The sequence below is a fragment of the Shimia sp. FJ5 genome, assembly GCF_032918335.1.
GTDB classification, from domain to species: domain Bacteria; phylum Pseudomonadota; class Alphaproteobacteria; order Rhodobacterales; family Rhodobacteraceae; genus Shimia; species Shimia aestuarii_A.
In genome coordinates, this window is record NZ_JAWJUV010000003.1 from 1 (window position 1) to 110,634 (window position 110,634).

General features: G+C 61.6%; 110 protein-coding genes and 2 tRNA genes (1 of these 112 only partly in view). 53 read left to right on the top strand and 59 right to left on the bottom strand.

Features of this window, described 5'->3' with window-relative positions; all coding sequences use genetic code 11:
* Positions 1-111: 111 nt before the first annotated feature.
* The 3 genes from hpaH to hpaE are packed head-to-tail and all read right to left on the bottom strand — an operon-like array spanning position 112 to position 3,287.
* Positions 112-912 (bottom strand): 2-oxo-hept-4-ene-1,7-dioate hydratase, encoded by an 801-nt coding sequence (gene hpaH, locus R1W01_RS10645; protein WP_297756660.1) that lies wholly within the window; start codon positions 910-912, stop codon positions 112-114.
* Positions 909-1,766, bottom strand: coding sequence for a fumarylacetoacetate hydrolase family protein (locus R1W01_RS10650; protein ID WP_297756663.1), 858 nt, complete (start codon positions 1,764-1,766; stop codon positions 909-911). The genes hpaH and R1W01_RS10650 overlap by 4 nt, the downstream gene beginning before the upstream one ends.
* Positions 1,767-1,778: 12 nt before the next feature.
* Entirely contained in the window at positions 1,779-3,287 is a 1,509-nt protein-coding gene (gene hpaE, locus R1W01_RS10655) for a 5-carboxymethyl-2-hydroxymuconate semialdehyde dehydrogenase (protein WP_297756659.1), read from the bottom strand.
* Between the two features lie 135 nt (positions 3,288-3,422).
* On the opposite strand from hpaE, the gene R1W01_RS10660 reads away from it, so the two are divergent.
* The gene (locus R1W01_RS10660; RefSeq protein WP_297756658.1) at positions 3,423-3,800 is read left to right on the top strand and encodes a 5-carboxymethyl-2-hydroxymuconate isomerase; all 378 of its coding nucleotides are present in this window, start codon (positions 3,423-3,425) and stop codon (positions 3,798-3,800) included.
* Positions 3,801-3,911: 111 nt separating this feature from the next.
* Positions 3,912-4,100 carry a DUF4229 domain-containing protein gene (locus tag R1W01_RS10665; protein WP_243612220.1) on the top strand — a complete coding sequence of 63 codons (189 nt, stop codon included), beginning with the start codon at positions 3,912-3,914 and terminating at the stop codon, positions 4,098-4,100.
* On the opposite strand, the gene R1W01_RS10670 is transcribed toward R1W01_RS10665, so the two are convergent.
* Positions 4,097-4,858 carry an alpha/beta fold hydrolase gene (locus R1W01_RS10670; protein WP_297756657.1) on the bottom strand — a complete coding sequence of 254 codons (762 nt, stop codon included), beginning with the start codon at positions 4,856-4,858 and terminating at the stop codon, positions 4,097-4,099. The two genes, R1W01_RS10665 and R1W01_RS10670, sit on opposite strands and share 4 nt — an antisense overlap.
* 90 nt (positions 4,859-4,948) lie before the next feature.
* On the opposite strand from R1W01_RS10670, the gene R1W01_RS10675 reads away from it, so the two are divergent.
* Positions 4,949-5,323, top strand: coding sequence for a hypothetical protein (locus R1W01_RS10675; protein WP_297756656.1), 375 nt, complete (start codon positions 4,949-4,951; stop codon positions 5,321-5,323).
* Here the strand turns inward: R1W01_RS10675 and R1W01_RS10680 are convergent.
* Positions 5,280-6,119: a DUF817 domain-containing protein gene (locus R1W01_RS10680; RefSeq protein ID WP_297756662.1), complete on the bottom strand. Its 840-nt coding sequence runs from the start codon at positions 6,117-6,119 to the stop codon at positions 5,280-5,282. The genes R1W01_RS10675 and R1W01_RS10680 overlap by 44 nt on opposite strands.
* Positions 6,120-6,310: 191 nt before the next feature.
* Positions 6,311-7,603 carry a serine hydroxymethyltransferase gene (gene glyA, locus R1W01_RS10685; RefSeq protein WP_297756655.1) on the bottom strand — a complete coding sequence of 431 codons (1,293 nt, stop codon included), beginning with the start codon at positions 7,601-7,603 and terminating at the stop codon, positions 6,311-6,313.
* A 178-nt stretch (positions 7,604-7,781) separates the two neighbouring features.
* Here glyA and R1W01_RS10690 point away from each other — a divergent pair, with 178 nt between their 5' ends.
* Positions 7,782-8,543 (top strand): NAD kinase, encoded by a 762-nt coding sequence (locus tag R1W01_RS10690; RefSeq protein WP_243612217.1) that lies wholly within the window; start codon positions 7,782-7,784, stop codon positions 8,541-8,543.
* Between the two features lie 289 nt (positions 8,544-8,832).
* On the opposite strand, the gene prpE is transcribed toward R1W01_RS10690, so the two are convergent.
* Together prpE and R1W01_RS10700 are read right to left on the bottom strand one after the other, a co-directional pair.
* A complete protein-coding gene (gene prpE, locus R1W01_RS10695) occupies positions 8,833-10,725 on the bottom strand; it encodes a propionate-CoA ligase PrpE (RefSeq protein WP_297756654.1) in 1,893 nt (630 codons plus the stop codon).
* 234 nt (positions 10,726-10,959) lie between these two features.
* Positions 10,960-13,239, bottom strand: a complete 2,280-nt coding sequence (locus R1W01_RS10700; protein WP_243612215.1) for an NADP-dependent malic enzyme — start codon at positions 13,237-13,239, stop codon at positions 10,960-10,962.
* 149 nt (positions 13,240-13,388) lie between these two features.
* Here R1W01_RS10700 and R1W01_RS10705 point away from each other — a divergent pair, with 149 nt between their 5' ends.
* The 6 genes from R1W01_RS10705 (at position 13,389) to R1W01_RS10730 (ending at position 19,313) form a co-directional block, all read left to right on the top strand.
* Positions 13,389-13,787, top strand: coding sequence for a cytidine deaminase (locus tag R1W01_RS10705; protein WP_297756653.1), 399 nt, complete (start codon positions 13,389-13,391; stop codon positions 13,785-13,787).
* Positions 13,788-13,794: 7 nt separating this feature from the next.
* Positions 13,795-15,099 carry a thymidine phosphorylase gene (locus R1W01_RS10710; RefSeq protein WP_297756661.1) on the top strand — a complete coding sequence of 435 codons (1,305 nt, stop codon included), beginning with the start codon at positions 13,795-13,797 and terminating at the stop codon, positions 15,097-15,099.
* Complete coding sequence (locus R1W01_RS10715; protein ID WP_297756652.1) at positions 15,099-16,298, top strand: phosphopentomutase; 1,200 nt, start codon at positions 15,099-15,101, stop codon at positions 16,296-16,298. The genes R1W01_RS10710 and R1W01_RS10715 overlap by 1 nt, the downstream gene beginning before the upstream one ends.
* Complete coding sequence (locus R1W01_RS10720; RefSeq protein WP_297756651.1) at positions 16,295-17,275, top strand: adenosine deaminase; 981 nt, start codon at positions 16,295-16,297, stop codon at positions 17,273-17,275. The genes R1W01_RS10715 and R1W01_RS10720 overlap by 4 nt, the downstream gene beginning before the upstream one ends.
* The gene (gene upp, locus R1W01_RS10725) at positions 17,272-17,904 is read left to right on the top strand and encodes a uracil phosphoribosyltransferase (protein WP_243612226.1); all 633 of its coding nucleotides are present in this window, start codon (positions 17,272-17,274) and stop codon (positions 17,902-17,904) included. Before R1W01_RS10720 ends, upp begins: the two co-directional genes overlap by 4 nt.
* Positions 17,905-18,032: 128 nt before the next feature.
* Positions 18,033-19,313: an SPOR domain-containing protein gene (locus R1W01_RS10730; protein ID WP_297756650.1), complete on the top strand. Its 1,281-nt coding sequence runs from the start codon at positions 18,033-18,035 to the stop codon at positions 19,311-19,313.
* Between the two features lie 29 nt (positions 19,314-19,342).
* Here the strand turns inward: R1W01_RS10730 and R1W01_RS10735 are convergent, their stop codons facing one another.
* Entirely contained in the window at positions 19,343-20,359 is a 1,017-nt protein-coding gene (locus R1W01_RS10735; protein WP_243612210.1) for a hypothetical protein, read from the bottom strand.
* Positions 20,360-20,615: 256 nt separating this feature from the next.
* Between R1W01_RS10735 and R1W01_RS10740 the strand changes: the two genes are divergently transcribed.
* A complete protein-coding gene (locus R1W01_RS10740) occupies positions 20,616-21,104 on the top strand; it encodes an AAA family ATPase (RefSeq protein WP_297756649.1) in 489 nt (162 codons plus the stop codon).
* 42 nt (positions 21,105-21,146) lie between these two features.
* Here the strand turns inward: R1W01_RS10740 and R1W01_RS10745 are convergent, their stop codons facing one another.
* Positions 21,147-22,772, bottom strand: coding sequence for an AMP-binding protein (locus R1W01_RS10745; RefSeq protein ID WP_297756648.1), 1,626 nt, complete (start codon positions 22,770-22,772; stop codon positions 21,147-21,149).
* 153 nt (positions 22,773-22,925) lie between these two features.
* Between R1W01_RS10745 and R1W01_RS10750 the strand changes: the two genes are divergently transcribed.
* Both R1W01_RS10750 and R1W01_RS10755 read left to right on the top strand, forming a co-directional pair.
* The gene (locus R1W01_RS10750) at positions 22,926-23,792 is read left to right on the top strand and encodes a DMT family transporter (RefSeq protein WP_297756647.1); all 867 of its coding nucleotides are present in this window, start codon (positions 22,926-22,928) and stop codon (positions 23,790-23,792) included.
* Between the two features lie 168 nt (positions 23,793-23,960).
* Positions 23,961-24,614, top strand: a complete 654-nt coding sequence (locus R1W01_RS10755) for a Hint domain-containing protein (RefSeq protein WP_243612206.1) — start codon at positions 23,961-23,963, stop codon at positions 24,612-24,614.
* A 76-nt stretch (positions 24,615-24,690) separates the two neighbouring features.
* Here R1W01_RS10755 and R1W01_RS10760 read toward each other — a convergent pair whose 3' ends face one another.
* The 6 genes from R1W01_RS10760 to R1W01_RS10785 all read right to left on the bottom strand — a co-directional run bounded on the left by R1W01_RS10760 (position 24,691) and on the right by R1W01_RS10785 (position 31,971).
* On the bottom strand, positions 24,691-26,883 hold the full coding sequence (locus R1W01_RS10760) for a 3-hydroxyacyl-CoA dehydrogenase NAD-binding domain-containing protein (protein WP_297756646.1): 2,193 nt from the start codon (positions 26,881-26,883) through the stop codon (positions 24,691-24,693).
* Positions 26,884-26,894: 11 nt separating this feature from the next.
* Positions 26,895-28,106, bottom strand: a complete 1,212-nt coding sequence (locus R1W01_RS10765) for an acetyl-CoA C-acetyltransferase (RefSeq protein WP_297756645.1) — start codon at positions 28,104-28,106, stop codon at positions 26,895-26,897.
* A 15-nt stretch (positions 28,107-28,121) separates the two neighbouring features.
* The gene (locus R1W01_RS10770; protein WP_297756644.1) at positions 28,122-28,757 is read right to left on the bottom strand and encodes a glutathione S-transferase family protein; all 636 of its coding nucleotides are present in this window, start codon (positions 28,755-28,757) and stop codon (positions 28,122-28,124) included.
* Between the two features lie 387 nt (positions 28,758-29,144).
* Positions 29,145-30,920, bottom strand: coding sequence for an acyl-CoA dehydrogenase C-terminal domain-containing protein (locus R1W01_RS10775; protein WP_297756643.1), 1,776 nt, complete (start codon positions 30,918-30,920; stop codon positions 29,145-29,147).
* A gap of 16 nt (positions 30,921-30,936) precedes the next feature.
* Entirely contained in the window at positions 30,937-31,338 is a 402-nt protein-coding gene (locus tag R1W01_RS10780) for a MerR family transcriptional regulator (protein WP_243612201.1), read from the bottom strand.
* 258 nt (positions 31,339-31,596) lie between these two features.
* A complete protein-coding gene (locus R1W01_RS10785) occupies positions 31,597-31,971 on the bottom strand; it encodes a MerR family transcriptional regulator (RefSeq protein WP_243612200.1) in 375 nt (124 codons plus the stop codon).
* 116 nt (positions 31,972-32,087) lie between these two features.
* On the opposite strand from R1W01_RS10785, the gene R1W01_RS10790 reads away from it, so the two are divergent.
* Genes R1W01_RS10790 through R1W01_RS10800 form a run of 3 tightly spaced genes read left to right on the top strand, consistent with a single transcriptional unit; the run spans position 32,088 to position 34,331 of the window.
* Complete coding sequence (locus R1W01_RS10790; protein WP_243612199.1) at positions 32,088-32,510, top strand: PaaI family thioesterase; 423 nt, start codon at positions 32,088-32,090, stop codon at positions 32,508-32,510.
* Positions 32,510-33,022 carry a PaaI family thioesterase gene (locus tag R1W01_RS10795; RefSeq protein WP_243612198.1) on the top strand — a complete coding sequence of 171 codons (513 nt, stop codon included), beginning with the start codon at positions 32,510-32,512 and terminating at the stop codon, positions 33,020-33,022. Before R1W01_RS10790 ends, R1W01_RS10795 begins: the two co-directional genes overlap by 1 nt.
* Positions 33,015-34,331 (top strand): MATE family efflux transporter, encoded by a 1,317-nt coding sequence (locus R1W01_RS10800; protein ID WP_243612197.1) that lies wholly within the window; start codon positions 33,015-33,017, stop codon positions 34,329-34,331. Before R1W01_RS10795 ends, R1W01_RS10800 begins: the two co-directional genes overlap by 8 nt.
* A gap of 7 nt (positions 34,332-34,338) precedes the next feature.
* On the opposite strand, the gene R1W01_RS10805 is transcribed toward R1W01_RS10800, so the two are convergent.
* The gene (locus tag R1W01_RS10805; protein ID WP_243612196.1) at positions 34,339-34,527 is read right to left on the bottom strand and encodes a DUF6324 family protein; all 189 of its coding nucleotides are present in this window, start codon (positions 34,525-34,527) and stop codon (positions 34,339-34,341) included.
* Between the two features lie 150 nt (positions 34,528-34,677).
* On the opposite strand from R1W01_RS10805, the gene R1W01_RS10810 reads away from it, so the two are divergent.
* Positions 34,678-34,754 (top strand) — tRNA-His (locus R1W01_RS10810).
* A gap of 10 nt (positions 34,755-34,764) precedes the next feature.
* On the opposite strand, the gene R1W01_RS10815 is transcribed toward R1W01_RS10810, so the two are convergent.
* Complete coding sequence (locus R1W01_RS10815) at positions 34,765-35,064, bottom strand: DUF6476 family protein (RefSeq protein WP_243612195.1); 300 nt, start codon at positions 35,062-35,064, stop codon at positions 34,765-34,767.
* Between R1W01_RS10815 and R1W01_RS10820 the strand changes: the two genes are divergently transcribed.
* Positions 35,063-36,088: an RluA family pseudouridine synthase gene (locus tag R1W01_RS10820; protein WP_297756641.1), complete on the top strand. Its 1,026-nt coding sequence runs from the start codon at positions 35,063-35,065 to the stop codon at positions 36,086-36,088. The genes R1W01_RS10815 and R1W01_RS10820 overlap by 2 nt on opposite strands.
* Here R1W01_RS10820 and R1W01_RS10825 read toward each other — a convergent pair.
* Positions 36,085-36,732, bottom strand: a complete 648-nt coding sequence (locus tag R1W01_RS10825) for a DUF4386 domain-containing protein (protein WP_297756640.1) — start codon at positions 36,730-36,732, stop codon at positions 36,085-36,087. The two genes, R1W01_RS10820 and R1W01_RS10825, sit on opposite strands and share 4 nt — an antisense overlap.
* Positions 36,733-37,006: 274 nt before the next feature.
* Between R1W01_RS10825 and rpoH the strand changes: the two genes are divergently transcribed.
* Positions 37,007-37,903 carry an RNA polymerase sigma factor RpoH gene (rpoH, locus tag R1W01_RS10830; protein WP_243612192.1) on the top strand — a complete coding sequence of 299 codons (897 nt, stop codon included), beginning with the start codon at positions 37,007-37,009 and terminating at the stop codon, positions 37,901-37,903.
* Between the two features lie 378 nt (positions 37,904-38,281).
* Here rpoH and R1W01_RS10835 read toward each other — a convergent pair whose 3' ends face one another.
* Both R1W01_RS10835 and R1W01_RS10840 read right to left on the bottom strand, forming a co-directional pair.
* On the bottom strand, positions 38,282-38,620 hold the full coding sequence (locus R1W01_RS10835; RefSeq protein WP_297756639.1) for a hypothetical protein: 339 nt from the start codon (positions 38,618-38,620) through the stop codon (positions 38,282-38,284).
* Between the two features lie 10 nt (positions 38,621-38,630).
* On the bottom strand, positions 38,631-39,803 hold the full coding sequence (locus tag R1W01_RS10840) for a dipeptidase (RefSeq protein ID WP_297756638.1): 1,173 nt from the start codon (positions 39,801-39,803) through the stop codon (positions 38,631-38,633).
* 100 nt (positions 39,804-39,903) lie between these two features.
* Here R1W01_RS10840 and R1W01_RS10845 point away from each other — a divergent pair, with 100 nt between their 5' ends.
* Both R1W01_RS10845 and R1W01_RS10850 read left to right on the top strand, forming a co-directional pair.
* Positions 39,904-40,173, top strand: a complete 270-nt coding sequence (locus R1W01_RS10845) for a DksA/TraR family C4-type zinc finger protein (RefSeq protein WP_297756637.1) — start codon at positions 39,904-39,906, stop codon at positions 40,171-40,173.
* A 244-nt stretch (positions 40,174-40,417) separates the two neighbouring features.
* A complete protein-coding gene (locus R1W01_RS10850) occupies positions 40,418-40,888 on the top strand; it encodes a VOC family protein (protein WP_297756636.1) in 471 nt (156 codons plus the stop codon).
* Here R1W01_RS10850 and R1W01_RS10855 read toward each other — a convergent pair.
* On the bottom strand, positions 40,885-41,361 hold the full coding sequence (locus R1W01_RS10855; RefSeq protein WP_297756635.1) for a GNAT family N-acetyltransferase: 477 nt from the start codon (positions 41,359-41,361) through the stop codon (positions 40,885-40,887). The genes R1W01_RS10850 and R1W01_RS10855 overlap by 4 nt on opposite strands.
* Before the next feature lie 91 nt (positions 41,362-41,452).
* Complete coding sequence (locus tag R1W01_RS10860; protein ID WP_297756634.1) at positions 41,453-43,273, bottom strand: M3 family oligoendopeptidase; 1,821 nt, start codon at positions 43,271-43,273, stop codon at positions 41,453-41,455.
* 129 nt (positions 43,274-43,402) lie between these two features.
* On the opposite strand from R1W01_RS10860, the gene R1W01_RS10865 reads away from it, so the two are divergent.
* Positions 43,403-44,233, top strand: a complete 831-nt coding sequence (locus tag R1W01_RS10865; RefSeq protein WP_297756633.1) for a fumarylacetoacetate hydrolase family protein — start codon at positions 43,403-43,405, stop codon at positions 44,231-44,233.
* 3 nt (positions 44,234-44,236) lie between these two features.
* Here the strand turns inward: R1W01_RS10865 and R1W01_RS10870 are convergent, their stop codons facing one another.
* Positions 44,237-44,662 (bottom strand): MarR family winged helix-turn-helix transcriptional regulator, encoded by a 426-nt coding sequence (locus tag R1W01_RS10870; RefSeq protein ID WP_297756632.1) that lies wholly within the window; start codon positions 44,660-44,662, stop codon positions 44,237-44,239.
* Between the two features lie 72 nt (positions 44,663-44,734).
* Between R1W01_RS10870 and R1W01_RS10875 the strand changes: the two genes are divergently transcribed.
* Both R1W01_RS10875 and R1W01_RS10880 read left to right on the top strand, forming a co-directional pair.
* Positions 44,735-45,175: a hypothetical protein gene (locus tag R1W01_RS10875; protein WP_297756631.1), complete on the top strand. Its 441-nt coding sequence runs from the start codon at positions 44,735-44,737 to the stop codon at positions 45,173-45,175.
* Positions 45,176-45,283: 108 nt separating this feature from the next.
* Positions 45,284-46,126 (top strand): oxaloacetate decarboxylase, encoded by an 843-nt coding sequence (locus R1W01_RS10880; RefSeq protein ID WP_297756630.1) that lies wholly within the window; start codon positions 45,284-45,286, stop codon positions 46,124-46,126.
* Positions 46,127-46,132: 6 nt separating this feature from the next.
* On the opposite strand, the gene R1W01_RS10885 is transcribed toward R1W01_RS10880, so the two are convergent.
* A complete protein-coding gene (locus R1W01_RS10885) occupies positions 46,133-47,098 on the bottom strand; it encodes an alpha/beta fold hydrolase (protein WP_297756629.1) in 966 nt (321 codons plus the stop codon).
* Between the two features lie 8 nt (positions 47,099-47,106).
* On the bottom strand, positions 47,107-47,397 hold the full coding sequence (locus R1W01_RS10890) for an SCP2 sterol-binding domain-containing protein (RefSeq protein WP_243612180.1): 291 nt from the start codon (positions 47,395-47,397) through the stop codon (positions 47,107-47,109).
* 73 nt (positions 47,398-47,470) lie between these two features.
* Between R1W01_RS10890 and R1W01_RS10895 the strand changes: the two genes are divergently transcribed.
* The 5 genes from R1W01_RS10895 to R1W01_RS10915 all read left to right on the top strand — a co-directional run bounded on the left by R1W01_RS10895 (position 47,471) and on the right by R1W01_RS10915 (position 52,480).
* Entirely contained in the window at positions 47,471-48,031 is a 561-nt protein-coding gene (locus R1W01_RS10895) for a tetratricopeptide repeat protein (RefSeq protein ID WP_317275229.1), read from the top strand.
* Positions 48,032-48,051: 20 nt separating this feature from the next.
* Complete coding sequence (locus R1W01_RS10900) at positions 48,052-50,844, top strand: helicase-related protein (RefSeq protein WP_297756628.1); 2,793 nt, start codon at positions 48,052-48,054, stop codon at positions 50,842-50,844.
* A gap of 44 nt (positions 50,845-50,888) precedes the next feature.
* A complete protein-coding gene (locus R1W01_RS10905; RefSeq protein WP_243612177.1) occupies positions 50,889-51,263 on the top strand; it encodes an RNA-binding S4 domain-containing protein in 375 nt (124 codons plus the stop codon).
* Positions 51,264-51,315: 52 nt separating this feature from the next.
* Positions 51,316-51,654 (top strand): ferredoxin FdxA, encoded by a 339-nt coding sequence (fdxA, locus tag R1W01_RS10910; RefSeq protein ID WP_243612176.1) that lies wholly within the window; start codon positions 51,316-51,318, stop codon positions 51,652-51,654.
* A 310-nt stretch (positions 51,655-51,964) separates the two neighbouring features.
* Positions 51,965-52,480 (top strand): CarD family transcriptional regulator, encoded by a 516-nt coding sequence (locus R1W01_RS10915; protein WP_243612175.1) that lies wholly within the window; start codon positions 51,965-51,967, stop codon positions 52,478-52,480.
* A 60-nt stretch (positions 52,481-52,540) separates the two neighbouring features.
* Here R1W01_RS10915 and R1W01_RS10920 read toward each other — a convergent pair whose 3' ends face one another.
* Entirely contained in the window at positions 52,541-53,290 is a 750-nt protein-coding gene (locus tag R1W01_RS10920; RefSeq protein ID WP_297756627.1) for an adenosylcobinamide-GDP ribazoletransferase, read from the bottom strand.
* Between the two features lie 82 nt (positions 53,291-53,372).
* On the opposite strand from R1W01_RS10920, the gene cobT reads away from it, so the two are divergent.
* On the top strand, positions 53,373-54,383 hold the full coding sequence (cobT, locus tag R1W01_RS10925; protein WP_297756626.1) for a nicotinate-nucleotide--dimethylbenzimidazole phosphoribosyltransferase: 1,011 nt from the start codon (positions 53,373-53,375) through the stop codon (positions 54,381-54,383).
* Between the two features lie 55 nt (positions 54,384-54,438).
* On the opposite strand, the gene R1W01_RS10930 is transcribed toward cobT, so the two are convergent.
* From R1W01_RS10930 to R1W01_RS10945, 4 genes are all read right to left on the bottom strand, one after another.
* On the bottom strand, positions 54,439-56,310 hold the full coding sequence (locus tag R1W01_RS10930; protein ID WP_297756625.1) for a monovalent cation:proton antiporter-2 (CPA2) family protein: 1,872 nt from the start codon (positions 56,308-56,310) through the stop codon (positions 54,439-54,441).
* Between the two features lie 17 nt (positions 56,311-56,327).
* A complete protein-coding gene (locus tag R1W01_RS10935; protein WP_243612171.1) occupies positions 56,328-56,783 on the bottom strand; it encodes an Lrp/AsnC family transcriptional regulator in 456 nt (151 codons plus the stop codon).
* A gap of 308 nt (positions 56,784-57,091) precedes the next feature.
* A complete protein-coding gene (locus tag R1W01_RS10940) occupies positions 57,092-57,964 on the bottom strand; it encodes a 1-acyl-sn-glycerol-3-phosphate acyltransferase (RefSeq protein ID WP_243612170.1) in 873 nt (290 codons plus the stop codon).
* 36 nt (positions 57,965-58,000) lie between these two features.
* Positions 58,001-60,346: a hypothetical protein gene (locus R1W01_RS10945; RefSeq protein ID WP_297756624.1), complete on the bottom strand. Its 2,346-nt coding sequence runs from the start codon at positions 60,344-60,346 to the stop codon at positions 58,001-58,003.
* A gap of 166 nt (positions 60,347-60,512) precedes the next feature.
* Here R1W01_RS10945 and R1W01_RS10950 point away from each other — a divergent pair, with 166 nt between their 5' ends.
* On the top strand, positions 60,513-61,208 hold the full coding sequence (locus tag R1W01_RS10950) for an SIMPL domain-containing protein (RefSeq protein ID WP_243612168.1): 696 nt from the start codon (positions 60,513-60,515) through the stop codon (positions 61,206-61,208).
* 115 nt (positions 61,209-61,323) lie between these two features.
* Here R1W01_RS10950 and R1W01_RS10955 read toward each other — a convergent pair whose 3' ends face one another.
* Both R1W01_RS10955 and R1W01_RS10960 read right to left on the bottom strand, forming a co-directional pair.
* On the bottom strand, positions 61,324-62,616 hold the full coding sequence (locus R1W01_RS10955) for an O-acetylhomoserine aminocarboxypropyltransferase/cysteine synthase family protein (protein ID WP_297756623.1): 1,293 nt from the start codon (positions 62,614-62,616) through the stop codon (positions 61,324-61,326).
* Between the two features lie 120 nt (positions 62,617-62,736).
* Entirely contained in the window at positions 62,737-63,741 is a 1,005-nt protein-coding gene (locus R1W01_RS10960) for a hypothetical protein (RefSeq protein WP_297756622.1), read from the bottom strand.
* A 120-nt stretch (positions 63,742-63,861) separates the two neighbouring features.
* On the opposite strand from R1W01_RS10960, the gene R1W01_RS10965 reads away from it, so the two are divergent.
* Positions 63,862-64,314 (top strand): hypothetical protein, encoded by a 453-nt coding sequence (locus R1W01_RS10965; RefSeq protein WP_297756621.1) that lies wholly within the window; start codon positions 63,862-63,864, stop codon positions 64,312-64,314.
* A gap of 5 nt (positions 64,315-64,319) precedes the next feature.
* On the opposite strand, the gene R1W01_RS10970 is transcribed toward R1W01_RS10965, so the two are convergent.
* A complete protein-coding gene (locus R1W01_RS10970; protein WP_297756620.1) occupies positions 64,320-64,994 on the bottom strand; it encodes a TetR/AcrR family transcriptional regulator in 675 nt (224 codons plus the stop codon).
* 75 nt (positions 64,995-65,069) lie between these two features.
* Here R1W01_RS10970 and R1W01_RS10975 point away from each other — a divergent pair, with 75 nt between their 5' ends.
* Genes R1W01_RS10975 through R1W01_RS10990 form a run of 4 tightly spaced genes read left to right on the top strand, consistent with a single transcriptional unit; the run spans position 65,070 to position 68,978 of the window.
* On the top strand, positions 65,070-66,389 hold the full coding sequence (locus R1W01_RS10975) for a flavin-containing monooxygenase (RefSeq protein ID WP_297756619.1): 1,320 nt from the start codon (positions 65,070-65,072) through the stop codon (positions 66,387-66,389).
* Positions 66,386-67,288: a bile acid:sodium symporter family protein gene (locus tag R1W01_RS10980; RefSeq protein WP_243612162.1), complete on the top strand. Its 903-nt coding sequence runs from the start codon at positions 66,386-66,388 to the stop codon at positions 67,286-67,288. Before R1W01_RS10975 ends, R1W01_RS10980 begins: the two co-directional genes overlap by 4 nt.
* On the top strand, positions 67,285-68,223 hold the full coding sequence (locus R1W01_RS10985) for an SDR family oxidoreductase (RefSeq protein WP_297756618.1): 939 nt from the start codon (positions 67,285-67,287) through the stop codon (positions 68,221-68,223). The genes R1W01_RS10980 and R1W01_RS10985 overlap by 4 nt, the downstream gene beginning before the upstream one ends.
* The gene (locus R1W01_RS10990) at positions 68,220-68,978 is read left to right on the top strand and encodes an SDR family NAD(P)-dependent oxidoreductase (RefSeq protein ID WP_297756617.1); all 759 of its coding nucleotides are present in this window, start codon (positions 68,220-68,222) and stop codon (positions 68,976-68,978) included. The genes R1W01_RS10985 and R1W01_RS10990 overlap by 4 nt, the downstream gene beginning before the upstream one ends.
* Here R1W01_RS10990 and R1W01_RS10995 read toward each other — a convergent pair.
* Entirely contained in the window at positions 68,975-70,087 is a 1,113-nt protein-coding gene (locus tag R1W01_RS10995) for a CaiB/BaiF CoA transferase family protein (RefSeq protein ID WP_297756616.1), read from the bottom strand. The genes R1W01_RS10990 and R1W01_RS10995 overlap by 4 nt on opposite strands.
* 9 nt (positions 70,088-70,096) lie before the next feature.
* Positions 70,097-70,669 (bottom strand): cupin domain-containing protein, encoded by a 573-nt coding sequence (locus R1W01_RS11000; RefSeq protein ID WP_243612158.1) that lies wholly within the window; start codon positions 70,667-70,669, stop codon positions 70,097-70,099.
* A 157-nt stretch (positions 70,670-70,826) separates the two neighbouring features.
* Between R1W01_RS11000 and R1W01_RS11005 the strand changes: the two genes are divergently transcribed.
* Positions 70,827-72,041, top strand: coding sequence for an acyl-CoA dehydrogenase (locus R1W01_RS11005; RefSeq protein ID WP_297756615.1), 1,215 nt, complete (start codon positions 70,827-70,829; stop codon positions 72,039-72,041).
* Positions 72,042-72,098: 57 nt separating this feature from the next.
* On the opposite strand, the gene R1W01_RS11010 is transcribed toward R1W01_RS11005, so the two are convergent.
* Together R1W01_RS11010 and R1W01_RS11015 are read right to left on the bottom strand one after the other, a co-directional pair.
* Positions 72,099-74,069, bottom strand: a complete 1,971-nt coding sequence (locus R1W01_RS11010; protein ID WP_297756614.1) for an elongation factor G — start codon at positions 74,067-74,069, stop codon at positions 72,099-72,101.
* A 178-nt stretch (positions 74,070-74,247) separates the two neighbouring features.
* Positions 74,248-74,331: transfer RNA gene (locus R1W01_RS11015), tRNA-Tyr, on the bottom strand.
* Positions 74,332-74,468: 137 nt separating this feature from the next.
* Here R1W01_RS11015 and rlmB point away from each other — a divergent pair.
* The 3 genes from rlmB (at position 74,469) to R1W01_RS11030 (ending at position 76,247) form a co-directional block, all read left to right on the top strand.
* The gene (gene rlmB, locus R1W01_RS11020) at positions 74,469-75,254 is read left to right on the top strand and encodes a 23S rRNA (guanosine(2251)-2'-O)-methyltransferase RlmB (protein WP_297756613.1); all 786 of its coding nucleotides are present in this window, start codon (positions 74,469-74,471) and stop codon (positions 75,252-75,254) included.
* A 47-nt stretch (positions 75,255-75,301) separates the two neighbouring features.
* The gene (locus R1W01_RS11025; protein WP_243612154.1) at positions 75,302-75,595 is read left to right on the top strand and encodes a hypothetical protein; all 294 of its coding nucleotides are present in this window, start codon (positions 75,302-75,304) and stop codon (positions 75,593-75,595) included.
* Positions 75,596-75,779: 184 nt separating this feature from the next.
* Entirely contained in the window at positions 75,780-76,247 is a 468-nt protein-coding gene (locus R1W01_RS11030; RefSeq protein ID WP_243612153.1) for a CoA-binding protein, read from the top strand.
* Positions 76,248-76,253: 6 nt separating this feature from the next.
* Here R1W01_RS11030 and R1W01_RS11035 read toward each other — a convergent pair whose 3' ends face one another.
* Genes R1W01_RS11035 through hisA form a run of 3 tightly spaced genes read right to left on the bottom strand, consistent with a single transcriptional unit; the run spans position 76,254 to position 78,094 of the window.
* Positions 76,254-76,568 (bottom strand): phosphoribosyl-ATP diphosphatase, encoded by a 315-nt coding sequence (locus R1W01_RS11035; protein ID WP_297756612.1) that lies wholly within the window; start codon positions 76,566-76,568, stop codon positions 76,254-76,256.
* Complete coding sequence (hisF, locus tag R1W01_RS11040; RefSeq protein WP_297756611.1) at positions 76,565-77,329, bottom strand: imidazole glycerol phosphate synthase subunit HisF; 765 nt, start codon at positions 77,327-77,329, stop codon at positions 76,565-76,567. The genes R1W01_RS11035 and hisF overlap by 4 nt, the downstream gene beginning before the upstream one ends.
* Positions 77,330-77,371: 42 nt before the next feature.
* Complete coding sequence (gene hisA, locus R1W01_RS11045) at positions 77,372-78,094, bottom strand: 1-(5-phosphoribosyl)-5-[(5-phosphoribosylamino)methylideneamino]imidazole-4-carboxamide isomerase (protein WP_243612150.1); 723 nt, start codon at positions 78,092-78,094, stop codon at positions 77,372-77,374.
* A gap of 133 nt (positions 78,095-78,227) precedes the next feature.
* Between hisA and R1W01_RS11050 the strand changes: the two genes are divergently transcribed.
* Entirely contained in the window at positions 78,228-78,614 is a 387-nt protein-coding gene (locus R1W01_RS11050; RefSeq protein ID WP_243612149.1) for a DUF2147 domain-containing protein, read from the top strand.
* A gap of 33 nt (positions 78,615-78,647) precedes the next feature.
* Here R1W01_RS11050 and hisH read toward each other — a convergent pair whose 3' ends face one another.
* Both hisH and hisB read right to left on the bottom strand, forming a co-directional pair.
* Positions 78,648-79,286: an imidazole glycerol phosphate synthase subunit HisH gene (gene hisH / locus R1W01_RS11055; protein ID WP_297756610.1), complete on the bottom strand. Its 639-nt coding sequence runs from the start codon at positions 79,284-79,286 to the stop codon at positions 78,648-78,650.
* 4 nt (positions 79,287-79,290) lie between these two features.
* A complete protein-coding gene (gene hisB, locus R1W01_RS11060) occupies positions 79,291-79,878 on the bottom strand; it encodes an imidazoleglycerol-phosphate dehydratase HisB (RefSeq protein WP_243612147.1) in 588 nt (195 codons plus the stop codon).
* 134 nt (positions 79,879-80,012) lie between these two features.
* Between hisB and R1W01_RS11065 the strand changes: the two genes are divergently transcribed.
* Entirely contained in the window at positions 80,013-80,252 is a 240-nt protein-coding gene (locus R1W01_RS11065; protein WP_243612146.1) for an Lrp/AsnC ligand binding domain-containing protein, read from the top strand.
* Between the two features lie 116 nt (positions 80,253-80,368).
* On the opposite strand, the gene guaD is transcribed toward R1W01_RS11065, so the two are convergent.
* Positions 80,369-81,661 (bottom strand): guanine deaminase, encoded by a 1,293-nt coding sequence (gene guaD / locus R1W01_RS11070; protein ID WP_297756609.1) that lies wholly within the window; start codon positions 81,659-81,661, stop codon positions 80,369-80,371.
* 257 nt (positions 81,662-81,918) lie between these two features.
* On the opposite strand from guaD, the gene mgtE reads away from it, so the two are divergent.
* The 5 genes from mgtE to R1W01_RS11095 all read left to right on the top strand — a co-directional run bounded on the left by mgtE (position 81,919) and on the right by R1W01_RS11095 (position 87,569).
* Complete coding sequence (mgtE, locus tag R1W01_RS11075; RefSeq protein WP_243612144.1) at positions 81,919-83,313, top strand: magnesium transporter; 1,395 nt, start codon at positions 81,919-81,921, stop codon at positions 83,311-83,313.
* Between the two features lie 17 nt (positions 83,314-83,330).
* Positions 83,331-83,888 carry a 5-formyltetrahydrofolate cyclo-ligase gene (locus R1W01_RS11080; protein WP_243612143.1) on the top strand — a complete coding sequence of 186 codons (558 nt, stop codon included), beginning with the start codon at positions 83,331-83,333 and terminating at the stop codon, positions 83,886-83,888.
* A 153-nt stretch (positions 83,889-84,041) separates the two neighbouring features.
* Positions 84,042-84,860 carry a YmdB family metallophosphoesterase gene (locus R1W01_RS11085; protein ID WP_297756608.1) on the top strand — a complete coding sequence of 273 codons (819 nt, stop codon included), beginning with the start codon at positions 84,042-84,044 and terminating at the stop codon, positions 84,858-84,860.
* Positions 84,861-84,880: 20 nt separating this feature from the next.
* Positions 84,881-85,747: a DMT family transporter gene (locus tag R1W01_RS11090; RefSeq protein ID WP_317275249.1), complete on the top strand. Its 867-nt coding sequence runs from the start codon at positions 84,881-84,883 to the stop codon at positions 85,745-85,747.
* Between the two features lie 43 nt (positions 85,748-85,790).
* A complete protein-coding gene (locus tag R1W01_RS11095) occupies positions 85,791-87,569 on the top strand; it encodes an SLC13 family permease (RefSeq protein WP_243612140.1) in 1,779 nt (592 codons plus the stop codon).
* A 380-nt stretch (positions 87,570-87,949) separates the two neighbouring features.
* Here the strand turns inward: R1W01_RS11095 and R1W01_RS11100 are convergent, their stop codons facing one another.
* The 7 genes from R1W01_RS11100 to R1W01_RS11130 are packed head-to-tail and all read right to left on the bottom strand — an operon-like array spanning position 87,950 to position 93,993.
* Positions 87,950-88,723: an HpcH/HpaI aldolase family protein gene (locus R1W01_RS11100; RefSeq protein ID WP_297756606.1), complete on the bottom strand. Its 774-nt coding sequence runs from the start codon at positions 88,721-88,723 to the stop codon at positions 87,950-87,952.
* A 3-nt stretch (positions 88,724-88,726) separates the two neighbouring features.
* Entirely contained in the window at positions 88,727-89,647 is a 921-nt protein-coding gene (locus R1W01_RS11105; RefSeq protein ID WP_297756605.1) for a DUF6282 family protein, read from the bottom strand.
* Positions 89,648-89,705: 58 nt separating this feature from the next.
* Positions 89,706-90,038, bottom strand: coding sequence for a cupin domain-containing protein (locus tag R1W01_RS11110; protein WP_243612137.1), 333 nt, complete (start codon positions 90,036-90,038; stop codon positions 89,706-89,708).
* A 47-nt stretch (positions 90,039-90,085) separates the two neighbouring features.
* On the bottom strand, positions 90,086-91,138 hold the full coding sequence (locus tag R1W01_RS11115) for a dihydroorotate dehydrogenase (RefSeq protein WP_297756604.1): 1,053 nt from the start codon (positions 91,136-91,138) through the stop codon (positions 90,086-90,088).
* A gap of 3 nt (positions 91,139-91,141) precedes the next feature.
* Positions 91,142-92,419 (bottom strand): TRAP transporter large permease, encoded by a 1,278-nt coding sequence (locus tag R1W01_RS11120; protein ID WP_243612135.1) that lies wholly within the window; start codon positions 92,417-92,419, stop codon positions 91,142-91,144.
* Positions 92,416-92,943, bottom strand: coding sequence for a TRAP transporter small permease (locus tag R1W01_RS11125; RefSeq protein WP_297756603.1), 528 nt, complete (start codon positions 92,941-92,943; stop codon positions 92,416-92,418). Before R1W01_RS11125 ends, R1W01_RS11120 begins: the two co-directional genes overlap by 4 nt.
* A gap of 60 nt (positions 92,944-93,003) precedes the next feature.
* Positions 93,004-93,993, bottom strand: a complete 990-nt coding sequence (locus R1W01_RS11130) for a TRAP transporter substrate-binding protein (RefSeq protein WP_243612133.1) — start codon at positions 93,991-93,993, stop codon at positions 93,004-93,006.
* Between the two features lie 144 nt (positions 93,994-94,137).
* Here R1W01_RS11130 and R1W01_RS11135 point away from each other — a divergent pair, with 144 nt between their 5' ends.
* From R1W01_RS11135 to R1W01_RS11150, 4 genes are all read left to right on the top strand, one after another.
* Entirely contained in the window at positions 94,138-94,878 is a 741-nt protein-coding gene (locus tag R1W01_RS11135) for an IclR family transcriptional regulator (protein WP_243612132.1), read from the top strand.
* Between the two features lie 114 nt (positions 94,879-94,992).
* Positions 94,993-96,015: an AraC family transcriptional regulator gene (locus tag R1W01_RS11140; protein ID WP_297756602.1), complete on the top strand. Its 1,023-nt coding sequence runs from the start codon at positions 94,993-94,995 to the stop codon at positions 96,013-96,015.
* A 96-nt stretch (positions 96,016-96,111) separates the two neighbouring features.
* On the top strand, positions 96,112-97,308 hold the full coding sequence (locus R1W01_RS11145) for a serine hydrolase domain-containing protein (RefSeq protein ID WP_317275230.1): 1,197 nt from the start codon (positions 96,112-96,114) through the stop codon (positions 97,306-97,308).
* 229 nt (positions 97,309-97,537) lie between these two features.
* Positions 97,538-97,867, top strand: a complete 330-nt coding sequence (locus tag R1W01_RS11150) for a hypothetical protein (RefSeq protein ID WP_243612129.1) — start codon at positions 97,538-97,540, stop codon at positions 97,865-97,867.
* A gap of 68 nt (positions 97,868-97,935) precedes the next feature.
* Here the strand turns inward: R1W01_RS11150 and R1W01_RS11155 are convergent, their stop codons facing one another.
* The 6 genes from R1W01_RS11155 to puuE form a co-directional block, all read right to left on the bottom strand.
* On the bottom strand, positions 97,936-99,177 hold the full coding sequence (locus tag R1W01_RS11155) for a methyltransferase domain-containing protein (RefSeq protein ID WP_297756600.1): 1,242 nt from the start codon (positions 99,175-99,177) through the stop codon (positions 97,936-97,938).
* A 101-nt stretch (positions 99,178-99,278) separates the two neighbouring features.
* Entirely contained in the window at positions 99,279-100,991 is a 1,713-nt protein-coding gene (locus tag R1W01_RS11160; RefSeq protein WP_297756599.1) for a glycosyltransferase, read from the bottom strand.
* Positions 100,988-103,546 (bottom strand): glycosyltransferase, encoded by a 2,559-nt coding sequence (locus R1W01_RS11165; RefSeq protein ID WP_317275231.1) that lies wholly within the window; start codon positions 103,544-103,546, stop codon positions 100,988-100,990. The genes R1W01_RS11160 and R1W01_RS11165 overlap by 4 nt, the downstream gene beginning before the upstream one ends.
* 285 nt (positions 103,547-103,831) lie before the next feature.
* Positions 103,832-105,235, bottom strand: coding sequence for a uracil-xanthine permease family protein (locus R1W01_RS11170; RefSeq protein ID WP_297756597.1), 1,404 nt, complete (start codon positions 105,233-105,235; stop codon positions 103,832-103,834).
* A gap of 59 nt (positions 105,236-105,294) precedes the next feature.
* Positions 105,295-105,783 (bottom strand): ureidoglycolate lyase, encoded by a 489-nt coding sequence (locus tag R1W01_RS11175; protein ID WP_297756596.1) that lies wholly within the window; start codon positions 105,781-105,783, stop codon positions 105,295-105,297.
* Positions 105,780-107,195: an allantoinase PuuE gene (gene puuE / locus R1W01_RS11180; RefSeq protein WP_297756595.1), complete on the bottom strand. Its 1,416-nt coding sequence runs from the start codon at positions 107,193-107,195 to the stop codon at positions 105,780-105,782. The genes R1W01_RS11175 and puuE overlap by 4 nt, the downstream gene beginning before the upstream one ends.
* 152 nt (positions 107,196-107,347) lie before the next feature.
* On the opposite strand from puuE, the gene uraH reads away from it, so the two are divergent.
* The gene (gene uraH, locus R1W01_RS11185; protein ID WP_297756594.1) at positions 107,348-107,701 is read left to right on the top strand and encodes a hydroxyisourate hydrolase; all 354 of its coding nucleotides are present in this window, start codon (positions 107,348-107,350) and stop codon (positions 107,699-107,701) included.
* Here uraH and R1W01_RS11190 read toward each other — a convergent pair.
* Positions 107,698-108,627 carry a LysR family transcriptional regulator gene (locus R1W01_RS11190; protein WP_243612121.1) on the bottom strand — a complete coding sequence of 310 codons (930 nt, stop codon included), beginning with the start codon at positions 108,625-108,627 and terminating at the stop codon, positions 107,698-107,700. The genes uraH and R1W01_RS11190 overlap by 4 nt on opposite strands.
* 105 nt (positions 108,628-108,732) lie before the next feature.
* On the opposite strand from R1W01_RS11190, the gene R1W01_RS11195 reads away from it, so the two are divergent.
* Positions 108,733-109,962 (top strand): urate hydroxylase PuuD, encoded by a 1,230-nt coding sequence (locus tag R1W01_RS11195; RefSeq protein WP_297756593.1) that lies wholly within the window; start codon positions 108,733-108,735, stop codon positions 109,960-109,962.
* Between the two features lie 57 nt (positions 109,963-110,019).
* Here the strand turns inward: R1W01_RS11195 and cbbR are convergent, their stop codons facing one another.
* On the bottom strand, positions 110,020-110,634 hold the 3' portion of the coding sequence (gene cbbR, locus R1W01_RS11200; RefSeq protein ID WP_243612119.1) for a LysR family regulator CbbR. Its footprint extends 321 nt past the window's final position; the window shows 615 of its 936 coding nt (coding positions 322-936); its start codon lies beyond the right edge, outside the window; its stop codon occupies positions 110,020-110,022.

The following is a 110,634-nucleotide window of genomic DNA, read 5'->3' on the forward strand; positions in this document are numbered from 1 at the left end:
TAAGAACCAAATAACAAATTTGTACCTCTCTGAATGATGAAATCAGAATCGCTTCAAGCGCTCCTGACACGGGGCGCTTTTTGCGTTTTCAGAGCCTTTCCAGACGCGTTTTCAGGAAAAACTGATCTCGACGGAGCCAAAATCTCCGAAATCAGCTGAGATTTGCGATCCGGGTGGGCATTCAATCGGGCGAATGAAGCTCCCGGCCAAGATGATATGTCCTGCTTCGATCTTCTGCCCGTATGCCGCCATGCGACGTGCAAGCCAGACGACGCTTTCCACAGGATCATTCAGCACACCGGCGCCGAGCCCTGTTTCTTCAACCTCGTTATTGCGGCTGACGATTGCGCCGATCCAGCGAAGATCAAGGGATGTGGGAGCAAAACGCTCTGTCCCGAGAACTACGCCGGCGTTTGCCGCGTTGTCGCTGATCGTGTCGAGCACGTTCCTAGACTGGCCTGTTGCGGGGTCTTTTCGAAGAATGCGCGTGTCGAGGATCTCAAGTGCAGGAGCAACCGCCTCGGTCGCCGCGAGGACGTCCTCACGCCCGATATCGTTTCCGGAGAGCGTGCCTTTCATAAGGAATGCGATCTCGGCTTCGATGCGCGGCTGAATGAAACGGCCAGCGGGCACGTCTTCACCTGATTGAAACAGCATGTGGTCAAAGAGAATGCCGCTGTCGGGAATATCGATCCCAAGAGCGTTCTGCATGGCTTTTGAGGTCAGGCCAATCTTCCAACCAATCACATCGCAACCAGCAGCACGTTTCTGAGCGTAGATTTCACCTTGGATCGCATAGGCATCATCCATGGTCATATTCGGATAACGTAAAGACAAGAGATCTATCTGGTGGCCGCTGGCTTCGGCCTTTAGCAAGTCGGTCGCAGCGCGTTGATGCTCTTCAGGCGTCATATCTCGTCCTCCACGCCATTGCGCAAGCAGCCTATGCCCTCGACCTTGATCTCAACCACATCCCCCGGTGCAAGGTAGCGCGGCGGATCGAAGCGCGCGCCGGCCCCGGTAGGCGTTCCTGTCACGATGATATCGCCAGGCATAAGGGTCATGAACGTCGAGATATAGGCGATCTCTTCCCGGATTGGGAACATCATATTGGCGAGGTGATCGTCTTGGCGAAGCTCTCCGTTGACCCAGGTCTGAAGCCGCGCCTCATCGAGTTGTGCGGGATCCTTGAACGGGACGAGCCATGGCCCCATTGCGCCAGAGTGGTCCCAGTTCTTGCCTTGAGTGACATTGAACTTCGCATGGCGCACCCAGTCTCGGATCGTGCCCTCGTTACAGAGTGTCAGAGCCGCGATGTGGTCATATGCATCCTTGGGGTTGATGCGCCGTCCAGCCTTGCCGATGACGATGGCGACTTCGCCCTCGTAGTCGAGTGTGTGGTTCTCGGGAGGGCGCACAAGATTCTGTTCGTGGCCGGTAAATCCGCTCGCGAAACGAGGGAATAGCGACATATGCTTCGGTTGTGCGCTCCCATCTTTGTACTCGGCATTGCGGTCCGGAAAGTTCACTCCGACGCACAGAATGCGTTTTGCATTGGGAAGGGGCGCGCTGTAGGTGAATGTCCCCGGTGCGTGCGTGCGCTCTGCGTCCTTCGCGGCGTCTTGAAGCGCACTCCATCCATTCGCCTCGATGGCATCGAGCAGGGTTGGCCATTGAGGGAAACTATGGCTCAGGTCTGAAAACCCGTCTTCCCGGATCACGCCATAGTGCTGTTGATCCTTTGCGGTAACTGTTGCGATTTGGATCATCATCTCTCCTTACACGCCGAGACGCGGAATATGGTGGTCACCCATCGCGAATCCGATGTGTTTTTGCTCCATGTAGAATTCGAAGGACCAATCGCCTCCGTCGCGTCCGATCCCGCTTGCTTTGACGCCGCCAAAGGGAGTCGGTAGGTGGCGAACGTTCTCGGAGTTTACCCAGATCATTCCGGCCTCAAGTCTATCCGAGAAGCGCAGTGCGCGGGTCAGGTCATTGGTCCAAAGGTATCCGGTGAGCCCATACGGTGTATCATTGGCGATGCGCAGCGCCTCGTCTTCGTCTTTGAACGCGATTGAAGTCAGGACCGGTCCAAATATCTCTTCGCGCGCGATCCGCATGTCGTTCTTTGCGTCCGTAAAGAGCGTGGGTGGAACGAAGTATCCATCGCTCTTTATTGGTGCGCCGCCCGCTGCGATGGTCGCGCCGTCTTCCTTTGCAATATCGAAATAGGACGTGACCTTTGCGAAATGCTCTTCCCCGATGAGTGGGCCAATGACGGTTTGTGGGTCAAGGGGATGCCCGACTTGGATCGCGTTGACGCGTTCGATCAATCGAGCTTCGAAGTCTTCTCGGATACTCTCCTGAACGAGTAGTCTTGACGAAGAGGTGCAGCGTTCACCGTTGATGGAGTAGATCATGAAGATCACCGCATCGAGGGCGCGGTCTAGGTCGGCGTCTTCAAAGACGATAACGGGGTTCTTTCCGCCCAGTTCAAGGTGCACACGCTTGAGCGTGTCGGCCCCCTGTTTTTGGATCAGGCTACCAGTACGGCTTTCACCGACGAAAGCAATGGCGCGAATATCTGGGTGCTCACAGAGGGCCTTACCAGCATCCTCGCCAAAGCCATTCACCATGTTCCAGACCCCTGGCGGAAGGCCGGCATCTTCTGCGATCTCGACAAGAAGGCGGGCCGAAAGAGGCGAGAGCTCAGCGGGCTTGTGCACAATCGTGCATCCCGCTGCCAAAGCGGGTGCGATCTTCCATGTCGAGAGCATGAAGGGCGTGTTCCAAGGTGTTATGACGCCGACCGGGCCGAGGGGCACACGGGTTGTGATATTCATCAGGGTCGGAGAGCGCAAGTTCTGCCCATCGCGCGCCGAGGTGACCTGATCTGCGAAGAACCGGAAGTTCTCAGCGCCGCGAATGGCGGCTTTGGACATGAAGCGCAGTGCTTGGCCGGTATCCCAGCACTCGCAAAGCGCTATTTCTTCGGCGCGGGCTTCGATGCCGTCCGCGATCTTGAGAAGGATTTTCTTCCGTTCGAGAGCGGGCATGTCGCGCCACGCTGGAAAGGCCTCTTGCGCGGCCTTGGCGGCGGCGTCGATATCTGTCGCGTCTCCTCGTGCGACGTCGCAAATCACGCTCTTGTCGACCGGCGAATGGGTCGTGAAGGTGCCACCCGAACCCGCGCAGTCCTTACCGGCGATCCTGTTTCGGATGCCAGAGACGCGAAAGCGTTCCAGATGCGTTGCCAGATTCTCGAGATTTTCTGCTAGGGTCGACATAAGGGTTTTCGCCTCTCCATGAAATTAGTTAATATGTTAAGTGATATTTCCGATTCCTGTCAACACTTCGGAAAGCACTGCTATCTCGTGGAGGGTTCGAGAGCTGCATGCTGGGATATGAATGAGGAGGCTGCGTTGCCACATTTCACGATAGAGTACTCCGCGAATCTTGACGGTGACCTAGATGTCGCCGCCTTCTGTGAGGTGATCCGGGCTGCGGCTGCAGAGATAGAGACCTTTCCGACAGCGGGTATTCGGGTCCGGGCGTTTCGCGCGGAGCATTTCGCCATCGCGGACGGGGATGGGAAACACGCCTTCATCGACATGTCGATCCGGTTGCGAGAGGGGAGGACGCAGGATGTCATGGAGGATGCGACGGCGCGGATATTCGCGGCGGCTGAGGCGTTCGTGGCTCCAATCATGGCACAACGGTCGCTTGCCTTGTCGCTTGAGATGCGGGAGATCAACGCCTCTCTGTCGCCGAAGACGGGAACCATTCGGGATCATATCTAAGAACCGTCAAAAGGCATATGCGCGACATCCCTTTCTGACGTAGATCAAAGCGCATGTCGGGGAAGGGGATAATGATCGTTCGTGGAAACGCCCTAGCAAGAGGCCCGGACCATGTTTCGCCTATCCCTTATTTTGCACCTTTTCATCGGCTCTACCATTGCCGGCAGCGCGATGATCGCTGCCCTCACGATGGGGTACGATACGTTGACCCCCGTCATGTGGTCGGCGATCGCAGGGTTTATCGTGTCTTTTCCGCTCTCCTATCTGGTCGCGAAAAAGCTTTACGAAACCGGCGCTTAAGCCGCATCTAGCCAAGCCTTCAACGTCTGAATGAATTCGCGGGGTTTTTCGGCGTGAAGCCAGTGCCCCGCGCCAATGATCTTTGCAAAGCGTGCGTTCGGGAAAAGAGTGCGGATGGTCGCGCGGTGCTCCGATTTGACATAGTCGGATTCGGCCCCGCTCAGGAACAGGGTGGGGCCTTCATAGATTCCCGTTGTACCAGGCCAGCCAATGATCTTTGGCATCTCCTTCTCTAGAACATCGAGGTTGAGGAGCCATTTCTTGGTCTCAATATCAAGGGACTGCGTAAAGAAGCTTCGCAGTGCGGCCTCGTTCACATGTGCCTCAAGGGCTTTCATCGCATCAGAGCGCTTTTCGATCTTGGCAAGGTCGACGGCTTTCATTGCGGCAATGTGCTGGCTCTGATCATGGCTATAGGCGACGGGTGCGATATCCGCGACGACGAGGCGATTGACCAACTCAGGACGCGTGAGGGCAAGGACCATCGCCGCCTTACCGCCCATTGAATGGCCAAGCACGTCCATTGGGCCGTCCTGCGCGGCGATCACTTCGGCGAGGTCGGCGGCCATGTCCTCGTAAGAATGCGTATCAAACCAAGGGCTTGCACCGTGATTGCGTTGATCGACCGCGATGACGCGGCGCGTTTGGGCCATGCGCTTGGAGATCGCCCCCCAGTTGCGTCCCGAGCCATAGAGGCCATGGACGATCAAAAGGTCGGGGAGGTCGGTGCGGGTTCCGTATTCGAGCGTGTTCAGCATGTATTGGAGATAGCAATTCGTCATCTCGCGCACCAGTCCTGTTGAGAGGTGCGAGTTGCTCGGCTAGGCTAGCGGATAGGAGGATTTGGTGTGATTGACCCCGCGGAGATTCAACGCAAAAACGCGGCGCTTGCAAAACTCGCGGGCAAGAAGTTCTCTTTTGAACCCAAAGGTTTGGGCCATGCAATGCGCAAGGTGGGGCGGCGTCTTCCTGCAAAGATGCACGCTCATGCGCGTGCTTTGGTTGAGGCAGAACAGAAAGCCGGGCACCCAAAGATCCGCATGCAGCTCAAGGCCGAACCCGTGGAAAAGGCCTATGAAGCTTTGCACGGCGCGCTCGAGGCGCTTGATCCGGCCGATATGCGAAAGGGATTGATCCTGTCGACGCTCGGCATGGTGTCATTTCATGTGATTGCTGTTTTCACGCTTCTGATCGTGGTCCTTGTTTGGCAAGGCTTTCTGTGAGGGGTGGGGTATAGGGCTCTGGCGAGAGAGCATCGCGCAAGACCAGAGTCACCGTCACAAAACTCACGTAGAGCAAGAGATACCACGAGCCCATTTTGGCAAAACTCACCATCTCGCCAGCGCTTTGCCCGGTATAGAGCCATATGCGGGTCATGGTTCCGATGTTCTCTGCAAACCAAAGGAAACCACTCGAAAGAAACGCAGCGAGGGGCAGAGGCATCCAGTATCGGTTCAGGCCGATATGGAACCAGATGCGGGTGCGTGCATAAAGGAGGACGGTGGCTGCAAAAAGCGCGATGCGGATGTCGGGCAGGTAGTGATGTGCGAAGAAATTCACGTAAATCGCGACGGCCAGCGCAACCGTTGCGGCGAAGGGCGGATAGGGCGCGAACCGCATATCAAAAAGCCGGATCACGCGCGCCATGAAGGAGCCGACAGAGGCATACATGAAGCCCGAGAAGAGCGGCACTCCCCAGAGTTTGAAGAGCCCGTCTCCAGGGTAGGCCCAGCTTCCGGCATTGACCTTGAAGATCTCCATGGCGGTGCCGGTGATGTGAAACAAAAGGATGACCCGTGCCTCGGCCCAGGATTCGAGGCGGAAGACCAGAAAGAGCCCCTGTAGCACCAGTGCGTAGATCAGAAGCGCATCATACCGCGCGATGGGCCAACCGTCATTCCAGATACGGTCTGTGGCCAGCATGGCGATCAACAAGAGGCCACCGAACAAGGCGGCCCATCCCTGCTTCAGAACGAACATGAACAGTTCAGCGACGGCGAAGGGTAAACGTGCGCGCATCCAGTCGCCCAGAGTGCGCTCAATCGGTAAAGACTTAATTTCCATCACAGAACAGAAGCCGGACGCGCCAAGAAAGTCCAGCATTTCTCGCGCAACACGGAACCGGGACAAAAAACAACCGCCGTCAATGTCTCAGACGGCGGTTGCAGAAGTGTTAAAGCCGCGCGCGAGGCGCGTGCGCGGACCCGATATCAGAGGTTCGGGTAAAGCGGGAACTTGGCGCAGAGGGCTGCGACTTTGTCCTTCACCGCTTCTTCGACCGCGTTGTTGCCGTCTTCACCGTTAGCGGCGAGACCATCCACGACTTCTACGATCATGTCGGCGATTTGGCGGAACTCATCCTCTCCGAAGCCGCGGGTCGTGCCTGCGGGGGTGCCGAGACGGATGCCCGAGGTGACCATCGGTTTTTCCGGGTCAAAGGGGATGCCGTTCTTGTTGCAGGTGATATGCGCGCGTCCCAAGGCCTTCTCGGTCGCGTTGCCTTTGACGCCCTTGGGGCGCAGGTCGACGAGCATCACGTGTGTGTCGGTGCCGCCGGTGACGATGTCGAGGCCGCCTTTCATGAGCTGATCGGCGAGGGCCACTGCGTTGGCGCGCACCTGCTTCTGGTAGGCCTTGAACTCGGGGCGCAGGGCTTCGCCAAAGGCCACGGCCTTACCGGCGATGACATGCATGAGCGGGCCACCCTGGATGCCGGGGAAGATCGCGGAGTTGACCTTTTTCGCGATCTCTTCGTTGTTGGTCACGATCATGCCGCCGCGCGGGCCGCGCAGGGTCTTGTGGGTCGTGGTGGTGGCAACGTCGGCGTAGGGGAAGGGCGAGGGGTGTTCGCCTGCCGCGACGAGACCAGCAAAGTGAGCCATGTCGACCATCAGGTAGGCGCCGACCGAATCCGCGATCTCACGGAACTTGGCAAAGTCGATCTGGCGCGGGATGGCCGAGCCGCCCGCGATGATGAGCTTCGGCTTGTGCTCGTTTGCAAGCTCTTGCACCTGGTCGTAGTCGAGCAGGCTGTCCTGTTTGCGCACACCGTATTGGATCGCGTTGAACCATTTGCCCGACTGGTTTGGTTTCGCACCGTGAGTCAGGTGGCCGCCAGCGTCGAGGGACATGCCGAGGATGGTGTCGCCGGGCTGCAGCAGGGCGGTGAAGACGCCTTGGTTCGCCTGCGAGCCGGAGTTGGGCTGGACGTTGGCGAAGTCACAACCAAAGAGCTCTTTGGCGCGGTCGATGGCGAGGTTCTCAGCCACATCGACGTATTGGCAACCGCCATAGTAGCGGCGGCCCGGATAGCCTTCGGCATACTTGTTGGTCATGACCGAGCCCTGCGCTTCCATTACGGCGGCAGAGACGATGTTTTCCGAGGCGATCAGCTCGATCTCGTCGCGCTGGCGACCGAGTTCGTCGGTGATTGAGCCGAAGAGTTCGGGGTCGCGCGAGGCGAGGGATTCAGTGAAAAAGCCGGGGTCGCGAGTCGCGGTCATTTGGCAGTGCTCCAGATCAGAGAATGTCAGATGCCGAGTTCCTAAAGGAAACACCCCTTGGATAAAAGGCCCTTAAGCGACTTGTGGGCTTGTCTCTGCGACGGGGCTGGTGCAGGGGGTGGAGTTGTGATTGCATCGGGTACAGGACGTGCCGGATCGGAAACAAAGGATCGGAGACATGGGCAGAACGATTGCCTTTGTGGCAAGCGAAGCAGCGGTAGCGCAGGTGGCGCGGGCCGCCCTTGTCGCGCGCTATGGAGATTGCGCCCCGGAAGAGGCCGATGTGATCGTGGCGCTTGGTGGGGATGGGTTCATGCTTCAGACGTTGCATGGCTCGATCGGAATCGATACGCCGGTCTATGGGATGAACCGTGGCACGGTCGGGTTCCTTATGAACGAATATGGCGAGACGGATCTGCTTGAGCGCCTTGCGGCTGCAGAGGAAGAGGTCATTAACCCGTTGCGCATGAAGGCGACCTGCGCGGATGGCACGGTCCATGAGGCTTTGGCGATCAACGAGGTTTCGCTTTTGCGGGCCGGTCCGCAGGCTGCGAAACTGCGGATCACGGTCGATGGGCGGCTGCGGATGGAGGCGCTCGTTTGTGACGGCGCGCTTCTGGCAACCCCTGCAGGATCAACAGCTTACAACTATTCTGCCCATGGGCCGATCCTGCCAATCGGGTCAGATGTGCTCGCCCTGACAGCGATTGCGCCGTTTCGACCGAGGCGCTGGCGCGGGGCGCTTTTGCCCAAGACGGCGCATGTGAGGTTTGATGTGATTGATGCGGTGAAGCGGCCGGTGATGGCGGATGCGGATAGCCGGTCGGTGGAGGATGTGGTGTCGGTCGAGATCCATTCCGAGCCGAGCGTGCGGCATCGCCTGCTGTTCGATCCGGGCCATGGGCTCGAGGAACGGCTGATCCGCGAGCAATTCGTCTAACCCCTTATTTTATTGGGCGCGGCCAGGGCCGCGCGCAGGATTTCTCGTCATCGGCCCCTTCTCAGGGGCCGCTGCCTGCGGACAGCCTCCGGCGGGGATATTTTTGGCAAGAGAAAGAGATAAAGGCTCCTTGGCGGGGGGAATCTCGGGTCGGTATCACGTCGGTATTGCGTCGGTATTCCGTCGGTGCGGTTTGGGTGAAAGTCGGGGTTAAGGGGGCGTACGCTCTTACCAAAACGTAAAAAGGCCCCGCGCGGGGGCGGGGCCTTTCTCAGGGGTGTGCTGCGGGTCAGTCCTTGGCGTAGCCGATGGTCTGAAGCGCTTCTTTGATCTCGTCGAGGATGGCCGGGTCGTCGATCGTCGCGGGCATCTTGAAGGCGGTGCCATCGGCGATGTTGACCATGGTGCCGCGCAGGATCTTGCCCGAGCGGGTTTTCGGCAGGCGATCCACCACCACGGCAAGTTTGAACGCGGCCACCGGGCCGATCTGATCGCGGACCATCTTGATCACGTCTTTGACCACGTCGTCATGGGCCTTGTCGGCACCTGCGTTGAGGCAGAGGAAGCCGACCGGCATTTGGCCCTTGAGTTGGTCCGTGACGCCGATCACGGCGCATTCGGCAACATCGGGGTGCGCGGCGAGCACTTCTTCCATGGCGCCGGTCGAGAGGCGGTGCCCTGCGACGTTGATGACGTCATCGGTGCGGGCCATGATGTAGACGTAGCCGTCCTCGTCCATCATGCCTGCATCGCCCGTCTCGTAGTAGCCGGGGAAATGCGACAGGTAGGATTTCTTGAACCGCTCTTCGGCGTTCCAGAGGTTCGGCAGGGTGCCCGGCGGCAGCGGCAGCTTGATCGCGATGGCGCCGAGTTCGCCTGCTTTCATCGGGTGGCCGCCTTCGTCGAGGATTTCGACCTCGTAGCCGGGCATCGGCACGGTGGGCGAGCCGAGCTTGATTGGCAACTCTTCAATACCAATCGGGTTCGCGGCAATGGCCCAGCCGGTTTCGGTCTGCCACCAGTGATCGACCACCGGCACGCCGAGTTGTTCCTGCGCCCAGACGATGGTGTCGGGATCGGCGCGTTCACCGGCGAGATAGACCGTCTTGAGGCCAGAAAGGTCATATTTCTTGACGAACTCGCCTTTGGGGTCTTCGCGTTTCACAGCGCGGAAGGCGGTCGGGGCGGTGAAGAAGCTTTTGACGTTATGCTCGGAGATCACGCGCCAGAAGGTGCCTGCGTCGGGGGTGCCGACGGGTTTGCCTTCGAAGACGATCGTGGTGTTGCCGTGGATCAACGGCGCGTAGCAGATATAGGAGTGGCCCACGACCCAGCCCACGTCCGAGGCGGCCCAGAACACATCGCCGGGATCGACATTGTAGATGTTCTTCATGGTCCAGTTCAGCGCCACGAGTTGGCCCGCCGTGTGACGAATGACGCCCTTGGGCTGGCCGGTGGTGCCGGAGGTGTAGAGGATATAGGCGGGGTGATTGCCTTCGACCGGGACACATTCCGCCGGTTCCACACCGTATTGGAAACCGTGCCAGTTGTAGTCGCGACCCTCGACCAGTTCCGCGACTTCTTGTTCGCGTTGGAAGATCACGCAGAAATCGGGCTTGTGTGTGGATTGGTCGATGGCAGCATCGAGCAGCGGTTTGTAATGCACGACACGGCCCGGCTCGACCCCGCAGGAGGCGGCGATGATGGCCTTGGGCTTGGCATCGTCGATACGCACGGCGAGTTCGTGCGCGGCGAACCCGCCAAAGACAACAGAGTGCACCGCGCCAAGGCGGGCGCAGGCGAGCATCGCCTCGAGCGCTTCGGGCACCATCGGCATGTAGATGATGACGCGATCGCCCTTCTCAACACCCTTGGCGCGCAGGGCCCCGGCGAGCATGGCGACACGGTTGCGCAGCTCGACATAGGAGATTTCGCGTTTGGTATGGGTGATCGGGCTGTCGTAGATGATTGCGGTCTGTTCACCGCGGCCATTTTCGACATGGCGGTCGACCGCATTGTAGCAGGTGTTGACCTTGGCGTCGGCGAACCATTCATAGAGGTGATCGCCCTTGTCGAAGAGAGCCTTCGAGGGGGCTTCGTCCCAATCGATCGCCTTGGCCGCGTCCATCCAGAACCCTTCCGGGTCTGTCTTCCAGGCGGCGTATACGTCTTTGTATGCCATGGTGTTCTCCTCCAAATACGTTGCAAAGGTGTTACGGGAGGGGAGTGGTTTGCGGCAAGTGCCTTTCGCGACGTCGCGTCAGATTATCGCGAATGTTTTGCAGTTTGGCGATTTTCTGCCTTGCAAATTTTGCAAACCCCGCCGGGAAGGGCGGGATATGCTGGAAATTTCGAGGATTTTGCAAAACTGCAAAGAGGCGGGCTGCAAAACCCGTCTCCGGGGTGTGCCTTTGGATCAGCCGTAATGGGCAACCGGAGTCCCGGCGATGGCGGCCATGTTGAGGAGGCCGCGCGCTGTGATGCCGGGAGTGACCACGTGGGCGCGGTTGCCCATGCCCATCAGGATCGGTCCGACCTCGAGTCCGTCGGCGCGCATCTTGAGGATGTTGCGCACGCCCGAGGCGGCGTCGGCATGGGCGAAAACGAGCACGTTGGCCTGACCTTCCATGCGTGAGGCAGGGAAGACCCGGGCGCGCAACTCGGGGTCGAGAGCGACGTCGACCGGCATCTCGCCCTCATAGGTGAAGTCGCGGGGACGTGAGTCGAGGATGGCAATCGCGTCGCGCAGGCGGCGGCCCGATCCTTCGGCTTGGTTGCCAAACTGGGATTGCGAGCAGAGCGCGATATTCGGCTCGATGCCAAAGCGGCGCACGTGGCGGGCGGCACCGAGGATAATCTCGGCGAGCTGTTCCGGGGTCGGCAGTTGATGCACGTGGGTGTCGGCGATGAAGAGCGGGCCGTCCTCGAGGATCATCAGCGAGAGCGCGCCATGGGGGCGCAGGTCGCCCGCGCCGAGCACCTGATTGATGTAGCTCAGGTGCCAGCGGTATTCGCCGAACGTGCCGCAGATGAGGCTGTCGGCCTCGCCACGATGCACGGCAACGGCGCCAATGGCCGTGGTGTTGGTGCGCATGATGGCCTTGGCGAGATCCGGGGTCACGCCGCGGCGCTGCATGATCTCGTGGTAGGAGGTCCAGTAGTCGCGGTAGCGCGGGTCGTTCTCGGGGTTGACGATCTGGACATCCTTGTCGGGGCGGATGTCGAGGCCGATCCGTTCGCAGCGGGCTTCGATGACCTCGGGGCGGCCGATGAGGATTGGGGTCTCGGTGGTTTCCTCGAGGATCGCCTGAGCCGCGCGCAACACGCGTTCGTCTTCGCCCTCGGCAAAGATGATGCGGCGGGAGGCGGCGGTGGCGGATTGGAAGACGGGGCGCATGAGGAGCGCGGATTTGAACACCGATTGGTTGAGGCGGGCCTTGTAGGCTTCGATGTCGTCAATCGGGCGTGTCGCAACGCCAGAGGTCATGGCGGCGCTGGCCACGGCGGCGGAGACCACTCCGACGAGGCGGGGGTCGAAGGGTTTGGGGATGAGGTAGTCGGCGCCGAAGGTCAGGTCTTCGCCCTTGTAGGCTGCTGCGGCCTCGGCGCTTGTTGTGGCGCGGGCAAGCTCGGCAATGCCCGCGACGCAGGCGAGGGACATGGCGTCGTTGATCTCGGTCGCGCCGACGTCGAGCGCGCCACGGAAGATGAAGGGGAAGCAGAGGACGTTGTTGACCTGGTTCGGGAAGTCGCTCCGGCCGGTGGCGATGATCGCGTCGGGGGCAACGGAACGGGCGAGGTCGGGCATGATCTCGGGTGTGGGGTTCGCGAGGGCAAAGATGATCGGGCGGTCGGTCATCTTGGCAACGTGGTCGGGCGTGAGGACGCCGGGACCGGAGAGACCGAGGAAGAGGTCCGCGCCGTCGATCACGTCATCGAGCGTGCGCAGGTCGGTCTTTTGCGCGAAGGCGGCCTTTTGCGGGTTCATATCCTCTCTGCGGCCTTCGTAGACGAGGCCATGAATGTCGCAGAGCCAGACATTCTCGCGCTTGACGCCGAGTTTCAGGAGCATGTTCAGGCAGGCGATGCCTGCTGCGCCGCCGCCGGTGGAGACGATCTTGATGTCCTCGAAGGACTTGCCCGCGACACGAAGCGCGTTGGTGGCTGCCGCGCCGACGACAATCGCGGTGCCGTGCTGGTCGTCATGAAAGACGGGGATGTTCATGCGTTCGCGGCAGATTTGCTCGACGATGAAACAGTCGGGGGCCTTGATGTCCTCGAGGTTGATCGCGCCGAAAGTCGGACCAAGGGCGCAGACGATATCGGCGAGTTTCTCGGGGTCGCTTTCATCCACCTCGATGTCGAAACAATCAATATTGGCGAATTTCTTGAAAAGAACGGCCTTGCCTTCCATCACCGGCTTGGAGGCCAGCGCGCCGATATTGCCAAGGCCGAGCACGGCGGTGCCGTTGGAAACCACGGCGACAAGGTTGCCACGTGCGGTATAGCGGGAGGCGTTGGCGGGGTCGTCCTTGATCTCGAGGCAGGCTTCGGCGACGCCGGGCGAATAGGCGCGCGAGAGATCGCGGCCATTGGCCAAGGGCTTGGTCGCACGAATCTCGAGTTTTCCTGGTTTGGGGTGTTCGTGATAGAAAAGGGCCGCCTGACGCAGGCTCTCCTTGGTTGTGTCCGACATGTCTCCGCCTCCTGAGTCTCTATAGTTTAGCCTTAAACTATTTTTCCGCGGGTGGAAATGGGCGGTTTCCAGCCGCGGCGTGGCCTTGCAAATTCCGGCGCATCGCCGCAGTCTCTCGGCAGTGGTTTCAACAGTTGGGAGAGGGTGCCATGAGTCTTGAGAAAGCGGCGCGGGATGTGCGCGAGAACGCCTATGCGCCCTATTCCGATTTTCAGGTCGGCGCAGCGATCCGAAGCGAAAGCGGTGCGGTCTTTGCGGGCTGCAATGTCGAGAATGTCGCGTATCCGCAAGGCACCTGTGCCGAGGCCGGGGCGATTGCGGCTATGGTGGCCTCAGGGGAAACCCGGCTAACAGAGGTTTATGTTATTGCCGACAGCCCGCATCCCGTCACGCCCTGTGGTGGGTGTCGTCAGAAGTTGGCGGAGTTCGGCACCGGCGAAGTCGTGGTGACGATGGCCACCCTTGAAGGCGTCGAAGAGCGCATGACCTTGGCAGAATTGCTGCCGGGTGCGTTCGGGCAGCATCATCTTGGGGACCAACAGGGCTGATCCGGGGATGGATGCGCGCGAGATCATAGCCTCCCTGCGTCGGGGCGAGGCACCAGGCGCGGCAGCGCTACGTTGGTTCGCTCAGGGGCTGGCGGATGGCACGGTGAGCGATGCACAGGCCGGCGCTTTTGCGATGGGCGTTTGCCTGCGGGGGCTGAGCGAAGGCGAGCGCGTGGCCCTGACCGAGGCAATGCGCGATAGCGGGCAACGCATGGATTGGAACCTGCCGGGGCCGGTTCTCGACAAACACTCAACGGGCGGCGTTGGCGATTGCGTGAGTCTCGTCCTTGCGCCGGCTCTGGCGGCTTGTGGTGCCTATGTGCCGATGATTTCGGGGCGGGGGCTTGGCCATACGGGTGGCACGCTCGACAAGATGGAGGCGATCCCCGGCCTCGTCACAGGGGTCAGCGAAGACCGGTTCCGCGCCATTGTGGGCGAGGTCGGGTGCGCCATTGTGAGCGCGACCGCGGATTTGGCCCCGGCGGACAAGCGGCTATACGCGGTGCGCGATGTGACGGCGACGGTCGAAAGCGTGGACCTCATTACGGCGTCGATCCTATCAAAGAAACTTGCGGCGGGGCTTGAGGGCTTGGTTCTCGACGTCAAATGCGGCTCGGGTGCATTCATGAAAACAGCTGACGAGGCGCGGGCGCTGGCCGAAGCCTTGGTCGCGACGGCGAATGGCGCGGGCTGTGCGACGCGGGCGGTGATTTCCGACATGAACGAGCCCCTTGCGCCGAGCCTTGGCAATGCGCTCGAGGTGGCCGAAAGCATGGAAGTCTTGTGCGAGGGCAAGCCGGGGCGGTTGCGCGATCTAACGGTGGTGCTTGGCGGAACGCTTCTTGAGCAGGGCGGGTTGGCCAAAGATGAAGAGTCTGGCGTGGCAAAGATGGCGGCGGCGCTTGAGAGCGGCGCGGCGGCGGAAAGGTTCGCACAGATGGTCGCGTTGATGGGTGGCCCGCTACGGTTTGCCGAGGATTGGCGGCGCTTCCTGCCGGAGGCGACGGTGATCCGCGAGGTGGTCGCGCCAGAGGCCGGTTTTGTCACGGCGATGGATGGCGAGGCGCTTGGGCTTGCGGTTGTGCGCCTTGGCGGGGGACGGCAGGTCGAGAGCGACGTGGTTGATCCGGCGGTCGGGATTTCAGACATGGTTCGCCTTGGGGCAAAGGTTGAGAAGGGCGCGCCGCTTTGCCGGGTGCATGCTGCGCGCGAGGAGGCCGCGGGCAGAGCCGCAGCGGCGGTATTGAGCGCGATCACCATCGGGGAAGAGGCGCCGGATGCGCAGGCGTTGATCCACGAAAGGATCGGCTGATGGCGCGGGCGTTTCTTGTCGTGATGGATAGCGTCGGGATCGGCGGCGCGCCGGACGCGGCGCGGTTTGCCAGCGGTGGTGTGCCGGATACCGGGGCGAACACACTTGGCCATATCGCCGAATGGTGCGCGCGGGAGCGTCCGGAGGGGCCGCTTCGCCTACCCGTCCTTGATCGTTTGGGGCTTGGCGCGGCGCTACGGCTGGCCAGCGGTCTGGAGGCGCCGGGGTTCGGGGTCGAGCCGGAGGGCCTTTGGGGCGCGGCGACCGAACGAGGGCCGGGCAAGGATACGCCCTCGGGGCATTGGGAATTGGCGGGGCTTCAGGTGCCGTGGGATTGGACCTATTTCCCCGAGACCGAGCCGTGTTTCCCAGAGGATATCATCGCGACGGTCTGTGAGGTGGCGGGTGTCGAGGGGGTGCTTGGCAATTGCCATGCGTCCGGCACGGAGATCATCGCGCGGCTCGGGGAGGAGCATATGCGCTCGGGCCAGCCGATCTGCTATACCAGCGCCGACAGCGTGTTCCAGATCGCGGCGCATGAAGAGCGGTTCGGATTGGAGCGGCTCTTGCGGCTTTGTGAAGAGATCGCGCCGATGCTGCATGCGCGCAGGGTTGGTCGGGTCATTGCGCGGCCCTTCGTGGGAAGCGCCAAAGAGGGGTTCACGCGCACGACCAACCGGAGGGACTATGCCGTGACGCCACCTGCGCCGGTCCTGCCCGATTGGGTCGCGGCGGCGGGGCGCGAGGTCTATGGGATTGGCAAGATCGGAGATATCTTTTCGATGCGGGGCATCTCGACCTGTGCCAAGGGAAGCGATGCGGCGCTTATGCGGGCGCTGGGCGAACGGGTCGAGGGGGCCGAGGACGGGAGCCTCACATTCGCGAATTTTGTCGAGTTTGACAGCCTCTATGGCCATCGGCGCGATCCGGCGGGCTATGCGGCGGCGCTTGAATGGTTCGATGGAGAGATCGGCACCGTGATTGAGGGGCTGCGTGAGGGCGACATGCTTCTCCTGAGCGCCGATCACGGCAATGATCCGACATGGGCCGGGACAGAGCATACGCGGGAGCGGGTGCCGGTCCTGTGTGCAGGGGGGGGCGCGGGGGCGCTGGGCCTGTTGGATTTCGCGGATGTGGCGGCGAGCGTGGCGGCGCATCTCGGCATTGAGGCGCGTGGTGAGGGGCGCTCGTTCCTATGAAGGATTTGCCCAAGGTCGAACTGCATCTGCATCACGAAGGCGCGGCCCCGCCGGACTTTATTCGGCGCTTGGCCGGGGAGCGGCATGTGGACCTGTCGCAGGCGTTTGACGCGCGTGGCGGCTATGCGTTCAAGGGGTTCCAGCATTTCTTGCAGGTCTATGAGGCGGCGACCAGTGTGCTCAAGACCCCAGAGGACTATGCGCGGCTCACAGCGGCGGTTCTTGAGGACCGGGCGGCGGAAGGTGTTGTCTATTGCGAGACATTCCTCAGTCCGGATTTCTGTGGTGGCGGCGATGTGGGGGCGTGGCGCGACTACTTGGCGGCCATCGTCGAGGCCGCGCGGGCGGCAGAGGCGCGGCATGGTATCTTGTGGCGTGGCGTGGTGACGGCGGTGCGCCATTTCGGCCCTGATCCAGCCAAGCGGGCTAGCCTATGTGCGGCAGAGACGGTGGGCGACTGGATCACCGGGTTCGGCATGGGCGGGGACGAGACCAAGGGGCAACAGGGCGATTTCGCCTGGGCCTTTGATCAGGCGCGAGAAGCGGGGCTTTGCCTAACGACCCACGCGGGCGAATTTGGCGGACCGGAAAGCGTCTGGCAGGCGTTGCGAGATCTCAACGTGGACCGGATCGGGCATGGCGTGCGGGCCATTGAGGATGCGCGGCTCGTCAGGGAACTGGCGGCACGTCAGATCACGCTCGAAGTATGTCCGGGATCGAATGTGGCGCTGGGCCTGTACAAGGACTTTGCCGCCCATCCGATTGCCAGACTGCGCGAGGCGGGCGTCAAAATCACGGTTTCGACGGATGACCCGCCGTTTTTCCATACCAATCTGGTGCGGGAATATGACATGTTGGCCGAAAGCTTTGGTTGGGACGAATCCGATTTTCGCGCCCTTAATGAAACCGCTGCCGAAGCTGCCTTTTGCGACGCCGAGACGCGGGCGCGGATACATAAGAAACTGGAGAAAACCTGATGGATCACCTGACCGTCGTCGACCACCCGCTCGTACAGCACAAGCTTACCATCATGCGCCAGACCGATACTTCGACGGGCGAATTCCGTCGCCTGCTGCGCGAGATCAGCCAGCTTCTGGCCTATGAGGTGACGCGCGAGTTGCCGATGACGACCAAGCGGATCAACACGCCGATGCAGGAAATGGACGCTCCGGTTCTCGCGGGGCGTAAGCTCGCGCTGGTGTCGATCCTGCGGGCGGGCAATGGTCTTCTCGACGGAATGCTCGAACTGATCCCTTCGGCGCGGGTCGGGTTCGTCGGGCTCTACCGCGATGAAGAGACGCTTGAGCCGGTGCAGTATTACTTCAAGGCTCCGAGCGAGTTGGACGAGCGCCTTGTGATCGCGGTCGATCCGATGCTGGCGACCGGGAATTCCTCGGCGGCGGCAATTGACCTTTTGAAGGAACAGGGCGCGAAAGATATCCGGTTCCTCTGTCTTCTCGCAGCACCCGAGGGGGTTGCGCGAATGAAGGAAGCGCATCCGGATGTGCCGATCGTGACCGCCTCGCTTGATGAGCGGCTGAACGAAAAAGGCTATATCCTGCCGGGGCTTGGCGATGCGGGCGACCGAATGTTTGGCACCAAGTAGGCCCAAAGCGCATCCATGGGGCCGGATCGAGGGGTTTGGCCCTGAAAGACAGGCCCGTTGCCCGCTATGGGTGGTTTACTCATATTGAGTTTTGCGGTTATGCTGGCCCCAGATATTGTGGGGGCACAATGAAACTGAGCAGAGCAATCGCGATTGCCGTTATTGCAGGTTCCTTGGGGCTCGGCGCTGCTGTCGAGGCCCAATCCCTGAAAAACGTGGATCAACCGAACGAGTTTCCGCCCGCGTCCTACAAGGCGCGGCAATATGTGGATAGCAAGGGCTGTGTCTATATTCGGGCCGGTGTTGACGGAAGCGTCACTTGGGTGCCGAGGATGAGCCGGGACCGCAAAGTGCTATGTGGGTTCAAGCCGACACAGGTTGCTGGGGCGAGCAAGCAACAGGCCGCACCGCGTCTTGATAAGAACGTTGTGACGCTCAAGGCGGCCAAGCCCGAGCAGGGTGCACCGAAAGAGACCGCTGCGCCTGTGACAACTGCACGCGCCAAGCCGACTGCCGCGCCGACACCGCGTCCGGCGGCACCGGCGAAGCCTCGCGCCGTGGCGATTGCACCAGCGAAACCCGCCAAAGCGATGAAGCCCGCCACGAAACCGACTGCGAAACCTGCCAAGACGGTGAGTGCGCCTGCCACCAAGAAGCCGCGCCGCGATCTTGGCCAAGTGCCGCGCCGCGCTGGTGTGGCGTCGCCTTGCCGGGCTGGGGCCGGAACCTACAGAGGCATGGCTGTGCGCTGTGGACCGCAATCCGAGCTGCCTTACACGCCGGGCACGGGCAACCCGACCGCGACGGCGCCGGTGATCAAGATTGACCGCCGAGGATCGTCCTATCAGGGGGCCGTGTCGGGGCAGGTCGTGCGCGAAGGTGAGGTTGGTCCGGATGTGCGCGTTGTGCCGCGTCATATCTATGAGAACCGCAAATACGCCATGGTGCAGGTGGAGCCACCTGAAGGGTATGTACGGGTGTTCGAAGATGGCCGTCTTAACCCGCATCGCGGAGAACAGACTTTTCGCGGCAAAGCGCGGATGGACCAGATTTGGCATTCGGGTGTGCCGCATGAGCTTCGTCGCGGAGAGGCCGGAACGTCGATGGTCGTCTCGAGCAAAGGTGCGGCCCCGGTCGTGTCGACCAAGAGCAGCCCGAACCGCAAGACGCTTCGCATTGGCGGGCAGGGCTATGTCAAAGTCGCGACCTATACTGATTACACCGCCGCCCAGAGCGCGGCGCGCAAGGTGCGGGCGCTGGGCATGCCGGTGCGGATCGGCACCTATGAGTCCAGAGGTGTGACCCGGCGCATGGTGTTGGCGGGCCCTTATGGCGATGCCGAGCGCGCAGGAAGCGCGTTGGCCAAGGTGCGCGGGGCCGGGTTCGGGTCTGCCGTGCTGCGCAAGTAAGCCAATTGTGGAGCTGGGGAGGGACGGTGCTAGCCGCCGCAAATCCCCTGAAGCGCCACCCAATCTCCATCTGATAGCACGGGCCTTGGCGAGGTCTCGAAGGGATCGGCCTCGATCAGGGGGAGGGTGCTTTCGCCTGATGGGTCGAGCGCATAGGCATAGGGTGTCGATTTCACTTCAAACTTCGTGAACAAGCCGAGCAAGGTTTCGGACTCGGGGCGCGGTGGCGTGGCCAGGGCCATTTCTTCGGCATGGGCGCGCAGCGTGTTTTCCGGCAACGCGCCGGTGGTCAGCAGGCGCAGCGTTGTCAGCGGTCCGTGCGCTTCGAGCAGGAGGCGCAGGGGATCGCGGGCAGCGGCATCGGCTTTGGCGGCGAGAACGTAGCCCGCGGCCACGTCTGGCTCTTCGTAGTCTTCGACGATGGCGCGGTTGAGAAGGATAGTGCCGCCGGGCAGTGGCAGGGTTTCCCGCACGCCGCCACGCAACACACCCAGACGGGGCACGTCGAGCCTCTCAGCCAGACGCGCCAGCGCAGGCGTGGCGAGAAGCCCGCGGCAGGGTTCCCCCGTCAGCCGCGTCATTTCGCGTTCGAGTTCTTGGCCGATCTCGATGCGCTTGGCGTCCGGCACAACGCTCAGCGTGTGATCGAGGAGCGCGCCCGGTAGCCAGAATACCGCCAGTGCCGCCACAGAGGCAATGGACGCGCTCAGCGTCACGAGGCGGAGCCGTCCGGGGCGCGGGCGGCGGCGGTCGATGGCGGCGCGGAGGCTCTCGATAGCCTCGATCATATGCGCCTCGCTTTCGTCGAGCTCGAGGGTTTCGCCGGGATCACCGTCGGGCGCATAAATCGCTGGGCGTTTTCCTTTGTTGAGGCGCGAGACAGCAGGCAGGGACCAATGCGCAAGCGGGCGGTCCTGTAGATCGGAGATCGTCAGGGTGGCCTCGCCGATAGAAATGATCACATCCCGGCGCTGGGCATCGGGTGCAGCACGCCAGAGGCCAGAGGCCTCGAGCCGTTCGAATTTTGTCAGGGCCGTCTTGGTCATGGATGTCGCGCGGGCTGCTCTGCCTCTTGGAAGGCCAAAGGATAGCACGGGCCGGGGCCGGGCGGCAACGCAGAGCGGGATTTACATGCGAGGTTTTGACGGCTAGGGAGCGGGCATGTGGACCTCTGTTGTGAAGACGCACCTGCGCGCTTTGGCGCGAATTACGGTCCCGGCCTGAACTGCCGGGCCGGGCTGCCGTCTGCCATTTTCACGTGCCAAGTTCAGAGAGCCGGCGCACGCAACAAAGGTGTTCTTCATGTTTTCAAATGACCCAACCCTACACATGATCTGCGGCAAGATCGCTGCTGGCAAATCGACGTTGTGCGCCGAGTTGGCGCAGGCACCGGGGCATGTGCACCTGTCTGAGGATGCATGGCTTGCGGCGCTCTACGGCGAAGAGATGAGCAGTTTGCAGGACTACGTGCGCTATGCCGCGCGGCTCCGTGCCGTGGTCGGGCCGCATGTGGCGGCGCTCTTGCGCGAGGGGGTGTCGGTGGTGCTCGACTTTCAGGCCAATACGCGGCAGGCGCGGGATTGGATGCGCGGAATCCTCGACGAGAGCGGCGCGGCGCATGTGATGCATGTGCTTGATGTGCCGGACGAGGTTTGTCTCGCGCGGCTTGCCGCGCGCAATGCGGCGGGCGGGCATGAGTTCGCCCCGAGCGAAGCGCAGTTTCGTGAGATCTCGCGGTATTTCACCGTGCCGATGCCGGAGGAAGGCTTTGCGATCCAGTGGCATGACTAGGGGGCGGCCCAAGCGGCTGTTCCCGCTTGGGCGCTCTGGCAATCAGAGGGTTTTCGCCTGCTCGCGCAGTTCGAATTTCTGAATCTTGCCGGTCGAGGTTTTGGGAAGTTCTTGAAACACGACCTTTTTCGGGGTCTTGAACCCGGCGAGTTTTTCACGGGCGAAGGCGATGATCTCGGCTTCGCTCACCTCTTTGCCCGGCAGGAGTTCGACAAAGGCGCAGGGGACTTCGCCCCACTTCTCGTCCGGTTTGGCGACGACGGCGGCGAGCGAGACGGCCGTGTGGCCCATCAGGACGCCTTCGACCTCGACCGAGGAGATGTTCTCGCCGCCTGAAATGATGACGTCCTTGGCGCGGTCGGCGATCTGCACGTAGGTGTCGGGGTGATGCACAGCGATATCGCCGGAATGGAACACGCCGCCCTCGAAGGCCTCGGCCGTGGCTTCGGGGTTCTTGTAGTAGCCCTTCATGACGCCGTTGCCGCGGAACATGATCTCGCCCTGTGCGACGCCGTCGCGGGGGATGTCGTTGAGGTGCGAGTCGGTGACGCGGAGTTCCTCGATACAGGGCATCGGCACGCCCTGACGCGATTTCACAGCGGCGCGTTCGTCGCCTTGGAGCGGATCCCACTTCGCCTGCCATGTGCATTCGGTGGCGGGGCCGTAAACCTCGGTCAGGCCGTAGACATGGGTGATATTAAAGCCGAAATTCTCGATCGCCTTGAGGGTCGCGGGGGCAGGGGGGGCGCCGGCGGTGAAGACTTCGACGGTATGGTCGAAGGTGCGGCGTTCCTCGTCGAGCGCGTTGACGATCATGTTGAGGACGATGGGCGCGCCACCAAAGTGGGTCACGCCTTCGTAGTGGATCGCGTTGTAGATCGCCTGCGCCGTGATATCGCGGCAGCAAACAATGGTGCCACCAAGAAGCGGCATCATCCAGCTATGGCACCAGCCGTTGCAATGAAACAGCGGCACGATGGTGAGGTAGGTCGGGTGCAGCACCATGCGCCAGCTCACGACCTGCGCCATGGTGTTCAGGTAAGCACCGCGATGATGATAGACGACGCCCTTAGGACGGCCCGTGGTCCCGGAGGTGTAGTTGAGGGCGAGGCTCTCCCATTCGTCTTCGGGCATGATCCAGTCGAAGTCCGGATCGCCGGAGGCGAGGAGGTCTTCGTAGGTCATATGTTTGCCGGAGGCATGCCAGCCGTCGAAATCATCGGCGACCTCAATGATCTTGGGGCCGTCCCCGTCCATTTTGGCAATCGCGGCTTCGGCCACGTCGAGAAATTGCGGATCGACAAGCACCGCCTTGGCCCCGCCATGTTCAAAGATATAGGCGACGGTATCGACATCGAGGCGGATGTTGATGGCATTGAGGACCGCGCCGCAGGCGGGGACGCCGAAATGCGCCTCTACATGGGCGGGCAGGTTCGGCAGGATTGAGGCGACCACGTTGCCGGGTTCGATCCCGAGTTTCACGAGGCCCGAGGCAAGGCGGGTGCAGCGCTCATAATGCTCGGCATAGGTCGTGCGGTGTTTGCCATAGACCACCGCGAGGTGATCCGGCCAGACATCGCGGGCGCGTTTGAGATGCGTCAGCGGTGTCAGCGGCGCATAGTTTGCGGCGCATTTGTCGAGCCCGGTTTCATCGGCCATCCATCCCATCGGAGCCTCCTCCCTTGATTCCTCGGTGGTTTGTCGGTTTTACGACAGAACCGTGCGACGATGGTAGTTCGTAATGCTACGTAGGCGCGCCTTGAGGGAGAGAAAAGACCGATGGATGGGGCAGGGAACAGACCGCTTGCAGCGGCATCGGCGATGTTGGTCGCGATGGCCGTGATCGGTTTTGTCGATACGTTCATTGGCGAGATATCCCAGACGGTTGGCCTCTGGCAGTTTCATGCGATGCGCTCGGCCTTCATGATGCCGCTTCTGGTCTTGATGCCGGTCTTTGGGCTTGGCGTGTTGCGGCCCCGGCGATGGCGGCGGGTTCTGGCGCGGTCGCTGGTGCTTTCGACCTCGATGATGCTCTACTTCGGGGCGCTCGGACTGATGCCGGTGGCGCAGGCGCTGGCGGGGATGTTCACCTCACCGATCTTTGTCCTGCTCATTAATGTCGCGGTGATGGGGCAGCGGATCGGGATCTGGCGCAGTGGGGCGGTGTTGCTTGGCTTTGCGGGAATCCTCCTTGTGTTGCAGCCGGGGACCGCCGGGTTCAGCCCGGCCATGGTCATGCCGGTGGCGGCGGGGTTCTTCTATGCCGTCTCCGCCATCGCGACGCGGAGTTGGTGCGAAGGAGAAAGCGCGGTGACGCTTCTTGGGGCGAATATGGCGATGCTCGGGGTGATCGGCCTAGTCGTCGCACTTGGGCTGTCGGTCTGGGGCGGGGGGAGCACGGGGTTCCTTTTGCGTGGCTGGACGTGGGACGTTGGCGCGGCGCTGCCGTGGATCGTGCTTCAGGCGGTCTGCTCGCTTGGGGCGGTGTTCCTGATCGTCCGGGCCTACCAGATGGATATCCCGACCAACGTGGCGGTGTTCGAATACGCCGTGATGGGGTTCGGCCCGGTCTTTGCGTGGCTGCTTTGGGGGCAGGGGCTTGGGATCTGGCAGATCGCGGGAATCGCGCTCATCGTGGTGGCGGGACTCGTGATCGCGTTGCGTTCGGGCGAGGCGCAGCCGGGCTAGCCGGAGGATTTTCGGCGGTGCCGGAAACGACAACGCGGCATTTCCGAAGGATTATTTCGCGAAATGGAAACAATGCCGCAAAAGGACCGCTTTTCGGACCAACAGGTTCCATAGAGATTTAAGCAAATCCTATCCAGCGAACGCCAATCGCCAAACTGTGAGGGAAAGATGTTTGGATGGGTGACTTCTGGGCCGGATGCTGTTCGGTCGGGACGCGCGAAGGCGCAATATGAAGATCCGGTGCTGAACGGCGCCGGGTGTGGATTGATTGAGGGCACGACCGTGGCGACGCAGGATGGCTGGCGCGCGGTGGAAACCTTGCGCAAGGGCGAGAGCCTTCTGACATTTGACGGCGGCGCGCAGCAGGTGATTGCCGTGATCCGGGATCAGATCTGGGGCGGGATCGGCGTTTGCCCAAAGCACCTCTGGCCGCTGCACGTGCCACAAGGGGTGATTGGCAATGGCCGGGAGATGCTGGTGATGCCGCATCAGGGCGTGTTGATCGAATCCGATGAAATCCTCGACCAATGGGGCGATCCGTTCGCCGTGATCCCGGCGGCGGCGCTTGAAGTGCTGGATGGGGTCGAACGTCAGGAACCTTATGGCACTGTCGAGGTCGTGTTGCCGATCTTCGAAGAAGACCAAATGATTTTTACCGACCAAGGTGCCTTGTCATTTTGCCAGGCACATTGGGGGGTGAGCGTGGGATATATCCCCAAACATGGCGCGGCGCATAACTACAATATGCTGCCACTCACGGTTGCGGCGCGTCTTCTTGAGGAGAGCTACATGCCGGATAATGTCGATTACGGCATGGCCTGAGCAAACCACATCCCGCGAAACTGAAAACGCCCGGTCCTGAGAACCGGGCGTTTTCGTTTGTTATAGGCTGTTGGCCTCAGGCTGCGGCAGCCTTGGGGCCAAAGCGGCCATAGAAGCTCTGGTTCTTGTCGGCCATCTCGCGCAGGAGCGGCGGGCAGGCGAAACGGTCGCCGAACTTCGCCTGAAGCGCATCGCACTGTTCAGCGGCCCAAGGCGCACCAACGATGTCGAGCCAGGAGAAGGGACCACCGGACCACGGCATGAAGCCCCAGCCGAGGATCGCGCCGACATCGCCTTCGCGGATATCTTCGAGCACGCCGGCCTCGAGCGCACGGACGGCCTCGAGAACCTGCGAGAAGATCAGGCGGCGCTGCACTTCGGTCAGTTCGGGCTGGTCGTCAGCCATCGGGAACTTCTCGTTGAAGCCTTCCCAGTAGCCAAGGCGTTTGCCCTTCTCGTCATAGTCGAAGAAACCGGCTTTGGATTTGCGGCCCAAGCGGCCTTCGTCGACCATCCAGAAGGTCACGTCATCGGCAATCGACTTCGGATAGGCATCGCCCATCGCTTCCATCGTCGCCTTGGCGATCTTCGCGCCGAGGTCGAGGGAGGTCTCATCGACAAGCTGGATCGGGCCAACGGGGAAGCCGAGAAGCTGGGCCGCGTGGTCGATCAGCGGACGCGACACGCCTTCGCCTGCCATCATCACGCCCTCGTTGATGTAAGGAATGATGCAGCGGTTGGCATAGAAGAAGCGGTCATCATTGACGACGATCGGTGTCTTGCGGATTTGGCGCACGTAGTCGAGCGCTTTGGCCACGGCGCGATCGCCGGTTTCCTTGCCCTTGATGATCTCGACAAGCGCCATCTTCTCGACCGGTGAGAAGAAGTGGATGCCGATGAACTGATCCGCGCGCACAGACGCCTTGGCCAGCCCGGTGATCGGCAGGGTCGAGGTATTGGAGGCAAAGATCGCATCCTCAGGGATGATCGCCTCTACCTTCTTGGTCATCTCGGCCTTGACCTTGGTGTCTTCGAACACGGCCTCGATGATGAGGTCCACGTCCTTGAGCGCATCAAGGTCAGTGGTGGCGTTGATCTTGGCCAGAAGCGCCTCTTTCTTTTCAGGTGTCGCTTTCTTGCGGGCGATGCCCTTGTCCATGAAGCTTTCCGAGTAGGCCTTGCCGCGGTCTGCGGCTTCCTGGTTCTGGTCGATAAGGACCACATCCATGCCTGCCTTGGCCGAGACCAGCGCGATGCCCGCGCCCATCATGCCTGCGCCAAGAACACCGATCTTCTTGACCCGTTGATCGGGCACATCGGGGCGGTTCGCGCCTTTTTCGAGCGCTTCCTTGTTGACGAAGAGCGACCGGATCATGGCCGAGGAGGACGGGTTCATCAGCACGTGGGTGAACCAGCGCGCCTCGATCTTGAGAGCGGTGTCGAAGGGCACCTGCGCGCCTTCATAAACGGCCGACAGAAGTGCTTTGGCCGCCGGGTAGACGCCCCAGGTATTGCCGTTGACCATGGCATTGGCACCGACAAAGGTCATATAGCCAGCGGGATGATAGGGATCGCCGCCGGGCATCTTGTAGCCCTTTTCGTCCCAAGGCTTGACGATCTTCGGCTCTGACAGCACCCATTCGCGAGCAGCGGCCATCGGGTCTTCGCTCACTTCGTCGATGATGCCTGCGGACTTGGCTTTCTTTGGCTCGACCATCTTGCCCTGAAGCAGGAACGGCGAGGCCGCCATGGCGCCCATCTTGCGCACAAAGCGCGTCGTGCCACCGGCGCCGGGGAAGATCCCGACCATGATTTCCGGCAGGCCGATGCGGGCCTTTGGGTTGTCGGCGGCGAAGATGCGGTGACAGGCCAGCGGCAGTTCGAGGCCAATACCCGCGGCGGTGCCGGGAAGGATACAAGCGACGGGTTTGCCGCCCTTGTTGGTCTTCGGATCCATGCCGGCGCGTTCGATTTTGCGCAGCAGGGTATGCATCTGCATGATGCCGTCGAAGAGGCCCTTGGCCGGATCGTCGCCCGCCTGTTCCTTCATCACGGCGAGGAGGTTGAGATCCATGCCGCCCGCAAAGGAGCCTTCTTTGCCCGAGGTGATGATGATGCCTTTCACGGCGTCATCGGCCATCGCCTTGTCGAAACAGGCTTCGAGTTCCTCGAGGCCGACAAAAGACATGACATTCATGGATTTGCCGGGCACGTCCCAAGTAATGGTGGCGATGCCGTCGGCGTCGGTCGCGTAGTGGAATTCGGTCATCTTGTCTCTCCTTACACGCGTTCGATGATGGTGGCTGCGCCCATGCCGGACGCGATGCAGAGGGTGGCGAGGCCGACTTCCTTGTCCGAGCGCTCAAGCTCGTCCAGAAGCGTGCCGATGATGATCGCGCCGGTCGCACCAAGCGGGTGGCCCATGGCGATGGAGCCGCCGTTGACGTTGACGAGGGACGGATCGACATCAAACGCCTGCTGGAAGCGCAGCACGACCGAGGCAAAGGCCTCGTTGACCTCGAACAGGTCGATGTCGGAGATCGCCATGCCGCTATCGGCGAGGATCTTCTGGGTCGCGGGCACGGGGCCGGTCAGCATGATCGTCGGATCGGTGCCGATCTTGCAGGTCTGGCGGATGCGGGCGCGCGGCTTGAGGCCGTATTTCTTGCCGAATTCCGCGTTGCCGATCAGGACGCCAGCCGAGCCATCCACGATGCCCGAGGAGTTCCCGGCGTGGTGGATGTGGTTGATCTTGTCGAGATGGGGGTATTTCATCATCGCGATCTTGTCGAACCCGGGCATGACTTCGCCCATTTCGGCGAAGGAGGCCTTGAGGCTGCCAAGCGCCTGCATGTCGGTGCCGGGGCGCATGTATTCGTCATTGTCGAGAATGGTCAGGCCGTTCACATCCGTCACCGGCACAATGGATTTCTCGAACCGGTTGTCGGCCCAGGCCGCGGCGGCACGGTTCTGGGATTCGACCGCGAGGGCGTCGGCCATATCACGGGTAAAGCCATATTCCGTCGCGATGATGTCGGCGGAGATGCCTTGCGGGACGAAGTAATGTTCCATGGCGACGGTCGGGTCGACGGCAACGGCAGCACCGTCCGAGCCCATGGCCACGCGGCCCATCATCTCCACGCCACCGGCGATATACGCCTCGCCCGCACCGCCGCGCACCTGGTTGGCGGCGAGGTTCACGGCTTCCATGCCCGAAGCGCAGAAGCGGTTGATGGCAAGGCCGGGGATCGATTCATCGAGGTCGGAGGCGAGCACGGCAGTCCGTGCAAGGCAGCCACCCTGTTCCTTGACCTGAGTCACATTGCCCCAGATCACGTCTTCGACCGCGTGACCGTCGAGGCCGTTGCGGGATTTCAGCGCGTTCAGCACCGTGGCGGAGAGGCGCACGGAGGTCACCTCGTGCAGGGCGCCATCCTTGCGGCCCTTGCCGCGCGGGGTGCGCACGGCGTCATAGATATAGGCTTCGGTCATCGTGGGTCTCCTTTCTCAAGCCCGGTCCGCGGGGGATCCGGGCATCAGGTCGTAGGGGTGTTTCCACCCCGGCGTTTGTTGAATATTGGTCAGCCAGCGGTCGATGTTCGGCCATTGGGCGCGATCAAAGCCGAAGGGCTCGGGATAGAAGAGGTAGCCGCAGCAGGAGAGGTCGGCGTTGGTCATGCCGTCGCCGACAATCCAGTCGCGGCCCTCGAGATGGGCGTCGAGCGTCTTGTAGGCAGCCTTGAGGCGGCCTTGCATGAATCCGATGACCTCGGCCGGGCGCTTGTCCTCGGGCAGGAAGTTCATCAGGAAACGGGTCATACCGGCCTGCGACGAGAGCTTGTGGTTGTCCCAGAGAACCCAGCGCAGGATCTCGCGGCGCTCCTTGGCGTTGGCCCCGCCGAACTTGCCGGATTTCTCGCTCACGTAGTCCTGAATCACGCCGGATTGCGACAGGGTCAGGTTGCCGTCTTCCAGGATCGGCGCTTCGCCCATCACGTTTTTCTCGAGGAATTCCGGGCTGCGATTGATGCCGGAAAAGAAATCTACGAAGACCGGCTCCCAGTCGAGGCCGGAGAGTTCCAGCGCCAGCGCCGCCTTATAGGCATTGCCGCTTTCGCCGAAGCAGTGAAGTTTGATGGTCATGGCGTCCTCCCAGTCGTCCTTGCCGCGTGTGATCCGTGTCGGGCAGCGGGGGTTTCACACCCCCGCACCCCCGTGGAGTATTTTTACAGAGAAGAAGGGGGGCGGTTTTACCGGGCATTAAGGTTAACGCGCCACCTTCTGTCTTGCGGTACAGGCTGGAGAGCCGATGACCGCCAGAGGAGAAGCTCCGTCGTCCCGCCCGGGTGCGTCCGAGACAGACCGCGGCCGGATGGCGGAGTGGACCTCCCCTGTCTTCTTCTCTGGAAAAATACTCAAATACGCCGACCGTGCCAGATGCGAAAACCTGTCGGGTCGGGGGGCAGTCTCCTTCTTTTCTTGCAAAGGCGAGGGCGGGGAGGTCCCCGCCCGTGCCAGTTCGTGTCTTGCTCAGAACGCCTCGGCGTCGAGCCCCATAACGGTGTCGGCACCAGACTGGATGCGCGCAAGGTGCATCGCGGTCGCGGGCAGGCGACGGGCCATGTAATAGCGTCCCGTGGTCAGCTTCGTCTCATAGAACGCTGCGTCGTCCGTGCCAGCGGCCAGCGCGGCGTTCGAGGCCTTGGCCATCTTCGCCCACATCAGCCCGAGGCAGACATGCCCGAAGAGGTGCATGAAGTCATAGGAACCTGCGAGCGCGTTGTTGGGGTTCTTCATGCCGTTTTGCATGAAATACATCCCTGCGGCCTGAAGATCCTTGGAGGCTGCTTTGAGCGGTTCGATGAAGTCTTTGAGACCCTCGTCGTCGCTGTTTTCCTTGCAGAAATCTTTGACCATCTCGAAGAAGGCCATGACGTGCTTGCCGCCATCCTGGCCGAGTTTGCGGCCCACGAGGTCAAGCGCCTGAACGCCGTTTGCGCCTTCGTAGATCATCGCGATCCGGGCGTCGCGGGTGAACTGCGACATGCCGTGCTCTTCGATATAGCCGTGGCCGCCATAGACCTGCTGGGCCAGCACGGTCATGTCATAGCCTTCGTCGGTCAGGAAGCCCTTGATGACCGGGGTCATCAGAGAGATCTGGCCGTCGGCGTCCTTGTCGTCTTTGCGGTGGGCCGCGTCGATCAGAGTCGCCCCCCAGAGAATGAAGGCGCGCGCGCCCTCGGCAAAGCTCTTCTGATCCATCAGCGAGCGACGGATGTCAGGATGCACGATCAGCGGATCGGCGGGGCCGTCAGGGTTCTTGGTGCCGGTCACATCGCGGCCTTGCAGGCGGTCCTTGGCGTAGTCAACTGCGTTCTGATAGGCAACTTCGGCTTGCGACAAGCCCTGCATACCGACGCCGATCCGGGCCTCGTTCATCATGGTGAACATGGCGCGCATACCTTTGTGCTCTTCGCCGAGCAGATAGCCTTCTGCTTCGTCGTAGTTCAGCACGCAGGTCGAGTTGCCGTGGATGCCCATTTTCTCTTCGATATTGCCGACCGAGACGCCGTTGCGGGCACCGACGTTGCCATCGTCATCGACAAGGAACTTGGGCACGATGAAGAGCGAGACGCCCTTGATGCCCTCGGGGCCGCCGGGGATTTTGGCGAGGACGAGGTGCACGACGTTGTCGGACATGTCGTGGTCACCAGCCGAGATAAAGATCTTCTGACCGGAAATCTTGTAGCTGCCGTCGCCCTGCGGTTCGGCCTTGGTCCGCATCAGGCCGAGGTCGGTGCCGCAATGGGGTTCGGTCAAGTTCATGGTGCCGGTCCACTCGCAGGACACCATCTTGGGCAGCCATTTGGCCTTTTGGTCATCGGTGCCGTGGGCGAGGATGGCCGACGCGGCGCCGTGCGTGAGACCCTGATACATGGTGAAGGCCTGGTTCGCCGAGGAGAACATCTCGCCGACGGCAGTGCCGAGCACGTAGGGCATGTTCTGCCCGCCGTATTCCTCGGGCATGTCGAGGCCGGTCCAGCCGCCTTCTTTGACCTGCTCGAAGGCGTCCTTGAACCCTGTCGGGGTATAGACGACGCCGTTTTCAAGACGGCAGCCCTCGATGTCTCCGACCACATTCAGCGGTGCAAGCACTTCGGAGGTCAGTTTGCCGGCTTCCTCGAGCACGGCATTCGTGAAGTCGCTTTCCAGCTCGTCATAGCCGGGGATATCGGATCCGGAGACGTTCAGCACATCGTGCAGAACGAACTGCATGTCTTTCACGGGGGCTCTATATGTCGGCATCAGATCTCTTCCCTTATTACTCTGCTGCTTTTTTCGTATTGCTCATCGAGGCGATGACTTTCTCACCCCATTTGAGCTGTTCCTTGAGGTCGTCGATGGCCTCGTTCAACTCGTCGCGTTGTTCCACCATGTCCTGAAGCCGCGCTTGGGCGACTTCATAGGTGCGCTGGAGTTGGGTCGCCTGCTGGTCGCCCATGTCATAGAGGTCGAGCAGCTGGCGGATTTCTTCGAGCGAGAAACCAAAGCGCTTGCCGCGCAGGATCAGCTTGAGCCGAGCGCGGTCGCGCTTGGTGAATAGGCGCTTCTGGCCTTCGCGGATCGGGAACAGGAGTTCCTTGGCCTCATAAAAACGCAAGGTGCGCGGCGTGACATCATAGGCGTCGCACATCTCGCGAATGGTCATTGTTGCATCGTGCATGGCGGTACCCCTGAGCTTGGCGTTCGTCATGATATTTGGTGTCTGAGCGCCGGGTTACAATGTTGCTTGACGTTAACGTAACTGTAACGCCGCGTCACTTTCAAAGTTGACGTGGCGTTTGTGAAGGTAAAGTGACAAATCTCGGAAAATAACGGAAATCTGACGTGGCGTCGCGACCGGACGAGCGAGAAGGCGCGCATGAAAAAGCCCCGGTCGCGGGGCGACGGGGCTTGCCTGAAGCGGGAACGTTCGTGCGGATCAGAGGGCTTTGAGAGCGGTTTCCGTCACGTTGCGCAGGGATTTCAACTCGTGCATGGCTTCCTCGAGTTGGCTTTTTTGTTCCTCGAGTTCTGCGAACTGCCGGTCGGCCATCTCGATGAAGGCGCGCATCTGGGCCTCGGTGCCTTCTTGTTCGTAGATCAGGAGCCATTGGCGGATGTCTTCGAGCTTGATGCCGAATCTGCGGCCGCGCATGATCAGGGTCATGCGAGCGATCTCACGCGGACCGAAGTAGCGCGAACGGCCTTCGCGCTCTGGCTGAAGCAGTTCGATATACTCGTAATAGCGCAGGGTGCGGGGCGTCACATCAAAGCGCGCGCACATTTCCTTAAAGCTCAATCGGGTTTCGGACATTTCGCGTTTCTCCCTCCGCCGGAAACTTAGGACGCTGCGTGAGAAGGTGCAACCGCCCCCTTGCCGCGCCTGCGAAATAGGGATCATAGTCGGGGGTAAGTGACAAGGAGTGAAAAATGGACTCGGCAAAGATCAAGATGGCGGAACAGTTCATCAACCTTGTGCCGCACTGCAAGGCGCTGGGTATGAAGCTCACCTTGATCGAGGATGGCGTGGCAGAGATGGCGCTTGCCTATGACAAGAAGCTTGTCGGCGATCCGGAGACGGGGGTGCTGCATGGCGGCGCGATCTCGGCATTGATGGATACCTGTTGCGGCACGGCGGCGATGAGCCATCCGTCCTCACCCGCAGGCACGGCGACCATCGACCTGCGGATCGACTACATGCGCGCGGCGACACCGGGGCAGGATGTGACAACGCGGGCCGAGTGCTATCACATCACGCGGTCCGTGGCCTTTGTGCGGGCGACGGCCTTTGACGACGACAAAAGCCGCCCAGTGGCCACGGCCTCGGGCGCCTTCACGGTGGAGAGGCAATAATGGCAATCAAGACACCCGAACCCGTGCAAATCGTAAAGCAACGCCGGGATGCGGCGCTTAGCGCCTTGGTGCATGGGGTGCCCTATGTGCAGTTCCTTGGAATCGAGTTCGACCGGCGCGGCGATGAGCTGACGGCGGTGATGCCCTATGATGATGGGCTGATCGGGAACCCGATGATTCAAGCGTTGCATGGCGGCGCGATCGCGGGGTTTCTCGAGGTGACGGCAGTGATCGGGCTTGCGTGGTCTGTGCTTTGGGAAGAGCTCGAAAACGGCGAGATGAACATTGAGGACATCACCGCCGGGCAAATCCCGCGCATGCCCAAGACCATTGATTTCAACGTCGACTATCTGCGGTCCGGCCTGCCGCGCGATTCCTATGCGCGGGCGCGGGTCAACCGGTCGGGGCGGCGCTATGCCAGCGTTCATGTCGAAGCTTGGCAGGATCAGCGCGCGCGCCTCTTCGCGCAGGCGACAGGGCATTTCCTGATGCCGCCGCGCGACAATGGCTAGGGTTGGTGCGGTCACGCATCGACGCGTTCTCGCCACCGCCATCCCCATCGTGATCTCCAACGCGACCGTGCCAATCCTTGGCGCGGTCGATACCGGTGTAGTGGGTCAATTGGGCGAGGCGGCGCCAATCGGTGCGGTGGGAATTGGCGCCGTGATCCTGACGGGGATCTATTGGCTCTTCGGGTTTCTGCGCATGGGCACGACGGGTCTCACGTCACAAGCCTATGGCGCCGGACGGGCCGGGGAAGTGTCGGCCATGCTCACCCGCGCGCTGATGATTGGCTTGGCGGCGGGGGCGGGGATCATCCTGTTACAGTTGCCACTGTTCTGGCTTGGGTTCTATCTCTCTCCGGCGAGCGCGGAGGTCGAGGGTCTGGCGCGCGACTACCTTGCGATCCGGGTCTGGAGCGGACCAGCAGCAATTGCACTTTACGGGGTCAATGGCTGGCTCATCGCGCTTGAGCGGACGCGGGCCGTCCTTCTGTTGCAGATATGGATGAACGGGCTCAACATCCTTCTTGATCTGTGGTTTGTGCTTGGCCTCGGCTGGGGCGTCGAGGGGGTTGCTATTGCGACCTTCCTTGCGGAATGGAGCGGTCTGGCCTTTGGTCTCTGGCTTTGCCGGGATGCGTTCCGGCAACCTGCGTGGCGCGATTGGGGGCGGGTGTTCGACGCAGTGCGTCTGCGCGAGGTGATGGCGGTCAATACTGACATCATGCTGCGCTCGCTCATGCTTCAGGCGATCTTCATGTCCTTCCTGTTCCTCGGGGCACGGTTTGGCGATGTGACGCTCGCCGCGAACCAGGTGTTGATGCAATTCCTCGCCATCTCAGCTCATGCGCTTGACGGCTTCGCCTTTGCCGCCGAGGCTATCGTCGGTCAGGCGCTTGGGGCGCGTGATCGGGCGACGTTGCGGCGGGGGGCATGGCTTGCGAGCCTGTGGAGCACGATCATCGTTCTGGGCGTGTCGGTCTTCTATCTTGTCGCGGGCGGGTGGCTCATCGACCTTCTAACCACGGCGCCGGAGGTTCGGGCCGAGGCGCGGCGTTATCTGCCGGAGGTGGCGCTGGCGCCGCTTCTCGGAGTGGGGGCGTTCATGCTCGACGGGATATTCATCGGCGCGACACGCACGCGCGACATGCGCAACATGATGGCGCTTTCGCTGGTGATCTACGTGGTCGCGGCGATGGCCCTGATCCCGGTGTTTGACAATCACGGGCTCTGGCTTGCGCTATTGGTTTCGTTCGTGGCGCGGGGCTTGACGCTCGGGATGCGCTATCCGGCGCTCGAGCGTGCGGCAGAGGTCTAGGCGGTCTTCAGCCCGAGATTTTGCGCGCCGTCGCTGCGGCGGCGCGGATTTCCTCGGCGATCTCCTCGGCCTCGTCGGGCGAGAAATCCATCGGAATTTCGAGTCCGTCGGCTTCGATGAAGATCCGCACAAAGCCTTGGTCGGTTGGGCCGATCTGAAGGTTGGCTTCGATGTCGCGTTCGGTATTAATGCCCATGACGGTTCTCCTCGTGGCTGGCTTTTCGCCTATCGTGAAGCGCGTCGCTTGGCAAGATGGCACCGGGGGAGGGCTGCCTCGAGGAGCGGGCCAAAAAATCGCGATTCCAGACTTGCAATCGCCGGGCGCTGACGATAAATCCGCCCCAGTGCCGCCTTAGCTCAGTTGGTTAGAGCGCCTGATTGTGGATCAGGAGGTCCCCCGTTCGAGCCGGGGAGGTGGTACCACTCTTCTTTCTCAGGGTTTGTTGATCGCGATGCTCTGGCGCAAGGTGCCGGTAAGTTGGTCGTAGATCAGGATGCGGTTGTCGTCGGTTACGACGGCCCACCAGCCTTCGCCAATGGTCAGTGCCGTGGCGGTCACGCCTTCGGGCAGCGTGATCTCGGAGGGCATTGTCGGTCCGGTCTCATTGAGGCGGATGACAATCAGGGCGACAACCACTAGAAGACCGACAATCATGATCCCTGTCAGCCCTGTCACGAGTAGGCGCAGGAATCGCAAGTTTGCCGGTTCAATCGGCTCGGGAGTCTCGTTCATGGCCTCATCCCTCGTCTCGTTCCGGATCCATGCGGACCCGCCCAAGCGCCTTGATAAGGCGCTTTCGCGCGATGTTCCAGAAGAAGCGGCGCTCTCGCGCACACGGCTGGCGCGTCTGTTGGGCGAGGGGGCGGTGCTGCTCAACGGGGTGGTGACGGAAGATGCAAAGGCCAAGGTCGCAGAGGGCGATCTTGTGGAGATCACTGTGCCGGTTGCCGATGAGAGCCATATCGGGCCAGAGGATATCCCGCTTGAGGTCATCTATGAGGATGCGGACCTTATCGTGATCAATAAGCCCGCGGGCATGGTCGTGCACCCTGCGCCGGGCACGCCGAACGGCACGTTGGTCAATGCGCTCTTGCATCACTGCGGCGATAGTCTTTCGGGCGTCGGCGGGGTGCAGCGGCCGGGGATTGTGCACCGCATCGACAAGGAGACCTCTGGTCTTCTCGTGGTCGCGAAATCGGATCGCGCGCATCAGGGGCTTGCGGCGCAGTTCGAGAAGCACACGGTTGAGCGCTATTACAACGCGGTCGTTTACGGCGTGCCGGATGCCAATGACCCACGTCTGCGCGGTGTGAAGGGGGTCAGCTTTGAAAGCGGCAACATCATGCGGATCACCACGCAGCTTGCGCGGCACAAGACCGACCGTCAGAAACAGGCTGTGCTGTTTCATGGCGGGCGGCATGCGGTGACGCGGGCGCGGATTGTCGAAGCCTTTGGCGCGCCAGGGGTTGCGGCATTGGTGGAGTGCTGGCTTGAGACGGGGCGGACGCATCAGATCCGGGTTCATATGGCCCATGCGGGACATGGGTTGATCGGGGATCCGGTCTATGGCGGGCGGCGCAAGCTCTCGGAAAAGGCGCTTTCGCCGGATGGGATCGCGGCGGCCAAAGGGTTCGCTCGTCAAGCGTTGCATGCTGCGGTGCTTGGGTTCGAGCATCCGGTCACGGGCGAGATGATGCGCTTTGAGGCGGCGTTGCCTGAAGATATGACCGCTTTGATCGCCGCGCTACGCGGTTAGGCCCGCGCGCCGCGACCGAACAAGAGCCAGAGCGCGAGGCTTGTTTCCGCGACAACGGGGATCAGGTAGGCCGGTTGCATCAGCGTGTTCAGGTCAGGCGCGAAGAACCGAGTTAGACTACCGACAAGATAGACAAGACCAGAGGCAGCGATGCCAAACGGGAGCCAGCGTGGTGGGCGGCGCGTGGCGTGCAAGAGCCAAGCCATCACGAAGCAGTTAAACGCGAAGAAGATCAGCCCGAGGTCATAGCCTGCTGCGTGGCGTGCGATGAGGGGCAGGGGGTGGGCCACCTCGGGCGCGGGCCAAACCAGCAGAGCATTTGCGACAAGGATTGCCGCCTGAATGAGGCGCAAGATGGTTGCGGTGATCGCGGCGGGGCGATGCACGCATTGCAACATGCGCAGAAAGACGAAGGCGACAGCGATATCAAACGCGGCCATCGTCAGGTCAAACCCCACCGAAAGACGAAACCTTAGGGTCTCGCGTCCGAGAGCGGCCGCCGTAGCAGCACCATCGCTCCAGTCTATGAGGGGGCCGCGGAGGGCGACCTCGCCGGTCAGACCGAGGAGAATGATGCCGAGATAGAGCACCCCGGCGAGTCGGGCGAGGCGTGCAAAGGCGGGGTTGGTCATCGGATCGTCCATCTGTTCTGCGCGTCAGAAGTATAGCGCGCGGGGGTTTAAGAGAGAAATGACGTTGATTTTAGGGGGTTCTGTGTGTTTGCGCACATGGAGGGTGCAATAAGGCGGTGCTTATGGAAATACAGCACACAAGCGCGTGAGACTGTGGTAATCTTTGTGACAAAGCGACAGGAACGCCCTCATATCGCGTTCAGAAATTGATGGGCCGGCGCTTGAAAGGCTGTTAGCGCCAACCTATCTCGATGTTAAGCCCTATAACATTGGAGGGGGACACGACATGAGCAACTATGCAAATCTACCGGCACCGACGCCGGAAGGCGGTCTGAACCGCTACATGCAGGAAATCCGCAAATTCCCGCTCTTGGAGCCGGAAGAAGAATACATGCTGGCCAAGGCTTGGGTCGAGCAGGAAGATACGGAAGCCGCACATAAAATGGTGACCAGCCACCTGCGCCTCGCAGCGAAGATCGCCATGGGGTATCGCGGATATGGTTTGCCGCAGGCCGAGGTGATCTCGGAGGCCAATGTGGGCCTGATGCAGGCGGTAAAGCGGTTTGACCCGGAAAAAGGGTTCCGCCTTGCGACCTATGCGATGTGGTGGATCCGGGCGAGCATTCAGGAATACATTCTGCGGTCCTGGAGCCTTGTGAAGCTTGGCACGACCTCGGCTCAGAAGAAGCTCTTCTTTAACCTGCGCAAGGCGAAGGCGCGGATCGGCGCGCTTGAAGAAGGTGATATGCGCCCCGAGAACGTCAAGCGTATCGCGCATGATCTTGGTGTCACCGAGGAAGAAGTGATCTCGATGAACCGCCGCATGAGCGGTGGGGATGCGTCGCTTAATGCCCAGATCGGCACCGAGGGCGAAGGCACGATGGAGTGGCAGGACTGGCTTGAAGATGAAGACGCCGACCAAGCTGCCGATTACGAAGCCCGCGACGAGCTTGAGGCGCGTCGGGCGCTTCTTGCAGAGGCGATGGATGTGCTCAACGATCGCGAGAAGGACATCCTTGCGCAGCGACGCCTGGCGGACAAGCCGGTGACCCTCGAAGAGCTGAGCGGCCAGTATGACGTGAGCCGGGAGCGCATTCGCCAGATCGAGGTGCGTGCCTTTGAGAAGCTTCAGAAGCGGATGCGGTCGCTTGCGGCAGAACAGGGGCTTTTGACCTCGGCCTGATCGACGCCCCCCCTTTGAAAACAGGAAAGGCGGTGCCCCCCAAAGGGCGCCGCCTTTTTCGCGTGATGCGGGGCGTGCTGGCGAAGGCTGGCGGGCTGCGGAATAGATGTGGTTTGGAAAACCGGGCTGGCACGAGCGGCTGGCACGAGAGAATTGCCCATCTGAGCGATGGTTTGGCTGGCTGGAGACATTGGGTGGCTGTTGCGTGCTGTCTGGCGTGCCCGGAGGCTGGCGAGATGGCTTGCTGTAGCGGCCTGATGAGTCTGGCTTGCTGCAATTCTTGGGACTGTCCTACAGCGAGTCGCAGTCGCGCGCAAGGAAAATTGTTTGATTTCAAATAGTTGAGTGATTTTGTCGGGAGTTTGCGGCGCGCGCCGTCTAGTCTTCCCAAGGTGGCGGCACGGGCATGCCGTCCACCCGCACCTCGCCTTCTTCGTTGTCGAGCACCACCGGGCAGTCAAACAGGGTCAGCGTCGGGCGGGCGCCGAAGCGGCCTTCCATCCAGTCGGCCCAGCCCTCATTGAACCAGGCCTCGGCATCTTCGCGGCTATCGAATTCATAGATCCCGCCACCGCCGGCCTCGTTGTTGAGATAGTATTTGCGGCGCAATCCCTTGACCTTGTGAAAGATCTTTGTCGACTCGAGCGACTGAGCTGTGACCAGATCTCGGGGGCGTTTGCCCCCGGGCAGCGGGATTTGAACCAGGGCGATGATCATGGCGCACCCGTCAATTCAGGCGCGCGCGCAAGACGCGGATCATGTTGTCGCCCATGACCTTGCGGATTTGTGCTTCACTTACGCCGATATCCATCAGCGCCTGGGTCAGCGCGGCCAATTCGGATGTGTCGAAGGCGGTCGCGACCGAGCCGTCGAAATCCGAGCCGAGCGAGACATGATCCTCGCCCACGAGGTCAATGGCGGCCTTGATGGTCTTGGCGACTCCGGCGGGGCTATCGTCGCAGGTCACGTCGGCCCAGTAGCCAATGCCGATTACACCCCCGGAAGCGGCGATGCGTTGCATCAGGTCGTCCTCGTAGTTGCGCTTGACCGGACAGTTGTTGTGGATGCCTGTATGGCTCACGACAATGGGAATGTCGGTCATGGCCAGCACATCCTCGGCGACCTGTGGGCTCGAATGGGCGATGTCGAGGATGAGGCCTCTATCGACCACGGCTTGCACCAGTTCACGGCCAAACTCGGTCAGGCCATGATTGCCGTCGCCATGCAGTGAACCGCCGATGGCGTTGTCGAAGAAGTGTTGCAGCGCAATCAGACGATAGCCCGCGTCCTGAAGCCCTTGCAGGTTCTCAAACTTGCCTTCGAGCGGATGCGCGCCTTCGATCCCGAGGATGCCGCCCACCACGTCCTTGCCCTGAGCGCGCGCGGCGAGAAGGGCGTCGAGATCTGTCTCGGACTTGATGATACGCAGTTTGCCGTCGGAGCTTTCTTGGAAATCATGCAATTTTTCGGCTTGGTAAAGGGCGCGTTCATAAAGTGAGGTCCATGTGCGCATTGGCCAAAGCTGCCCGACGGCGAGAAGGGTGATGTTGTCCATGGCGTCGGTTTCGTTGTGCTCGTAGTTCTGGCCAGCGGGGGATTTCGTCACGGCGGTAAAGACTTGCACCGCGACATTTCCCTCGATCAGCCGCGGGATATCCACCTGTCCCCGTGAGCCGCGCTCTAGCAGATCGCGCTTCCACAGAAGGCTGTCGGCGTGCCAATCCCCGATAATCAGGGTCTCGTGCAGTGCCTGTGCCGCAGGCGTCACCGGATAGGGATCGTGCGCGGCCACAGCGTTGCGTTGTTCTTCGACATATGCCGGGGCAAAAGTGACAAAAGCGATGATGGCGATGAGGCATAGCAGCAAAAGCCTGCCGAGCCATTTTCCGAACGTGCGCATGGGATCCTCCGTTTTCGGGGAGGGTAGGCGGCGTGGAGATTCGCGCAAAGGGTGACGTGACGGGATTGCGGCGGTAGGATTGGGGCGAAAGGAGACAGCCATGGCCGGAGGATGGGCGCGCGACGGCGCGGTGAGCGAGCAGATCGAAGCGACGATCAGCGACGAGCTTCAGCGGATGAAGGCAAGAAAAACCCTTGTGGGAGAGAGCCTTACCCATTGCGCCGAATGTGAGGAAGAAATTCCCCAGAAGCGGCGCGAGGCCATACCGGGTGTGAAGCTTTGTATTGAGTGCCAAGAGGAACGCGACGGTGCGTTCAAGGCACGGGGCGGGATCAATCGGCGCGGTTCCAAGGATAGTCAGCTCAAGTAACGGCGCTGCGACTCGAGAGGTTAATGCCTTCAGAGGCGGTCGGTTTCACGTCGGTATTATGTCGGTATTGCGTCTGTATCGACCTCGGAAATCACATCGTGAATGCATCGTGCGGGGGTAAGATTCCTTTCATCGAGATCGGTGCGGACATGTTGGAAATTCCGGGTGCGGGTCGTGGGGGCTTTTCTCCGGTGAGAGGCTCGGCGATAGTCTCGCTCGCGAAACAGGACGACAGGAGGCCCCGATGGCCGAGAGAGATTTCAAGGTGCGCGCCCTTGGCGAGATTGCCATCCGCTGTGTGGACCAACCGGCGATGATCGCTTTTTACCGGGATGTGATCGGGCTTGAGCCGATGAATGACCCGGAGACAAGCCCGATCGCGTTTCTAAAGATCGCCGAGGGGTTTGCGGGGCATACAACGATCCTCGCGCTGTTTCCCCATGACATCGCGGCGGCGGGGCGGACCCGTGGCAGCGCCGAGCCGCCCGCGACCGGGCCGGGATCGTCCTTGCATCACATTGCCCTCACCGTGCCTTGGGAGGAGCAAGAGGCGGTCATGGCGTGGTATGAGTCGCTCGGGCAGGAGTATAACGTCGAGTATTTCGACTGGGTCGGCTGGCGCGGGGTGTTTACCTTTGACCCCGATGGCAACACTGTCGAGCTTGTCGCACAAGACCCGACTTGGCACGCGCCCACAGAGGGCGGCACGGCCTAGGGGCGGGGCAGGGTGAGCCGCATGATGTATTGCGGCCCCGCCGCACCACCGAGGTAATCGGCGCCCGTGTCTTCAAAGCCGCTCTTGAGGTAGACCGTCTTGGCGCGCGGGTTGCGGTGGTTCACGGTCAGGTAGCAGGCCGCTGCCGCCGGGTAGTGCTCTGGCAGGTAGCTCGCGAGTGCGCGGCAGGCGAAGGTTGCGATGCCGCGCCCCTGTGCGCGGGTGTCGACCGAGAACATGCGCAACCCGATGGTGCCGGTTTCGGCAAAATCATGCGCGTCCGCATAGGCGCGGTCGATGGCGAAGAAGCCAACGACCTTGCCGTCTTCAAGGATCATATGCCCATCACGATCCGGCCCGCCCATGGCCATGACTTCGGGCGGGGGGCTTGCAAAGACCTGTTGGTCGGGTGGCAGATGGATATCTGCGATGAGATCAGTGCGGTCCGGGGGAAGGGGGGCGAGGGTGATCATGTGCCTATTCCGGTCAGAGGGGCGCGTTTGATGCACAGGTTGGTTTGGTGGGTTGAAAACCCACCCTACCGAGTGCGGCCGCAGGCGGGATTCACCCCTCCATCGCCTCCAACTCGTCGATCATGTCGGAGATCATGCTAAGGCCTTTGTCCCAGAATTTGGGGTCGGAGGCGTCGAGGCCGAAGGGCGCGAGGAGCTCTTTGTGGTGTTTGGAGCCACCCGCCTTGAGCATGTCGAAATACTTGTCCTCAAACCCTTCGCCGCCCTCGGCATAGACTGCGTAGAGCGCGTTCACGAGGCCGTCGCCAAAGGCGTAGGCATAGACGTAGAAGGGCGAGTGGACGAAATGGGGGATGTAGGCCCAGTAGGTCTCATACCCCTCCATGAAATCAAACGCCGGGCCGAGGGATTCCGCCTGCACCGACATCCAGAGGGCGTTGATATCCTCGGGCGTCAGTTCGCTTTCGCGGCGGGCGGCGTGGAGCTTGCATTCGAAATCGTAGAAGGCGATCTGACGCACCACGGTGTTGATCATGTCCTCGACCTTGCCGGCGAGAAGCACTTTGCGCTGTTCCTTGGTCTCGGCGTTGTCGAGCATTTTGCGGAAGGTCAGCATCTCGCCAAAGACCGAGGCGGTTTCGGCCAAGGTCAGCGGCGTGGAGGAGAGCATTTCGCCCTGATCGGCGGCGAGCACCTGATGCACGCCATGGCCGAGTTCGTGGGCCAGCGTCATCACGTCGCGCGGTTTGCCGAGGTAGTTCAGCATCACATAGGGGTGCACATTGGTGACGGTCGGGTGGGCAAAGGCGCCGGGGGCCTTGCCGGGTTTGACGCCTGCGTCGATCCAGCCCTTGGTAAAGAACGGCTCGGCAATCTCGCCCATGCGGGGATCAAAGGCGTTGTAGGCGTCCATGACCAGCTTGCGTGCCTCGTCCCAGCCCACGGTCTTGGTTTCTTCCATCGGCAGCGGCGCGTTGCGGTCCCAAACCTGCATGCGGTCGAGGCCGAGCCATTTGCGTTTCAACTCGTAATAGCGGTGCGAGAGTTTCGGGTAGGCCGCGACCACGGCGTCGCGCAGCGCCTCGACCACTTCGGGCTCTACGTCGTTGGAGAGGTGGCGGCCGGTCTGAGCCGTCGGCATCTTGCGCCAGCGGTCGACGACCTCTTTTTCTTTGGCGGCGGTGTTGTGGACGCGGGAGAAGATCTTGATGTTTTCGGCGAACACGCGGGCCAACTCGCGCGCGGCCATCTCTCGCTTGGCGCGGTCCTGTTCGGTGAGGTAGTTGAGGGTCGTCTCGATGCCGACCTCTTCGCCTTCCATCTCGAAGGTGAGGCCCGCGATGGTTTCATCGAAGAGGCGCTCCCACGCATCGCCGACCACGCCGAGATCGTGGAGGAATTTCTCGAGCTCATCCGAGAGCTGATAAGGTTTCATGGCGCGGATGCGGTCGAAGACAGGCTTGTAGCGGGCAAGCTCGGCATTGGCGGCAAAGGCGGCGGCGAGCGCGTCATCTTCGATCCGGTTCAGCTCGAGTGTGAAAAAGACCAGCGGCGTGGTGAAATTCGTCAGCTTTTCCTGACAGTTCGACATGAACTGTGCGCGTTCGGCGTCGGTTGTCAGTTGGTAGTAGCGCAGACCCGCGTAGGACATGATGCGTCCCGCGACCTGATTGATCTTCTCGTTGCGCAGCACGCAGGTCAGGAGGGCATCGGCGTCGAGGCTTGCCAGCTTGCCTTCGTAATCGGCGGCAAAGGCGGCGCATTCCTTCTCAAGAAAGGCCATGTCGGCCTCAAGTTCCGGCGCGTCGGGGGAGGTATAGAGGTCGCTCAGATCCCATTCGGGCAGGTTGCCAAGGCCATCGGAGCCGGAAGTGGCGTTTGCGTCGCGCACGGGAAAGGGAAGGTTGAGCATGGATCGCCTCTGGTTTGTTGGGTCTGTTGGGAGAAGAGATAGGCAGAGGGGGCGGGCAGGTGCAAGGGGCGCGCTTCAATTCCTCGCGGGCTTGGGCTAGGTCTTGGGCAAACGACTAGGGAGAGAGCGATGAAATTCCTGCGCTATGGTGAGATGGGGGCAGAAAAGCCCGGTGTATTGGATGGGGAGGGCCGGCTTCGGGACTTGTCCGGTGTGGTTGAGGATCTGGCGGGGGATGTGCTGGCCGATCTGCCGCAGGTGGACCCCGAGAGCCTGCCGCTTGTTGAAGGCGATCCGCGCATCGGGGCGCCCGTGGGTGGTGTGGGCAAGTTCATGTGTATCGGGCTCAACTATTCCGACCATGCGGCGGAAGCGGGGATGGACCTGCCGAAGGAGCCGATCTTGTTCATGAAGGCGACGAGCGCGATCTGCGGGCCGAACGATACGGTACGCCTGCCGCGCGGGTCGGAGAAGAGCGACTGGGAGGTGGAGCTTGCGGTGGTGATCGGCAAGCCCGCGAAATATGTCAGTGAAGCCGAAGCGCTTGATCACGTGGCGGGCTATTGCGTGGCCAATGATGTGTCCGAGCGCGCCTTTCAGACCGAGCGCGGTGGGCAATGGACCAAGGGCAAGAGCCCAGACACGTTCGGGCCATTGGGGCCGTGGCTTGTCACGCCGGACGAGGCGGGCGATCCGCAGAATCTTGGGCTATGGCTCGACGTGAACGGGGAGCGGCGGCAGACGGGCAGCACCAAGGCGATGGTCTTTGGCGTGGCGGAGGTGATTTCCTACCTGAGCCAGATGATGACGCTTCAGCCCGGCGACGTGATCGCGACGGGAACGCCTCCGGGGGTCGGCATGGGGATGACACCGCCGGTCTACCTTCGGGATGGCGACGTGATGGCGCTTGGCATCGAGGGGCTTGGGGCGCAGCGGACGCCAGTTGTCGCGGATACGTAAGCTTTAGCGCGCGGCGGTGATGATCCGCCGCATGAGGGCGAGGAACAGGGATTGTTCCTCGGACGACAGGGGGGCGAGCGCGGCGGTGTTCTCCGCCAGCGCCGCCTCGGTCGCGGGGGCCTCGAGGGCGCGGGCGTGGTCGGTCAGCCAGACCCGTTGCACGCGCCCGTCTGTCGCGTCCTTCAGCCGGGTGATGAGCCCGTCGCGCTCCATCCGAGCGAGCGTGTTGGCCATGGTCGCCTGTTCGATGTCGAGCCGTTCGACCAGTTGCTTCTGCGTGAGCCCGTCTTCTTCCCAGAGTTCCAGAAGCGCCGGGAAGGTGCCGATGGTCAGGCCAAGCGGCTTGATCCGCGCGGCGAGGCCACGGGCGAAGACGCGGGCGAGATGATTGACGAGATAGCCCGCCGAGTGATCCTTGGAGAATGTCATGGGGGTTTCTAGCACTTGAATAGCCTGCTATGCAATTATATATAGCAAGCTATGTTAATTTGGAGAGACGACATGATGACACGGATACACGCAGGGGCGGGCGCGGTGGCGCTTGGGATGATTTCGGTTTTCTGGCTTTCGACGGTCTCGGTCGAACTCATGGGCGATGCGGCGCGTATTGCACAGGTCAAGCAGATGATTTTATGGGGATTCCTTGTTCTCGTGCCAGCGATGGCGCTGGTGGGCGGGACGGGATTTCGGCTTGGTCAAAAGCTGCGCGGGCCGGTTGTCGAGAAGAAACGCAGGCGGATGCCGTTCATCGCGGCGAACGGCCTTTTGATTCTCGTGCCATCTGCGTTCTTCCTTGCGGCCAAGGCGCAGGCGGGAGCCTTCGATACGGTGTTCTATGTGGTGCAGGCGCTCGAGTTTGTTGCGGGGGCAGTCAATATCGCGCTGCTCGGGGCGAATATGCGCGATGGGCTTCGGCTCGCGGCGCGGCGGCGAAATCTTTGAGAGATTTCAGGCTGACTTCTTTCTGAAGATATCCGGCGGGTGAAAATTTGTTCCGCTTTCGTTCTTTTGTCTGTAGGGTGATGCGTGACAGGAGAGGGAGGGCGCCAGATGGGCGAACAAGAGGCGAAATACGAACGCTTGAGGGCGCTGCATGCGCGGGAGGGCGCGTTTGTCATTCCAAATGCTTGGGACGCGGGATCGGCGCGTTTGTTGAGCGGGCTGGGGTTCGAGGCGCTGGCGACAACGAGCGCGGGCTATGCGTTTTCCAAGGGCAAGCGCGATTCCTTTGCAGCACTCAGCCGGGCCGAGATCCTTGCCAATGCCGGTGAGATCGTGGCGGCGACGGGATTGCCGGTGTCGGCGGACCTTGAGGATGGGTTCGGGGAAGCGCCACAGGATTGCGCCGAAACGATTCACGCCGCCGCCCGGTTTGGCCTTGTGGGCGGGTCGATCGAAGATGCGACAGGCGATCCGAGCGACCCGATCTATGACATGGGGCTGGCTGTGGAACGCGTTGCCGCCGCTGCGGAGGCGGCACGGGGTTTGCCGTTTCTCCTGACGGCGCGCGCAGAGAACTTTCTTTGGGAGCGGCCCGACCTTGATGACACGATTGCGCGATTGCAGGCGTTTTCCGAGGCGGGTGCGGATGTGCTCTATGCGCCGGGGCTGCCGGATATCGCAGCGATCCGGACGGTCTGTGCGGCGGTGGACAAGCCGGTGAATGTCGTGATGGGCCTGACGGGGCCGCGCTATTCGGTGGCTGAACTGGCCGAGGCGGGCGTCAAGCGGGTCAGTGTTGGCGGATCGTTTGCGCGCGCGGCGCTGGGCGGATTGATGCGCGCGGCGGAGGAGGTCAGGACACTGGGCACGTTCGACTATGCCGAAGATGCATTGCCCGGCGCGGTTATCAGTGCGGCGATGGATCAGGGGCGGGCCGGGGATCGGCGCTAGGCCGGATCAGGCGGTTTGCCGTGCCGCCTTGTGGCGCGCGAGGTGCGCGTCGAAGAAGGCGGCGCAGTCGGCATGGACCTTGTCGCGGATGGCGGGCAGTTCCATGAGCACCTCGTGTTCGGCGCCGTCGATCACCACCAATTTCCCATTCGGCCAGCCCGCCATGCGGTCCTTGATGGCTTGCGGGTCGACGATTTTCTCGTCGGTGCCGAGGAAGGTCAGGCAGGGCATGTCAGGTGCGGGACGGGCGGCAAGGGTGCGCATTTCCATCAGCGCTTCGTTCAGCCAGTGCAGGCTTGGCCCGCCGAGGGCCATGTCGGGGACTTGGCGCATCTGTTCCTGCATGTAGGTGTACATGTCGGGATCGTGCGTGAGGCTATTGCCCTCGAAGGGTTCGGCGAGGACATAGGTCTCGGCCTTGGTGCCGGGGGCGAGGCGGGTGCCTGCGCCGACGCGGCGGCCTGTCCAGCTTAGCGCCCAGGCGGCAGGACGCATGACCGAGGACATCTGGATGCCCCACATCGGGGCGCTGAAGGCGGCGGCGTTGACCGGCAGGCCGGACATGACCGCGCGCAGCCCGATGCAGCCGCCCATGGAGTGGCCGATCAGGAACCACGGTTTCGGCATCTCAAGCGCCTCAAGCGCCGAGAGCATCGCCGCAACATCGTGTTGGTAATCGGGGAACTGATCGACATAGCCCGCGTCGCGGTCGTCGATCAGGCGATCGGCCAGACCCTGACCGCGCCAGTCGATGGCGGCCATGGCATAGCCCTGCGCAGCAAAGTCCGCGGCGGAGCGGCCGTATTTCTCGATATATTCGGTGCGGCCCGGAAACATCAGGACCGTGCCCTTGGCATCGGGTTTTTGCCAATGGGCGACGCGAATACGCACCCCGTCCGAGGTCTTCAGCCAAACCGCGGCGCCAGTCTCGGGACCGTCGGCCACATCGGCGTGAAAGGGGGCGGGGTGCATGTCTCGCATCAGCTCAGGACCGTGCCGAGCTGCATTGCCTTGCCCATATCGCCATCGACGGTGAGCTTGCCCGACATGAAGGCGGCGGTGGGGTTGGTGTCACCTTCGAGGATCGACTGGAAGGTTTCGGCGTCGGCGGTGAGGGTCACGTCGGCCTCGTCATCGGCGGCGCGGGCGCCGTCGGAATCGATCATCACGGCGCCTTCGCCGTCGATCACGAATTTGGCCGTGCCGTCAAAGCCGCCATCGCCAAGTTTTTCGTTCAGGGCCGCCACTGCGGCAGTCACGATATCGCTCATTGGTCCTCTAGTCCTTTTTCCTGGGGCGGGGCCTCTGGCATTTTGGCCGCCGCGCTCTAATATACATACTGTTATGGGTATCCTACGTCGCTTTCTCAAACCTATCGTTGCGGCAACTTTTGGCGCAATGGTCTTTTTGCAATCTGGCCCGGTGCGTGCCGCCGAGCTTGAAACGCTTATGCAACGGTTGCGTGACGCGGATCCTACCGAAGCGGACAAGATTGTGCGCGAGATCGAGCTTGAATGGAGCAAATCAGGCTCGGCCAGTGCGGATTTCCTGCTCAAACGCGGGCGTGCCGCGCTTGAGCGCAAGGAGGTCGAGGCGGCGATTGATCACCTGAGCGCGCTTGTCGACCATGCGCCGGGATTTGCCGAAGGCTATGTGACGCGGGCGGCGGCCTATTTCGAGGCCGGGCTTTATGGTCCCGCGCTGAGCGATCTTGAACAGGCGTTGGCCCTCAACCCCGACCATTTCGGCGCATTGATCGGGTTGGGGTCGATCTTTGAGATGCTGGAGCGGCATGAAGACGCCTGGGAGGCCTATCGTCTCGTCAGGGCTATACATCCGACACATCCCAAGGTTACAGAGGCGCTCGACAGACTCGAGCCGCTGGTCAAGGGCCAGACTCTCTAACGCAATAACGGAATGAGCCGATGTCCCTAGAGCGGCGGATCATGGCGGTGCTCGGGCCGACCAATACCGGAAAGACGCACTATGCCATCGAGCGGATGCTCGGGTATCGCACGGGGGTCATCGGCCTGCCGCTGCGTCTCTTGGCGCGCGAGGTCTACGACCGGATCGTGGCCATTCGCGGGCCGTCTGTCGTGGCGCTTGTCACCGGTGAGGAACGGATCGTGCCGCCGCGGACGCAGTATTGGGTCTGCACGGTGGAGGCGATGCCCGAGGGGATGGGCACGGATTTCCTTGCCGTGGATGAGATCCAGCTTTGCGCCGATCCGGAGCGCGGGCATGTGTTTACCGACCGCCTTCTCAGGGCACGGGGCACTCATGAGACGCTTTTCCTTGGCTCGGACACGATGCGGGGCGCGATTGCCGAATTGGTGCCGGAGGCCGAATTCATGCGGCGCGAGCGCATGTCGACGCTCAGCTATTCTGGCAGCCGCAAGATCAGCCGGATGCAGCCACGCTCGGCCATTGTCGGATTTTCGGTTGATAACGTCTATGCCATTGCCGAGTTGCTACGCCGTCAGAAGGGCGGTGCGGCGGTTGTTATGGGGGCGCTTTCTCCGCGCACGCGCAACGCTCAGGTGGAGCTCTACCAGAATGGTGATGTGGATTACCTCGTGGCGACGGATGCGATCGGCATGGGGCTCAACCTTGATATCGACCATGTGGCCTTTTCCTCGACGGTGAAATTCGATGGCCGCCGGATGCGGCCGCTGGCGCCCAACGAGTTGGCGCAGATCGCGGGCCGCGCGGGGCGGGGGATGAGCCACGGGACGTTTGGTGTTACCGGCGAAGCGCCGCCCTTGGACGATGCAGTGGCCGAGGCGATCATGGAGCATCGGTTCACACCGCAGAAAAAGCTCAATTGGCGCAATGCGCGGCTCGAATTCGGCTCGGTCGATGCGCTCTTGGCCTCGCTCGATGTGGCGCCGAAGGATGAGCGCCTTGTGAAGGCGCGCGAAGCGGACGACCAGATGGCGCTCAACACCATGCGCGCCTCTGCCGAGGTCATGGCGCGGGCGAGTGATGGGGCGTCGGTGCGCCTTTTATGGGATGTATGTCGGGTGCCGGATTTCCGTGGCATCAGCCATGCGGAACATGCGTCGCTTATTGAGGGGCTTTATGGCTATCTGCATGAGCGCGGGCAGGTGCCTGATGACTGGATGGCGCGGCAGGTCAAGCGGCTTGACCGGACAGAAGGCGACATTGACACGCTGTCTAAACGACTGGCGTATATTCGCACATGGACATATGTTGCGCAGCGAAAAGGCTGGGTCGATGACGAAAACCATTGGCGCGGGGAGACCCGCGCTGTAGAAGACCGCCTGTCGGATGCGTTGCACGAGCGTTTGACTCAGAGATTTGTGGACCGGCGCACATCCGTGCTCTTGCGCCGGCTCAAACAGAAGGAGGCCCTGTTGGCCGAAGTGAATGACAAGGGTGAGGTGACCGTCGAAGGCGAATTCGTCGGTCGGCTCGAAGGGTTCCGTTTCGTGGCGGACAAAGAGGCCTCCGGTCAGGAAGCCAAGACGCTCAAGCAGGCGAGCCTGCAGGCGCTGGCGCCGCAGTTCCATCTGCGCGCGGACCGGTTCTATAACGCGCCCGATACGGAAATCGATTTCACCGAACAGGGGGGCCTGATGTGGGGCGAGCAAGCCGTTGGTAAGCTCGTACCCGGAGATGATCCGCTCAAGCCGGGCATCAAGGTCTTCGTTGACGACGAAGCGGGGGCAGATGTCGCCCAGAAGGTCGAACGCCGCTTGCAGCATTTCATCGACCGCAAGATCGCCGCGCTGTTTGAGCCGCTTTTGAACCTGTCCAAGGATGAAGAGCTTACCGGTCTGGCGCGGGGCTTTGCGTTCCGTCTTGTCGAGACGCTTGGCGTTATTCCGCGCGGTGAGGTTGCGGGAGAGGTCAAGGAGCTTGATCAGGACGCGCGCGGATCGCTGCGCAAACATGGTGTTCGGTTCGGCCAGTTCACGATCTTCATGCCGCTTCTTCTGAAGCCTGCACCGACGCGCCTGCGTTTGGTCCTGTGGTCGCTGGCCCAAGGGCTTGATGAATTCCCCGAAGCGCCGCCGCCCGGCCTTGTGACTGTGCCGTCGGGCAAAGGTGTGCCGCAGGGCTATCACAGCATGGCTGGCTATCGTGCCGCCGGGGAACGCGCGATCCGCATTGATATGCTGGAGCGCCTTGCCGATATGCTGCGCGCGGAGGATAGCCGTGGGGGCTTTGAGGCTAAGGCCGATATGCTCTCGATCACTGGCATGACGCTCGAGCAGTTTGCAGATCTGATGCAGGGGCTTGGCTACAAGGCCGAGAAGGGCGAGCGCGAAAAGGTCAAGGCTGCACCGGAAGCACCGGCAGAGGCTGCGACCGAGAGCGCCGAGACAGCCACCGATGCGCCCGTCGAAGACGCGGCAGCAGAGGACGCGGTTGCCGCGGACGCCGCGCCCGAAGCACCGGCAGCGGCAGAGGAGACGCCTGAGGCCACAGAAGGGCCGGAGATGGAGGTATTCTTTACCTTTACCTGGGCTGGAAACCGGCAGGGCAACCGGGGGCCGCGCCGTGGCGCAGACCGTGGCGCGCCGCAGGGCGACAAACCGCGCGGCAAGGGCGGCAAACCCAAGGGTAAGGGCGCACCGCGTCGTGATCAGGGCGCCAAACAATATCAGGCCCGCCCACCGAAAAAGGAAAAAGCCATTGATCCGGACAACCCCTTCGCTGCGGCGCTGATGGGGCTCAAGGACAAGGGATAAGAGATGACGGGGCCGGGTTTTCCGGCCCCGCGTGGTTTCGTGATGTGAGTGATCCTTCTTCCAAGCAACGGCTCGACAAGTGGCTTTGGCATGCGCGGTTCTTCAAGACCCGCACGCTTGCGGCCAAGGTGGTCACGGGCGGTCATGTGCGGGTCAACGCGGCGAAGGCCGCCAAGGCGAGCCATTCGGTTGGTCCCGGCGATGTTCTGACCTTTGCGCAGGGGCGGGCGATCCGGGTGGTGCGAATCGTTGCGATCGGCGAGCGCCGTGGACCGGCCCCCGAGGCGCAGGCGCTCTACGAGGATTTGAGCGAAGTCAAAGACAACGTTCCGCGCGCGCCTAGATATGAAGGACAAGGCCGTCCGACGAAGCGTGATCGGCGTAAACTCGACCTCAAACGTCGTGGTGAACTTGAATGATCCGGCGCACTGGATTAGCTAGGTGCCGGAAAAATGTAGATGAGACTCGACTATGACCTATGTCGTCACCGACAACTGCATCGCCTGCAAATATACCGATTGCGTCGAAGTGTGCCCCGTGGACTGTTTCTATGAGGGTGAGAACACGCTGGTCATTCATCCCGATGAATGCATCGATTGCGGGGTGTGTGAGCCGGAATGCCCGGCCGATGCGATCCGCCCGGACACCGAGCCGGACATGGAAAAATGGGTCGAATTCAACCGGAAATATTCCGAGATCTGGCCGGTGATCATCACCAAGAAAGATCCTCTCCCGGAGGCGGATGAGCGCGACGGAGAAGAGGGTAAGCTTGAGAAATACTTCTCGGAAGCGCCTGGCGAAGGCGGCTGAGACCCGATTCGAATCGCCCGACATGCGGGGCAGCGCCGAAAGGTTTCGGCGTCGTTTGGTGTGTGAAAAGGCGATAAAAACCGTGTGAAAGGGCCGAAAACGGCCCCGAGACCGCCCGTTTCAAGCTGCCCAGCTTGGAGATATGCGGTTTTTATGTTATAACTCTGTCACATAGACATACTGCCCACGAGCCATCCCGGGTCTGCCGAGGATGGTTTTTTGTCCCAAAGAGAAGCTGATGGCCGGGAAGGTCTTTCCCGGGCCTCCGTTTTTTTCGCGGGTGCAAGGGCCTGCGTCAGGAAGGACCCAGATGAGCAAGACCAGTAAGACCGAATTCCGCCCCAACGAATACGTCGTTTATCCCGCGCATGGCGTGGGTCAGATCGTGTCGATCGAGGAGCAGGAAGTCGCCGGCATGCAGCTTGAGCTGTTCGTGATTTCGTTCGAGAAGGACAAGATGACGCTCCGCGTGCCGACGCACAAGGCGACCGAGATCGGGATGCGCAGCCTCAGCTCGCCCGATGTTGTCGATCAGGCCATGACGACCCTTAAGGGCAAGGCCAAGGTGAAGCGGGCCATGTGGTCGCGCCGCGCCCAGGAATACGAACAAAAGATCAACTCGGGCGATCTTATCGCGATTGCCGAGGTGGTGCGCGACCTGCACCGCACCGACGATCAGCGCGAGCAGAGCTATTCCGAGCGTCAGCTCTATGAAGCCGCGCTTGAGCGTCTGACCCGTGAAGTCGCGGCCGTGGGTGGCGGTGACGAGGTGGCTGCGTCGAAGAAGGTTGATGACGTTCTGACATCGCGCGCAGCGGCAGCTTAAGCCACAGGCTAGTTGCAGAAATGAAGAACCGCGCTCCAATGGGGCGCGGTTTTTTCGTGCTCAGGCGGTCAGAGCGATCAGAAGGGCGATTTCCGTCATCTGCTGCGTCGCGCCAAGGATGTCGCCGGTCTGACCGGCGATCTTGGCCTTGGCGATGGCGGCACAGGTCAGCGCAGTGAGCCCGGCGAGAAGCGCAAGACCGATCCCGGAAAAGCCACAGAACAAGAGAGCGGCCAGCGCGGCGAGACCCGCGGCGAGGAGGGCGGTCTCTTGCGGGGCGCGGCCTTGTGCGTGGCTAAGGCCGGTGTCGCGTGCGTGCGGCAGGGCGGCCATAAGCGCGGGCATGGTGGCGCGGGAGAGCATGGCGACGGCGAGGAGCGGCCAGAGCCAGCCGCCGTGACCGAGGAGTAGGCCGACGGCGAGGATGCGTGCGCCGAGCGCGAGGACGAGGGCGAGGACGCCGTAGCTGCCGATATGGCTATCCTTCATGATCTCAAGGCGGCGGACGCGTTCCCATCCCCCCCAAAGCCCATCGGCGCTATCGGCGAGGCCGTCCTCGTGCATGGCTCCGGTGAGGATCACTTGAAGCGCGACAAACACCACCCCGGCAAGCAGGGGCGCAACACCGAAACAGAGTAGAACGCCCGTCGGCAGCGCCGCGACGAGCGCCACCGCCAGGCCGGCAAGCGGATAGGCCCAAGCGGCACGCGCGCCACGTTCGAATGCGGCGTGCACCGGCAAGCGCGTCAGGAGCGCCAGCGCAGTGGTGATATCGGAGGGCATTGCGAGGCGGGTGTCGTCCTGCGTCATGTGTCGGTCTCTTTCCGGCCTTGCAGGCCCATCGACATCAGGTAAACAACGCACAACAACGAATTTCAACAGGAGCCACGCCATGCCCGCGCCTTTTTCAACGCTTGATGATTTCCGCAAACTGCTCGCCGAGGCACCGAAGGCGGATCAAGGCGTGTTGGACGCGGCAGCAGAGCGCAATGGCCAGTTGACCAAACCGCCGGGGGCGCTTGGGCGGCTTGAGGAGATGGCGATCTGGTACGCAGGATGGCGCGGGACGGCGCGGCCGGAGATCGCGGCGCCGCAGGTGATCGTTTTCGCAGGCAATCACGGGGTCACGGCGCAGGGCGTATCGGCCTTTCCGGCGGAAGTGACCGAGCAGATGGTGCTTAACTTTCAGCACGGCGGCGCAGCGATCAATCAGCTTTCGCGCGCGGCGGGGGCGAAGCTCTCGGTGCATGCGCTCGAATTGGACCGACCCACGGCGGATTTCACCCAAAGCCCGGCGATGAGCGAGGCAGAGGTCATCGCGGCGCTGGCCACGGGTTGGGATGCGGTGGCGGAGAACACCGACCTTCTTGTCGTTGGGGAAATGGGGATCGGCAACACCACAGCGGCGGCGGCCATCGCGGCGGCGCTTTTTGGTGGTGCGGCCGAGGATTGGGTTGGGCGCGGCACGGGCGTCGACGATGCGGGCCTTGCGACCAAGGCACGGGTTGTCGCCGAAGGGCTTGCCGTCAATCCTGCGCGTGAGGGGCTCGAGGTTCTGCGCTGTCTTGGCGGCCGGGAGTTGGCCGCGATGGCGGGGGCGATTGCCCGCGCGCGGAGCCTGTCGATCCCGGTTATCCTGGACGGGTTCATCTGTTGCGCGGCGGCGGCGGCACTTGAGGCGGCAGAGGGCGGCGCGCTTGATCATGCGCTGGCGGGCCATGTGAGCGCGGAGACCGGGCATGTGCGGCTTCTGGAGAAGCTTGGCAAGGCGCCGATGCTGTCGCTTGGCCTGCGCCTTGGGGAGGCGTCGGGCGGAGCCTTGGCGATCAATATCCTGAAATCGGCCATTGCCTGTCATTCCGGCATGGCGACCTTTGCCGAGGCGGGCGTCGCGGACGGGTAGCGCGCAAGGGCTTTCATAAGCCCTTGCCAACGCGATTTCGAAATCGCGTGTGCCTTCAGTCCTGCTCTTTGCGCTCGGTTTCGAGGAGCGCGAGGAGCGACATCTCCAGCTCTTTCTCCAACTCCTTGGCGCGCGCGATATAGGCGCGGTTCTCGACCGTGGGGATTTTCGGATCCCAGTGCTGGGCCAATTCGCGGATCGTGTAACGGTCGTGTTTATAGAAGGCCTGTTCGGCCTGCGCGGCCTCGTATTCGCTCAACCCCACATTCTCGAGGACGTAGCGGCCTGCGCGAAGTGAGGAGTCGAACATCTCGCGCACGATATCGTTGGCCCCGGCGTTGAACAGCTCGAAGGTGTGATGACGGTCATGGGCGCGGGCGACGATATGCAGGTCGGGCCGGTCGCGCCGCGCGAAGGCGACGAGCTTGGTTGCGGCTTTGGGGTCGTCGAGCGCGACGACGAGAACGCGCGCCTCAGCAAGCCCGGCGGCGTGCAGGAGTTCCGGGCGGGTCGGGTCGCCGAAGAAACCTTTGACGCCGAAGCGGCGCATCAGTTCGATGGTGCGCATGTCATGGTCGAGCACTACGGTACGGAAGCCTGCGGAGCGCACGAGGCGATTGACGATCTGCCCGAAGCGTCCGATCCCGGCAATGATGACCGGACCTTGTTCGTCGACCTCGTCATCGGGATGGATCTCGGCGCTATCGCTCATGCGACGGGTCAGAAGGTCATAGGCGATGAAAAGAAGCGGCGTGATGAGCATCGAGAGGGCGACGACAAGCATCAACTCTTCGGCCAGTGCCGGTTCCAACACGTGTTGTTGCAGGGCGAAAGAGATCAGAACAAAGCCGAATTCCCCGGCCTGTGCGAGGCTCAGGGTAAAGAGCACCTGATCGCGGCCCCTGAGGCCAAAGACGCGCCCAAGGCCGAAGAGGATCACGGCCTTGGCAAAGATCAGCGCGAGAGTCAGGGACAGTATCGGGGCGGGGTCTGCGAAGAAGCCGGCAAAGTCGATCTGGGAGCCGACGGTGATAAAGAAGAGGCCGAGCAGCAGGCCCTTGAAGGGTTGAATGTCGCTCTCGAGTTCGTGGCGGAATTCGCTTGTCGCGAGGATCACTCCGGCGAGGAAGGTTCCGAGGGCGGGGGAGAGGCCGACCATCGTCATCAGCAGCGCGATACCGATCACGATCAGCAGCGCGAAGGCGGTATACATCTCGCGCAGGTTGGCGGAGTGGATGAAGCGGAAGATCGGGCGCACGAGGTAGCGCCCCGCGAGGATCACGGCCACGACCGCGCCGACGGTGACGAGCGTCACGCCCCAGCCGGGCAGGCCCTCTACAAGGGAGATTTCGGCGGCGTGCGCCTCGTCATCGCCGACGCTATGAATCGAGCCATCAGTTGCGATCTGCAGGATCGGCCCCGCTGCGAGAAGCGGTAGGATGGCAAGCATGGGAATGACCGCGATGTCCTGCGTCAGAAGGACGGCAAAGGCCGAGCGTCCACCGCCCGTCTTCATCAGGTTCTTCTCCGAGAGGGTCTGAATCACGATAGCGGTTGAGGACAGGGCGAAGATCATCCCGAGCGCGATCGAGGTCTTGACGGGCTGGTCCATCCAGATCGCCCCGGCGGTGATGGCGGTGCCGGTCAACAAGACTTGCAACCCGCCCAGACCGATCAATTTGTGGCGCATGGCCCAAAGGGCGCGGGGGTCAAGCTCGAGACCGATCAGGAAGAGCATCATCACCACGCCGAACTCGGCGAAGTGCAGCAAGTCTTCGGAGTGTTCCACAAGGCCGAGGATCGGGCCGATCAACACCCCGGCCAAGAGATAGCCGAGCACCGATCCCATGCCGAGCCGGGCCGAGATCGGCACGGCGATCACAGCGGTGCCGAGGAAGATCGTTGTCTGGAGTAGGAATCCGTCCATGGGGCGTTAGGTGTCCTTCAGGTGGGCAGGGGCGCGTCGCGCTTGCATTGGTCCATGACGATCTGACTCTGGACGCGGGCGACAGCCGGATGCGGCAGAAGCACATCATGGATCAGGGTGTTGAGGGCGGAGAGGTCTTCGCAGAAGACGCGCAACAGGTAGTCGGCATCGCCTGTCAGGGTCCAAGCGCTGATGATCTCGGGGCGGGTCGAGATCATGGAGACAAAGCCTTGTCCGTGCTCAGGGCTATGCAACGCGAGGGTGACTTGTACGAAGGCCTGCACGTCGAGCCCGACGCGCGCAGGGTCAAGGCGAGCGGTATAGGATTGGATATAGCCATCGCATTCGAGCCGTTGGCGGCGGCGTCCGGCCTGAGACGGGGAGAGGTTGAGAATATCGCCCAATTCCTGCGCCGTCAGGTGGGCGTTCTTCTGCAGGGCGGCCAGAAGCCGTTTGTCCATCTCGTCCAGCATTGCGAAGAATCCGCGTGATATTAGGGTTTCATGCGTAGAATACCTGAAAAATGTAACATGTGCACGTCAGTATGCGCAAAAACTGTGGGCAAGGCGACGTATACTCGGCGGGAAGGCGCTGAACAGGTTAAGTAGAAAGCCGCGCGATCCACCCTTTCCCGACATGGGACGGGTGGTGCGCGGTTCTGGTGTTTGTCGATGCTGACCGGCGTTCCGCTCCTATCGAGATATGACGAACCCGCTCACGGGCGAGGGGGCGCCGCTGCGGTCTATGGGGATGGATCGTGGCGGCGTTTCAATAGGCGGGATCAGGTGCCGTAATAGAGGCCTGGCACGAGGCTTTCGGCCTTCTTCTGGATCAGTTCCGGAGGGCTTCCGGGAGCGAGCGGCGTGCCGTAATGCAGATCATAGCGCCCGCCCAGCTGATCCAGCATTTCGATCAGATACCGCAAAGACCCGACGGTGACGGCGAAGTTGTCGCTGCCACTTAGGCGCCACGCGAGATGGCGCAGGCGGTAGTAGTAGCGCGAGTTGCGCACGTCGATGCTGGCCGGGATGATCGGCACGTTGCAACTCTCGGAGACGCGCGTGGTGCCGGAGCGCCAGCGCGGTTCGATCAACCCGCTTCCGGCGCGGCGGGGCACGCGGCCAGAGCCGAAGATCAAAAGCGCGCCGCCATCGCGCAGATGGGCCTCCATGCCTGCGACCGTGGCGCGGGCAGAAAGCGCCCGGTTGTGGCGGTTGACCCGGACAGAGACGATACGGTCGGCGCCAAGGAAGGTGCGGGCGTCATTGTTGGCCACCACCTTGAGGTCGGGGCGGCGTTTGAGCAGCGTGCCGGCGTGGGCGATAAAATCGAAAGGGCCGGTCGGATGGGTCGAGGCGATCAGGGCCGGGCCGGTTTCGGGGATATGTTCGAGCCCATGCGGGTCAAGTGCGGTGCCACCTTTGAGCGCCAGAAGCGCATCGACGAGATCCACGTCGGTCGCCATGTCAAGTTCTTGCCAAAGCGCTTCGCATTCGCGCAACCCGAAGAATGGCTTGCGAAAAAAGGCGCGGCTTGTGCCATCGACGAGATGGATCAGGCCTCGCATGAGCCGCAGTCGCAGGGTCGCATCCATTGGCAGGTGCAGCCGCTCGAGGAGGGTCTGGTCGAGGGGATGGTGCTTCTCTGGCTGCAAGGGAGACCTCTTGGCTTGGGCAGGCGGGGAACAGCCCTAGCCGCGGGGCAGTTTGAGAACGACGTTCTTGCCGGACTTGATGTAGCGCAGTTCGGTGTCACCGATGGCAGCGACCTTGCCGCCGTCAATGCGATCTCCGACCTTCACCTTTTTGAAGCGCCCATTGGACAGGCGGACCAAAGCGCGGCGGGAATTCGATGTGCCATAGACCCCGATCAGATTCACCTTGCGCAGGTTCATGGCATTCTGGATCGTGGCCTGTCGGGCGACAGAGGCGCTGCTTGGGATCGAGGGCGTGACGGTGGCGACGGCAGCGGTTGGCTCGACGCGCTCAGCCGGATCGGCGCGGGCGACGATCGCTTCGAAATTCTGCGGACGTGGTTTGGGGCGGAGCGAGGCAGTCACTGCGTATTGTGTCGCGGTGGTGTCCTCGGCTTCCTCTTCGGCCTTCTCGGTCTCCGGTCGCAGACGCGGGCGCATGTTCGACAGTTCCGCGAGGGTGCGGCCACCATTGGAAGCGCGTTCGTTTTGTTCGATCAGGTCTTCGGGGCGCAGGCGTGGGCGCAGCGTTGCAATCCGGGCGCGTTCGACGGGCGGCAGGGCTTCGCCCGGTGCGGCCTTGCGAACCGGATAGGCAGCGGGCAGGACCGGTGGCTTGCCAAGATAGACCAGGATGCCCTCCGGCGAGAGCGCGCCGTCCGGCGTGGCCTTGACCAATCCGCGTTCGTCCATGTCAAAATCGAGCCCGCGCGGCAGCGGTGACATCTGGCGCGGCAGGGGGCGGTCGGTGGCATAAGACTTCAGCGCCGGGAGGGCGACCGCATCCTTGGCAATCACCACGCGGTCGATCGAGGTCAGGTAGAGATCGTCGGTGCTTCCGGACTCAGGCGTTAGAGCCTGATCCGGGGCGCGTTGCCAGATTCCCGTAGCCGCATAGCGGGCCTCGGCTTCGTGCCCGTCCAGCGCGGTCGGGTGATCCGCGTCGGTCATCGCTTCGATCTCGGCACTGTCGGTGATCGTGTCGGGCGACACGGGCGGCAGCGCGGCGGTTTCGAGATTTTCGACCGGTTGGCTTTCGGGGGCGCTGTCGGCGATCTGTTGTGGCGGGTCGCGACGGAAAAGCCCGGCCAGACCCTCGTCCATGAACAGCGACGCCCAAGCGGCGACCGCGGCGAGGAACACGAGCAGAACGACGGTAAGGGCAAGGCCAAGGTAGCGCGGCTTGCCGCCGATTTCGGTGCTGCGCGCACCAAAGACCATCATGCGTTGGCGTTCGTTGGTGGCGGCAGCCTCGGCCGGAACGGCGGAACCCGCGGCGCGACGCGCTCTGCGGGCCTCGCGACGCCGGCTCAGGAAGGCGGTGGCCGCGACCACGGCGCCGGATGCATTCTCGGCCAGGCGACGGCCTCGGCCATCGGTGTCGTCGGTGGCCTCGGTCTGTTGAGGACGCAAGCCTGCTGCGACGCGGGCCGGATCGAAGCGCAGCGCCTGGCCGTCTTCTCGGCTTGCGGTCAGGGTGTTTTCACGGCGCGGCGCGGTTTCGGCGGTCCGCTCTGCGCGCAAGGGGGCGGCGGAGCTACGACGACTGCCAAAAGACGGTGTGGGTGCGGCGTCAGGAAGGACTTCCGGTGCGGCGGGCGGGTCTGTGGCGTCTTCCACCTCTTGCGGTGTCGCTTTCGTCTCAAGGGCGGGAGCGGATGCCTCTGGCGCGGCAGCGAGCGGCAATTCCGGCTCGGCCTCGGGTTTGGGGGCGGCGGGCGCTGTGGCAAGGCCCGAGGCCGGCGCAGGTTCAGGCGCGGCGATGGGCTCTGGTTCGGGTTTGGGTTCGGGCAGGGGGCCGGACGAGATCACGTGGATTGGCAATTCGTCGGGTTTGGCGGTGTCCTTTTTCAGGAGTTTCGGCGCGATCTCGGTCTGTCCGAAGAACGGCTCACCCGAGAAGGTTCCGGCGGGTGGGATGGCAACGAAACAAACCGGGTTGAAGGCGTGTTCGACGGCAAAAGCCTCGGCCTCGACAAGGGTCTCGCGCGCGACGGCGGCGACATGGGTTTCGGGCCCTGCCGCTGTCAGGTCAAAAGCCAGTTCGTCGATACCATACGGTGTCGTCGCCTCAAGCTCGGCAGAGACCGCCGCAATGCGCGCCTCGCGGTCGATTTTGCCGGTGGAAAGCGAGAGGTATTTGATCTGTTCGTTGGGAAGGACAAGCTTGGTTCGGAACGCCTTGCCGCCGATGGATTCGGCCGTATCCCGCAGGGCCTCGAGATCGGCTCCGAGGGTTTCCGAGGTCAGGGCGGCTTCGCCCATAAGGTGCCACCCGCCCTCGATGCGGTAAAGAAGGCTAATCCCTTCAAAGGAAAGGGAAAGGGCAAATTCCGGTTTCATATGGCGGCTCTAGCACCCACGTCATGGCTTGTGGAGTCTCAGCTCCGTGCGCAGGATTTTATAGCAGGGATTCGCCGAAGGGAAGGAAAACAGGCACCCCCGTAGGTTTTGACACACCCCGGCCAAAAGCGCAGTGTCGCCGGGACAGACAAAAGGAGATGTCGATATGCGTTTGTTGGTAATGGTTTTTTGGGTTTTGGGCCTCACGAGCGCCGCACAGGCAGACCCGCGCACGATCAGTGTGACAGGCGAGGGTGTGGTCACGGCAGTGCCGGATATGGCAGTTCTGACGCTTGAGGTCAGCGAGGAGGCGGCGACGGCGACAGAGGCGCTCGATACGGTGGCGAAACGTGCGCAGGCGGTATTTGAGCGGCTTGAGGCCTTCGAGATCGCGTCGCGGGACATGCAGACCAGCGCTTTGTCGCTCAATCCGCTTTGGAGCCGGGACCGGGCGCCGAACGAGGCACCGGAAATTCGCGGTTACCGGGCCGAGACCCGGGTGACAGTGCGGTTGCGCGATCTTGGGATGATGCGCGGGATTTTTGACAAGGTGGTCGCGGATGGCGCCAACGGCTTTGGTGGGTTGCAATTCGCGGTGCAGGATACGGCCCCGCTTCACGAGGCGGCGCGACGTGCGGCAGTGGCCGATGCCAAGGCACGGGCGGCGCTTTATGCGGAAGCGGCGGGCGTCACGCTCGGTCCGGTGCTAAGCCTATCGGAGACCGGTGCCGCGACGCCACGCCCGATGATGATGGCGCGGGCCGAGATGGTCTCGGACGGTGGCATGCCCGTCGCTGCCGGGGAGATGGAAACCCGTGCGCTGGTGTCGATGGTGTTCGCGATCGAAGGCGGGGAGGAGTAGGGGCACGCCCCCTTCTGACGCTGTGCCGGGGGCAAGTCTCCCCGGAGTTCGCGACAATAGGAAAAGAGAAAGGCCGCGCTGTCTTGAGCGCGGCCTTTCCTGTCTTGTGGGGCTATTAGGCGTGGGCCTTGGCCAGCGCCTGTTCGAGATCGGCGATCAGGTCGTCCGCGTCCTCGATGCCGATGGAGATCCGCACCACATTCGCGCTCGCGCCTGCGGCGTCCTGCTGCTCGGGGGTGAGCTGACGGTGGGTGGTCGAAGCAGAGTGGATCACCAGGCTGCGGGTGTCACCAAGGTTGGCGACATGGCTGAACAGCTCGAGGCTATCGACGAACTTGACGCAGGCGTCATAGCCGCCTTTGAGCGCCACGGTGAAGAGACCGCCGCTCCCTTTGGGACAGATGCGTTTGGCGCGCTCGTGATAGGGCGACGAGGGCAGGCCCGCATAGGTCACACCGTCGACATGCGGGTTGGTTTCGAGCCATGCCGCGACTTTCTCGGCGTTCTGCGTATGCTTGTCCATGCGTAGCGAGAGAGTCTCGATACCCATCAGCGTATAGTGCGCTGCCTGCGGGTTCAGGGTCATGCCGAGGTCACGCAGACCGATGGCGATGCCGTGGAAGGTAAAGGCGAGGGGGCCGAAGGTCTCGTGGAACTTGAGGCCGTGGTAGGCGGGCTCGGGTTCGGAGAGCGACGGGAACTTGTCCGAGGCGGACCAGTCGAACTTGCCACTGTCGACGACGACACCGCCGGTCACGGAGCCGTTGCCGGTCAGGTACTTGGTCATGGAGTGGACGACCAGCGTTGCGCCATGTTCGATCGGACGGCAGAGGTAAGGGGTGGCAGAGGTGTTGTCGACGATGAGCGGCAGGCCGGCCTTGTCGGCGACGGCGGCCACGGCGTCGAGATCGGTCACCACGCCACCGGGGTTGGCGACGGATTCGCAGAATACCGCACGGGTGTCGTCATCAATGGCGGCCTCAATGGCGGCGGTGTCGTCAAAATCGACGAATTTCGCCGACCAGCCGAAGCGTTTGATGGTCTGGCTGAACTGGGTGATGGAGCCACCGTAGAGACGGGTCGAGACCACGACATTGCGACCCGGCGCCATGAGCGGGAACAGGGCCATGATCTGGGCTGCGTGACCGGAGGAACAGCAGACCGCGCCCACACCGCCCTCAAGCGTCGCGACACGTTCCTGAAGAACGGCGACGGTCGGGTTGGTCAGGCGCGAATAGATATAGCCCACTTCCTGAAGGTTAAAGAGCGCGGCGGCGTGTTCAGCGTCGCGGAAGACATAGGCCGTGGTCTGATAGATCGGCGTGTTGCGGGCGCCGGTCGCGGGATCGGGGCGGGCGCCAGCGTGGATCTGAAGTGTATCAAAGCCGAATGCGGGGGCGTCAGACATGGGGTTTCCTCCTGCAAAATATGTCGCCGCAATCATTAGGCAGAGTCATAGCGCGGTGCAACGGCGCTTTGGCGATCAGGGAAAATGGTTTGGTTTCAGGAAGAAAGACGGAACGAGCGTTTAGCGCATCCAGAAGCCATTGCGCTTGATCTTGTTGCGGATCGCCTGTTCCTTGCGGGGCAGGTTGTCGCGATCAAAGAGTGCGCGGACCTTCTGGCCGCGGCCTTGGTAGATCATGCGCTTCATCGGGTCATATTCCTTGAGCACTTTCTTGATCTTATTGGGGGCGGCAACGTCTTCAAGGGTCTTGATCACGGCATCGGATTCGCGCGCATAGGCGAGCGGCAGGATGCGGTAATGGCAGGTCACATCCCCGTCGAGATAGCCCTCGGGCAGGGCATCGCGGCCGCCGCCGAAGGAATGGATCACAAGCGGCAGGGCGACTTGGTCAAGCCATGGGTCCAGCGGCTGGCAGATCAATTCGGGCGGTGCGTTCCAGCGGATTTCGTTGGCGTAGTCGAGGAAGCGTTCGCCAAAGAGCTTGGGGCATTTGTAGTAGAAGAACCCGGCGTTGAAATAGAGATAGCGCCGCCAGTATTCGTCAGGCCAGGAGAGGTCGAGCGAGGTTTCGAAATCGAGGCCGAACTTGTCATAGAGCGACTTCCAGATTTGCGTGTAGCCGGGGCCGTAGAGTTCAATAGTGGGCCACGTGCCTTCGACCTTGCGCGAGGCACAGGGGCGGTCGAAATCGAAGGGGACGGACATCAGATCGCCGGTGACAAGCGTGTCGGTGTCGAAGAACACGAACGGCTCGCCCTCGGGCAGGGCGAGAAGCGCCTCGATCTTGTTGCCATAGGGGTAGGCGCCGCCGAAATGCGTGCTCTCGAAGGGGATGATCTCGGCGCCGAGTTCCTCTAGGGCGCTGCGCACCGGTTCAGAGTGGATGCGCGGATCGCTATCCCAGTTTGGCCCTGGCTGGGGTTCGGCGACGAAGAGGCGTCCTGAGAAATCCGGCGAATTGGCGCGCAGGGAGGCGGCGAAGAGAACCGCTTCGTATTGCAGGCGGCCCGATTGACCGACGATGACGATATTGAAGTCTGGCCGCTTCGACGCTTTTCTTGCCATTTTGACTGCTGCCCTGCACGATACTCATATGCCGCAACTATAACGGCGAAATCCATGTGTTCCACCCGGGATTGCGGGGACGACCTGTTGCGGTGCTGCAAAACCGAAGGGAGGGAGCGAATGTCAAACTATCTAAGGGCCGGATTGCTCGCAGTGGTTGCCGGGTTGGCAGGGATGGCGTTGGCCGATGAGAACTATGCCAAGGAAGACCAAAGTCCGACGGGGAAGTTTCTGACTGCAACAGAGGTGCGACCGATCCTCGAGGCGACCCGTGCGAACTGGATCGCGGTACGAGAGTATAACGGGCTCGACCTGCTCTACTTCACACATCTCTTGTCGTGGCGCTGTGGATTGCACGAGGTGCGGTTCGCGTTGAACGGCGGCGAAAGCATGGTGTTTGACTTGCCGCCTTGTGATGCGGAAGGGCCGTCACCTGCGGCCATTCCCGAAGACGCAGTCATCTACCTCAACTACCCGCTTGGGTCGATCGAGACGGTCGAGGTCGAACTGCTTTACGACGATCTTGGCACGGCTGAGGCCGTCTTCGAGCGCAAGGCGGTGCTCATCCCCTGATGGTGTCAGGCCGGATCCGGGGGTGTTGCGGCGGCGGTGATCCCGGCGGCGCAGAAACGCACCAGTTCATCAAGGTGGCTTGTTATGTCCTGTGGGGCGTCGCTTAGGGCGCGGACGCGCCAGCGGGACGTGGCAAGGGCCAGCATGGCCGAGACCGAATAGACAAAACCGGCGGCGATATCATCGCGTCTTGCATTCGGAAAGAGTGCGGCGATGGCGTCGATAAAGCGGCGCGCGGTGGGGTCGAAACAGCGCTCGGTCAGGTCTTTCCATTGCGGATCGGCCGAGACAATAGCCACCAGTCGGGCATAGGCGCGCCATTGCGGTTCGGCGGCTTCGGCTTTTTCGAGATAGGGGCCAAAGAAAGCTGTCAGCACCCCTTCGAGTGTCGGGGCGCCTGCGTGGTTATGGGCCGCCAGCGCGCTTAGGCGGGCGATGGAAAGCTCATCGGCCCGGCGCGCGACGATCCGTGCAAAAAGCTCTTCCTTGGTGCCGCCATGATGGTTCACCAGACTTGTCTGTACCCCGGCTTCTTTGCCGATATCACGGATGGAGGTGCCGTCGAATCCCCGTGCCGCAAAAAGCCGTTCGGCGGCGTTCAGAATCGCCGCGCGGGTTTCGAGGGCACGTTTGGACGGCGCTCTTTGCCGTTGTTTTTCCTGAGGAATCTTCATCTTCATAAAAACATCTTGCCTTATATTGAACGAGTGTTCAATCTAATATCATTAACACAACAATAGCACAGGGGAGGGTGCATGTTGGAAACGCGCGAGAAATTCGCCCTGATCGGGGCGGGGCCGATGGGGCTTGCAGCGGCCAAGGTTCTCAAGGAGCAGGGCGTCGGGTTCGATGGGTTCGAACTGCATTCGGATGTCGGCGGATTGTGGGATATCGACGCCCCGCGTTCGACCATGTACGAAAGCGCCCACCTGATTTCCTCAAAGCACATGACGGAGTTCGAAGACTTCCCGATGGATGAGGATGTGGCCGAATATCCGAGCCACCGTGATCTCAAAGGCTACTTCCGCCGTTTTGCAGATCACTTCGGACTGCGGGAGCATTACCATTTCAATGCTGAGGTGACATCGCTTGCCCCGCTTGGAGGCAGTGGCGAAGGCTGGCGTGTGACCTGGCGCGATGGCGAGGGCGAGCACGAGGCGGTCTATGCCGGGGTGATGATCGCAAATGGTACCTTGTCCGAGCCCAACATGCCGCGTTTCGAAGGCACGTTCGACGGCGAGTTGATCCATGCCTGCGACTATCGCTATCCGTCGCAATTCGATGGCAAGCGCGTGCTTGTCGTGGGGGCGGGGAATTCGGGCTGTGATATCGCGGTGGACGCGATCCACCACGCCAAGCGCACCGATCTTTCCATGCGGCGCGGCTATTATTTTGTGCCGAAATACGTCTTTGGCAAACCGGCGGATACCCTTGGCGGCGCAATCAACCTGCCGATGTGGCTTAAGCGGAAGGTGGACGGCTTTCTGCTCAAATGGTTCGTGGGACAGCCCGAGAAATACGGCTTTCCCAAGCCAGACTACAAGCTCTACGAAAGTCATCCGGTGGTGAATTCACTCGTCCTCTATCATGCCGGGCATGGCGATCTGCGGGTGCAGCCCAATATCGCGCGGCTTGAGGGTAAGACGGTGCATTTCACCGATGGCACGCAGGAAGACTATGACATGATCCTCGCGGCAACGGGCTACAAGCTGCATTACCCGTTCATCGAGGATGCACTGCTGAACTGGCAAGGCGATGCGCCGCATCTATACCTCAACGCGATGCATCCCGAGCGCGACGATCTTTTTGTGCTTGGCATGATCGAGGCAACGGGCCTCGGCTGGCAGGGACGGCATGAACAGGCCGAGATGGTGGCGCGGTATGTGGCCGGTCTGCGCGATGGCACGGCGGCGGCGAAAGAGCTTAAGGCAGAGAAAGCCAAGGGCTATGACAGGGCGACGGGCGGAATGGACTACCTCGATTTGGCCCGAATGGCGTATTACGTGGATAAGGCGACCTATCGCGGCGCCGTCACGAAATGGATCAAACGCCTTCAGAAAGGAGCGCGCGCATGACCCCTGTTGATGACGTGATGCTGAATTTCAGCCCCGGATCCCTGCAACTTCTGAACGGGATCCTTGCCGTGGTGATGTTTTCAATCGCCATTGATCTCAAGCCCGAAGATTTCAAACGGTTGGCCCATGCCCCCAAACCGCTGATCGCGGGGCTGTTCTCGCAATTCGTGGTCTTGCCGGTGCTGACATTCGGGCTTGTCCTGTTGACCAATCCGCAGCCCTCGATCGCGCTTGGCCTGATCCTCGTGGCGGCCTGTCCGGGCGGCAATATCTCGAATTTCATCACCCATCGGGCGGGCGGCAACGCGGCGCTTTCGGTGTCGATGACAGCCTTTGCAACGGTGGGAGCGATCTTTCTCACGCCGTTCAACATCGCCTTTTGGGGCAGCCTCTATGAGCCGACACGCGAGATTCTGCGCGCCACATCGGTCGATCCGATCTCTGTTGCTATCACGGTGGGATTCATGCTCGTGCTGCCGTTGATCCTTGGTATCTGGCTCAACATGGCGCGTCCGAATATCACCGCGCGCTTGCGCACGCCGCTGCAATGGGTGTCGATGGGGATCTTCATCGCCTTTGTCGTGCTCGCATTGGCGGCGAACTGGAACTACTTCCTGCTTTATGCCGGTCTCGTGGCGGGGCTTGTCTTGCTGCACAATGCGCTGGCGCTTTCTGGGGGCTTTGTCACAGCGACGCTTGCGGGGCTGTCGCCTTTCAACCGCCGCGCAGTCACCATCGAGACAGGGATTCAGAACTCGGGCCTCGGCCTTGTGTTGATCTTTGGGTTTTTCCACGGGCTTGGCGGCATGGCGGTTGTCGCGGCGTTTTGGGGTATCTGGCATATCTTGTCGGGCATGGGGCTTGCCTACATGCTCTCGCGGCGCGAGGCGGCCCAATGAGCAAGATCCTGATTACCGGGGCTGCCGGTTTGGTCGGGCAGGCGTTCCTGCGCGAGTTGGACGGCACGGATCACGAGGTGATCGCGACGGGGCTTTTTGCGCCGGAGCATATGCCCGAGAATGCGCGGTTTGTGCCGCTTGACGTGACCAAAGAGGATGCTGCGCGGGTCTTGGCTGAAGAACGGCCAGAGGTCGTTGTGCATCTGGCGTCGATCGTCACGCCTCCCAAGGGGGCGGATCGGGCCTTTGCCTATGCCGTCGATGTCGAGGGGACCGAGAAGGTTCTCGCGGCGGCGATCGCCGCGGGGGCGCGACGCTTTGTCGTGACCTCGTCGGGTGCGGCCTATGGCTATCATGCGGACAACCCGGTGCCGCTGCGCGAGGGGGATCCGCTGCGTGGCAACGAGGCTTTTGCCTATAGTCATCACAAGCGACTTGTAGAGGAGATCCTTGAACGCGCGCGGCAAGAAGCGCCACAGCTCGAACAGGTGGTGCTGCGCGTCGGGACGGTTCTCGGGCAGGGGACAGAAAACCAGATCACGGCGCTTTTCAAAAAGCCGCGCCTCCTTGCGCTCAAGGGGAGCGAAAGCCCGTTTGTGTTTATCTGGACGCGCGACCTTGCGCGGATTCTCTTTCGTGCAGCGACCAGCGGACCAGCCGGGATCTTTAACGTCGCAGGGGACGGTGCGATGGGGATGTCCGATTTGGCCCGTGCGCTCGACAAGCCGGTGGTGCGCCTGCCTGCGGGGCTTCTGAAGGCGGCGCTTGCCGTGGCGAAGCCTTTGGGGTTGAGCCGCTATGGGCCGGAACAGGTTCGGTTCCTGCAATATCGCCCGGTGCTCGCCAATGATGCGCTGAAGCGCGAGTTCGGCTATGTGCCAGAGAAGACCAGCGCTGAAGTATTTGAGCACTGGCGCCAGAGTGTGCAGCCATGAAAACGGCGGTGATTTCTGGGGGCGCAGGCGGGCTTGGCCGGGCGCTTTCGGCGGCGTTGCGGTCGACAGGGTGGCGTGTGGTTCTTGTGGATCGGGATATTTCCGGGCTTGAAGCGAGCGCGACGCAGATGCCTGTGGCCTGCGACCTGACAGATGGGGCGGCGCGGGCGGCAGTGTTTGACCAGATCATCGCCGAAAGCCCATCCATCGACCTTGTGATCTACAATGCCGGGATCACGCAGATCGGCGCCTTTGCCGATCTCGACGAGGCGGCGCTGCGGAAGGTGTTTGAGATCAACCTTTTTGCCGCGACAGCCATGGCGGCGGCGTTTCTACAGCCGTTGCGCAAGAGCAAGGGCACGCATCTGGCGATTTCCTCGGTGGCGGGATTCTCGCCGCTCTATCACCGCACGGCCTATGCGGCGTCGAAACACGCGCTTGAGGGGTTCTTCTCGTCCTTGCGTTCGGAGGAGGCGGCGCATGGGGTGCAGACGCTTATCGCGGCACCATCGTTCATTGCGACCAATCCGGGTCAGGCCGAGCGACAGGAGGATGGCACGGCGCGGCCCGGATCGGCAGGCGACGGGATCGACGCGATGACACCGGAGGAGGCGGCCACGGTGATCCTGCGCGGTGTGGCGCGGCGACAGCCGTTTATTCCAGTGGGGCGCGTGGCAAGGGTCAGCCATATGCTGCACCGCCTGAGCCCACGCCTTTTTCAGCATGTGATGCAGAAGAATATTCGCGGGGCCTAAGGCTTGGATTTCGGCAGCACGGGGGCGGATTTGTCGAGCGCAAGCTCTGCGTCTGAGAAGCGCCACGGGCCGCGCACGCCGGGGATCCCTTCCGGCGCGATCTCTAGGCCGCGTGCTTTTATCTGAGGATCTTCAAAGGCTTCTCCGATGGCGTTGATCGGACCCGCGGGGACCGTTGCGGCCTCGAGCGCGGCGAGGAGGTCGGCCTTGGTCCAGCGGGCCATCGCGGTTTCGAGCGCGGCGGTCAGGGCATCACGGTGTTCGACGCGGAGCTGATTGGAGGCAAAGCGCCTATCCTCGGCCAGATCGCCTGCCCCAAGCACGCCGCAGAGGCGCTGAAACTGGCCGTCATTGCCGACGGCGATGATGATATGGCCATCACTTACCGGCAGTACCTGATAGGGTGCGATATTGGGATGAGCGTTGCCCTTGCGCATCGGGCTTTGGCCGGTTGCGAGGTAGTTCATCGACTGGTTGGCGAGCATGGCCGTGGCGCAGTCGAGGAGGGACATGTCGATATGCTGGCCCTTGCCGGTGCGATGGCGTTGTTCGACGGCCGCGAGGATGCCGATGGTGCCGTAGAGGCCGGTGACGATATCCGTCACCGCGACACCGACCTTTTGCGGTTGGCCGTCCGGTTCGCCGGTGATCGACATCAGGCCGGACATGCCTTGGATGAGGAAGTCATAGCCTGCGCGCGCGGCATAGGGGCCGTCCTGTCCGAAGCCTGTGATGGAGCAATAGATCAGGCGGGGATTAAGGGCGGCGAGGCTCGCATAATCAAGGCCATATTTCGCCAGTCCCCCGAGTTTGAAATTCTCGATCAGGATATCTGCGTCGGCCACAAGGGCGCGCACGCGGGCCTGTCCCTCGTTGGTGCGGAAATCCAGAACCTCGCAGTCCTTGCCCCGGTTCGCAGCATAGTAATAGGCCGCGGTCACATCACCATCGCGCTCGATAAAGGGCGGTCCCCATTTGCGGGTGTCGTCGCCATCGGGGCTTTCGACCTTGATCACCTCGGCGCCGAGATCGGCGAGGGATTGGCCGATCCACGGACCCGCGAGAATACGGGCGAGTTCGACGACTTTCAGACCTTCGAGCGGTTTCATGGGCTTCCTTCAGAGATAGGGGGGCGTGCAGGCAGAGACGACCACGGCCTCGGCCTCGGAGGTGTTGCGAAAGCGGTGCGGCTGGCGGCTGTCGAAGAGATAGGCCTCGCCGGGGCCGAGCACGCGGGTTTGGCTGCCGACGGTGACTTCGATCTCGCCAGAGATAACAAGGCCGCCCTCGCTCGCCTCGTGCTCAAGCAACGTCTCTCCGGTATCGGCACCGGGGGCATAGGTTTCGTGCAGGATTTGCAGGCCCCGTTTCTTTGCGTCTCCGACCTGACGCAACTGGAGCCGCCCGGTCGCGTCGGCATAGAGCGCGGAAGTAAGATCCGAGAACTCGGCGGGGGCGAAGAAAACCTGATCCTCTGGGGCTTCCTCGGGCTCAAAGAACTCGGCCATGGAGATACCAAGCCCGCCGAGGATTTTGCGCAGCGACGAGACAGAGGGGCTTGAGCGATTTGTTTCGATCATCGAGACTTGTCCGTGCGGCACGTCGGAGGCTTCCGCGAGCTGGCGCTGCGAAAACCCGGCTGCGTTGCGCAGCGTTCTCAGACGTGACCCTACGTCGAACTCTTCACTCATGGTCGTTTCCGCTCTAGGTTCCTCCTCGGTTCTAGGGGGATTGCGCGCTTTGCGCAACTTTTTGTTCGACTTGCTCAAAAAAATGAGCAATAGAGGAGCGAACCTGCGGAGCCGACCTGATGGAAACGCAACCGACCGTATCAAGAATGGGGCGCATATGACCGATCATCTCAAGCCGCAAAGCCGGCCCGACCTTTCGTCTTTCACTTGGGAAGACCCGTTTCTTCTTGAGGATCAGCTCGAGGAAGATGAGCGCATGGTGCGCGATGCGGCGCGGGCTTATGCGGAGGATAAGCTGTTTCCGCGAGTGACGGATGCGTTCGAGAACGAGAAGACGGACCCGGAGATTTTCCGCGAGATGGGCGAGATGGGCCTTCTCGGCACCACGATCCCCGAGGAATATGGCGGGATCGGCGCGGGCTATGTGACCTATGGCCTTGTGGCGCGCGAAGTAGAGCGCGTGGATTCGGGCTATCGCTCGATGATGTCGGTGCAGTCCTCCCTCGTCATGTATCCGATCTATGCCTATGGCACCAAGGAACAGCGCGAAAAGTATCTGCCGAAGCTCGCTTCGGGCGAATATATCGGTTGTTTCGGCCTGACCGAGCCGGATGCGGGCTCTGATCCGGGCAGCATGAAGACCGTCGCGAAGAAGACCGAGGACGGCTATGTCCTGAATGGATCGAAGATGTGGATTTCCAACGCGCCGATCGCGGATGTGTTCGTCGTCTGGGCCAAGTCCGAGGCGCATGGCGGCAAGATCAAGGGCTTCGTGCTCGAGAAGGGCATGACCGGCCTCAGCGCGCCGAAGATTGAGAACAAGATGTCCCTGCGGGCCTCGATCACCGGCGAGATCGTGATGAACAATGTCGAAGTGTCGGAAGATGCGCTTCTGCCCAATGTCGAGGGGCTCAAGGGGCCGTTCGGTTGTCTCAACCGGGCGCGCTATGGCATTGCCTGGGGCGCGATGGGCGCGGCGGAGTTCTGCTGGCACGGGGCGCGGCAATACGGGCTTGACCGCAAGCAATTCGGCAAGCCGCTCGCGCAGACGCAGCTGTTCCAACTGAAGCTCGCCAATATGCAAACGGAGATCGCGATGGGGCTGCAATCCTGCCTGCGGGTGGGACGCCTGATGGACGAGGCGAAGGCCGCGCCGGAGATGGTCTCGATCATCAAGCGCAACAATTGCGGCAAGGCGCTCGACGTGGCGCGGATGGCGCGCGACATGCATGGCGGCAACGGGATCAGCCTCGATTTCCACGTGATCCGTCACATGGTCAACCTCGAGACAGTGAACACCTATGAAGGCACACATGACGTCCACGCCCTGATCCTTGGCCGCGCGCAGACCGGGCTTCAGGCGTTCGTATAAGCCTCTGTATCATTGACATAAAAGCCCGCCGGATCCCGGCGGGCTTTTGCTTTGGGATCAGACCTTCTGAAGATGGTCGAACTCTGAGGTTAAGGTCCCGACGCCAAGGCTCACTGAGCGCAATTCGGTGACGATATCGCCCATTTCCGCCGCCGGGATCAGGGCTTGCACCTCGTCCCAACCGGGCCAGCCGGGTTTGGCGTCGAAACCTAGGAGTTGGCCGCGCCGTCCGGTGGCGATGCGCTGCACCTTGGGGGTGAACTCGGACGGGGCGGAGAGGGTCACTTTCTGCACAGGTTCAAGCTTGATCGGGGCGCACTTGGGGAGGGCTTCGCCCATCGCCTTGGCGGCGGCCTTCTGAAACGCCATGTCGGAGCTGTCGACATTGTGGTGGCTGCCATCGACGAGCGTCACGGCGACATCGACGATCGGGTAACCGTCAGGACCTTTGTCGAGGAAGGCACGGATGCCTTTTTCCACGGCGGGGATATATTGTTTGGGCACCGCGCCACCAACGATGCGATCATCAAAGGCAAAGCCCGTGCCGCGCGGCAGGGGTTTGATCTCAAGCTCTACATCCGCGAATTCGCCGTGGCCGCCGGATTGTTTCTTGTGGCGGGCCTTCTGTGTGATGGACTTGGTGATCGTGCCGCGGAACGGCACAGTCGGGATGTCTTGGGTCAGGGACAGGCCAGTGTCGGCCTCAAGCTCTTTGAGAGCGATCTGAAGCTGGATCGCGCCTTGGCCTTCGAGGATCAACTCGCCAGTTTCGGGGTCATGCGCGGCGCGGATCGAGGGATGGGCCTCGGAGAGACGCGCGAGAGCTGCGGAAAGGCGCACCTCGTCTGCGTGGTGATCGGTTGAGAGGGCAAGGGCGAACATCGGCGTCGGCGGAGCGGGCCAGTCGGCCTTGGTTGTGCCACCCTCAGTCAGGAAATCGCCGGTTCTGGCCTCGGCCATGCGTCCAAGAGTGACCACCGCGCCGGGACCGGCCTTGCCAACAAGCGTTGTCTTGGCGCCGAGCGGTTGGCCGACATTGGCGACACGGTCGCCATTGAGCACATCGCCATCTCCGATCTCACCGGACCAGACCCGCACATGGCTTTGCTTGCCCGCCTTGCCCGCGTAGCCGGTGTTGAACACCTGCGCGGATTTGGCAGCCTCGGGCAGGCCAAGCCGGGCGGCTGTTTCAGCGGGGGAGGGCGCATCGTGGCGCAGCGCCTTCATTAGGCGGGTGACGCCGTTCTCGTTCTCGGCGGAACCAAAGAAGACTGGCACGATCAGGTCTTTGCGCAGGTCACGGACGAGGTTTTCATAGACGTCGCCCGTCGAGGGCGCGACATCCTCAAGAAGTTCCATCATCAGGGCATCATCGAAATCTGCGAGTGATTCCAGCATGGTATTGCGCGCACCTTCTTCGAGCGCGGCCATGTCCTTGGGCATGGAAATCATCTCGGATTTCTTGTGTGGCTCCCAGCGGAAGGCGCGTTCGCTCACAAGGTCGACCATGCCCGTCAACTGGCCGTCTGCGTCGCGGATCGGAATTTCGCGCAGCAGGAGCGGGCGGGACGAGATCGCCTGAAGCGCCTCGAAAGTGGCGCGCACGGAGGCGTCTTCCTGATCCATCTTATTGATGTAGAGCATGTGCGGGATATTGCGGTTATCCAAGAAATGCAGGACCGGCGAAAGGGTCACGGCGCGTTCCGGCTTGGGATCGCAGACCACCACGACCACATCCGCCACCATCATCGCGCATTGCGCGTCATGGATCAGTTCGACCGAGCCAGGGCAATCGATCACGGTCCAGGCGTCGCCAAGATAATCGAAAGAGGCGATATTGAGGTCGGTGGACATGGTGCGGGCGCGGGCCTCTGCGCCACTGTCGCCAAGGCTCGTGCCGTCCTTGACGGAGCCGCGCCGGGGAATCGCGCCGGCGCTAAAGAGGATATCCTCGAACAGGGTTGTCTTGCCGCTTGAATAAGGGCCGACAAGGGCGGCAACGCGCGCGCCATTGGATTGGTCTGTCATGGGTGTCCTCCATCTGCCGAGTGTCTTGGCTCGGACCGCAGGAAGGCAGTCGGGACACCTGCGGTCCCGGTATGGCCACAGTCCGCAGCAGTATGAGACGCGTCCATGACTTGTGTCAAACCGCCGCGGGAATCGCCCGGAAGCGCCCGAAGATCAGTGCGAAAAATGAGGGGGAAAGTGGTGGGCGACCTTGGAATCGAACCAAGCGTGCGTCTCCGCGAGGGAGTTACAGTCCCCTGCCACACCTTGCGGCCTGTCGCCCACTTTCCTTGGCCTTGCGGCCTCGGTGTGAGGGGCTGATTACCGGGACAGAAAGGGGGCGTCAACAAGAAAATCTCTTGCACATGGCCCGCGCCCGTCGCATTGCTGGGGGCTCATGAAAAACGGGGAAACCGGGCAATGAAAAAACCGAAATGGGTCGTTGAGAAGGAACAGCAAAAGCGCAAGGCGGCTGCGGAAACCCTTTGGCTTTTCGGTCTGCATGCGGTGCGCGATGCGTTGATGAACCCGGCGCGCGAAAAGCTTCGGCTTGTGGTGACGAAGAACGCGCATGACAAGCTGTCCGAGGCGATTGAAGCGTCCGGGATCACCCCCGAGGTTGTCGATCCGCGCAAGTTCTCTGTGCCGATTGATCCGCAATCCGTACATCAGGGGGCAGCGCTCGAGGTGAAGCCCTTGAATTGGGGCACGCTGGCGGAGCGGGCGATTACTGGCGGCGATCGTCCGTTGCGATTGATTCTGCTCGACCGGGTAACCGATCCGCATAACGTTGGCGCGATTTTGCGCTCGGCCGAAGTTTTCGGGGCGCAAGCGGTGATCGGGACGCGTCACCATTCGGCGCCGGAGACGGGGGCGCTTGCCAAAACCGCGTCGGGCGCGCTTGAGCGTCAGCCCTATCTGCGGCTGCGCAACCTTGCCGATGCCATCGCGGAGTTGCAGGGGATGGGATACCTCGTGCTTGGTCTTGACGGCGAAGCCGAGCAGACCATCGAAGAGGCGCTCGACGGGCGCACGGATGCGCCTGTGGCGCTTGTCCTTGGGGCGGAAGGACCGGGGCTGCGCCAGAAGACCAAGGAGACCGTGGACGCGCTCGTGCGGATTGATTTCGCAGGTGGTTTCGGCTCGCTCAATGTCTCCAACGCCGCTGCTGTCGCGCTTTATGCGTCACTGCCGCGCAAGGGCTGAAAATCCGCAGGCTTCGCCCTAGATAGGGGCGAGACCAAGGAGAGACGATGCCCCAGACCCCCAAGATCGCCACTTGTTGTTATTGCGGCACCCGTGCGGCCCTCGTGTTCAAGGACAGCGGGCGGCATGAACTGGCCTGTTCGGCTTGTGGCGCGCCGCTGCATGAGTTGAAGCAGATGCCGAGTGCGCCGCAAAAGCAAGAGCGCGTCAAGGTGGTGCATGTGCCGGTCTACCGCGATTCGAAACCGTCTAAGCCGAAGCGGAAGAAGAAACGCAAAAAGAGCTGGTCCCGGCGGTTCGCCGAGGAGCTTTTTGACGTGGTCGAGGATATTTTCGACTAAACACCTCAAGATCACAGCTTCTTGAGGAGTCTTTAAAAAAACCGCAACACACCTATGTCTTTCTACACGAGAGGCGGCAACGGAACTGCTGTCTCTGCGTTTACTGTCCCTCGTTCCGTACCTAGCGCCCAAGTCTGCACTTGGGCGCTTTTTTCTTCCGCAAAGCCGCGCTAGGGTTTGGCCTATGCAGTACTCTGATCAACTTCTCAAAGATGTCCTGAAGCGCACCAAGTCGGTGGCGGTCGTGGGCGTGTCGATGAACCCGGTGCGCCCGAGCTACTATGTGGCGCGCTACCTGTCGCTCAAGGGCTATACCGTGATCCCGGTCAATCCGGGGCATGCGGGCAAGATGCTCTTTGGTCAGACCGTGCGCGCGAGCCTTTCAGAGATCGATGTGCCGGTGGATATGGTGGATATTTTCCGCCGTTCCGAGGCGGTGCCGCCGATTGTCGACGAGGCGTTGGAGCATCTGCCGGGGTTGAAGACGATCTGGATGCAGATCGGGGTCGAACATGCCGAAGCGGCAGCCAAGGCAGAGGCCGCGGGCCTGACCGTGATCCAGAACCGTTGTCCGAAGATAGAGTATCAACGCCTGTTCGGCGAATTGCGCATGGGCGGGTTCGCGACAGGCGTGATTTCCTCAAAGCTCTGAAACGGATTAGCCCTTGGGGCGGGCGGCCTTCTCGGCGATGCCGCTGGTGCCTTGGCGGCGGGCGAGTTCTGCCAGCACCTCGTCGAGGCTGACGCCGCGCGATTGCAGCATCACCAGCAGATGAAACAGCACGTCGGCGCTCTCGGAGATGAGGCCGTCGCGGTTGTCCTTGACCGCTTCGATGATCGCCTCGACCGCCTCTTCACCGAACTTCTCGGCGCATTTCTCCGGGCCTTTGGCGAGGAGCTTGGCAGTCCAGCTCGAGTCCGGGTCGGCTTCGGCGCGGGCGGCGATGGTCTTGGCAAGGTCGTGCAGCGTCATGTCAGGTGCCTCATCGGGATGCCGGCGTTTTCCATATAGGCCTTGGCCTCTTGGATCGTGTATTCGCCAAAGTGAAAGATCGAGGCCGCGAGAACCGCGCTTGCGCCGCCTTTGGTCACGCCTTCGACAAGGTGGTCAAGCGTGCCGACACCGCCAGATGCAATCACGGGAACGTCCACGGCCTCCGAAATGGCTTTGGTCAGGGGCAGGTTAAAGCCGGACTTGGTGCCGTCGCGGTCCATCGAGGTCAGCAGGATTTCGCCTGCGCCTTTCTCCACGACCAGCTTGGCAAATTCGACCGCGTCGATGCCGGTTGATTTGCGTCCGCCATGGGTAAAGATCTCCCATTTGCCGGGCGAGACGGTCTTGGCGTCGATGGCGACGACAATGCACTGGCTACCGAACTGTGCGGCGGCTTCGGCCACGACATCGGGGTTGGCGACAGCGGCAGAGTTGAACGAGACCTTATCGGCCCCGGCCAGAAGCAGACGTCTTACATCCTGCACCGTGCGCACGCCGCCACCGACGGTCAGCGGTACGAAACATTGCTCAGCGCAGCGCTGCACCATGTCGATCATCACGCCGCGGTTGTCATGGGTGGCGTGGATGTCGAGGAAACAGATCTCGTCCGCGCCCGCCGCGTCATAGGCACGCGCCGCTTCCACCGGATCGCCCGCATCGCGCAGGCCGACAAAGTTTACGCCCTTGACCACGCGGCCATCGGCAACATCGAGACAAGGGATCAGACGGGTTTTCAGCATATCGGGTTTATGCGCCTTTTCAGGGAAGTGGGGAAGGGGGGATCAGCCCTTCATGACGGCAAGCGCCTCGGCAAGGTCGATGGCCCCGTCATAGAGCGCGCGACCCGAGATCGCGCCGTTGAGCGCCGCGCCGCAGGATTTGAGCGCCCGCAGGTCATCGAGCGAGGACACACCGCCAGAGGCGATGACGGGGATCGAGACGGCCTTGGCGAGTGCCGCGGTAGCCTCGACATTGGGGCCTTTCATGGCACCGTCGCGCATGATGTCCGTGTAGATGATCGCGGCAACGCCTGCGTCCTCGAAGCTGCGCGCGAGGTCGGTGGCGTCGACGTTGGTTTCCTCGGCCCAGCCTTTGGTTGCGACCATGCCCCCTCGGGCATCAATGCCCACGGCGACTTTGCCGGGGAAGGCGCGCGCCGCTTCGCGCACGAGGTCCGGGTTCTCGACCGCCACGGTGCCGAGAATCACGCGGGCGAGGCCCTTGTCGATCCAGCTTTCGATGGTTTTCATGTCGCGGATCCCGCCGCCAAGCTGGGCCGGGACTTTGGTTTGCTTGAGGATTTCCTCGACCGGGGCGGCATTGACCGGCGCACCGGCAAAAGCGCCGTTCAGATCGACAAGGTGCAGCCATTCACAGCCTGCCTTGACGAACTCGAGCGCTTGGGCGGCGGGGTTCTCGTTGAACACCGTTTCCTGCTCCATGTCTCCATGCACGAGGCGCACAGCGTTGCCGTCTTTGAGGTCGATGGCGGGGTAGAGGATCATCTCGGTCGTCCTGTCAAAAATGCGTCGCGGATGCTTTGGCATGAGGTCGCGCGAAATGCAACGTGACCCAAAGTCAGGGTTGATCGGAATCGCGCTCTTGTGGACACTTTCGCTCAGGACATGGGAGGAAAACATGAAAAAACTCGTTCTCGCAGCGGCTCTGACCGCGGCTTCTGCCACTCTGGCGCTTGCCGATCCGGTGCTTGGCACCTGGAAGACCGAAGTGGATGATGGGTCATACGCGCATATCTCGATGACGCCTTGCGGCGACAAGATCTGCGGCACGATTGCCCGCACTTTCGATGCCAATGGCGAATACAATTCCCCGAACAAGGGCAAGACACTGGTGCGTAACATGGTGCCCAAGGGAAGCGGAAAATATGAGGGCAGCGTATGGCGCCCGTCCAATGATAAGATCTACATCGGCAAGATGGATTTGAACGGCAACAAGCTCAAGCTGCGCGGTTGCGTGGCGGGCGGCCTCTTCTGTTCGGCGCAGAACTGGACCCGCGTCAAGTAAGACAAGTGGGTTGGGGGCAGAGCCCCCAGCCCGTCAAGGCCGCCAGGTCAGGAAATTCCCGATCATGCGCAGGCCAACCGCCTGGCTTTTCTCTGGGTGGAACTGCATGCCCAACATGGTGTCGCAGCCAATGATCGCCGTAACGTCGCCGCCATAATCCACATGCGCGATCCGCTCAGCGGGTTTGGCGACGTGGAATTGGTAGGAGTGGACGAAATAGGCGTGATCGCCGGTCGCGATCCCGTCGAGCACCGGGTGAGGCTGGTCGATCACGAGGTCGTTCCAGCCCATATGCGGCACTTTCAGAGCGGTGTCGGCCGGGGTGATCTTTTCCACGTCTCCCGCGACCCAATCGAGGCCGGGGGTCTCTTCGTATTCATGGCCTGTCGTCGCCATCAACTGCATACCGACGCAGATACCGAGGAAGGGGCGGCCCTTGGCTTCGACCGCTTCGACCATGGCGTCATAGATGCCCTTGTGGCCGCGCAATTCGGCGGCGCAGGCCGGGAAGGCGCCGTCGCCGGGCAGGACGAGCCGGTCGGCCTTGGCCACGGTCTCGGCGTCGGAGGTCACGACGACCGTGCCGCCATCCACCTCGCGCGCCATGCGTTGAAACGCCTTCTCGGCCGAGTGCAGGTTGCCGCTCTCGTAATCAATGATTGCCGTCAGCATGGGCTTAGAGCGCTCCCTTCGTCGAGGGCACGGCGTCGGCCTTGCGTGGGTCGGTCTCGACCGCTTCGCGCAGGGCGCGGGCCACGGCCTTGAACGTCGCCTCGGCGATGTGGTGGCTGTTGAAGCCGTGGATCTGGTCCACGTGCAGCGTGATGCCGCCATGGGTCGAGAGCGCTTGGAAAAACTCGCGCACCAGCTCTGTGTCGAAGGTGCCGATCTTGGGGGTCGGCATTTCGACGTTCCAGATCAGGTAGGGCCGGGCGGAAAGGTCAAGCGCCGCGCGCACCTGCGCGTCGTCCATGGGCAAGTGGCAGGCGGCATAGCGGCGGATGCCGCGCTTGTCGCCAAGCGCCTGTGTCAGGGCCTGTCCGAGCGCAATGCCGGTATCCTCGACCGTGTGGTGGTCGTCGATGTGGTAGTCGCCCTTGGCACGGATCGTCATGTCGATCAGCGAGTGGCGCGAGAGCTGATCCAGCATGTGATCGAAGAACCCGACGCCGGTCTGGTTGTCATAGACGCCGGTGCCATCGAGGTTGATCTCGACGGTGATCTTGGTTTCCGCGGTGGTGCGGCTGATCTCTGCCTTGCGCATCGTCAGGGTCCTTATACGTGGTCTGTCGCGGCTCTTATAGGCGGGTGCAGAGGCGGGGCCAAGAGTGCAGGTTTCGGGATTGTCGCCCCGTGCCAATTGTGCCAGCCTAAGGCCAAAGAGAACGAGGCCCCGATATGAGCACCTGCGTCTATGTCCAGATCCGCTGCAAACCCGGCACCACCTATCGCGTGGCCGAGGAAATCGCGCTTAAGGAAATCCATTCAGAGCTGTTTTCGACCAGCGGCGATTTTGACCTGCTGATGAAGCTCTACATTCCCAAGGACGAGGATGTGGGGAAATATATAAACGATCACTTGCTAGATATTGACGGCATCGAACGGTCGTTGACCACGCTGACCTTCAAGGCGTTCTGAGGGCGGTGTTTGAGTGTGCGCGGCCAAGGCCGCGCGCAGGATATCTCGTCAGCGCCCCCTTGGGCCGCTGCCTGCGGGATGTGCCTCCGGCGGGGGTATTTTCGGCAAGAGGAAGATCACGCCGTTGGCGCGCCGTTGATCCACGTGGCGCGGATGGCGCGATCGTCGCCCATCATGATTGTGGAGAAAAGGGCTTCCCAGATATCTCCGGCGCGTGCGCTGCGCTGGGCGATGTCGGGCGTCGAGGCGAGGTCGAGCACGACGAGATCGGCTTCCATGCCGGGGGCAATATTGCCGATCCTGTCTTCCATGTGCAGCGCCTTGGCCGAGCCAGCGGTGGCGAGCCAGAGGAGCTGCGCGGCGTGCAGGGAGTTGTGGCGCAGGTGGGCGATCTCGTAGGCGGCGGCCATGGTGCGCAGCATCGAGAAGGAGGAGCCGCCACCGGTATCCGTCGCGAGCCCAACGCGCTGCCCTTCCGCCATGAGGCCGCCCATGTCGAACAGGCCGGAGCCGATGAAGGTATTTGATGTGGGGCAGTGGATCAGCCCGGCGCCGACCTCGCGCAGGCGGTCCTTTTCGCGTTGTTCGAGGTGGATGGCGTGACCGTAGAGCCCTTTTTCGCCCAGAAGCCCGTAGGCCTCGTAGGTGTCGAGGTAGTCGCGGGCCTCTGGGAAGAGGGATTTGACCCAAGTGATCTCGTCCGTCTGTTCGCTGAGGTGGGTCTGCATCAGACAATCGGGGTGTTCGCCCCAGAGCGCACCGAGCGCGGCGAGTTGATCCGGCGTTGAGGTGGGCGAAAAGCGCGGCGTGATGGCATAGGAGAGGCGATCGACCCCGTGCCATTTGCCGATCAGCGCCTTGCTGTCGTCATAGGCGCTCTGGACCGTGTCGCGAAGACCTTCGGGGGCGTTGCGGTCCATGCAGGTTTTCCCTGCGACGACGCGCTGTCCGCGCTTTTGGGCCTCGGCAAAGAAAGCATCGACGGATTCAGGGTGAATGGTGCAGTAGCTGACCATGGTGGTGACGCCATGGGCGCGGGTCAGGTCGAAATAGAGCGCGGCGATCTTGGCGGCATAGGCCGGGTCTCCAAAGCGCATTTCTTCGGGGAAGGTGTAGGAGTTGAGCCAGTCGATCAGGCGTTTGCCCCAGCTGGCGATGATGCCGGTCTGGGGGTAGTGCACATGGGCATCGATGAAGCCAGCACAGATCACCCCCTCGCCATAGTCGATGCGCGCCACCTCGGGGTGGGCTGCGAGGAGCGTGTCGGCCTCGTCTTCGGCGACGATACGGCCGTCCGCGACCAGAACCGCGCCGCGGCGACGGAAGCGCGCGGCCTCGGCCACCGGTGTCTCGAAGGGATTGGCCGCAAAGCCAAGCGTTTGGCCCAAAAGCAGTTTCGCCTCTGTCATGGTCGTCTCCGAGATGTCAGGCAATTTGATATAGGATACTGTCTTTTGATCTTGTCGTGAAACCCGGCAATTCCGTGAAAGTGTTTCAACATGGCGCCATGTGACGGGAGCGGGGCGGGCGATGCGCGCGAGGGATGCTCAATCGGGCGTATTGCCCGGAAATCAGGCGTGAAATCGCCGCGCGCCATTGAGTTTTCGACCTGCTTTCCCCTAATGTCAGCAGCAAGAGATGCACAAGATCACGCGGAGGGGGCAGCATGAGCCAGACGACCGAAACCGACACCCCCGAAAGCGAGGCCGAGGACGAGGCCTATGTGATCGATCGCAGAGCCATCGCGGCAATCCTCTATGCAGTTGAGATATGGGATCAGGAGAAGCTCTTCGAGCTGATGGAGCCGCTCCATCCGGCCGATATTGCCGACATTCTTGAACAGATCAACGCCTATGACCGTCGCCGCCTGATCGAGTTGTACGATCAGGAATTCGACGGGGAAATCCTGTCTGAACTGAAGGAAAGCCTGCGCGAAGAGGTCATTTCGGTTCTGAAGCCGGGCGTTCTTGCCGAGGCGGTGCGCGACCTTGAGTCCGATGACGTTGTTGACCTTGTCGAGGATATGGACGAGCCGCAACAGGAGGCGATCCTCGAGGCGCTCGAGGAATCTGACCGGGTTGCGGTGCAGACCTCGCTTGCCTATCCGGAGGAGTCCGCGGGTCGTTTGATGCAGCGCGAAACGGCCTGGGCGCCGGAGCATTGGAACGTGGGGCAATGTATCGACTACCTGCGCAATGCCGAAGACCTGCCGGAACAATTCTATCACGTGATCCTTGTCGACCCCAAGATGAAGCCCGTGGGCAATGTCACATTAGGACGGATCATGGGGTCGCGGCGCGAAGTCCTGTTGCGGGATATCGTCGAAGACCTTTTCAAGACCATACCGGCGACGCAGGACGAAGAAGACGTGGCCTATGCGTTCAATCAGTATCACCTGATCTCGGCGCCGGTTGTGGACGAGAATGACCGGCTTGTCGGGGTCATCACCATCGACGACGCCATGGCGGTTCTGGACGAGGAACACGAGGAAGATATCCTGCGCCTTGCGGGTGTGTCGGCGGAAGGGTCGCTTTCGGACAAGGTCATCGAGACCGCGAAGCAGCGCTTGCCGTGGCTTGCGGTCAACCTTTTGACGGCGATCATCGCCTCGCTTGTCATCGCGCAGTTCGAAGATACGATCAGCCAGTTTGTTGCGCTTGCCGTGTTGATGCCGATCGTGGCCTCGATGGGCGGCAATGCGGGGACGCAATCGCTCACCGTGGCGGTGCGCGCACTTGCCACCAAAGACTTGACCGGGGCAAACGTCTGGCGCGTGATCCGACGCGAGGTTCTGGTCGGGCTTGGCAACGGGTTGGCGTTTGCGCTTGTCATGGGGGTGATCGGGCTGATCTGGTTCGGGTCGATGACGTTGGCCTATGTGATCGCTGTCGCGATGGTGATCAATCTGGTCGTGGCCGGGCTTGCCGGGACGGTGGTGCCGGTGCTTCTTGAGCGCATCGGTGTCGACCCGGCATTGGCCTCGGGCACCTTCGTCACCACGGTGACGGATGTGGTTGGGTTCTTTGCCTTCCTCGGGTTGGCGGCGATGGTTCTGACCTGAGGCCGGAGGGGCGTTTCATGGAGCTTGCAGAGATCAAGAACGCCGCCCGTGCTGCGGCCTTTGCCCGTCGCAAGGAAGCATTCGAGGCGGCACCGCCGGGACAGTCGGCGCACCTCTCAGAAGTGCTTGCGGGCTATCGCGGCGTGCCTCTGGCGGGGTTCATGCCGATCCGTACCGAGATCAACCCTCTGGCCGCGATGGCCGAGGCGGCGGCACATGGGCCGGTGGGGGTGCCGGTGATCCAGGGCACGGGCCTGCCGCTCGAGTTTTCGCGCTGGGAGCCGGATTTCGTCCTGCGCGAAGGGCCGTTCGGGGCAATGGTGCCGGAGACGGACGATTTCTTTGAGCCGGAGATCCTCATCGTGCCACTTGTCGCGTTTGACGCGAAGGGGGGGCGGCTAGGCTATGGCGGTGGATTCTATGATCGCACGCTTGAGCGCCTTCGGGCGCGCCGCGCGACATTGGCCATCGGATTCGCCTTTGCCGCGCAGGAGGCAGAGGCGCTGCCGCTTGAGCCGACGGATCAGCCGCTTGACATGATCGTGACCGAGCAGGACATCCGCGATCTGCGCTAGGCAGATGGGGTAGAAAGGGGCCAGCCCCTCTTGGCCGCGGGGCGGCCAATTCACCCCGGGATATTTCCGGCAAGAGGAAGAACCGTCACGATCGCTTGTGTTCCCGCCTGTTCCCCCTTGCCCGCGCGCGGGGATGGAGGTAGCCAGAACCGCATGAGACTTCTTTTTCTGGGTGATGTCATGGGGCGCGCGGGGCGCGCCGCTGTGGCCGAACATCTGCCACGCCTGCGCGAAGACTGGCGCTTGGATTTCGTGGTGGTCAATGGCGAGAACGCCAGCAATGGCATGGGGCTTTCGGGCGCGCATGCCAAGGACTTGCTTGATGCGGGGGCGGATTGCCTGACGCTCGGCGATCATGCCTTCGACCAGAAAGACATGATGCAGTTCATCCAGACCGAGCCGCGGATCATCCGACCGGTGAACTATGCCCATGGCGATGTGCCGGGGCGTGGCTACCGTGTGTTCGAGGCACGGGGCGGGCGCAAAGTCCTTGTCGCGCAGGTTCTTGGTCAGGTGTTCATGAAGCGTCCCTTCGACGATCCGTTTTCGGCGATGGATGCGATCCTGCGCAAGCATCCGCGCGGCGGCATGGTGCAGGCGGCGCTTGTCGATGTGCATTGCGAGGCGACCTCGGAAAAGATGGGGATGGGCCATTTCTGTGATGGCCGCGCGAGCCTTGTCGTCGGCACCCACACCCACGTACCCACGGCGGATGCGCAGATCCTTCCTGGCGGGACGGCGTTCCTGTCGGATGCGGGGATGTGCGGCGACTATAACTCTGTGATCGGTATGGAGAAAACCGAACCGATGCGCCGTTTCGTGACCGGCATGCCGAAAGCGCGGTTTACCCCGGCGCTCGGCGAGGCGACGGTTTCGGGGGTCTATATCGAGACCGATGATCGCACCGGTGAGGCGACGCGGATCGAAATGGTACGACGTGGCGGGCGGCTTTCGCCAGCGGGGCCTCTGTGAGCCGGTTTGCGGCGTTCGGTGTGCTCCTGGTCCTTGGGTCCGGGTGGGGGATCACGATGCCGCTTGCCAAGATCGCGGTCAGTGAAGGCTACCAGCCTTTCGGCCTCATCTTCTGGCAGCAGGCCATCGGCGTCGTGGCGCTTGGCTTGATCCGGGTGGTGCAGAAGAAGCCGATCACACTCCCGCCAAAGCTCTTGTGGTTCTTTCTGCTCATTGCATTGATCGGCACGTTGATCCCGAACAGCTTTTCGTATCAGGCGGCGATCCACTTGCCAGCCGGCGTCGTGGCGGTGTTGATCTCGCTCGTGCCGCTTCTTGCGTTTCCCATAGCGCTTGGGCTTGGGATTGATCGGTTCACGGGGCTGCGCCTTCTCGGCATCGTGACGGGGGGCGTCGGGGTTATCCTTTTGGTTCAACCAGATAGCCTCCCTGATCCGGCAATGGTGTTGTGGGTGCCTGTCGCGATTGCGGCGCCGTTTTGCTATGCCTGCGAGGGCAATATCGTTTCCAAGTGGGGCACGCATGGGCTTGGGCCCGGCCACGTTCTGTTTGGAGCGTCACTGATCGGGGCGATCCTTGCCTTGCCGCTGGCGATCTCCACCGGGCAGTTCATCGACCCGCGCACTGATTGGGGGCCGCCGGAGTATGCGATCATCTTGTCGGCGCTTGTGCATGTGGCTGTCTATACCGGGTATGTCTGGCTCATCGGGTGGGCCGGGTCGGTTTTCGCGGCGCAGATCGCCTATGTGGTGACCGGGACCGGGGTCATCTGGTCCATGATCCTGCTCTCGGAACGCTATTCCGGATGGGTCTGGGCGGCGATGCTGCTTATACTGGCAGGGATGGCATTGGTGCAGCCGCGTCAAAAGGAGACGCTTGCCCCCTGACTGCGCATCGGCAATTGTGGCGCGAGGCAATACCGGGACATACATGGACCTGTTCGACTTTTCACAGACCACCCAAGCGGTGATCGCGCTTGCGACCGTGGGCGTTATGTTTGCGCTTTTCCTGCGTGAGATTTTTCCAACCGAAGTTGTGGCAATTGCCGGGGTGGCGGCGCTTCTGGCCTTTGGGGTTCTGCCCTACGACAAGGCGCTTGTCGTTCTGTCGAACCCGGCGCCTTGGACCATTGCGGCGATGTTCATCGTCATGGGGGCTCTGGTGCGCACGGGCGCATTGAGCGCCTTTACCCACATGGCCGATAGCCAGGCCCGCACCAACCCGCGCCTTGCCATCGCGATGCTTATGGGCTTCGTCATTATCGCTTCGGCGGTTGTGTCGAACACACCGGTGGTCGTGGTGATGATCCCGGTCTTTATTCAGCTTGCCCGGACACTCGACACCAATGCGTCCAAGTTATTGATTCCGCTCTCATATGCGGCAATCCTCGGGGGCACTCTGACGCTTATCGGGACATCGACCAACCTGCTTGTCGATGGTGTCGCACGGGCCAATGGCATGAAAGCGTTCTCGATCTTTGAGGTGACGAAACTGGGTGTCATTCTCGTGATCTGGGGCATGATCTACCTGCGGGTTTTCGGCTCGCGCCTCTTGCCGTCACGCGACAGCATGTCGGACCTTTTGTCGGATCGTTCGCGGATGAAATTCTTCACCGAAGCTGTGATCCCACCGGAGTCAAACCTCATCGGGCGGGAGGTCAATGGCGTGCAGTTGTTCAAGCGGGAAGGGGTGCGGTTGATCGACGTGGTGCGGGGGGATGTGTCGTTGCGGCGCAACCTTGAGGGGGTGACGCTTCAGGTTGGGGATCGGGTTGTCCTTCGGACACGGATGACGGAGCTGTTGTCGTTGCAGCGGGACAAGTCTCTCAAGCGCGTGGATCAGGTTTCGGCGGTTGAGACGACCACCGTGGAGGCGCTGATCACGCCGGGCTGTAAGATGGTGGGGCGGCGACTTGGCGACCTGCGGCTGCGGCGGCGCTTTGGGGTCTATCCGCTGGCCGTGCATCGGCGGAACCAGAATATCGGACGCCAGCTTGACGACCTCGTGGTGCGGGTCGGGGACACGCTTCTCCTCGAGGGCGCACCGGCGGATATTCAGCGGCTGTCGACGGAGATGGATATGGTCGATGTGACCCAGCCATCAGAGCGGGAATATCGACGGGGTCATGCGCCGATTGCCATCGCGGCGCTGGTCGCCATCGTGGCGCTGGCAGGGCTTGGATTAGCGCCGATTTTCCTGCTTTCCGTGCTCGCCGTGGCGGTGGTTCTGCTCACGCGCTGCATTGATGCGGACGAGGCTTTTTCCTTTGTGGACGGGCGGTTACTGGCGCTTATCTTCTCTATGTTGGCCATTGGCGCGGCGCTGGAACACTCCGGCGCGGTCACGCTCATCGTGGAGGCAGTGGCACCCTATCTTGGCACCCTGCCGCCCTTCCTTCTGGTGTGGGCGGTTTACCTGCTCACGTCGGTGCTGACCGAGCTTGTCTCGAACAACGCGGTGGCCGTGGTGGTGACGCCGATTGCCATTGGTTTGGCGAGCGCGATTGGCATTGATCCGCGCCCCCTCGTGGTGGCGGTGATGGTGGCGGCCTCGGCGAGTTTCGCGACGCCGATTGGCTATCAGACCAACATGCTCGTCTATGGGCCGGGGGGGTATAAGTTTACCGACTTCCTGCGGGTGGGTATCCCGCTCAACCTCTCCATCGGGCTTCTGGCCTCGGCGCTGATCCCGGTGTTCTGGCCGCTTTGAGCGGGGGGCGTTCGTGGACCCTTTTCCGACCGTGCGGTGCGGCGGCGAATCGGGGAGGAGAACCGGGGTTAACGCCTGAAATATTGGCCGAAACGGGTTTCTGTATCGCGTCGGTATAACGTCGGTATTGCGTCGGTGCGCGGGCCGTCCGAGGGGCGGTTTAACGCAGCGCGCGATGGTGAACGGGGCGTGCGGGTTAAGGAAACGTGAGCCTGAGTTTGAGGGTCTTGGGCCGGTGATCGACGCGTTGGTCCGGCGGGGCAGAGTTTCTGCTCCGACCTATTGCAAGACACATGCAAGAGGCTCGACCATCGGTCAGTGCGCCTCTTGAATCCATGTCAACAATTCTGGGCACGTCTTTGCGAGTTGGGCGCGATGCGTTACCCGGTTTGCTGTACCGCGTCCGTCATGCTTGCCAATGCACCGCTGGCCGCGGCGCGGAGGAAGCCTTGATCTGAACTGAGGATAAACGCGGTTGAACCGGCCTTGCGCTGGATCGCTGCGTCTTGGGGGCCTCCCGGCAGGATCGCAACGGGGCGCTTTGCCGCCTTGGCGGCCTGGTGCACCCGGTCGGTCGCATCGCGTAGCTTTGTTGCGACATCGTCGTCCCCGGCATAGGCAGCGGCCAGATCACCGCGCCCGATAAACACGCCGTCCAGGCCCTCGACTGCGAGAATGTCGTCGATCGCTTCGACCGCTTCCGGGTCTTCGATCATCGCAATCAAAGTCACGCGCTTGTCTTCGCTCTTCATATGTTCCGCCTGTCCGGCGTTCCCGAAATCGCCCGCGCGGGTTGTCGGGGCAAAGCCGCGCTTACCGCCCGCATAGCGCCCCGCCGCGACAATGGCGCGGGCGGTTTCGGCATCCCTCACATGCGGCACGAGCACCCCATCCGCACCGCAATCCAGCACTGACAAGATGGTCTCAGGCGCACCCGATTGCACCCGTACAATTGATGCGAGGCCAGATGCGCGACACGCCAGAATAATCCGGTCCGTGGTTTCGCGATTGAACGGCGCGTGTTCTTCGTCGATCACCACGAAATCGTATCCGACGCTACCTAAGATCTCGGCGGGCATGGTCGCGGGCACTTTCAGGAAAGTGCCGAAAAGAAGCTCTTTGGCGATGAAGCGATCCCGGAATGACTTGGCCATCGCTTATCCCTCAAGACCTATGACGGTGGCCGGGTTGGTCGCAACCATGGCCCGCACGTCAGCATCGGAATACCCAAGCGCAAGGCAGGTCGCGATGCCACGTCGCATGCCTTGGAGGGGTGTCAGGGTGCCCACTTGCCCAAGGTCCGACGCAAGAATCGTCCGTTCAGGCCCAACACAATCAATGAAGGCACGCAGCTCTTCTTCGGTGCGGTTGCGGAACTTCGAGCCTTCGGCAAAGAACGCAAGCGAATGCTCGGCATAGGCCCCCATCGCGGCGATCTCTTTCATGTCGTCGAACGACGCACCGACAATGTCTTCGGGGTGGGTAAAGATGAGCCGCTCCACACCGCGCTTGCGCGCCTCGGCGAAGACCTGTTTCGTTTCAGACACATGGATATGCCCGCTGGCCAGGGCCAGCCCGGTGGCGGCGACAACATCAAGAATGTCCAAAAGCTCTGGCCGCATCTTGCCGTCTTCGAACAGAGGCACGGCGGTTGCGGGACGGATCTTTGCCGTGGCGGCGGGGTGCGACCAGCCTGCGGACTTTTCCCACTCCAGATGGTTTTCAGCGGCAAGCGTCGGCAGCCATACGATACGCCCATCCATCGCGGCGGTATGTTCGACCCCGTAGGCGTTTAGACCACCGACAACGTTGTTCAGGACGATGCCGGAATACACTTTGGTCGTCAGATCCGGGTAGTGGTCACGGATCATCTGCGCGCACATGACACCGGAATAATCGTGGTCCTTTGTCACCACCGCCCGCAGGCCGGCCTCGGAATAGACCTTGGCCAAGGCGAGATGGTCAATCGCGCGAGGGGCGATTGACGGGCCACTATGGACATGAGGATCGACCGCGCCTTGCAGGATGTCTGAGATACGCGCGTCTTCCTCGCGCTCGGTTTTGATGATGTCGATCATTGCCATTTTCCTTTTGCAGTGGGGTCGGCATCTTGTGCCGCCCCTCTGGATTTGCGACTTAGGCGTATTCGGGCCGGCGCGGGGTGAAGACGTCGAGATTGAGGACCTCCTCATCGCCCACCACGACCGCGTAGTGCATGGTGTCCGGGGGCACGACCAGCATGCCGCCGGGCGTCAGGCGCACGACGTCGTCGCCCACATGGAAATCAACCGATCCGGAAACGATATAGGCGATCTGTTCGTGCGGGTGCTTGTGCGGCTTGGGCTCGTGGTCCGGCTGTAGACGATGCAGGGCGACGGTCGCGCCTTCGCCCGAGAACGCCTTTTGTTCGACGCCGGGGCGGATCTGTTTCCACTCCATGCTGTTCCAGTTGATCGTGTGAATGTTCATCTCATGTCCTCCAGAAAGGTGGCGCGCCTAGGGGCGCAAAGGGTTCGTTATTTGCTTTGGGGCGGGACAAAGCTTTGCCAGTGGTTGTCGAGTTCGGGCATGTCGGCAAAGGCCTTGCGGGCGTCGGCCGCGCGCCCGATCAGATCGACCACAGTGACTCCCTTGGCATGGCAATAGGCGTCGAGCTCGGAAATGCTGTCCGAGATGACGTCAAACCCGCGCAGCATGACCGCCGAGGCAAGTCCCGCCGCTGACGCCCCAGAAAGCAGAGCGCGCGCAACGTCGTGGCCACCTGTGATCCCGTTGATCCCGATCAGCGCGTCGTTCGGACCGAGAGCCGCACGGCAGAGCGCCAGCCAGTGGCAGGTCAGGGGCAGGTTCCAGAAGCCGCCGAAGCCGCCGGAGGTACCTAGCATGGGTTGCATCGTTTCGAGATCCGGCAGCATTCCGAGCAATCGCCCCGCAACAATCGATGCCTGCGCCCCGGCATCTGCGGCGGAGGCCGCCAGATCGGGAACGTCGCTCGATTGTCCGGTCAGCTTGACCCAGACGGGGATGTCCAGCTTTTCAGTCATTGCCCGCGTCAGCGCTCCCACACGGTCCGCGGCGGTTTCCGTGGAGACAGCGCCCTTGGCCGCTTCGCGCCCGTAAGGTGTGCCGATGTTGAACTCCAGCACGCGAAGGCCGGCCGACTGAACCGCCAATGCCATGTCGATGGCCCGGTCCAGATCGGCCAGGATCAAGCTGGGCACCAACAGACAGTCGTTGTCCCGCGCAATCCGATCATGGGAAACGCATTGCGCCAGCCAATCCTCGAAGCCCAGCGGATGTAGACCTGAGCGCGACAGGATCATTGTCGACGGATCGGCATTCGCCCCCCATGTGACAGGCTGCCATTGCGTATCCAGCGCCACATATTCCGCCGCGCGAAGTTGGGCCTTGGCGGCCTGGCTTTCATTGGTCGATTTGACCACGACAGCGCCAGCACCGGCGTCGATCGCAGCGCGAAGACCACCGTCGGCGATCATGTGTTCGGCAGGCGCCGCGATGATCGGGTTCTTCAGGGTGATATCCCCGATATGTGTTTCAAGACGGTTCATTCGCTACTCCACCAGAACATTCGGCAGGTACAAGACGAGCCCCGGGAAGACCGTGATGATCCCCAGAACGAGGATGGCCAAGCCAACCATCGGCAGCGCATGGATCGAGATCGCCTCGATTGGGCGTTTGGTGACGCCTGACATCACGTACAAACACAAGCCCACGGGCGGGGTTGCGAACCCGATCAGGCAGTTGAACACGACGATCACCCCCAGATGCACCGGGTCCAGTCCAAGCTGTGCCCCGATGGCCATCAGCGCCGGAACGGTCAGGATCAGGATGCCGACGGTGTCGAGGAACATGCCAAGAACCAGCAGGATAATGTTGACCATGATGAGAATGACCCACTTGTTGTCCGACACCGTTGACAGCGTCGTCACAACCGCCTGCGGAAGCCGCTCGATCGAGAAGATCAGGGACAGGACATGGGCAAAAGCGATCAGAAGATAGATTGCGGCGCTGACTGTCGCAGTTCTCAGGAAAACATGCCGCAGACGCGAGACTGAGAGCGCCCGATACCAGAGACCCGCCACCAGCAGCGCATAGACGACGGCCACGGCCGCGGCTTCGGTCGGGGTCACAACGCCGCCGCGGATGCCGCCGATGATAATGATCGGAAGAAGGAGCACCGGGGCGCATTTGCCAAGGGCGCGCAGGATGTCCATCAGCCCCATTGCGGGCAGTTTCGGATAGCCGTGGCGATGCGCGATCAGCATGGCATAGGCCGACAGGATCACAGCCAGAATCACGCCCGGTATGATGCCCGCGACGAAGAGTTTCGAAATGGAGGTGCCGGAGAGGGCACCGTAGAGGATCATTGCGATAGATGGTGGCACCAGCGGCGCCATGATCGAGGACACGCCAATCAGCGCGGCCGAGTAATCCTCGTGATATCCCTGCCGTTTCAGTTCGGGCGTCAGCACGGTGCCAAGCGCCGCAGCGTCGGCTGCCGCCGATCCGCTGACGCCGCCAAACAGGAAGCTGCCCCAGATCGCGGTCAAAGACAGTCCGCCCCGGAACCGGCCTACGAGCGAGTTGGCAAAACCGACCAACCTCTGTGTCAGGCCGCCGACATCCATCAGGTTGCCGGCCAGAATGAACAGCGGGATGGCCAGCAGGATGAAGCTGTCCTGTCCTGCGAACATTCGCTGGGGCACGGCCACGAGGAACCGCAAGTTGTCGGTGGCGATGAAATACCCGATCGACGAAAGACCGAGCACGAAAGCGATCGGAACCCCCATCAGCAGGGTCGTGAAGAAAATTACAGCGAGCCAGATCATTCGATAATCACCACGGGTTCGGCATCAGGATTCTGCGGCCCGCGAAGGAGGCCGATCATGCTTGCCAGAATATGGATTGAAATCAGGAGGGCGCTGACTGCGATGGAGATGTGCAGCCAGAACATCGTCACCGGTAGCGCAACGGCGCGGCCATCGCCGGTCTTCACCGCGAATTGCCAACCGTAGACCACCACCAGCCCCATGGCCGCAAGAACCAAGAGACGGCCTGCGATCTGCACCACCAACGAGATCTGTCGCGGCAAGCGGTTCACCAGTATGGTCATGCCGATCATCTCGCCGCGTGAATAGGCAAGCCCGGCGCCAAGCGACGAAATCCAGATCATCGTATAGCGCAGTGCTTCTTCTGACCACGACAGCGAAGCGCCGACGACATAGCGGAAAAAGACTTGTAGCGCGGCGATGATAACTACGGCAGCCATGCCGGTGATCAACATTGTCTCAAGGATCGCCAGATATGCGCGCACAATGCGCGGCAGGGCTGGCGGCTCTACCTGGGCCGTCATCTCAAACTCCTGAATTTGGGGGGGACCCCGCAGCGCGGGGCCCTTGGTCAAGCCAGCGTATCAGTCGCCAGACGTGGCGGCTTCAACGAAATCCGCAATCAACGGATCCCGGTCTGAGTATTTCTTCAGAACCGGCTTCCACGCTTCACGCAGGTCGGCCTTGAGCGCCTCGCTGGCTTCGGTGAGGCTTACGCCTTCTTCGGCGAGCTTGACCTTCAGCTCTTCATCGTAGGCCTTGACCGCCATCACTTGCGGCTCGACAACCTCGGCGGCCGCTTCGCGCAGGATGGCTTGTTGATCTTCGGTCATGCCATCGAAGACGGCCTTGTTGATCAACAGCATACCGGGCCAGAAATAGTGTCCCATCAGGGTCACGTTCTTGGCCGCGTCGAAAAGTCCTTCGGACTGGATCGAGGTCAGGTTGATCTCAACGGCATCAATTGTGCCGGTTTCCAGACCAGAATAAACTTCGCCATAGGCCATCGGAGTCGGGTTCACGCCGGTCGCTTTCCAGATATCGAGGAAAAGCTCGGTCGGGGCGACACGCGTCTTCAGCCCGCCGAAATCCTCCATCGTCGCGACCGCGTCACCGGTGGTAAGAAAGTGGCGCTGTCCCCCCTCATAGAGGCCGAGCCCAATCATGCCGTGGCTGCCCAGATTGTCCATGATCGCCTGCGCTTCGGGCGATACGGCCATACGAGCGAAGTCCTCATAGGTCTCCATCACGTATGGCAATTGGAACGCATCCACCGCCGGATCAAGCGTGGCAAGCGCCGAGGACGAATTCACTGTCATGTCCACGGTGCCCAGTTGCACGCCTTCCATCAGCTCTTTCACGTCACCCATCTGTCGCGCGGGAAAGATATCGATCTTCATGTCGCCGTTGGACCGTTTGTCCACGGCGTCCGCAAAACGCGCCGCTGCGTCATGCAGAGGGTGAGATTCGAAAACCGCGTGGCCAAGTGTCAGCGTCACCGATTGCGCCAGAACCGGGGCCGCGCTGAATGCAAGGCCAGCCACAATTCCTCCGAAAGCTGTCGTAAATTTCATTTGATCCTCCCTTAAGTTCTCAATATAAGAACCATAGTTCTCAAAATGAGACTGACATTTTTTCTGAAGGCATGTCAATATGCTTGCAGGGACGGAAAAGATCGGACGGAGGCCATGGCTACATCACGCGTCAAGACATCTGATATGGCATTGACAATCATAGAAAAAATCGCGTTCTCGGATGTCGCGCTCAACCAGACAGAAATCGCGGAAGCCGTGGGAATCGTCAAGAGCGCAGCCCATAAGCATCTGAATACACTTGAGGAAACCGGCTGGATCATGCGCGATCTTGCGTCTGGGCGGTATCAACTCGGCACCAAGGCATGGATCATCGGCCAGCAGGCGACTGCGATCCAGAACCTTGCGGAAGTCGGTCGAGAGCCAATGCGCGCCGCCCGCAACGACACCGGCCTTGCCGTTGTCTTGAGCCTTGTAAATAAGGGCGGCCTGAGCGTGATCTCCGCTCTGCACGGCACCCACCCGATTGAGATCGGCGTGCGGGAGGGGAGCGAACTTGCCCTTCATGCGACGGCGCAGGGACAGGTCGCGATGGCCTTCGGTGGCCCGGCTCTGACCGAAAAAACGTTGAAGGGCGAGCTTGCCGCGCTGACTCCCAAGACGCTGACCAGCCCGGAAAGGGTCCGAGATCGAATCAAAGAGGTGCGGTCGCATGGTTTTGCTTGCGCACCGCAAGAGACACTATTGGGCGTAAACGTGATCGCGGCCCCGGTTTTCGATCACACGAATTCCCTCATAGCGACTGTCGCGCTCGTTGGGTCCATTCAACACCTTACAGACCCGCCAGCCCAAGACCATGTCGAGACGGTTCAGAAACTGTCGGTCGCGATTTCAGTCGCTCGAGGCTATCGGCCAAAGGGCGGCTAGGCGCTTAGGTAAAGGCAGCCGGTCTCTCGCGGGCTGCACGCGCGTCAACGCTTTGTTAGTGCTGTGAGGGAGATGTGCTACAGTGCCCGCGAAACCACGAGGAGGAGCGGGGTTTTGTTGGAACATGCGCTTGTTCTGAATGCACTCGGGGAGCCGATCCGGCACCGACAGAAGACTCATTCAGCGGATTGGGACGAGGTAGAGGAGTTCTGCCGCACCGTCTACATGCCTTATCGCGTGCGGCCTTTGGACCGTCTCTCGCGCCCTGACGCGACCATGATTTCCGCGAAGGCAGGCTGCGTAACCATGACCCGGTTTGCCTATGGCACCGGCATTCATCTTGACCGGTTCGATCCAGATGCCGGGAACATCCTTGTTCTGAACACGCTGCGCGGTGCTTTGGATCACCAGACTGATGGCGGATCTGTCGGCACCGGTGCCGGGGAGAGCTTCGTGGTTGATTGTTCTCGGGCTGAATACTGGCTTGAGGGTGATGCGGACCACATGCAGTTGAACCTGACGATCCCACATCAGGCGATGGAGGATATGGCGGAGCGGTGGTTTGGTTTTGTCCCCGATGACCGCCTGTGGACGAGCCGCGTCAAGATTGGTGGCGCCTCGTCTGCTTGGCCTGCGCTGCTCGACTATGCCACGCGGGCACTGTCGCAGGATGGCGGTCTTGCGTCCGACACGGTGCTGGCACGGCATATCGAAGAGCTGCTCTGCGTCGAGTTGTTGCGGCAGTGGGCCTCTTCGGCGGGGCTGAACCTTGAAGCGGGGGCGCGCTGTGCTGCACCAGCCTATGTGCGAGCTGCCGAAGAAATCTTGGAAGCCGAAGCGCGAGACGCGCCCTCCATTGGCGATGTCGCGAAACGGATCGGTGTTTCTGCGCGCACGCTGTCGGGTGGGTTTCAGAAGTTCCGCGGGATTTCCCCGCGGGCTTTTCTTGCTGCGCGGCGCCTTGAGGGGTTTCGCGAAGACCTCGAGACGATGCCAGGCGATGTGACTGTCACCTCGATCGCGACGGATTGGGGGTTCTCGAATTTCGGGGCGCTGGCGGGTCGATATCGCGAAAGATATGGCGAAACGCCCTCGCAGACCCGGCTACGCTCGGCAGGTCCGTCCCGTCGCCACTAAAACGACTTCCGAAATCGGACAGGGCATGCCGATCGAGGACAGCGCGCCAGCCGCAAGTGCCGCATTCTTCCCTGCACGTCTTCAAGGGAGGAACCAATGAAAGACATCCACACAAAGACCCTGAAAACCCGCTGTGACGCCGTTCTCGACAGTCTGGCGACTGGCCCAAGCCGTGTCCCCGGCGTCGTTGCAATGGTGACAGACCGCGATGCCGACATCTATTCCGGTGCGGCCGGTGAGCGCCGTTTGGACGGTGAGCCAATGACCGAGGATACGGTGTTCGCCATTTTCTCGACGACCAAGGCCATTGCGGGCACCACGGCTCTGCAATGTGTCGAGGAGGGACTTCTGGACCTCGATGCGCCCGCAAAGGAATATGCCCCGGCTCTCGGTGATATTCAGGTGATCGACGGTTTTGAGGCTGACGGCACGCCCCGTCTGCGTGCACCGAAAAGCGAGGTCACGACACGCCAACTGATGCTGCATACCGCCGGTTTTGGCTATGATTTCTTCAACGAGGTCTACAAGCGGCTTGCTGAAGAGCAGGGCCAGCCATCTGTCGTCAGCGCGAGCCGCGCCTGCATCGAGACGCCTCTGCTCTTCGATCCGGGCACGAAGTGGGAATACGGCTCGAACATTGACTGGGTCGGGCAGGTCGTGGAAGGCATCCGCGGGAAGCGTCTTGGCGAAGTGATGCGGGACAGGGTGTTCGATCCGCTTGGCATGCAGGACATCGCTTTTACCCGGACGTCTGACATGAAGGCGCGCACCGCCACAATCCATGCGCGTGGAGAGGACGGCGATCTGCTTCCGATGGACGACTTCGCGCTTCCCGATAACCCCGAGGTCGATATGGGCGGCCACGGGCTCTATGCCACGGTGCCGGAGTATATGAAGTTTATCCGGATGTGGCTGAGTGACGGGGCCGGTTCGAATGGGCGGGTGCTACGGCCGGAAACGGTTGAGTGGGCCGTGCAGGGGGCTCTCGTGCCGCCGCAGAAGGTCAAGATGCTGCCTGGTGTGATCCCTTCGCTGTCAAATGATGCAGAGTTCTTTCCGGGGTTGGCCAAGGATTGGTCCTATACCTTCATGGTGAATTCCGAAGAGGCCCCGACAGGCCGTCCTGCCGGAGCAATCGGCTGGGCTGGGCTTGCGAACAGCTACTATTGGATCGACCGCAAGAACGGGGTCGGCGGCTATTGGGCGACACAGATCTTGCCGTTCGCGGATGGCGTCTCTTTTGGGGGATACATGGATTTCGAGAGCGCCGTCTACGCCGCGCTTTCGCAATAGTCGCGCATCGACTGCAAGACGTTGAGGAGCGGGGCGCAGGGGCGCCCCGTTCGCGATGAGGCGCCACAGCCTGACGCGTCGGGGATCGCTTTGGCCCCTCTACCTCGTGATGACTATGCGCCCTTTCGGCACTGTGAGGGCGGTTCTCGCGGTGATCCCTGTCACACGACCCTATACAGCTCTTCATTTCACTGCTATTTTCAAATGAAGCACACGAATAGGTAGAACGATGAACAAGCTCAAGGCCTCCACCGCGCTCGTCTCAGCACTTCTGACATCGCAAGCAATGGCTGATCCGACGGTGATGTTCGGCCTTGCTTTCAACTTCGGCGGTGGCGCGCCGGTGTCTACCGGTCTGACCCTCAAACTTCTCACCGATGATGAGGCACAGTCTGTTGTGGGTGCTGCTGGTGTGTCTTACTTCTTCGACAATGGCGGCTATTTCGGCCTTGATGCGGGTGTGGGGTATCTTTTCGATGGCGATGTTGCCACGACGCTGACCTATGACTTCATCAATGATCGCCCGCAGTTCAGCCTCGGTTACGCGGACGTTTGCTAAGCGTCTCCAAGGTATAGATGTCTCGAAAGCCTCCGCCGATGCGTGGAGGCTTTTCTTATTGCGGGGGACTAGGGGTTGTCCTCTAGTAGCTCTTCTGAAGATCGCAGAGGGCAGCTTGCGAGGTGAGCGGCAAGCCCGTCTTCATCGAGCTCCAGATCCATGAACTCTTCCACGATTTTGTCGTAGTTGTCTTCCAGCGTCCTGTCCTGCGGATTGAGCCGCGTGAGCATGAGAAGCCCAGTCGGCGGGCAATCAAGGAAGGTCATCTCCAAGTCAGGCCGGTATTTCCGCAGGATCGGCACCAGTTTCCAGACATCTCCGGTCCACCACTCTGGATAAGGCCCGTCTCGGGGTACGTCGGCATGTTCGCGCACGGTCATCTCGACGCTGAGCGGTAGGCAGTCATGCAGGAAGATGACCCCGCCGGGCGTGCAGTATCTCTCTGTGTGAAACAGATCCCGTAGCAGCGCTTCGAAGAGGTGCATCCCGTCCAGGAAAGCAGAGGTGATCGGGCTTTGCAGGAAATGGCAAGGGTCATGCGCTTCAAAGAACGCATCACTCGTCGTCTGAAATAGGAATGCCGCCTGTTTCTTGCCCATGACAGGCTTGCGGAGTTGAAACTCTGGATCAATCGCAAGGGTCGTACAGGTCAAGGGAGCGAGCGATTGGCCATGAAAGGTTCCAATCTCGAGGTGCGCATTTGAACCACGTGCTTCCAGGAAGTCGGTGATATAGCTCACATAGTTGCGCCCCCCAAGTTGGACGGCCTGTTCTGACGCGAGTTGGTCCTTTGTCGGCGCAGTGGTCCTGAAGACACCAACAAGATCGCCCCATTCACTCTCTGTATCATGCCAGCTCTCAATGAGATCGCAGCCAGCATATTTCGCGAGGGCGGTCATCGAGTCCGGGAGGAACCGGTAGCAATCGACGGGGTATCTGTGAATCGGACCGTGCGAAGGCACGATCAAGACGATGAACGCGCCGGGTTTGGCGATCCGCACCATTTCCTCAAACGCTTTCCAGAAGAATTCGCAATGCTCCAACATTTGACCACTGACCACGATATCCGCGTCATCGTCCGGAACAGGGTAGGCGTAAGGGTCTTCCGCCACCAGATCGACGCCTTTTCCCGCCACGAGATCGACCCCGACATAGTCAAAGGCAGGGCCCGAGAAAATCTCTCGGTAGCTACCGTTCTCGTCCATTGACCCGATGTCCACGATCCGCAGGTTGTCGTCCGGCGCCCCGAGATGCGGCGCGACGTAGTCATCATAGAACCGCTGCATGTTCTTGAGGGACTCAGCGTGCATGGAATACTCCCTGGATCTTCACGTAAATTGGAGAAGGACGAACGGCTGCGCTTGCCCAGAGGTTTTATCGCTCTGGCACCATCCAGTCATTATTTCCCGTCTCAAGTACCGGCATCGATGCCCCACGCTCTCAAGACGCGGCGAAGCATCTTGCGCTTTTGCTCAAGTGCGGGCGCGCGCACACTCACCATCTCAAGGCAAAGGTAATTTAGCGCGGAGTAGCGCGAATAGAGGCTTTTGCGTCCTGCGAGGGATAGGGCTGCCCTGCGTGCAGGGGAGAGGCTTGCGCCGCGCTCGTGGAAGACAACGCAATCCGTCACGGCGAGAAGTTCATGACCGGCTGTGCGCATCCTGATCGACAGATCCTGAAACTCACCATACCCCTCGGGGAACAGGTCCTGATCGACACCACCTAGCGCGTCATAGGCCTCGCGGTCGACGAGGACACAGAACCCGTGGAGGATTTGCAACGGCACAAGAGCCCCTTGCTCCGCTTCCGAGATTTCTTTGGATATGTCGGCGCGGCACGGTGCAGACGGCGTCTGTAGTCCCGCAAACCCGCCAGCCCGCCCAAGCACTGCGCCGTAATTCTGCCACCCCGCGTTGTTGGAAAGCGGCCCGACCATGGCGGTTTCCGGGGCGGATCGAAGCGCCGCGTGCAACTTGTCGAGCCACCCCTTTGTCACGATCGTATCGCTATTGAGGGCAACAAAGGCCGTTGCCGAGCTTTCTTTGACACCAAGCGCAAGCGCCCGTGAGAAACCGCTCTGTCGCGGGGTCTCAACGAAGACAATCCGCTCATCGCTCTTGGATAGCGCCACGAGCCTCTCGCGTGTGTCTTCATCGCTCGCGTCGTTGACAAGGACCACTCGTCCCAGCCGAGCGCCGCTCGTTGCCTTGAGCGATGCGATACATTCCTTGACCGCGTGCCAGGCATTGTGCACCGGGATGATGACATCAACCGCCTCGGTCGCATCGCTCTCGCTGCGGTCCCGCGGCTTTGAAAGCGGTGTGAAGTGATCAAGCCCGTCAAGGAAATCCGCAAGATCTGCGCGTCGGTCGCTCTCATCAAAGGCGCTATAGGCCCGGCGAAAAGCGTCGAGACAATCTCGCGACTCCGGGTGGCGTTCACAGAGCTGCGCCGCAAGGAACATGGCGGACTCAAACTCCTTGCCATGAATAAGCAGATCCACCTCGAGAAGGCGCACTTCGTTCTCTTTGTAGCGACGAGACCTGACAAAGGTGATGTCAGCCTCGGCGCGGTCGGGATTGCCGAGGGCGATCTCCGCACGCGCCCGGCAGAGCCTGCTCTCAAGTCTCTCATCATCCAGTTGTAGCGCCGTATCCGCATAGCTGCGCGCCTCGGCGGGCTGTTCCAGATAGAGATAGGCCGCACTTAGGGACTCTAATGCCTCAAGGTTTTTCGCATCCAGTGAGAGCGCCTTTTGAAACGCTGTGATGGCTTCGGCGGTTTCGCCTTGCTGAAAGTGCAACGTGCCGATGCCGGTGTGGGCCTGTGCAGTCTCCTTGAACCGCAAGGCCTCTCTCCACGATCTTTGCGCCCGTGTTGCCAAACCTACGATCATCTCGCACCGCGCGACACGGGCGTAGCTCTCATACCCTGCGCCAGCACGCTCTAGTTCCGCCACCGCATCGCCTAGCGCTGCGAAGACCCGTCCTTCTTTGAGATGCCCCGCAATCAACCCGTCGATGGTTGCGCCTTTGAGAACCCGTTTCGCACGGTTTCTCTCTAGAAGACCGGCAAGCGCATTGTTTTTCGCTTTGGATTGGGGCGTGTCTTGAAAAGCTGTCATTCCCGCGCTCCCGTTTTCTCAGAGCTGTCTTCTTCCACGCACTTGATCGCGTCCTGACGGGCGGAGGAGCGCGCGTCCTGAACTTTCTCGAAAAAGCGCCAGATGTGAGCGCGCTGTGCCTTTGAGGCGGTGTGCAGATGGACCTCTAGCGACGCAGATAATCTTGATTTCAGCCGTGCATCTGCAAGCGCACGCTCTTCCACATCCCCCCAAGCGTAGCCGAACCATTTATCGAAGAAGTGCTCTGCGCTCTTCAAGAAGACCGACTGCCGCGACGTCTGTTCTGGATGTTGGCGCCAATTCGTGACGGTCACCGGACAGAAGCTCGTCTTGTATCCGGAGAGCAGCAGTCGAAGATAGAGGTCGTCGTCTTCATAGCCCACCAAGGCCGGATCAAATCCCCCGACCTCGGCAAAGCTCTCGCGGCAGATCAGAGCAGCGCTCGGAAACATCACCGCGTCTCGCGCGATGAACTGGCTTGGGCGTTCTAAGACGGGATGGGCCGGATATGGGAAAACGGCCTCAGTCAGAATTGCGCCGTTGCGATCCATCTGTGCGACATCTGCAAAGACCCACCCCAGAGTCTCCTGATGCGAGATCGCCTGGCGCCAATGTGCGACGAGGATTTCGTTATGGTTCGTTCGAAACGTGTCATCCTGATCTAGAAAACAGAGATGCGTCCCCCGTGCGGCCTTCGCTCCGGTATTTCGCGCACCGCCTTGCCCCATGTTCTCTTGGGAAAGGAGGACGATGTCCTCTTCGTCGGCAACCGCCTCGAGCCAGCGTGTTTCGGACTCGTCAGATCCGTCATTGACGACAATGATCTCTCGCGCAGGCAAGCTCTGCGCCTTCACAGAAGCGATCGCGTCTCGAAGGAAGGCGCTCCCGTTATAGAAGGGGATCACCACAGAGATGGCGATGTTGCCCGGCCGAGTATGTTCAAGGTCTGTGATCTTTGGTGCGTCGCGTGTCACGTTGGGCGGCACGCAATACGTGCCATTGAGGAGCTTTCCGGCCCCGGTAATATGCGCTTTCGTGCCGTGGACCATACGCGGCCCGAGTTCAGCCTGTTCCCGTGATCCCTTGCGGATCACGACCATTGAGTTGAGGATCTCCACAGATTGGACGGCTGCGAGGATGCTCGGATCGAACTCGAGATCATAGGCGCGGATGAATCTATCGAAACGGCTCTCGACGCTCGTCTCGACCTGCCAATGTTCCCGGTTGATGACATTGGCCACTTCCTTGAAGAAGGCGAGCGACGACGTCTCAAGATCCAGGCCGCCTTCAAACTCTTGCCAGAAACTGCAAGACATATCCTCGACGATGAACAGACCATCCTGCGCCAAGACAGGAAAGAAGGATAGGAATGCGCGTATGATGTCGCGCGACTGGTGCGAACCATCGTCGATGATGATGTCGAACTGTCCACATGCCCGCATGGCCTGTGTCCGGGCAATTGGCGCGCCAGCGTCGTTCACGATGACTGAAATACGCGGGTCTTCGTAGACGAGTTCTGCACAGCCGGGGTCGATGTCGCAGCCGATGAAACGGCGTCCGTTCGCAAAGTATTTCGACCAGATCTGTAGCGATCCACCATTCTGGACACCGATTTCGAGCAAACGCACCTCGCGGTCCCGGTGATCCCGGAGCAATCGCTCGTAGTGAAGCAGGTTGCCGGTCCATTTGTCCGAGACAAAATCGCGATGGTCCTCATGGAGCTGGTAGAGTGTCGGCGGCGTGTTTGGGTCACGCTCATGCCCCTCATCTTGCGGGGCATCCTTGTCGCCATTCGCATAGATGCGCCCGAAATCAGTATCGCCATAAAGCGCAGAGGCTTTGGTGATTTCTGTTTCGCCATCCCAGAGCATGATCTTCTTGTCTTGTGCCGCAGTGACACAGCCGAAGGCGCGCTCGATCACATGCTCTGGTTGCCCATCATTGTCTGCATGAGCAACGAAACAGGTTTGCGGATAGAGTTCGACGAAGTCCACGAAGGCGCTCGGTCGGCACCAGAACATGGTCCCGGCAAAGAACCCGTAGCGCTCTGGCATAGGCCCGTGTTGTAGCGCCAGCGCCTTTTTGCTGAGCCCTTCGTGGCTCGGTCCGTCTAGGTAATACTCTCGCGGCCCCGCGAGCACGAGTTCCGGTTCAGCGTCAAAAGCGTCGCGATAGGCCCGGACTGTCTCAGGACTGCCCATGAGCCCTCGCACCAGAGACCTGCGCCACCTCGTGTGTCGCCCCTCGGACCGTTTGGTGTGCATTTTGCAGACCAGATCGAATTCCGTGAGACGCGGCAGTAGGGCAAGGAACGGCGCCACATCTCTGCCGAGATTTGGCACCGCGCGCACGTCTGCCTTTGGAAAACGTTGGAGGATCTCATCGCCGAACGTGCTCTCGGGCTTCAAGGTAACAAATAACGAAAAGGGTTCGTCGATATGGCGCAGCACGGCTTCGAAATCTGGCCACTGATCTTCGTAATGAAGGTGAATGACAACGGCACAACTGAGCTGTTTAGAGCGCGCGTCCGTTCTCGAGGAGGTCTTCTTAGTCAATGCGTCTTATCCAAACCGCTTCAATCTTGTCGCTATGGCCCTTGGTGTGTCTCTCGATCACTGCCAAGGCAGGCGAGGCCCAATCAGTTTGGCTTTTCGCGACAGGGTCTACTCTGCACGAAGACCCAACCTGTCCACAAGTCCGGAGGTTCTCAGAGGCATCACCTGCCGGGGGATGTTTGGCGCGCGATGGTGAGCGGGGCGTGCGGGTTAAGGAGGGGGGCGCAAAGAAAAACCGGGACGCCGTAGCGCCCCGGTTTCGGTGTGTCGTTCCCGTGCGAGGGTTTAGTCGTCGCGGGAGTGGCCTGCGTGGCCGCCGGCGATTTCCTCGGTGGCTTCGACGGCGAGTTCCTCGGGCAGGATCAGGTTCAGCACGATGGCGATGATCGCGGCCGGCAGGATGCCGGAGGTTGCGAGGACTTTCAGCGTGCCGGGCATGTATTGCAGCGCGCCGGGTTCGAGCTGAAGCCCGAGGCCGAGCGACAGGGCAATCGCGAAGATCACCATGTTGCGGCGGTTCCAGTCCACGTCGGAGAGCATCGAGACGCCTGCTGCGACGACCATGCCGAACATAACGATCACGCCACCGCCGAGCACTTCGATCGGGACCGTCGAGATGATCGCGCCGACCTTTGGGATGAGACCGCCAAGGATCAGGAAGAGCGCGCCGATGGTGACGACGTGGCGGCTCATGACGCCGGTCATGGCGATGAGGCCGACGTTCTGGCTAAACGACGTGTTGGGAAGCGCGCCAAAGAGACCGGAGATCGCGGTGCCGATCCCGTCTGCGAAGGTCGCGCCCTGGATCTCTTTGTCGGTGGCTTCACGGCCTGCGCCGCCCTTGGTGATGCCCGAGACGTCGCCCACGGTTTCCACTGCGGAGACGAAGGACATGAGGCAGAAGCCCAGGATCGCGGCGAAGGAGAATTCCAGCCCGAAATGCAGCGGGTTCGGAAGCGCGATGGGCGCGGCGCGGCCGACATTGGCGAAGCTCACCATGCCCATGAAATAGGCCGCGACATAGCCGACCAGCAGGCCGAGCAGCACGGCGGAGACCGACATCATGCCTTTGGCGTAGAATTTAAGGCCGAGGGTCACGACGATCACGAGGCCCGCGATGAACCAGTTTTGCAGGCTGCCGTATTCCGGCGTGCCGATGGCGGGAACGCCGCCCGCGGCGTATTGGATGCCAACCTTGACCAGCGCGAGGCCGATCATCGTCACCACGAGCCCGGTCACGAGCGGCGGCAGGGCAAAGCGGATTTTGCCGATGAAGAGGCCTAGGATGGCGTGGAAGAGGCCGCCGACAAGCACACCGCCCATAAGGACGGCGACGGCATCGACGCCTTTGCCCGCGACGAGTGGGATCATGATCGGGATGAAGGCAAAGGAGGTGCCTTGCACGATGGGCAGGCGCGCGCCGACAGGGCCGAAGCCGATGGTCTGAAACAGGGTCGCGATGCCTGCGAAGAACATCGACATCTGGATCATGTAGATCATCTCGGGGAAGTCGGGCGAGTTGGAGCCAAAGCCAAACCCTGCCGCGCCGCAGACGATGATCGCGGGCGTGACGTTGGAGACGAACATGGCAAGCACGTGCTGGATCCCGAGGGGCACGGCCTTGGCAAGCGGGGGGGTGTAATTGGGATCGCGGAGCTGTTCCGGGGTCCCGATCGACGTATCAGTCATTCTAGTCCTTCCTGTTCCAGTATGTTACGGGCCCGTTTCTTGGCGACGGGTTGGAGTTTCTACGGGGCGACGACGGTATAGGGGTCGTCGAACCAGTATTCTTCGAGGTTCGTGCCGTCCCCGATCCGGTCCACCACGGCGAAAAGGCCGGGGGCATGGAGCGGTGTCAGGACGCCGTGCCATGTATTGATGTGAAAATTGATGCCCTGATGCGGCGCGGTCAGGAAGGCGCGCGGCGTGCCGGGCGTGCCGTCCTCATCCGGTGCGACGATGACGAGGAACGGCGCCGGGGTGAGCGGCAGGAAGGCCTGACTTCCGAGCGGGTGACGTTCGACCATGTCGAGATGGTAGGGAAAGGCGCGTGGGGTCGCGTCAAAGAGGCTGATCCCGGCGCGGCCACCGTTGAAATCCATCTGCGCAAGGTCGTGATGGCGTCCGCACATCCCCTGATTGATGATCTTATCGGGGCTATCGCGCAGTTCGATCACATCGCCAAAGGGCGCGAAGGTCTCGGCGGTTAGGGGGAGGGGCGTCAGGGCATGGCTCATGGCAGGAGGTCCATCAGGCGGAACTCTGCGATGCGCTCGACCTGGCGGCAGGCCTCGTTCATCTCGGTCGCGGTGTCATTGTCGATGCGGCGGGTGAAGGCGGCGAGGATCGAGGCCTTGTCGTGGTCGCGCACGGCGATGATGAAGGGAAAGCCGTGTTTTTCGACATAGGCGGTATTGAGCGCGGTGAAGTTCTCGCGTTCCGCGTCGGTGAGCATGTCGAGCCCGGCGCTGGCCTGTTCGGAGGTGCTTTCGCTTGTCAGGCGGCCTGCGGCGGCGAGTTTGCCGGCGAGGTCGGGGTGGGCATTGAGCACGGCGAGGCGTTTGTCGTCCGAGGCGGTGCGGAAGACGCGGCAGAGCGCGTTGTGGACACCTGCGGCGCAGTCATGGGCGGGGCCAAGCTCGAGCCCATGCGCGCCTTCTGCGATCCATGGGGAATGCTCAAAAATGCCGCCATAGGCCGCGACGAAGTCTTCGCGCGACATCTCGGAGGGGCGTTGCCAGCGCGCGTGGGGATGGGTCTTGGCCCAGTGCTCGGCAATGTCGATGCGGCGCGGGGTCCAGACGCCTTCGAACCCTTGGATGTAGTCGAGGAAGCGTTTCAGGCCCGCGAGCTTGCCCGGACGGCCGATGAGGCGGCAATGCAGGCCGATGGACATCATCTTGGCCGCGCCTGCCTCGCCCTCGGCGTAAAGCGTGTCGAAGGCGTCTTTGAGGTAGGTGAAGAACTGTTCGCCGGTGATATAGCCCGGCGCGGTCGCGAAGCGCATGTCGTTGGCTTCGAGCGTGTAGGGGATGATGAGCTGATCGCGCTCACCGACCTCGAGCCAATAGGGCAGGTCGTCATCGTAGGTGTCGGAGATATAGTCGAACCCGGCTTCTTCGGCGACGAGGCGGACAGTATTGGCGCTACAGCGTCCAGTATACCAGCCGCGCGGGCGCGCGCCCACGATCTCGGTATGCAGGCGCACGGCCTCGGCGATGGCGGCGCGTTCGTCCTCTTCGGGCATGTCCTTGTGTTCGACCCATTTGAGCCCGTGCGAGGCGATCTCCCAATTGGCGGCTTTCATCGCCGCGACCTGCTCGGGCGAGCGGGCGAGTGCGGAAGCGACGCCGTAGATCGTCACCGGGATGTCGGCGCCGGTAAAGAGGCGGTGCAGGCGCCAGAAGCCGGAGCGAGCGCCGTATTCATAGATCGATTCCATGTTCCAATGGCGTTGACCGGGCCAAGAGGCGGCCCCCGCGATGTCAGACAGGAACGCCTCGGAGCCTGCGTCGCCGTGAAGGACGCAGTTTTCACCGCCTTCTTCGTAGTTGAGGACGAATTGGACGGCGATCTTGGCGCCGCCCGGCCATTGAGGATCGGGCGCGTTGGGGCCGTAGCCACGCATATCGCGGGGATATCTGCTCACGTTTGGGTCTCCGGTCATGATCGTTTATCTCTATCTCACAACAATTCGAAAAACTTTCATTGATTTTTTGAAAGTGTTCTTTGCTACTGGTGCCTGTCTTTCGGGCGGATTTGTCGCCACAAGGGGGCGATTGAACAGATTGGGAGCATAGCATGTCTGGATATCTCACAACGCATGTTCTGGATACCGCGCGGGGGTGTCCGGCGCAGGGGATGAAGATTGACCTCTACCGGATCGAGGGCGAGGCCCGGACCCATTTGCGTAGCCTTGTGACCAATGCGGACGGGCGCACGGATGCGCAAATCCTGCCTAAGGAAGAGTTTGCGATTGGCACCTATGAGCTTGTTTTTCACGCAGGCGACTATCTCGATGCCTGTGGCACGCCGCCTGAGGAGCCACGCTTCCTTGACGTGGTGCCGCTTCGGTTTGGAATGAGCGAGGCGGCGCATTACCACGTGCCGCTTCTGCTCTCGCCTTTCGGCTATTCGACCTATCGCGGTAGCTAGACCGGGTCTGACAGCACCTGTCGCTTGGCCAGTTCGTCCTGAATCCGTGTCGCCATGAAATCGATGAAGAGCCGGGTTTTCGGGTCTTGGTGGCGGCGGTGGGTGTAGAGGCAAGCGAGGTGAATTGGCACCGGGGGCGAGTCTGTGAGGACAGGCACGAGTGCGCCAGAGGCGAGGTGTTCTGAGATCTCGAAGACGGGTTTAAGAATGATACCGTGGCCTTCTAGCGCCCAGTTGGTCAACACGTCGCCATCATCGGATTCAAACGGCCCGCGCACGGCGAATTTTCGATTGCCGTCTGGGGTTTGCAACGTCCATTGGAATTCCGGCGCACCGGGATAGCGCAGGTTCAGACAGTCATGTTTGCCGCTCGTCAGCTCGTCCGGGGCGCCCGGTAGTCCGCGCGTTTCGAGATAGGTTGGCGCGGCGCAGAGCACGCGCGGACAATCCGCGAACTTGCGCATCCGAAGCGTGCTATCTTCCGGCACACCCAGAAAAAAGGCCACATCGAGCCCTTCGGCGGTCAGGTCGAGCTTGCGGTCGGACAGGCGCAGGCGGAGGTCGATTTGCGGGTATTGCGCCTTGAAGGCGGGCACATGCGGCGCGATGAGGCGGCGCCCGATGCCTAGCGGGGCCGCGACATGCAGGCTACCGCGTGGGGATTGGGTGATGGAACTCACCGCTGCCTCGGCCTCGTCGATCGTGTCGAGAATCTTGCAGGCGCCACCGTAGAAGACCTCGCCCTGTTCTGTGGCGTTCAACTGACGGGTGGTGCGCATGAAGAGGCGCACGCCAAGGTATTCTTCGAGCTGTGAAATCCGTGACGAGGCGACGGCCGCAGAAATGCGCTGATCGCGGGCGGCGGCGGACATATTGCCCAATTCATAGACGCGCACAAAGGTGCGGATATTGTCGAGATAGGACATGCTGATTTTCTGGTTTTCTTTGAAGCTCTTCGGATTTTTTCTACAATAGAGGAAAAGTCTCGCAGGCGCTACGGTGCCCGCACGGCAAAAACAGGGGTGTGCACCATGGTTATGACCTTTCTGATCGACTGGGCGGAGTTCGCCCTGCGCTGGCTTCATGTCATCACGGCGATCGCGTGGATCGGGTCGTCCTTTTACTTTATCGCGCTGGACCTTGGACTGCGCCGCGAGGGAGACCTCGGCGGCGCGGATGGCGAGGAATGGCAGGTGCATGGGGGCGGGTTCTACCATATCCGCAAATACCTCGTGGCCCCGGCGGCGATGCCGGAACACCTCATCTGGTTCAAGTGGGAGAGTTATTCCACGTGGCTCAGCGGGGCGGCGCTCTTGATGGTGGTCTATTGGATGGGGGGCGAGCTTTACCTCATTGATGCGAGCAAGACCGAGATGGTCCTGTGGCAGGGGGTGCTCTTGTCGGCGGTGTCGCTTACCATTGGCTGGATCGTTTATGACCGCCTCTGCAAATCGGGGCTGTCGGAAAAGCCGACGCTTTTGATGCTGCTTTTGTTCGCGCTGCTTGTGGTGATGGGCTGGGGCTATACGCAGGTCTTCACGGGTCGGGCGATGATGCTTCACCTTGGGGCGTTCACCGCGACGATCATGACGGCGAATGTCTTTTTCATCATCATGCCGAACCAGCGCATTGTGGTCGCGGACCTCAAGGCCGGGCGCAAGCCAGACCCGAAATTCGGCAAGATCGCCAAGCTGCGCTCGACCCATAACAACTATCTCACGTTGCCGGTGATCTTCCTGATGCTGAGCAATCACTACCCGCTGGCATTCGCGACGCAGTATAACTGGATCATTGCGGCGCTGGTCTTCCTGATGGGGGTCACGATCCGGCATTTCTTCAACACGATGCATGCGCGCGGTGGGATGAAATGGTGGACCTGGGGGGCGACGGTGGCGCTTTTCGTGGCGATCATGGTGCTGTCGATGGCTGGGCCGGACTATAGCAGCCTTGAGGAAGAGGAAGCGCGCGCCTTCACCACCACGGAGCAGGTTTACGCCAGTGCGGACGGGTTCGAGGATGTGACGGATATCGTTCTCGGGCGGTGCTCTATGTGCCATGCGCGCGAGCCGTTCTGGGACGGGATCGGTCATGCGCCGAAGAACGTGCTTCTTGAGACGCCGCAGGAGATCGCGGCAGAGGCCAAGCGGATCTATACGCAGGCTGCCCTCAGCACCGCGATGCCGCCCGCCAATATAAGCTGGATGGAGCCGGAAGAGCGGCGGATCATCGCGGAATGGTTCAAGGCGGCACAGGGCGGCTGAAGCGCGGGCGCGGAATTCTTTGAAAGTTCCGGGCCGTTTTCTTTTGAAGGAAACGGGTCAGGCCTCGTCGCGCAGGCGGGGCAGGAAATCGGCCTTGAGCGCGAGGATGAAGTCGCGCACGGTTTCCAAAGTCGGGGTCATGCGCAGGTCGGTGCGGTGCAACAGATACCAGTGCCGCACGATAGGCAGGCCCGGCACATCAAGCGCGACAAGGCGGCCTGAATTCAACTCGTCCGTCACCGTGTGCTGCGAGATCATGGCGATGCCAAGCCCGGCGATCACGGCCTGTTTGATGGTCTCGTTGCTGCCCATCTCGACTTGGCGGTAGGTCATGCCTTCGCCCACGCGATCGAGGTAGCGCATCATCAGGATACGCGTGCCGGAGCCAAGCTCGCGCGAGATGAAGGTTTCGGAGAGGAGGTCGGCGGGGCTTATGTTGTCGACCTGAGCGAGGCGGTGGCTGGGCGCGGCGATGATGACGTGCGGGTGCGGGCCGATCTCGTAGGAGATATTGGCCGGGCTGCGCGGGGGGCGGCCCATGATGGCAAGCTCGATGGCGCCTTGTTTTAGGTCGCCGATGATTTTGTCGCGGTTGCCGACTTTCAGGATCACGTCGATATCGGGGTGCGCATCGCGCAGGCGCACAACGAGGCCCGGGGCGAAATACTTGCC

Excerpts from the sequence above, each read along its gene's own strand:
- hpaH (WP_297756660.1), bottom strand. The coding sequence starts at position 912 with ATGACGCCTGAAGAGCATCAACGCGCTGCGACCGACTTGCTAAAGGCC.
- hpaE (WP_297756659.1), bottom strand. The coding sequence starts at position 3,287 with ATGTCGACCCTAGCAGAAAATCTCGAGAATCTGGCAACGCATCTGGAA.
- R1W01_RS10665 (WP_243612220.1), top strand. The coding sequence starts at position 3,912 with ATGTTTCGCCTATCCCTTATTTTGCACCTTTTCATCGGCTCTACCATT.
- R1W01_RS10670 (WP_297756657.1), bottom strand. The coding sequence starts at position 4,858 with ATGCTGAACACGCTCGAATACGGAACCCGCACCGACCTCCCCGACCTT.
- R1W01_RS10680 (WP_297756662.1), bottom strand. The coding sequence starts at position 6,119 with ATGCGCGCACGTTTACCCTTCGCCGTCGCTGAACTGTTCATGTTCGTT.
- glyA (WP_297756655.1), bottom strand. The coding sequence starts at position 7,603 with ATGACCGCGACTCGCGACCCCGGCTTTTTCACTGAATCCCTCGCCTCG.
- R1W01_RS10690 (WP_243612217.1), top strand. The coding sequence starts at position 7,782 with ATGGGCAGAACGATTGCCTTTGTGGCAAGCGAAGCAGCGGTAGCGCAG.
- prpE (WP_297756654.1), bottom strand. The coding sequence starts at position 10,725 with ATGGCATACAAAGACGTATACGCCGCCTGGAAGACAGACCCGGAAGGG.
- R1W01_RS10700 (WP_243612215.1), bottom strand. The coding sequence starts at position 13,239 with ATGTCGGACACAACCAAGGAGAGCCTGCGTCAGGCGGCCCTTTTCTAT.
- R1W01_RS10705 (WP_297756653.1), top strand. The coding sequence starts at position 13,389 with ATGAGTCTTGAGAAAGCGGCGCGGGATGTGCGCGAGAACGCCTATGCG.
- R1W01_RS10710 (WP_297756661.1), top strand. The coding sequence starts at position 13,795 with ATGGATGCGCGCGAGATCATAGCCTCCCTGCGTCGGGGCGAGGCACCA.
- R1W01_RS10715 (WP_297756652.1), top strand. The coding sequence starts at position 15,099 with ATGGCGCGGGCGTTTCTTGTCGTGATGGATAGCGTCGGGATCGGCGGC.
- R1W01_RS10720 (WP_297756651.1), top strand. The coding sequence starts at position 16,295 with ATGAAGGATTTGCCCAAGGTCGAACTGCATCTGCATCACGAAGGCGCG.
- R1W01_RS10730 (WP_297756650.1), top strand. The coding sequence starts at position 18,033 with ATGAAACTGAGCAGAGCAATCGCGATTGCCGTTATTGCAGGTTCCTTG.
- R1W01_RS10735 (WP_243612210.1), bottom strand. The coding sequence starts at position 20,359 with ATGACCAAGACGGCCCTGACAAAATTCGAACGGCTCGAGGCCTCTGGC.
- R1W01_RS10740 (WP_297756649.1), top strand. The coding sequence starts at position 20,616 with ATGTTTTCAAATGACCCAACCCTACACATGATCTGCGGCAAGATCGCT.
- R1W01_RS10745 (WP_297756648.1), bottom strand. The coding sequence starts at position 22,772 with ATGGGATGGATGGCCGATGAAACCGGGCTCGACAAATGCGCCGCAAAC.
- R1W01_RS10750 (WP_297756647.1), top strand. The coding sequence starts at position 22,926 with ATGTTGGTCGCGATGGCCGTGATCGGTTTTGTCGATACGTTCATTGGC.
- R1W01_RS10755 (WP_243612206.1), top strand. The coding sequence starts at position 23,961 with ATGTTTGGATGGGTGACTTCTGGGCCGGATGCTGTTCGGTCGGGACGC.
- R1W01_RS10760 (WP_297756646.1), bottom strand. The coding sequence starts at position 26,883 with ATGACCGAATTCCACTACGCGACCGACGCCGACGGCATCGCCACCATT.
- R1W01_RS10765 (WP_297756645.1), bottom strand. The coding sequence starts at position 28,106 with ATGACCGAAGCCTATATCTATGACGCCGTGCGCACCCCGCGCGGCAAG.
- R1W01_RS10770 (WP_297756644.1), bottom strand. The coding sequence starts at position 28,757 with ATGACCATCAAACTTCACTGCTTCGGCGAAAGCGGCAATGCCTATAAG.
- R1W01_RS10775 (WP_297756643.1), bottom strand. The coding sequence starts at position 30,920 with ATGCCGACATATAGAGCCCCCGTGAAAGACATGCAGTTCGTTCTGCAC.
- R1W01_RS10780 (WP_243612201.1), bottom strand. The coding sequence starts at position 31,338 with ATGCACGATGCAACAATGACCATTCGCGAGATGTGCGACGCCTATGAT.
- R1W01_RS10785 (WP_243612200.1), bottom strand. The coding sequence starts at position 31,971 with ATGTCCGAAACCCGATTGAGCTTTAAGGAAATGTGCGCGCGCTTTGAT.
- R1W01_RS10790 (WP_243612199.1), top strand. The coding sequence starts at position 32,088 with ATGGACTCGGCAAAGATCAAGATGGCGGAACAGTTCATCAACCTTGTG.
- R1W01_RS10795 (WP_243612198.1), top strand. The coding sequence starts at position 32,510 with ATGGCAATCAAGACACCCGAACCCGTGCAAATCGTAAAGCAACGCCGG.
- R1W01_RS10800 (WP_243612197.1), top strand. The coding sequence starts at position 33,015 with ATGGCTAGGGTTGGTGCGGTCACGCATCGACGCGTTCTCGCCACCGCC.
- R1W01_RS10805 (WP_243612196.1), bottom strand. The coding sequence starts at position 34,527 with ATGGGCATTAATACCGAACGCGACATCGAAGCCAACCTTCAGATCGGC.
- R1W01_RS10820 (WP_297756641.1), top strand. The coding sequence starts at position 35,063 with ATGGCCTCATCCCTCGTCTCGTTCCGGATCCATGCGGACCCGCCCAAG.
- R1W01_RS10815 (WP_243612195.1), bottom strand. The coding sequence starts at position 35,064 with ATGAACGAGACTCCCGAGCCGATTGAACCGGCAAACTTGCGATTCCTG.
- R1W01_RS10825 (WP_297756640.1), bottom strand. The coding sequence starts at position 36,732 with ATGGACGATCCGATGACCAACCCCGCCTTTGCACGCCTCGCCCGACTC.
- rpoH (WP_243612192.1), top strand. The coding sequence starts at position 37,007 with ATGAGCAACTATGCAAATCTACCGGCACCGACGCCGGAAGGCGGTCTG.
- R1W01_RS10835 (WP_297756639.1), bottom strand. The coding sequence starts at position 38,620 with ATGATCATCGCCCTGGTTCAAATCCCGCTGCCCGGGGGCAAACGCCCC.
- R1W01_RS10840 (WP_297756638.1), bottom strand. The coding sequence starts at position 39,803 with ATGCGCACGTTCGGAAAATGGCTCGGCAGGCTTTTGCTGCTATGCCTC.
- R1W01_RS10845 (WP_297756637.1), top strand. The coding sequence starts at position 39,904 with ATGGCCGGAGGATGGGCGCGCGACGGCGCGGTGAGCGAGCAGATCGAA.
- R1W01_RS10850 (WP_297756636.1), top strand. The coding sequence starts at position 40,418 with ATGGCCGAGAGAGATTTCAAGGTGCGCGCCCTTGGCGAGATTGCCATC.
- R1W01_RS10855 (WP_297756635.1), bottom strand. The coding sequence starts at position 41,361 with ATGATCACCCTCGCCCCCCTTCCCCCGGACCGCACTGATCTCATCGCA.
- R1W01_RS10860 (WP_297756634.1), bottom strand. The coding sequence starts at position 43,273 with ATGCTCAACCTTCCCTTTCCCGTGCGCGACGCAAACGCCACTTCCGGC.
- R1W01_RS10865 (WP_297756633.1), top strand. The coding sequence starts at position 43,403 with ATGAAATTCCTGCGCTATGGTGAGATGGGGGCAGAAAAGCCCGGTGTA.
- R1W01_RS10870 (WP_297756632.1), bottom strand. The coding sequence starts at position 44,662 with ATGACATTCTCCAAGGATCACTCGGCGGGCTATCTCGTCAATCATCTC.
- R1W01_RS10875 (WP_297756631.1), top strand. The coding sequence starts at position 44,735 with ATGATGACACGGATACACGCAGGGGCGGGCGCGGTGGCGCTTGGGATG.
- R1W01_RS10880 (WP_297756630.1), top strand. The coding sequence starts at position 45,284 with ATGGGCGAACAAGAGGCGAAATACGAACGCTTGAGGGCGCTGCATGCG.
- R1W01_RS10885 (WP_297756629.1), bottom strand. The coding sequence starts at position 47,098 with ATGCACCCCGCCCCCTTTCACGCCGATGTGGCCGACGGTCCCGAGACT.
- R1W01_RS10890 (WP_243612180.1), bottom strand. The coding sequence starts at position 47,397 with ATGAGCGATATCGTGACTGCCGCAGTGGCGGCCCTGAACGAAAAACTT.
- R1W01_RS10895 (WP_317275229.1), top strand. The coding sequence starts at position 47,471 with ATGGGTATCCTACGTCGCTTTCTCAAACCTATCGTTGCGGCAACTTTT.
- R1W01_RS10900 (WP_297756628.1), top strand. The coding sequence starts at position 48,052 with ATGTCCCTAGAGCGGCGGATCATGGCGGTGCTCGGGCCGACCAATACC.
- fdxA (WP_243612176.1), top strand. The coding sequence starts at position 51,316 with ATGACCTATGTCGTCACCGACAACTGCATCGCCTGCAAATATACCGAT.
- R1W01_RS10915 (WP_243612175.1), top strand. The coding sequence starts at position 51,965 with ATGAGCAAGACCAGTAAGACCGAATTCCGCCCCAACGAATACGTCGTT.
- R1W01_RS10920 (WP_297756627.1), bottom strand. The coding sequence starts at position 53,290 with ATGACGCAGGACGACACCCGCCTCGCAATGCCCTCCGATATCACCACT.
- cobT (WP_297756626.1), top strand. The coding sequence starts at position 53,373 with ATGCCCGCGCCTTTTTCAACGCTTGATGATTTCCGCAAACTGCTCGCC.
- R1W01_RS10930 (WP_297756625.1), bottom strand. The coding sequence starts at position 56,310 with ATGGACGGATTCCTACTCCAGACAACGATCTTCCTCGGCACCGCTGTG.
- R1W01_RS10935 (WP_243612171.1), bottom strand. The coding sequence starts at position 56,783 with ATGCTGGACGAGATGGACAAACGGCTTCTGGCCGCCCTGCAGAAGAAC.
- R1W01_RS10945 (WP_297756624.1), bottom strand. The coding sequence starts at position 60,346 with ATGAAACCGGAATTTGCCCTTTCCCTTTCCTTTGAAGGGATTAGCCTT.
- R1W01_RS10950 (WP_243612168.1), top strand. The coding sequence starts at position 60,513 with ATGCGTTTGTTGGTAATGGTTTTTTGGGTTTTGGGCCTCACGAGCGCC.
- R1W01_RS10955 (WP_297756623.1), bottom strand. The coding sequence starts at position 62,616 with ATGTCTGACGCCCCCGCATTCGGCTTTGATACACTTCAGATCCACGCT.
- R1W01_RS10960 (WP_297756622.1), bottom strand. The coding sequence starts at position 63,741 with ATGGCAAGAAAAGCGTCGAAGCGGCCAGACTTCAATATCGTCATCGTC.
- R1W01_RS10965 (WP_297756621.1), top strand. The coding sequence starts at position 63,862 with ATGTCAAACTATCTAAGGGCCGGATTGCTCGCAGTGGTTGCCGGGTTG.
- R1W01_RS10970 (WP_297756620.1), bottom strand. The coding sequence starts at position 64,994 with ATGAAGATGAAGATTCCTCAGGAAAAACAACGGCAAAGAGCGCCGTCC.
- R1W01_RS10975 (WP_297756619.1), top strand. The coding sequence starts at position 65,070 with ATGTTGGAAACGCGCGAGAAATTCGCCCTGATCGGGGCGGGGCCGATG.
- R1W01_RS10980 (WP_243612162.1), top strand. The coding sequence starts at position 66,386 with ATGACCCCTGTTGATGACGTGATGCTGAATTTCAGCCCCGGATCCCTG.
- R1W01_RS10985 (WP_297756618.1), top strand. The coding sequence starts at position 67,285 with ATGAGCAAGATCCTGATTACCGGGGCTGCCGGTTTGGTCGGGCAGGCG.
- R1W01_RS10990 (WP_297756617.1), top strand. The coding sequence starts at position 68,220 with ATGAAAACGGCGGTGATTTCTGGGGGCGCAGGCGGGCTTGGCCGGGCG.
- R1W01_RS10995 (WP_297756616.1), bottom strand. The coding sequence starts at position 70,087 with ATGAAACCGCTCGAAGGTCTGAAAGTCGTCGAACTCGCCCGTATTCTC.
- R1W01_RS11000 (WP_243612158.1), bottom strand. The coding sequence starts at position 70,669 with ATGAGTGAAGAGTTCGACGTAGGGTCACGTCTGAGAACGCTGCGCAAC.
- R1W01_RS11005 (WP_297756615.1), top strand. The coding sequence starts at position 70,827 with ATGACCGATCATCTCAAGCCGCAAAGCCGGCCCGACCTTTCGTCTTTC.
- R1W01_RS11010 (WP_297756614.1), bottom strand. The coding sequence starts at position 74,069 with ATGACAGACCAATCCAATGGCGCGCGCGTTGCCGCCCTTGTCGGCCCT.
- rlmB (WP_297756613.1), top strand. The coding sequence starts at position 74,469 with ATGAAAAAACCGAAATGGGTCGTTGAGAAGGAACAGCAAAAGCGCAAG.
- R1W01_RS11025 (WP_243612154.1), top strand. The coding sequence starts at position 75,302 with ATGCCCCAGACCCCCAAGATCGCCACTTGTTGTTATTGCGGCACCCGT.
- R1W01_RS11030 (WP_243612153.1), top strand. The coding sequence starts at position 75,780 with ATGCAGTACTCTGATCAACTTCTCAAAGATGTCCTGAAGCGCACCAAG.
- R1W01_RS11035 (WP_297756612.1), bottom strand. The coding sequence starts at position 76,568 with ATGACGCTGCACGACCTTGCCAAGACCATCGCCGCCCGCGCCGAAGCC.
- hisF (WP_297756611.1), bottom strand. The coding sequence starts at position 77,329 with ATGCTGAAAACCCGTCTGATCCCTTGTCTCGATGTTGCCGATGGCCGC.
- hisA (WP_243612150.1), bottom strand. The coding sequence starts at position 78,094 with ATGATCCTCTACCCCGCCATCGACCTCAAAGACGGCAACGCTGTGCGC.
- R1W01_RS11050 (WP_243612149.1), top strand. The coding sequence starts at position 78,228 with ATGAAAAAACTCGTTCTCGCAGCGGCTCTGACCGCGGCTTCTGCCACT.
- hisH (WP_297756610.1), bottom strand. The coding sequence starts at position 79,286 with ATGCTGACGGCAATCATTGATTACGAGAGCGGCAACCTGCACTCGGCC.
- hisB (WP_243612147.1), bottom strand. The coding sequence starts at position 79,878 with ATGCGCAAGGCAGAGATCAGCCGCACCACCGCGGAAACCAAGATCACC.
- R1W01_RS11065 (WP_243612146.1), top strand. The coding sequence starts at position 80,013 with ATGAGCACCTGCGTCTATGTCCAGATCCGCTGCAAACCCGGCACCACC.
- guaD (WP_297756609.1), bottom strand. The coding sequence starts at position 81,661 with ATGACAGAGGCGAAACTGCTTTTGGGCCAAACGCTTGGCTTTGCGGCC.
- mgtE (WP_243612144.1), top strand. The coding sequence starts at position 81,919 with ATGAGCCAGACGACCGAAACCGACACCCCCGAAAGCGAGGCCGAGGAC.
- R1W01_RS11080 (WP_243612143.1), top strand. The coding sequence starts at position 83,331 with ATGGAGCTTGCAGAGATCAAGAACGCCGCCCGTGCTGCGGCCTTTGCC.
- R1W01_RS11085 (WP_297756608.1), top strand. The coding sequence starts at position 84,042 with ATGAGACTTCTTTTTCTGGGTGATGTCATGGGGCGCGCGGGGCGCGCC.
- R1W01_RS11095 (WP_243612140.1), top strand. The coding sequence starts at position 85,791 with ATGGACCTGTTCGACTTTTCACAGACCACCCAAGCGGTGATCGCGCTT.
- R1W01_RS11100 (WP_297756606.1), bottom strand. The coding sequence starts at position 88,723 with ATGGCCAAGTCATTCCGGGATCGCTTCATCGCCAAAGAGCTTCTTTTC.
- R1W01_RS11105 (WP_297756605.1), bottom strand. The coding sequence starts at position 89,647 with ATGATCGACATCATCAAAACCGAGCGCGAGGAAGACGCGCGTATCTCA.
- R1W01_RS11110 (WP_243612137.1), bottom strand. The coding sequence starts at position 90,038 with ATGAACATTCACACGATCAACTGGAACAGCATGGAGTGGAAACAGATC.
- R1W01_RS11115 (WP_297756604.1), bottom strand. The coding sequence starts at position 91,138 with ATGAACCGTCTTGAAACACATATCGGGGATATCACCCTGAAGAACCCG.
- R1W01_RS11120 (WP_243612135.1), bottom strand. The coding sequence starts at position 92,419 with ATGATCTGGCTCGCTGTAATTTTCTTCACGACCCTGCTGATGGGGGTT.
- R1W01_RS11125 (WP_297756603.1), bottom strand. The coding sequence starts at position 92,943 with ATGACGGCCCAGGTAGAGCCGCCAGCCCTGCCGCGCATTGTGCGCGCA.
- R1W01_RS11130 (WP_243612133.1), bottom strand. The coding sequence starts at position 93,993 with ATGAAATTTACGACAGCTTTCGGAGGAATTGTGGCTGGCCTTGCATTC.
- R1W01_RS11135 (WP_243612132.1), top strand. The coding sequence starts at position 94,138 with ATGGCATTGACAATCATAGAAAAAATCGCGTTCTCGGATGTCGCGCTC.
- R1W01_RS11145 (WP_317275230.1), top strand. The coding sequence starts at position 96,112 with ATGAAAGACATCCACACAAAGACCCTGAAAACCCGCTGTGACGCCGTT.
- R1W01_RS11150 (WP_243612129.1), top strand. The coding sequence starts at position 97,538 with ATGAACAAGCTCAAGGCCTCCACCGCGCTCGTCTCAGCACTTCTGACA.
- R1W01_RS11155 (WP_297756600.1), bottom strand. The coding sequence starts at position 99,177 with ATGCACGCTGAGTCCCTCAAGAACATGCAGCGGTTCTATGATGACTAC.
- R1W01_RS11160 (WP_297756599.1), bottom strand. The coding sequence starts at position 100,991 with ATGACAGCTTTTCAAGACACGCCCCAATCCAAAGCGAAAAACAATGCG.
- R1W01_RS11170 (WP_297756597.1), bottom strand. The coding sequence starts at position 105,235 with ATGACTGATACGTCGATCGGGACCCCGGAACAGCTCCGCGATCCCAAT.
- R1W01_RS11175 (WP_297756596.1), bottom strand. The coding sequence starts at position 105,783 with ATGAGCCATGCCCTGACGCCCCTCCCCCTAACCGCCGAGACCTTCGCG.
- uraH (WP_297756594.1), top strand. The coding sequence starts at position 107,348 with ATGTCTGGATATCTCACAACGCATGTTCTGGATACCGCGCGGGGGTGT.
- R1W01_RS11190 (WP_243612121.1), bottom strand. The coding sequence starts at position 108,627 with ATGTCCTATCTCGACAATATCCGCACCTTTGTGCGCGTCTATGAATTG.
- R1W01_RS11195 (WP_297756593.1), top strand. The coding sequence starts at position 108,733 with ATGGTTATGACCTTTCTGATCGACTGGGCGGAGTTCGCCCTGCGCTGG.